General features: G+C 62.2%; 106 protein-coding genes and 1 tRNA gene (1 of these 107 running past the window's edge). 74 read left to right on the top strand and 33 right to left on the bottom strand.

Annotated elements, in window-relative coordinates:
- The 10 genes from uvrC (at position 1) to M1D51_RS10630 (ending at position 10,132) form a co-directional block, all read left to right on the top strand.
- Entirely contained in the window at positions 1 to 2,016 is a 2,016-nt protein-coding gene (gene uvrC, locus M1D51_RS10675; RefSeq protein ID WP_458109442.1) for an excinuclease ABC subunit UvrC, read from the top strand.
- A 130-nt stretch (positions 2,017 to 2,146) separates the two neighbouring features.
- Positions 2,147 to 3,070 (top strand): RNase adapter RapZ, encoded by a 924-nt coding sequence (rapZ, locus tag M1D51_RS10670; RefSeq protein WP_172325881.1) that lies wholly within the window; start codon positions 2,147 to 2,149, stop codon positions 3,068 to 3,070.
- Positions 3,070 to 4,086 (top strand): gluconeogenesis factor YvcK family protein, encoded by a 1,017-nt coding sequence (locus M1D51_RS10665; protein ID WP_458109441.1) that lies wholly within the window; start codon positions 3,070 to 3,072, stop codon positions 4,084 to 4,086. Before rapZ ends, M1D51_RS10665 begins: the two co-directional genes overlap by 1 nt.
- A 9-nt stretch (positions 4,087 to 4,095) precedes the next feature.
- The gene (gene whiA, locus M1D51_RS10660; protein WP_018777554.1) at positions 4,096 to 5,076 is read left to right on the top strand and encodes a DNA-binding protein WhiA; all 981 of its coding nucleotides are present in this window, start codon (positions 4,096 to 4,098) and stop codon (positions 5,074 to 5,076) included.
- 174 nt (positions 5,077 to 5,250) lie between these two features.
- Positions 5,251 to 5,874 carry a superoxide dismutase gene (locus tag M1D51_RS10655; RefSeq protein WP_026540622.1) on the top strand — a complete coding sequence of 208 codons (624 nt, stop codon included), beginning with the start codon at positions 5,251 to 5,253 and terminating at the stop codon, positions 5,872 to 5,874.
- Between the two features lie 271 nt (positions 5,875 to 6,145).
- Entirely contained in the window at positions 6,146 to 7,156 is a 1,011-nt protein-coding gene (gene gap / locus M1D51_RS10650; protein WP_089595055.1) for a type I glyceraldehyde-3-phosphate dehydrogenase, read from the top strand.
- A gap of 9 nt (positions 7,157 to 7,165) precedes the next feature.
- On the top strand, positions 7,166 to 8,392 hold the full coding sequence (locus tag M1D51_RS10645; protein ID WP_458109440.1) for a phosphoglycerate kinase: 1,227 nt from the start codon (positions 7,166 to 7,168) through the stop codon (positions 8,390 to 8,392).
- A 73-nt stretch (positions 8,393 to 8,465) separates the two neighbouring features.
- Positions 8,466 to 9,281: a triose-phosphate isomerase gene (tpiA, locus tag M1D51_RS10640; protein ID WP_458109439.1), complete on the top strand. Its 816-nt coding sequence runs from the start codon at positions 8,466 to 8,468 to the stop codon at positions 9,279 to 9,281.
- A 36-nt stretch (positions 9,282 to 9,317) separates the two neighbouring features.
- Positions 9,318 to 9,575, top strand: coding sequence for a preprotein translocase subunit SecG (gene secG, locus M1D51_RS10635; RefSeq protein WP_024821019.1), 258 nt, complete (start codon positions 9,318 to 9,320; stop codon positions 9,573 to 9,575).
- Positions 9,576 to 9,736: 161 nt separating this feature from the next.
- Positions 9,737 to 10,132 carry an RNA polymerase-binding protein RbpA gene (locus tag M1D51_RS10630; protein WP_172325260.1) on the top strand — a complete coding sequence of 132 codons (396 nt, stop codon included), beginning with the start codon at positions 9,737 to 9,739 and terminating at the stop codon, positions 10,130 to 10,132.
- Here M1D51_RS10630 and pgl read toward each other — a convergent pair.
- The 6 genes from pgl to tkt are packed head-to-tail and all read right to left on the bottom strand — an operon-like array spanning position 10,085 to position 18,318.
- Positions 10,085 to 10,855 carry a 6-phosphogluconolactonase gene (gene pgl / locus M1D51_RS10625; protein ID WP_458109438.1) on the bottom strand — a complete coding sequence of 257 codons (771 nt, stop codon included), beginning with the start codon at positions 10,853 to 10,855 and terminating at the stop codon, positions 10,085 to 10,087. The genes M1D51_RS10630 and pgl overlap by 48 nt on opposite strands.
- A 37-nt stretch (positions 10,856 to 10,892) precedes the next feature.
- Positions 10,893 to 11,834 carry a glucose-6-phosphate dehydrogenase assembly protein OpcA gene (locus M1D51_RS10620; protein WP_458109437.1) on the bottom strand — a complete coding sequence of 314 codons (942 nt, stop codon included), beginning with the start codon at positions 11,832 to 11,834 and terminating at the stop codon, positions 10,893 to 10,895.
- Complete coding sequence (gene zwf, locus M1D51_RS10615; protein WP_458109436.1) at positions 11,831 to 13,387, bottom strand: glucose-6-phosphate dehydrogenase; 1,557 nt, start codon at positions 13,385 to 13,387, stop codon at positions 11,831 to 11,833. Before zwf ends, M1D51_RS10620 begins: the two co-directional genes overlap by 4 nt.
- Before the next feature lie 15 nt (positions 13,388 to 13,402).
- Complete coding sequence (locus tag M1D51_RS10610) at positions 13,403 to 15,034, bottom strand: glucose-6-phosphate isomerase (RefSeq protein ID WP_458109435.1); 1,632 nt, start codon at positions 15,032 to 15,034, stop codon at positions 13,403 to 13,405.
- 5 nt (positions 15,035 to 15,039) lie between these two features.
- Complete coding sequence (gene tal, locus M1D51_RS10605) at positions 15,040 to 16,158, bottom strand: transaldolase (RefSeq protein ID WP_458109434.1); 1,119 nt, start codon at positions 16,156 to 16,158, stop codon at positions 15,040 to 15,042.
- Positions 16,159 to 16,191: 33 nt separating this feature from the next.
- Positions 16,192 to 18,318: a transketolase gene (gene tkt / locus M1D51_RS10600; RefSeq protein ID WP_309138422.1), complete on the bottom strand. Its 2,127-nt coding sequence runs from the start codon at positions 18,316 to 18,318 to the stop codon at positions 16,192 to 16,194.
- A 428-nt stretch (positions 18,319 to 18,746) separates the two neighbouring features.
- Between tkt and M1D51_RS10595 the strand changes: the two genes are divergently transcribed.
- Entirely contained in the window at positions 18,747 to 19,709 is a 963-nt protein-coding gene (locus M1D51_RS10595) for a heme o synthase (protein ID WP_089595064.1), read from the top strand.
- 232 nt (positions 19,710 to 19,941) lie between these two features.
- Here the strand turns inward: M1D51_RS10595 and M1D51_RS10590 are convergent, their stop codons facing one another.
- Entirely contained in the window at positions 19,942 to 20,484 is a 543-nt protein-coding gene (locus M1D51_RS10590) for a TOPRIM nucleotidyl transferase/hydrolase domain-containing protein (RefSeq protein WP_458109577.1), read from the bottom strand.
- 223 nt (positions 20,485 to 20,707) lie between these two features.
- Between M1D51_RS10590 and M1D51_RS10585 the strand changes: the two genes are divergently transcribed.
- Genes M1D51_RS10585 through M1D51_RS10570 form a run of 4 tightly spaced genes read left to right on the top strand, consistent with a single transcriptional unit; the run spans position 20,708 to position 25,101 of the window.
- A complete protein-coding gene (locus tag M1D51_RS10585) occupies positions 20,708 to 21,088 on the top strand; it encodes a peptidase inhibitor family I36 protein (protein ID WP_458109433.1) in 381 nt (126 codons plus the stop codon).
- Positions 21,089 to 21,117: 29 nt separating this feature from the next.
- The gene (locus M1D51_RS10580; RefSeq protein WP_458109432.1) at positions 21,118 to 21,996 is read left to right on the top strand and encodes a hypothetical protein; all 879 of its coding nucleotides are present in this window, start codon (positions 21,118 to 21,120) and stop codon (positions 21,994 to 21,996) included.
- The gene (locus M1D51_RS10575; RefSeq protein ID WP_458109431.1) at positions 21,983 to 23,140 is read left to right on the top strand and encodes a hypothetical protein; all 1,158 of its coding nucleotides are present in this window, start codon (positions 21,983 to 21,985) and stop codon (positions 23,138 to 23,140) included. The genes M1D51_RS10580 and M1D51_RS10575 overlap by 14 nt, the downstream gene beginning before the upstream one ends.
- Complete coding sequence (locus M1D51_RS10570) at positions 23,137 to 25,101, top strand: ABC transporter ATP-binding protein/permease (protein WP_458109430.1); 1,965 nt, start codon at positions 23,137 to 23,139, stop codon at positions 25,099 to 25,101. Before M1D51_RS10575 ends, M1D51_RS10570 begins: the two co-directional genes overlap by 4 nt.
- A gap of 5 nt (positions 25,102 to 25,106) precedes the next feature.
- Here M1D51_RS10570 and M1D51_RS10565 read toward each other — a convergent pair whose 3' ends face one another.
- Genes M1D51_RS10565 through M1D51_RS10555 form a run of 3 tightly spaced genes read right to left on the bottom strand, consistent with a single transcriptional unit; the run spans position 25,107 to position 27,828 of the window.
- The gene (locus M1D51_RS10565) at positions 25,107 to 26,054 is read right to left on the bottom strand and encodes a COX15/CtaA family protein (RefSeq protein WP_458109429.1); all 948 of its coding nucleotides are present in this window, start codon (positions 26,052 to 26,054) and stop codon (positions 25,107 to 25,109) included.
- Between the two features lie 47 nt (positions 26,055 to 26,101).
- Complete coding sequence (locus M1D51_RS10560) at positions 26,102 to 26,866, bottom strand: ABC transporter permease (RefSeq protein ID WP_458109428.1); 765 nt, start codon at positions 26,864 to 26,866, stop codon at positions 26,102 to 26,104.
- Positions 26,863 to 27,828 (bottom strand): ABC transporter ATP-binding protein, encoded by a 966-nt coding sequence (locus M1D51_RS10555; RefSeq protein ID WP_458109427.1) that lies wholly within the window; start codon positions 27,826 to 27,828, stop codon positions 26,863 to 26,865. The genes M1D51_RS10560 and M1D51_RS10555 overlap by 4 nt, the downstream gene beginning before the upstream one ends.
- Positions 27,829 to 27,937: 109 nt before the next feature.
- On the opposite strand from M1D51_RS10555, the gene M1D51_RS10550 reads away from it, so the two are divergent.
- Genes M1D51_RS10550 through M1D51_RS10525 form a run of 6 tightly spaced genes read left to right on the top strand, consistent with a single transcriptional unit; the run spans position 27,938 to position 33,091 of the window.
- Entirely contained in the window at positions 27,938 to 28,759 is an 822-nt protein-coding gene (locus tag M1D51_RS10550) for a helix-turn-helix transcriptional regulator (protein ID WP_458109426.1), read from the top strand.
- On the top strand, positions 28,759 to 30,222 hold the full coding sequence (gene sufB / locus M1D51_RS10545; protein ID WP_026540641.1) for a Fe-S cluster assembly protein SufB: 1,464 nt from the start codon (positions 28,759 to 28,761) through the stop codon (positions 30,220 to 30,222). The genes M1D51_RS10550 and sufB overlap by 1 nt, the downstream gene beginning before the upstream one ends.
- Before the next feature lie 2 nt (positions 30,223 to 30,224).
- Positions 30,225 to 31,538 (top strand): Fe-S cluster assembly protein SufD, encoded by a 1,314-nt coding sequence (sufD, locus tag M1D51_RS10540; RefSeq protein ID WP_172322931.1) that lies wholly within the window; start codon positions 30,225 to 30,227, stop codon positions 31,536 to 31,538.
- A gap of 21 nt (positions 31,539 to 31,559) precedes the next feature.
- Complete coding sequence (locus M1D51_RS10535; protein ID WP_089595076.1) at positions 31,560 to 31,916, top strand: non-heme iron oxygenase ferredoxin subunit; 357 nt, start codon at positions 31,560 to 31,562, stop codon at positions 31,914 to 31,916.
- 43 nt (positions 31,917 to 31,959) lie between these two features.
- Positions 31,960 to 32,745: a Fe-S cluster assembly ATPase SufC gene (gene sufC, locus M1D51_RS10530; protein WP_011774795.1), complete on the top strand. Its 786-nt coding sequence runs from the start codon at positions 31,960 to 31,962 to the stop codon at positions 32,743 to 32,745.
- Positions 32,746 to 32,758: 13 nt separating this feature from the next.
- Complete coding sequence (locus M1D51_RS10525; RefSeq protein WP_011774796.1) at positions 32,759 to 33,091, top strand: metal-sulfur cluster assembly factor; 333 nt, start codon at positions 32,759 to 32,761, stop codon at positions 33,089 to 33,091.
- An 87-nt stretch (positions 33,092 to 33,178) separates the two neighbouring features.
- Here M1D51_RS10525 and ypfJ read toward each other — a convergent pair whose 3' ends face one another.
- Positions 33,179 to 34,078, bottom strand: a complete 900-nt coding sequence (gene ypfJ / locus M1D51_RS10520) for a KPN_02809 family neutral zinc metallopeptidase (protein WP_172322935.1) — start codon at positions 34,076 to 34,078, stop codon at positions 33,179 to 33,181.
- Between the two features lie 61 nt (positions 34,079 to 34,139).
- On the opposite strand from ypfJ, the gene M1D51_RS10515 reads away from it, so the two are divergent.
- The gene (locus M1D51_RS10515; protein WP_458109425.1) at positions 34,140 to 35,531 is read left to right on the top strand and encodes a class I adenylate-forming enzyme family protein; all 1,392 of its coding nucleotides are present in this window, start codon (positions 34,140 to 34,142) and stop codon (positions 35,529 to 35,531) included.
- Between the two features lie 15 nt (positions 35,532 to 35,546).
- On the top strand, positions 35,547 to 36,725 hold the full coding sequence (locus M1D51_RS10510; protein ID WP_458109424.1) for a thiolase family protein: 1,179 nt from the start codon (positions 35,547 to 35,549) through the stop codon (positions 36,723 to 36,725).
- Here the strand turns inward: M1D51_RS10510 and M1D51_RS10505 are convergent.
- The 3 genes from M1D51_RS10505 to M1D51_RS10495 are packed head-to-tail and all read right to left on the bottom strand — an operon-like array spanning position 36,722 to position 38,744.
- Positions 36,722 to 37,375, bottom strand: coding sequence for an energy-coupling factor transporter transmembrane component T family protein (locus M1D51_RS10505; RefSeq protein ID WP_172322938.1), 654 nt, complete (start codon positions 37,373 to 37,375; stop codon positions 36,722 to 36,724). The two genes, M1D51_RS10510 and M1D51_RS10505, sit on opposite strands and share 4 nt — an antisense overlap.
- Complete coding sequence (locus tag M1D51_RS10500; RefSeq protein WP_172322939.1) at positions 37,372 to 38,109, bottom strand: energy-coupling factor ABC transporter ATP-binding protein; 738 nt, start codon at positions 38,107 to 38,109, stop codon at positions 37,372 to 37,374. The genes M1D51_RS10505 and M1D51_RS10500 overlap by 4 nt, the downstream gene beginning before the upstream one ends.
- Positions 38,110 to 38,126: 17 nt before the next feature.
- Entirely contained in the window at positions 38,127 to 38,744 is a 618-nt protein-coding gene (locus M1D51_RS10495) for a biotin transporter BioY (RefSeq protein WP_458109423.1), read from the bottom strand.
- Between the two features lie 276 nt (positions 38,745 to 39,020).
- Here M1D51_RS10495 and M1D51_RS10490 point away from each other — a divergent pair, with 276 nt between their 5' ends.
- On the top strand, positions 39,021 to 40,619 hold the full coding sequence (locus M1D51_RS10490; RefSeq protein WP_026540651.1) for an ABC-F family ATP-binding cassette domain-containing protein: 1,599 nt from the start codon (positions 39,021 to 39,023) through the stop codon (positions 40,617 to 40,619).
- Between the two features lie 163 nt (positions 40,620 to 40,782).
- Here the strand turns inward: M1D51_RS10490 and M1D51_RS10485 are convergent, their stop codons facing one another.
- The 4 genes from M1D51_RS10485 to M1D51_RS10470 are packed head-to-tail and all read right to left on the bottom strand — an operon-like array spanning position 40,783 to position 42,887.
- Positions 40,783 to 41,250: a YbaK/EbsC family protein gene (locus M1D51_RS10485; protein ID WP_458109422.1), complete on the bottom strand. Its 468-nt coding sequence runs from the start codon at positions 41,248 to 41,250 to the stop codon at positions 40,783 to 40,785.
- Positions 41,251 to 42,117, bottom strand: a complete 867-nt coding sequence (locus M1D51_RS10480) for an SURF1 family cytochrome oxidase biogenesis protein (RefSeq protein ID WP_458109421.1) — start codon at positions 42,115 to 42,117, stop codon at positions 41,251 to 41,253.
- Positions 42,118 to 42,393, bottom strand: a complete 276-nt coding sequence (locus tag M1D51_RS10475) for a hypothetical protein (protein WP_172322754.1) — start codon at positions 42,391 to 42,393, stop codon at positions 42,118 to 42,120.
- Positions 42,390 to 42,887 carry a DUF3099 domain-containing protein gene (locus tag M1D51_RS10470; RefSeq protein WP_172322755.1) on the bottom strand — a complete coding sequence of 166 codons (498 nt, stop codon included), beginning with the start codon at positions 42,885 to 42,887 and terminating at the stop codon, positions 42,390 to 42,392. The genes M1D51_RS10475 and M1D51_RS10470 overlap by 4 nt, the downstream gene beginning before the upstream one ends.
- Before the next feature lie 153 nt (positions 42,888 to 43,040).
- Here M1D51_RS10470 and M1D51_RS10465 point away from each other — a divergent pair, with 153 nt between their 5' ends.
- The 3 genes from M1D51_RS10465 (at position 43,041) to M1D51_RS10455 (ending at position 46,400) form a co-directional block, all read left to right on the top strand.
- Entirely contained in the window at positions 43,041 to 43,766 is a 726-nt protein-coding gene (locus tag M1D51_RS10465) for a beta-ketoacyl-ACP reductase (protein ID WP_458109420.1), read from the top strand.
- Positions 43,767 to 43,889: 123 nt separating this feature from the next.
- Positions 43,890 to 44,642 carry an SDR family oxidoreductase gene (locus tag M1D51_RS10460; RefSeq protein WP_172322757.1) on the top strand — a complete coding sequence of 251 codons (753 nt, stop codon included), beginning with the start codon at positions 43,890 to 43,892 and terminating at the stop codon, positions 44,640 to 44,642.
- A 255-nt stretch (positions 44,643 to 44,897) separates the two neighbouring features.
- A complete protein-coding gene (locus tag M1D51_RS10455; RefSeq protein WP_458109419.1) occupies positions 44,898 to 46,400 on the top strand; it encodes a sugar ABC transporter ATP-binding protein in 1,503 nt (500 codons plus the stop codon).
- A gap of 74 nt (positions 46,401 to 46,474) precedes the next feature.
- Here the strand turns inward: M1D51_RS10455 and M1D51_RS10450 are convergent, their stop codons facing one another.
- Together M1D51_RS10450 and serB are read right to left on the bottom strand one after the other, a co-directional pair.
- The gene (locus M1D51_RS10450; RefSeq protein ID WP_253951401.1) at positions 46,475 to 47,071 is read right to left on the bottom strand and encodes a hypothetical protein; all 597 of its coding nucleotides are present in this window, start codon (positions 47,069 to 47,071) and stop codon (positions 46,475 to 46,477) included.
- A 341-nt stretch (positions 47,072 to 47,412) separates the two neighbouring features.
- Entirely contained in the window at positions 47,413 to 48,306 is an 894-nt protein-coding gene (gene serB, locus M1D51_RS10445) for a phosphoserine phosphatase SerB (protein ID WP_458109418.1), read from the bottom strand.
- Between the two features lie 110 nt (positions 48,307 to 48,416).
- Here serB and M1D51_RS10440 point away from each other — a divergent pair, with 110 nt between their 5' ends.
- The 5 genes from M1D51_RS10440 (at position 48,417) to M1D51_RS10420 (ending at position 52,411) form a co-directional block, all read left to right on the top strand.
- A complete protein-coding gene (locus M1D51_RS10440) occupies positions 48,417 to 49,202 on the top strand; it encodes an ABC transporter ATP-binding protein (protein WP_458109417.1) in 786 nt (261 codons plus the stop codon).
- Positions 49,203 to 49,221: 19 nt separating this feature from the next.
- Positions 49,222 to 50,007, top strand: coding sequence for a sulfite exporter TauE/SafE family protein (locus tag M1D51_RS10435; protein ID WP_458109416.1), 786 nt, complete (start codon positions 49,222 to 49,224; stop codon positions 50,005 to 50,007).
- Between the two features lie 7 nt (positions 50,008 to 50,014).
- A complete protein-coding gene (locus tag M1D51_RS10430; protein ID WP_458109415.1) occupies positions 50,015 to 50,824 on the top strand; it encodes a TrmH family RNA methyltransferase in 810 nt (269 codons plus the stop codon).
- 142 nt (positions 50,825 to 50,966) lie between these two features.
- Positions 50,967 to 51,224, top strand: a complete 258-nt coding sequence (locus tag M1D51_RS10425) for a type B 50S ribosomal protein L31 (protein ID WP_017200906.1) — start codon at positions 50,967 to 50,969, stop codon at positions 51,222 to 51,224.
- Between the two features lie 86 nt (positions 51,225 to 51,310).
- Positions 51,311 to 52,411 (top strand): lipoate--protein ligase family protein, encoded by a 1,101-nt coding sequence (locus M1D51_RS10420; protein WP_458109414.1) that lies wholly within the window; start codon positions 51,311 to 51,313, stop codon positions 52,409 to 52,411.
- 13 nt (positions 52,412 to 52,424) lie between these two features.
- Here the strand turns inward: M1D51_RS10420 and pepN are convergent, their stop codons facing one another.
- Both pepN and M1D51_RS10410 read right to left on the bottom strand, forming a co-directional pair.
- On the bottom strand, positions 52,425 to 55,025 hold the full coding sequence (pepN, locus tag M1D51_RS10415) for an aminopeptidase N (protein WP_458109413.1): 2,601 nt from the start codon (positions 55,023 to 55,025) through the stop codon (positions 52,425 to 52,427).
- A gap of 4 nt (positions 55,026 to 55,029) precedes the next feature.
- Entirely contained in the window at positions 55,030 to 56,079 is a 1,050-nt protein-coding gene (locus tag M1D51_RS10410) for a YeiH family protein (protein ID WP_458109412.1), read from the bottom strand.
- Between the two features lie 111 nt (positions 56,080 to 56,190).
- Here M1D51_RS10410 and M1D51_RS10405 point away from each other — a divergent pair, with 111 nt between their 5' ends.
- The 3 genes from M1D51_RS10405 to M1D51_RS10395 are packed head-to-tail and all read left to right on the top strand — an operon-like array spanning position 56,191 to position 59,577.
- Entirely contained in the window at positions 56,191 to 57,747 is a 1,557-nt protein-coding gene (locus M1D51_RS10405) for a circularly permuted type 2 ATP-grasp protein (RefSeq protein ID WP_172322766.1), read from the top strand.
- 55 nt (positions 57,748 to 57,802) lie between these two features.
- A complete protein-coding gene (locus M1D51_RS10400) occupies positions 57,803 to 58,729 on the top strand; it encodes an alpha-E domain-containing protein (protein WP_026540668.1) in 927 nt (308 codons plus the stop codon).
- On the top strand, positions 58,726 to 59,577 hold the full coding sequence (locus tag M1D51_RS10395) for a transglutaminase family protein (RefSeq protein WP_172322767.1): 852 nt from the start codon (positions 58,726 to 58,728) through the stop codon (positions 59,575 to 59,577). Before M1D51_RS10400 ends, M1D51_RS10395 begins: the two co-directional genes overlap by 4 nt.
- A gap of 75 nt (positions 59,578 to 59,652) precedes the next feature.
- Here M1D51_RS10395 and M1D51_RS10390 read toward each other — a convergent pair whose 3' ends face one another.
- The gene (locus tag M1D51_RS10390) at positions 59,653 to 61,104 is read right to left on the bottom strand and encodes an SDR family NAD(P)-dependent oxidoreductase (RefSeq protein ID WP_458109411.1); all 1,452 of its coding nucleotides are present in this window, start codon (positions 61,102 to 61,104) and stop codon (positions 59,653 to 59,655) included.
- A gap of 73 nt (positions 61,105 to 61,177) precedes the next feature.
- Positions 61,178 to 62,590, bottom strand: coding sequence for a glucose-1-phosphate adenylyltransferase (gene glgC, locus M1D51_RS10385; RefSeq protein ID WP_172322769.1), 1,413 nt, complete (start codon positions 62,588 to 62,590; stop codon positions 61,178 to 61,180).
- Between the two features lie 93 nt (positions 62,591 to 62,683).
- Here glgC and glgA point away from each other — a divergent pair, with 93 nt between their 5' ends.
- Entirely contained in the window at positions 62,684 to 63,880 is a 1,197-nt protein-coding gene (gene glgA / locus M1D51_RS10380) for a glycogen synthase (RefSeq protein WP_458109410.1), read from the top strand.
- A 117-nt stretch (positions 63,881 to 63,997) separates the two neighbouring features.
- Here the strand turns inward: glgA and M1D51_RS10375 are convergent, their stop codons facing one another.
- Both M1D51_RS10375 and M1D51_RS10370 read right to left on the bottom strand, forming a co-directional pair.
- The gene (locus tag M1D51_RS10375) at positions 63,998 to 66,106 is read right to left on the bottom strand and encodes an acyl-CoA dehydrogenase family protein (RefSeq protein WP_458109409.1); all 2,109 of its coding nucleotides are present in this window, start codon (positions 66,104 to 66,106) and stop codon (positions 63,998 to 64,000) included.
- 46 nt (positions 66,107 to 66,152) lie between these two features.
- Positions 66,153 to 66,845: a TetR family transcriptional regulator gene (locus tag M1D51_RS10370; protein WP_458109408.1), complete on the bottom strand. Its 693-nt coding sequence runs from the start codon at positions 66,843 to 66,845 to the stop codon at positions 66,153 to 66,155.
- Positions 66,846 to 66,907: 62 nt separating this feature from the next.
- Here M1D51_RS10370 and M1D51_RS10365 point away from each other — a divergent pair, with 62 nt between their 5' ends.
- Genes M1D51_RS10365 through M1D51_RS10355 form a run of 3 tightly spaced genes read left to right on the top strand, consistent with a single transcriptional unit; the run spans position 66,908 to position 70,534 of the window.
- Positions 66,908 to 68,260: an acetyl-CoA C-acetyltransferase gene (locus M1D51_RS10365; RefSeq protein WP_458109407.1), complete on the top strand. Its 1,353-nt coding sequence runs from the start codon at positions 66,908 to 66,910 to the stop codon at positions 68,258 to 68,260.
- 10 nt (positions 68,261 to 68,270) lie between these two features.
- The gene (locus M1D51_RS10360; RefSeq protein ID WP_458109406.1) at positions 68,271 to 69,611 is read left to right on the top strand and encodes a 3-oxoacyl-ACP reductase; all 1,341 of its coding nucleotides are present in this window, start codon (positions 68,271 to 68,273) and stop codon (positions 69,609 to 69,611) included.
- Positions 69,608 to 70,534 (top strand): MaoC/PaaZ C-terminal domain-containing protein, encoded by a 927-nt coding sequence (locus M1D51_RS10355; protein ID WP_458109405.1) that lies wholly within the window; start codon positions 69,608 to 69,610, stop codon positions 70,532 to 70,534. Before M1D51_RS10360 ends, M1D51_RS10355 begins: the two co-directional genes overlap by 4 nt.
- 213 nt (positions 70,535 to 70,747) lie before the next feature.
- On the opposite strand, the gene M1D51_RS10350 is transcribed toward M1D51_RS10355, so the two are convergent.
- Positions 70,748 to 70,830: transfer RNA gene (locus M1D51_RS10350), tRNA-Leu, on the bottom strand.
- A gap of 267 nt (positions 70,831 to 71,097) precedes the next feature.
- Between M1D51_RS10350 and M1D51_RS10345 the strand changes: the two genes are divergently transcribed.
- Together M1D51_RS10345 and M1D51_RS10340 are read left to right on the top strand one after the other, a co-directional pair.
- The gene (locus tag M1D51_RS10345) at positions 71,098 to 72,402 is read left to right on the top strand and encodes a M20/M25/M40 family metallo-hydrolase (protein ID WP_458109404.1); all 1,305 of its coding nucleotides are present in this window, start codon (positions 71,098 to 71,100) and stop codon (positions 72,400 to 72,402) included.
- A 24-nt stretch (positions 72,403 to 72,426) separates the two neighbouring features.
- Positions 72,427 to 73,587: an acyl-CoA dehydrogenase family protein gene (locus M1D51_RS10340; protein ID WP_458109403.1), complete on the top strand. Its 1,161-nt coding sequence runs from the start codon at positions 72,427 to 72,429 to the stop codon at positions 73,585 to 73,587.
- Between the two features lie 4 nt (positions 73,588 to 73,591).
- Here M1D51_RS10340 and M1D51_RS10335 read toward each other — a convergent pair whose 3' ends face one another.
- Positions 73,592 to 73,825: a DUF5703 family protein gene (locus tag M1D51_RS10335; RefSeq protein WP_017200923.1), complete on the bottom strand. Its 234-nt coding sequence runs from the start codon at positions 73,823 to 73,825 to the stop codon at positions 73,592 to 73,594.
- A gap of 39 nt (positions 73,826 to 73,864) precedes the next feature.
- Between M1D51_RS10335 and M1D51_RS10330 the strand changes: the two genes are divergently transcribed.
- The 14 genes from M1D51_RS10330 to M1D51_RS10265 all read left to right on the top strand — a co-directional run bounded on the left by M1D51_RS10330 (position 73,865) and on the right by M1D51_RS10265 (position 89,665).
- Positions 73,865 to 74,122, top strand: a complete 258-nt coding sequence (locus M1D51_RS10330) for a hypothetical protein (RefSeq protein WP_172324528.1) — start codon at positions 73,865 to 73,867, stop codon at positions 74,120 to 74,122.
- Between the two features lie 250 nt (positions 74,123 to 74,372).
- Positions 74,373 to 76,055 (top strand): sugar transferase, encoded by a 1,683-nt coding sequence (locus tag M1D51_RS10325; protein ID WP_458109402.1) that lies wholly within the window; start codon positions 74,373 to 74,375, stop codon positions 76,053 to 76,055.
- Positions 76,056 to 76,113: 58 nt separating this feature from the next.
- Entirely contained in the window at positions 76,114 to 77,223 is a 1,110-nt protein-coding gene (locus M1D51_RS10320; RefSeq protein WP_172324526.1) for a Gfo/Idh/MocA family protein, read from the top strand.
- A complete protein-coding gene (locus M1D51_RS10315; RefSeq protein WP_458109401.1) occupies positions 77,220 to 78,239 on the top strand; it encodes an NAD-dependent epimerase/dehydratase family protein in 1,020 nt (339 codons plus the stop codon). The genes M1D51_RS10320 and M1D51_RS10315 overlap by 4 nt, the downstream gene beginning before the upstream one ends.
- Positions 78,236 to 79,402 (top strand): DegT/DnrJ/EryC1/StrS family aminotransferase, encoded by a 1,167-nt coding sequence (locus M1D51_RS10310; protein ID WP_458109400.1) that lies wholly within the window; start codon positions 78,236 to 78,238, stop codon positions 79,400 to 79,402. Before M1D51_RS10315 ends, M1D51_RS10310 begins: the two co-directional genes overlap by 4 nt.
- A complete protein-coding gene (locus M1D51_RS10305) occupies positions 79,399 to 80,061 on the top strand; it encodes an acetyltransferase (RefSeq protein ID WP_458109399.1) in 663 nt (220 codons plus the stop codon). Before M1D51_RS10310 ends, M1D51_RS10305 begins: the two co-directional genes overlap by 4 nt.
- A complete protein-coding gene (locus M1D51_RS10300; protein WP_458109398.1) occupies positions 80,058 to 81,131 on the top strand; it encodes a glycosyltransferase in 1,074 nt (357 codons plus the stop codon). The genes M1D51_RS10305 and M1D51_RS10300 overlap by 4 nt, the downstream gene beginning before the upstream one ends.
- Positions 81,128 to 82,624, top strand: coding sequence for an oligosaccharide flippase family protein (locus tag M1D51_RS10295; RefSeq protein ID WP_458109397.1), 1,497 nt, complete (start codon positions 81,128 to 81,130; stop codon positions 82,622 to 82,624). The genes M1D51_RS10300 and M1D51_RS10295 overlap by 4 nt, the downstream gene beginning before the upstream one ends.
- Positions 82,621 to 83,556 carry a DUF6492 family protein gene (locus M1D51_RS10290; RefSeq protein WP_458109396.1) on the top strand — a complete coding sequence of 312 codons (936 nt, stop codon included), beginning with the start codon at positions 82,621 to 82,623 and terminating at the stop codon, positions 83,554 to 83,556. The genes M1D51_RS10295 and M1D51_RS10290 overlap by 4 nt, the downstream gene beginning before the upstream one ends.
- Positions 83,553 to 84,794 carry a glycosyltransferase family 1 protein gene (locus M1D51_RS10285; RefSeq protein ID WP_458109395.1) on the top strand — a complete coding sequence of 414 codons (1,242 nt, stop codon included), beginning with the start codon at positions 83,553 to 83,555 and terminating at the stop codon, positions 84,792 to 84,794. Before M1D51_RS10290 ends, M1D51_RS10285 begins: the two co-directional genes overlap by 4 nt.
- Entirely contained in the window at positions 84,791 to 86,239 is a 1,449-nt protein-coding gene (locus M1D51_RS10280; RefSeq protein WP_172324298.1) for an O-antigen ligase family protein, read from the top strand. Before M1D51_RS10285 ends, M1D51_RS10280 begins: the two co-directional genes overlap by 4 nt.
- The gene (locus M1D51_RS10275) at positions 86,227 to 87,066 is read left to right on the top strand and encodes a YveK family protein (RefSeq protein WP_253951545.1); all 840 of its coding nucleotides are present in this window, start codon (positions 86,227 to 86,229) and stop codon (positions 87,064 to 87,066) included. The genes M1D51_RS10280 and M1D51_RS10275 overlap by 13 nt, the downstream gene beginning before the upstream one ends.
- A 20-nt stretch (positions 87,067 to 87,086) precedes the next feature.
- Positions 87,087 to 88,328 (top strand): exopolysaccharide biosynthesis GT4 family glycosyltransferase EpsE, encoded by a 1,242-nt coding sequence (gene epsE, locus M1D51_RS10270; RefSeq protein WP_458109394.1) that lies wholly within the window; start codon positions 87,087 to 87,089, stop codon positions 88,326 to 88,328.
- Positions 88,325 to 89,665 (top strand): hypothetical protein, encoded by a 1,341-nt coding sequence (locus M1D51_RS10265; RefSeq protein ID WP_458109393.1) that lies wholly within the window; start codon positions 88,325 to 88,327, stop codon positions 89,663 to 89,665. Before epsE ends, M1D51_RS10265 begins: the two co-directional genes overlap by 4 nt.
- Here M1D51_RS10265 and M1D51_RS10260 read toward each other — a convergent pair whose 3' ends face one another.
- The 3 genes from M1D51_RS10260 to rfbB all read right to left on the bottom strand — a co-directional run bounded on the left by M1D51_RS10260 (position 89,666) and on the right by rfbB (position 94,999).
- Positions 89,666 to 92,398, bottom strand: coding sequence for a WecB/TagA/CpsF family glycosyltransferase (locus M1D51_RS10260; RefSeq protein ID WP_458109392.1), 2,733 nt, complete (start codon positions 92,396 to 92,398; stop codon positions 89,666 to 89,668).
- Between the two features lie 189 nt (positions 92,399 to 92,587).
- Entirely contained in the window at positions 92,588 to 93,997 is a 1,410-nt protein-coding gene (locus tag M1D51_RS10255) for a sugar nucleotide-binding protein (RefSeq protein WP_458109391.1), read from the bottom strand.
- A gap of 3 nt (positions 93,998 to 94,000) precedes the next feature.
- Entirely contained in the window at positions 94,001 to 94,999 is a 999-nt protein-coding gene (gene rfbB / locus M1D51_RS10250; RefSeq protein ID WP_458109390.1) for a dTDP-glucose 4,6-dehydratase, read from the bottom strand.
- 53 nt (positions 95,000 to 95,052) lie between these two features.
- Between rfbB and rfbA the strand changes: the two genes are divergently transcribed.
- Complete coding sequence (gene rfbA, locus M1D51_RS10245) at positions 95,053 to 95,925, top strand: glucose-1-phosphate thymidylyltransferase RfbA (RefSeq protein WP_458109389.1); 873 nt, start codon at positions 95,053 to 95,055, stop codon at positions 95,923 to 95,925.
- Here rfbA and M1D51_RS10240 read toward each other — a convergent pair.
- A complete protein-coding gene (locus tag M1D51_RS10240) occupies positions 95,922 to 96,854 on the bottom strand; it encodes an aldo/keto reductase (RefSeq protein ID WP_458109388.1) in 933 nt (310 codons plus the stop codon). The genes rfbA and M1D51_RS10240 overlap by 4 nt on opposite strands.
- Before the next feature lie 52 nt (positions 96,855 to 96,906).
- Between M1D51_RS10240 and M1D51_RS10235 the strand changes: the two genes are divergently transcribed.
- Positions 96,907 to 97,740, top strand: a complete 834-nt coding sequence (locus tag M1D51_RS10235; RefSeq protein ID WP_172325952.1) for an undecaprenyl-diphosphate phosphatase — start codon at positions 96,907 to 96,909, stop codon at positions 97,738 to 97,740.
- A 15-nt stretch (positions 97,741 to 97,755) separates the two neighbouring features.
- On the top strand, positions 97,756 to 99,033 hold the full coding sequence (gene mshC, locus M1D51_RS10230; protein ID WP_458109387.1) for a cysteine--1-D-myo-inosityl 2-amino-2-deoxy-alpha-D-glucopyranoside ligase: 1,278 nt from the start codon (positions 97,756 to 97,758) through the stop codon (positions 99,031 to 99,033).
- Between the two features lie 83 nt (positions 99,034 to 99,116).
- Here mshC and M1D51_RS10225 read toward each other — a convergent pair whose 3' ends face one another.
- Positions 99,117 to 100,022 carry a PAC2 family protein gene (locus tag M1D51_RS10225; RefSeq protein WP_458109386.1) on the bottom strand — a complete coding sequence of 302 codons (906 nt, stop codon included), beginning with the start codon at positions 100,020 to 100,022 and terminating at the stop codon, positions 99,117 to 99,119.
- Positions 100,023 to 100,052: 30 nt separating this feature from the next.
- Here M1D51_RS10225 and M1D51_RS10220 point away from each other — a divergent pair, with 30 nt between their 5' ends.
- From M1D51_RS10220 to M1D51_RS10145, 16 genes are all read left to right on the top strand, one after another.
- The gene (locus M1D51_RS10220) at positions 100,053 to 100,865 is read left to right on the top strand and encodes an HAD family hydrolase (protein ID WP_458109385.1); all 813 of its coding nucleotides are present in this window, start codon (positions 100,053 to 100,055) and stop codon (positions 100,863 to 100,865) included.
- The gene (locus tag M1D51_RS10215) at positions 100,866 to 102,029 is read left to right on the top strand and encodes a site-2 protease family protein (protein WP_458109384.1); all 1,164 of its coding nucleotides are present in this window, start codon (positions 100,866 to 100,868) and stop codon (positions 102,027 to 102,029) included.
- A gap of 115 nt (positions 102,030 to 102,144) precedes the next feature.
- On the top strand, positions 102,145 to 103,215 hold the full coding sequence (locus M1D51_RS10210) for a tRNA (adenine-N1)-methyltransferase (RefSeq protein WP_172326177.1): 1,071 nt from the start codon (positions 102,145 to 102,147) through the stop codon (positions 103,213 to 103,215).
- Between the two features lie 97 nt (positions 103,216 to 103,312).
- Positions 103,313 to 105,121, top strand: a complete 1,809-nt coding sequence (gene arc, locus M1D51_RS10205; protein WP_458109383.1) for a proteasome ATPase — start codon at positions 103,313 to 103,315, stop codon at positions 105,119 to 105,121.
- A 50-nt stretch (positions 105,122 to 105,171) separates the two neighbouring features.
- Positions 105,172 to 106,791, top strand: a complete 1,620-nt coding sequence (gene dop, locus M1D51_RS10200) for a depupylase/deamidase Dop (protein ID WP_458109576.1) — start codon at positions 105,172 to 105,174, stop codon at positions 106,789 to 106,791.
- A 118-nt stretch (positions 106,792 to 106,909) separates the two neighbouring features.
- Positions 106,910 to 107,113, top strand: coding sequence for a ubiquitin-like protein Pup (locus M1D51_RS10195; protein ID WP_026540702.1), 204 nt, complete (start codon positions 106,910 to 106,912; stop codon positions 107,111 to 107,113).
- Positions 107,114 to 107,192: 79 nt separating this feature from the next.
- Positions 107,193 to 108,002 carry a proteasome subunit beta gene (prcB, locus tag M1D51_RS10190; protein WP_458109382.1) on the top strand — a complete coding sequence of 270 codons (810 nt, stop codon included), beginning with the start codon at positions 107,193 to 107,195 and terminating at the stop codon, positions 108,000 to 108,002.
- Position 108,003: 1 nt separating this feature from the next.
- Entirely contained in the window at positions 108,004 to 108,711 is a 708-nt protein-coding gene (gene prcA / locus M1D51_RS10185; RefSeq protein WP_458109381.1) for a proteasome subunit alpha, read from the top strand.
- A 1-nt stretch (position 108,712) separates the two neighbouring features.
- Positions 108,713 to 110,077 (top strand): Pup--protein ligase, encoded by a 1,365-nt coding sequence (pafA, locus tag M1D51_RS10180; RefSeq protein WP_172325796.1) that lies wholly within the window; start codon positions 108,713 to 108,715, stop codon positions 110,075 to 110,077.
- Between the two features lie 129 nt (positions 110,078 to 110,206).
- On the top strand, positions 110,207 to 111,133 hold the full coding sequence (locus tag M1D51_RS10175; protein WP_458109380.1) for an FKBP-type peptidyl-prolyl cis-trans isomerase: 927 nt from the start codon (positions 110,207 to 110,209) through the stop codon (positions 111,131 to 111,133).
- Positions 111,134 to 111,214: 81 nt separating this feature from the next.
- The gene (locus M1D51_RS10170) at positions 111,215 to 111,610 is read left to right on the top strand and encodes an FKBP-type peptidyl-prolyl cis-trans isomerase (protein ID WP_011774867.1); all 396 of its coding nucleotides are present in this window, start codon (positions 111,215 to 111,217) and stop codon (positions 111,608 to 111,610) included.
- 96 nt (positions 111,611 to 111,706) lie between these two features.
- Positions 111,707 to 113,719 carry a helix-turn-helix transcriptional regulator gene (locus M1D51_RS10165; protein WP_458109379.1) on the top strand — a complete coding sequence of 671 codons (2,013 nt, stop codon included), beginning with the start codon at positions 111,707 to 111,709 and terminating at the stop codon, positions 113,717 to 113,719.
- A gap of 9 nt (positions 113,720 to 113,728) precedes the next feature.
- Entirely contained in the window at positions 113,729 to 114,079 is a 351-nt protein-coding gene (locus M1D51_RS10160) for a hypothetical protein (RefSeq protein ID WP_172325791.1), read from the top strand.
- Positions 114,080 to 114,115: 36 nt separating this feature from the next.
- Positions 114,116 to 114,385 carry a Sec-independent protein translocase subunit TatA gene (gene tatA, locus M1D51_RS10155; protein ID WP_159699513.1) on the top strand — a complete coding sequence of 90 codons (270 nt, stop codon included), beginning with the start codon at positions 114,116 to 114,118 and terminating at the stop codon, positions 114,383 to 114,385.
- 6 nt (positions 114,386 to 114,391) lie between these two features.
- Entirely contained in the window at positions 114,392 to 115,228 is an 837-nt protein-coding gene (gene tatC, locus M1D51_RS10150) for a twin-arginine translocase subunit TatC (protein WP_172325792.1), read from the top strand.
- 24 nt (positions 115,229 to 115,252) lie between these two features.
- Positions 115,253 to 115,343: the 5' portion of a DEAD/DEAH box helicase gene (locus tag M1D51_RS10145; RefSeq protein ID WP_458109378.1), read on the top strand. The gene runs 2,885 nt beyond the window's last position; only the first 91 of its 2,976 coding nucleotides appear in the window; it begins with the start codon at positions 115,253 to 115,255; its stop codon lies off the right edge, out of view.

Genomic DNA, 115,343 nt, shown 5'->3' with positions numbered 1-115,343 from the left:
GTGGCAGATCCAGCAAGTTACCGGCCCCGGACGGGTGAAATTCCTACCACTCCGGGCGTCTATCGTTTCCGCGACCCCCATGGCCGCGTCATCTATGTGGGCAAGGCAAAGAACCTCAGGTCAAGGCTCAATTCCTACTTTGCCAACCCGGCCGGGCTCCTTCCCAAGACCCATGCCATGGTCCATGCGGCCAGCAGTGTCGAATGGACCGTGGTAGGCAGCGAGCTGGAATCACTGCAGCTGGAATACACCTGGATCAAGGAATTCAAGCCCCGCTTCAATGTCGTCTTCCGGGACGACAAAACCTATCCCTACCTCGCCGTCACCATGGGGGAGAAGTACCCCCGCGTGCAGGTCATGCGCGGCGAGCGGAGGAAGGGCACCAGATACTTCGGCCCTTATACCGCCGGCGCCATCCGGGAAACGATGGATACCCTGCTACGGGTTTTTCCAGTCCGCAGCTGCAGTGCAGGTGTTTTCAAACGCGCCGAATCCAGCGGGCGTCCCTGCCTGCTGGGCTATATCGATAAGTGCTCCGCACCTTGTGTGGGCCGCGTGACTCCCGAGGAACACCGAAACCTCGCGGAGGATTTCTGTTCCTTCATGGGCGGCGAAGCCAAACGTTTCATTGGCCGCTTGGAAAAGGACATGGCAGCAGCCGTTGCCGAACTGGACTACGAGAAGGCTGCCGGGCTCAGGGATGACATCATTGCGCTGCGCAAGGTCTTTGAGCGCAATGCCGTGGTTCTTGCCGAAGATACCGACGCTGATGTCTTCGCGCTCCATGATGACGAACTGGAAGCCTCCGTGCAGGTCTTCCATGTCCGTGGCGGCCGGGTCCGGGGTCAGCGCGGATGGGTTGTGGAGAAGGTCGAAGATGCCACAACCCCTGAACTGATTGAACACCTTCTGCAACAGGTCTACGGCGAGGACAGCGAGGTCCAAGGCCGTATTCCCCGCGAAGTCCTGGTGCCGGAAACGCCCAGCAACCATGCCGAACTTACTGAGTGGCTTGGCGGGCTGCGTGGCGCCAAAGTGGACATCCGCGTACCCCGGCGCGGAGACAAAGCCGCCCTGATGTCCACGGTACGGGAGAATGCGGAGCAGGCCCTCAAGCTGCACAAGACCCGCAGGGCCGGTGACATTACCGTCCGTTCCGTGGCCCTTCAGGAATTACAGGAAGCCTTGGATATCCCGGTTCCCTTGCTGCGGATCGAGTGCTTCGATATCTCCCACGTGCAGGGCACCAACGTGGTGGCCTCCATGGTGGTGGTGGAGGACGGCCTGCCCAAGAAGGCCGACTACCGGAAGTTCTCCATTACGGGTGCTGCTGCAGCTGACGACACCGCGGCCATGCATGACGTCCTGACCCGGAGGTTCAAGCATTACCTGACGGACAAGGCTGCCCAGGTCCCCGTGGTCTCCGGCGAAATCGTCAACCCTACGCGTGCGGGGGCCAAGAGCGGGACTGATGCGCCGCCGTCGGACCCCACCATGCCCGCCCCCAAAGCCAAGTTCGCTTATCCGCCCAACCTGGTGGTGGTGGACGGTGGACAGCCGCAGGTCAATGCCGCCAAGAGGGCGTTGGCGGAACTGGGTATCGACGACGTCTATCTGGTGGGCCTTGCCAAGCGGTTGGAGGAAGTCTGGCTGCCCGATAGCGACTTCCCGGTCATCCTCCCCAGGACATCACAGGGGCTTTACCTGCTTCAACGGATCCGTGATGAAGCCCACCGCTTCGCCATCACCTTCCATCGGCAGAAACGCGGGAAGGCCATGACTGTATCCGTCCTTGACGGGGTGCCGGGCCTGGGCGAAGCCAAGCGCAAGGCCTTGGTGGCGCACTTCGGATCGCTGAAAAAGATCAAAGCGGCCTCCGTTGAAGAGCTCACCTCGGCCAAGGGCATCGGGCCCGCACTGGCAGCTGCCGTGGTTCAACACCTGGGTTCCGCAGAAGACCCTTCCGGCGCAGTCCCGGCAATCAATATGACCACCGGCGAAATCCTTGAATCTTAGCTAGGGTTAGAACCTGGCCGATGGCCGCACCAGCGGTCACCGGCGCTTGAGCATGTTCGGGCGTGCGGTCACCTCTATGGTGCGCGTCGCAGGCTGTAAGCACCATTTCCGACGAAACGGGGAACAATTCATGGATGAGGCAACGGCAGGGTCCGGAACGGAGCAGGACGGCCTCACGCCCGTCAAGCCACCGGAGGCGGAACTGCTGGTAGTTACCGGGATGTCCGGGGCAGGCCGCAGTACGGCCTCTGATGCCCTGGAAGACCATGGCTGGTATGTGGTGGACAACCTCCCGCCGCAAATGCTGGGAACCCTGGCCGAAATTGTCTCGCATGCTCCCAAATCCATTCCCAAGCTGGCGGTGGTGGTGGATGTCCGCAGCAAGGACCTGTTTACCGACATCCAGACGGCGCTGGGCGCGCTCAGCGCCAGCGGCATCACCTTCCGGGTACTGTTCCTGGATGCCAATGACGAGGTCCTGGTCCGACGTTTCGAGCAAGGACGCCGTCCCCACCCTCTTCAAGGCGGTGGTCGGATCCTGGACGGCATCGGGATCGAGCGGGAAGTCCTGCGGGAACTGCGCGAGCATGCAGACGTCGTGTTGGACACATCGGACTTCAACGTCCATGGCCTCGCTACAGCCATCACCGAATTATTCAGCGACACCGGCCCGGTAACCTTGCGGCTGAACGTCATGAGCTTTGGATTCAAGTACGGGCTCCCCGTGGATGCCAACTTCGTAGCCGACGCCCGCTTCATTCCCAATCCGCATTGGGTTCCCAAGCTACGGCCTCACACAGGCTTGGATGAGGACGTCAGCAACTACGTGCTCGCTGCCGACGGCGTGCATGAGTTCGTGGACAGATACGTCCGGGCCTTGGAGCCTGTCCTGGACGGCTATCGCCAGGAGAACAAGCACTACGCCACGTTGGCTGTGGGTTGCACCGGTGGCAAGCATCGTTCAGTGGCAGTCGCGGTGGAACTTTCCAAGCGTTTGGCACAGTATCCACGTGTCACCGTCACCACCACCCACCGCGATCTGGGCCGCGAGTAGTGGGCGTCCTTACCGGCCCGCTGCCCCTGATTCCACCCAAAGGCGTCCCCGGCAGCCAGCAGAAGAAAAGTCCATCGGTGGTTGCCTTGGGAGGCGGTCATGGACTGGCTGCCTCCCTGTCCGCCCTTCGCTTGCTCACCTCGGAGCTGACGGCAATCGTCACGGTAGCCGACGACGGCGGCTCGTCGGGGCGGCTCCGCGAAGAGTACGGAGTCCTTCCGCCCGGTGACCTGCGGATGGCGCTCAGCGCCCTGTGTGATGACACCGACTGGGGCCGGACCTGGCGGGATGTCATGCAGCACCGGTTCAACGCCGGTACCGCCAAGGGTGGCTCGCTGGACCACCACGCCATGGGCAACCTGCTGATTGTGACGCTGTGGGAACTCTTGGGAGATACGGTTGCCGGCCTGAAATGGGCCGGTGCGCTGCTGGGAGCAAGGGGCCAGGTTCTTCCCATGTCCAGTGTGCCCCTCACCATTGAGGGCCAGGCCCACGTTGACCTTCCGGGGGGCGGCCAGGAGCTGCAGACCGTTCGCGGACAGGCCCGGTGTGCTGTTGCCGGAAAGCTTGAAGAGGTCAGGTTGTTGCCCGAAGACGCCCCGGCCTGCACCGAAGCCTTGACGGCCATCGAGTTGGCGGACTGGGTCATTCTGGGGCCCGGATCCTGGTACACCTCGGTGCTGCCGCACATGCTTCTGCCCGAGCTGCGCCAGGCGCTTGGGGACACTGCTGCAAAGCGCTGCCTCACCATGAACCTTGACGTGGAAACCAAAGAAACTTCTGGCATGACGGCGGCGGACCATCTGGATGTCCTGCGCCGCTACGCCCCTGAGTTCAGCGTCGATGTAGTCCTTGCCGATCCTGCTGCAATCCAGGATCTCAAGGCCTTTGAGAAGGCCGCGGGGATGATCGGGGCCGAAGTGGTGTTGGGTAGAGTAGGGGCGTCGAGGCGCCGCCCCGTCCATGATCCATTGCTGCTGGCAGCGGCGTACCACGATATTTTCGGGAACAGTTAGGAATACGCGATGGCACTTACTGCGTCGGTCAAGGACGAACTGTCCCGGCTGGACATCAAGAAATCTTCGGTCCGCAAGGCGGAGGTTTCGGCAATGCTGCGCTTCGCAGGCGGCTTGCATATCATTTCGGGCCGGATCGTCATTGAGGCCGAAGTCGATCTTGCCTCAACGGCCCGCCGGCTCCGTGCCGCAATAGCGGAGGTCTACGGCCACCAGAGCGAAATCATTGTCGTCTCCGGAGGAGGCCTGCGCCGGGGGAGCCGCTACGTTGTCCGCGTAGTCCGCGACGGTGAGGCCCTCGCCCGCCAGACCGGCCTGTTGGACGGACGCGGACGACCGGTCCGCGGACTGCCCTCTGTGGTTGTCAACGGCTCGGCTGCAGACGCAGAGGCAGTATGGCGGGGAGCCTTCCTTGCCCACGGGTCACTGACTGAACCGGGGCGTTCTTCCTCCCTGGAAGTCACCTGCCCCGGACCTGAATCAGCACTGGCACTCGTGGGAGCTGCCCGGCGTCTCGGCATCCAGGCCAAGGCCCGCGAGGTCCGTGGCGTGGACCGCGTGGTCATCCGCGATGGCGACACCATTGCAGCCCTCCTGACCCGGATGGGCGCACATGATGCCCTGATGGTCTGGGAGGAGCGTCGAATGCGCAAGGAAGTCCGGGCCACGGCCAACAGGCTGGCGAACTTTGACGACGCCAACCTGAGGCGTTCGGCCCAGGCTGCCGTTGCGGCCGGTGCCAGGGTTGACCGCGCCTTGGAGATACTGGGCGACGACGTTCCGGATCACCTTAAGTACGCCGGCGAGCTTCGTGTTGCCCACAAGCAGGCCAGCTTGGACGAACTGGGTCGCCTGGCCGATCCGCCCATGACCAAGGACGCCATCGCGGGCCGCATCCGCCGTCTCCTTGCCATGGCCGATAAGCGCGCACTAGACCTCGGCATCCCGGGCACCGAGGCAAATGTGACTCCGGAAATGATGGACGAGTAGTCCGCACCCATAGAATCGAAAATGCGTGGAGGAAATACTGCGAGGCCACCCCGGGTTGTTCCCGGTGGAGGCAAGAGCAAGCTTCTTCGCCAAGGATTTCCGGCCGGCCCGCTGGCCGGATGACATAACGAGAGTTACCAACCCGGACGTCAGTCCATTACATTGGAGGATTTCGTGACAGAGTACGTTCTGCCCGAGCTCGGCTACGACTATGCAGCACTCGAGCCGCACATTTCGGCAAAGATCATGGAGCTGCACCACAGCAAGCACCATGCGGCTTACGTTGCAGGCGCCAACAATGCGCTCTCCCAGCTGGCCGATGCCCGCGAGAAGGGCGACTACGCCAACATCAACCGTCTCTCCAAGGACCTCGCGTTCCACACCGGCGGACACATCAACCACTCCGTCTTCTGGAACAACATCTCCCCGGACGGCGGCGACAAGCCCGAAGGTGAGCTCGCGGCTGCCATCGACGACGCTTTCGGTTCCTTCGATGCCTTCCGTGCTCAGTTCAGCGCTGCCGCACTCGGCCTGCAGGGTTCCGGCTGGGCCTTCCTGGCCTACGAGCCCATCGGTGGAAACCTGCTCATCGAGCAGCTTTACGACCAGCAGGGCAACGTCGCAGTAGGCACCACGCCGCTGCTGATGCTGGACATGTGGGAGCACGCCTTCTACCTGGACTACGTCAACGTCAAGGCTGACTACGTGAAGGCCTTCTGGAACATCGCCAACTGGGCGGACGTCGCCAAGCGCTTCGAAGCCGCACGCACCAACGCTACGGGCCTCATCGTCCTCTAGTTGGTGAGCCCCGGTTCACGCCGATGTAACAAAAGTCACTTTTAGCGTGAATTGGGGCCAAATGCTGGAAAGCCTGCCTCCGCAGTTGCGGGGGCAGGCTTAGTTAAACGTAAGATGGATCACGGAAGGCGGTTAGCCTTCAGCAACGTGGCTGGTCGCCCTCCGATCTGATAATCACCTCTGCCCAAAGACGTGCGGGGTCTGTTAGTTGGAAATTATTAATCCGACTCACTAGGCGTGCTTGCAAGAGCACCAAGGAGATTGACACATAGTGACCACCCGTATTGGTATCAACGGCTTCGGCCGCATCGGCCGTAACTACTTCCGCGCAGCACTGGCCCAGGGCGCAGACCTTGAGATCGTGGCAGTCAACGATCTCACCAGTCCCGAGACCCTCGCCCACCTCCTGAAGTATGACTCCGTCGGTGGACGCCTCGCCCAGACCGTGGAAGTTGTCGATGGAAACCTGGTAGTCGACGGCAAGTCCATCAAGGTCCTCGCCGAGCGCGATCCCGCCAACCTTCCCTGGGGCGAGTTGGGCGTTGACATCGTCATCGAGTCCACCGGTTTCTTCACCAAGGCTGCAGCCGCGCAGAAGCACATTGACGCCGGTGCCAAGAAGGTCCTGATCTCGGCGCCTGCCAGCGACGAAGACATCACCATCGTCATGGGTGTCAACCACGAGCTTTACGACCCCGCAGCGCACAACATCATCTCCAACGCATCCTGCACCACCAACTGCCTCGGCCCGCTGGCCAAGGTAGTGAACGACGCCTTCGGCATCGAGCGTGGCCTCATGACCACGGTCCACGCCTACACGGCGGACCAGAACCTGCAGGACGGCCCCCACGGTGATCTCCGCCGTGCCCGTGCTGCCGCGATCAACATGGTTCCCACGTCAACAGGTGCGGCCAAGGCAATCGGCCTGGTGCTCCCGGAGCTCAAGGGCAAGCTGGATGGCTACGCCATCCGCGTTCCGGTTCCCACCGGTTCAGCGACGGACCTCACGGTAACCGTCTCCCGCGAAGTAACGGTCGAAGAAGTCAACGCAGCCGTCAAGGCCGCCGCTGAGTCCGAGCAGTTCGCCGGCATCCTCAGCTACACCGATGCTCCCATCGTGTCCTCGGACATCGTTGGGGACCCTGCGTCGTCGATCTTCGACTCCGGCCTCACCAAGGTCATTGGCAACCAGGTCAAGGTTGTTTCCTGGTATGACAACGAGTGGGGTTACTCCAACCGCCTCGTTGACCTCACGGAGCTCGTCGCATCCAAGCTGGGCTAGGGTAGACACATGACATCTCACACCCTCAACGAACTCATCGCTGAAGGTGTCCGCGGGCGGTACATTCTGGTCAGAAGTGACCTGAATGTGCCGCTCGACGGCTCTACAGTGACCGACGACGGCCGCATCAAGGCTTCGCTTCCGGTCCTCAAGAAGCTCTCGGACGCCGGTGCCCGTGTGCTCGTTACGGCCCACCTGGGACGCCCCAAGGGCGCTCCTGAAGACAAGTACTCCCTGAAGCCCGCTGCGGCCCGATTGGCGGAGCTCGCCGACTTCCCGGTGCAGCTTGCAGCAGACACGGTAGGAGCCTCCGCCAAGGAGCTCTCAGCCGGCCTCCAGGATGGTGACGTCCTCATCCTGGAGAACGTCCGCTTTGATGCCCGGGAAACGAGCAAGGACGACGCCGAGCGCGGCGCCTTCGCCGATGAGCTGGTTGCCCTGACGGGAAGCAACGGGGCATTCGTGGACGACGCCTTTGGTGCGGTTCACCGCAAGCATGCCAGTGTCTACGATGTAGCCACCCGGTTGCCGTCATACCTGGGCGATCTTGTGCATACGGAGGTCGAAGTCCTTCGGAAGCTCACCACTGACACGCAGCGGCCTTACGTCGTGGTTCTTGGCGGGTCCAAGGTGTCGGACAAGCTGGCTGTGATCGAGAACCTCCTGGGCAAGGCCGATACCATCTTGGTTGGCGGCGGCATGCTTTTCACCTTCCTGGCCGCTGCAGGCCATAAGGTTGCCGGAAGCCTCCTCGAGGAAGACCAGATCCCGGTTGTGCAGGACTACCTCCAGCGCGCCTCTGCTGCCGGCACCTCGTTCGTGATCCCCACCGATGTGGTGGTGGCCAGCCGCTTTGCAGCTGATGCCGAACACGAGGTCGTCAAGGCGGACGCCATTGAGGACAGTGCTTTCGGTGCGTCGGGCATAGGCCTGGACATTGGACCCGAGTCTGCTTCCGCGTTCGCGGCACAGATCGAAGGGGCAAAGACCGTCTTCTGGAACGGCCCCATGGGTGTCTTCGAATTTGAAGCCTTCTCCAGTGGCACCCGGGCCATCGCCCAAGCGCTGACCGATACGGTTGCCTTCACTGTGGTGGGTGGCGGCGACTCCGCGGCTGCCGTTCGGACCCTTGGGTTCGAGGACTCACAGTTTGGACATATTTCAACCGGTGGCGGCGCAAGCCTGGAATACCTTGAAGGCAAGGACCTTCCCGGTCTGAGCGTCCTGGACCGCTAAGTACTACCCGGCCGGCAGGACGCCATGCGTCCTGCCGGCCGTTCCATATTTCTACGCATTCTTTGGAGTTCATGTGACTACCTCTGCCAACGGCAACTTTGTCCGTAAGCCCTTCATCGCCGGCAACTGGAAGATGAACATGGACCATGTCCAGGGCATCACCTTGCTGCAGAAACTTGCCTGGACATTGTCCGACGCCAAGCACGACTACAACCGCGTCGAGGTGGCTGTCTTCCCGCCGTTCACAGATCTCCGAGGCGTCCAAACGCTGGTGCAGGGTGACGACCTCGATGTTGTCTACGGTGGCCAGGACCTCTCCCAGTTTGACTCCGGAGCGTACACAGGTGACATCTCCGGCCAGTTCCTTAGCAAGTTGGGCTGTGCTTACGTCTTGGTGGGGCACAGTGAGCGCCGCACCATCCACAACGAGTCCGACGACGTCCTCAACGCCAAGGTCAAGGCCGGTTTCCGCCACGGAGTCACCCCGGTTCTTTGTGTCGGCGAAGGCCTCGAGGTCCGTCAGGCAGGAACGCACGTGGAGCACACTCTTGCCCAACTGCGCGCCGGCGTGGAGGGACTCACCGCGGAGCAGGCTGCCGAGCTCGTGGTTGCCTATGAGCCCGTCTGGGCCATCGGTACAGGTGAAGTTGCCGGTCCTGAGGATGCACAGGAAATGTGCGCAGCCATCCGGACCGAGCTCGCCGAGCTCTTCGATGAGACCGTAGCGGCTAAGACCCGGCTTCTTTATGGCGGCTCCGTCAAGGCCAACAATGCCGCCGCCATTATGGCTGAAAATGATGTGGATGGATTGCTTGTGGGTGGCGCAAGCCTGGACCCCGCTGAGTTTGCTAACATTGTCAGGTTCGAGAGCCACCTCGTCACGGACTAGTCCGGCTCCCGTTTTCCGCTTCTTCGAAAGGCCGTCGTGGACGTTCTTCAAGTCATTCTGCAGATCCTGCTGGGAATCACCAGCCTTCTGCTGACGCTGCTCATCCTCCTGCACAAGGGACGTGGCGGCGGTTTGTCCGACATGTTCGGTGGCGGAATGAGCTCCGGATTGAGTTCGTCCGGTGTAGCCGAGCGTAACCTGAACCGCTTCACCATCATTCTGGGTATCACGTGGGGTGCTGTCATCATCGGCCTTGGCCTGATCATGAGATTTACCTCGGGTGGCGACTCCTAGTCGTTTCCTAAAAAGGGAGGCTCCTTGTTGGGGGCCTCCCTTTTTCTTTTCCATTGCGTCCATCACTAGTGCCGTCGTCGTAACCCCGCATTAGACTGGGCCTGTTGGCCATAACGGCCAGGGCCGTGAGGGCCGACCACCGAGTCGCTAGGGGTTCGAAAATGGTTCATGGCACGCCTGGATATCGGGGCACCCGCGTTGGAGTAGCCCAAGGGTCACCTCCAAGGAACCACAGCGACCACAGTGACGGTGTTCAACTGCCGCGCATTCGCGTCCCCTACTGGTGCGCCAAGGGACACCAAACACAGCTTGTCTTCCTCAAACTCCCGGACGACCAGATTCCCAAGAATTGGGATTGCCCCAAATGCGGCCTTCCTTCTTCACGCGATCCCGGCCTTCCCGCGCCGCCCAGGCCAGAGGATGAGCTTTACAAATCGCACCTGGATTACGTTAAAGAAAGACGCTCCAGCCAGGACGCGGAAATTGTCCTGGCTGGAGCGTTGGAGCGGTTACGCGCCCGCAGGGTCCTTCCGGACCAGCTGCTGGGGGACGCGTGAGGCCGCATTCTCGTCAATAAGCCACAGAGTCCGGGAACGGCCCACAGGACCCGCGGCCGGTACCTGCACCGGGTTGGCACCTGCCAAGGCCAGTCCCACGGCTCCCGCCTTGTCCTCGCCGGCAACAACCATCCAAATCTCTTGGGCGGTGTTGATAGCCGGCAACGTCAAAGAAATACGCGACGACGGCGGTTTGGGTGAGTTTTCGACCCCCACCACAGTGCGCTTCTTCTCACGAATTCCGGCCTGCTCGGGAAAGAGCGAGGCCACGTGGGCGTCAGGGCCGACACCAAGAAGCAGGACGTCGAAGCGCGGGAGGATGCCCGCCTCTTCTAAACGTTCATCAGACATGTCGGCTGCATGTTCCGCCTCGGCTGCTGCTTTAAGTTCTTCTGCATACGCGGCGGCGGCGTCCTCAGCAGTGGCGAACTGATCAGTTGAACCTGGCTCGTGGATCCTGGAGGCATCCACGTCCAAGTGCGCCAAGAGGGCCTGGTGTGCTTGACGGGTGTTCCTGTCCTCGCTGTCCGCAGCGACGAAGCGTTCGTCACCCCACCAGAAGTTAACCTTGGACCAGTCGACCGCCGGGGCTGCAGCCGAGTCAGCCACCGCCTTCAGCGTTCCGATGCCGACGGTACCGCCGGTCAGGACCACCGTAGCCTCACCATGTTTGTCCTGGACATCCACGAGCTTGGTAATCAGGCGGGCCGCAATGGCGGCCATCAACACCTTGGAGTCGGGATGGATGCTAACTCTGGGCTCAGCGTGCACTGGTCTGGACTCTCCTCTGGCTGGTAAGTGGAAGTCCCATCGTAATCACTTCTCCGAAGACTTCGTCGGGGTCGAGTCGTCGTAGTTCTTCGGCGAGGCAATCCTTCAGGCTGCGCCGGGGGAGGGTGATACGCTGCGCCGGCTGGCCGGGCTGCGTCAGTTCGGCCACGGAAAGGCCCGGACGGAAGAGCTGGACGTCAGCGCTTGCCCGGGTGAGGCGGACGCGGCGGATACCGGTCCCTGCAGGGTCCGCCACGATGGTGACAGGCGCCTCCAGCGCGAGGCTGAGCCAAGCTGCCAGAAGCAGCGTGCTGGGGGAGTCGGACGCTCCTTCAACGGCAACGGCGGAGACCGGGTCACTGTCTACCTGATCGAAGACGGCGGCGAGTTGCATGCGCCAGTTGGTAAGGCGTGTCCATGCGAGGTCTGTGTCGCCGGCCTTGTAGGTCGCCCGGATGTTTTCCAGCGCAAGGCGTGGATCGGGTTCGTTGGCCGAGTCGGTGATCCGGCGGTGCGCGATCCGGCCAATGGACGTCTCACAAGCGCTCTCCGGGGCTCCGTGCGGCCACCAGGCCACGATCGGCGCGTCCGGCAGCAAGAGGGCGGCCACCAGCGATTCGCTCTCGTGAGCCATATGTCCGTGCCCGCGCAGGACGATGACCTCGGAGGCGCCGGCGTCGCCACCGACTCGGATCTGGGCGTCCAGGCGATCCGGTCCCTCCACTCCCGCGTCAGCCAGGACGATGATCCGGCAGGGGTGTTCCCGGCTGGCTTCGTTGGCTGCCTCGATGGCATCTTCTTCCTGCCCGGACTTGGTCACCACCACCAACGTCAAAACGCGACCCAAAGCGATCACGCCGCCTTGCTCGCGCAGCGACATGATCTTTTTGGAGATCTTGGAGGTGGTGGTATCGGGAAGATCTACGATCATGGCCTTCTCCAGGTTCGTCCGTCGCGGGCCAGCAGGGCATCGGCCGAGGCCGGTCCCCAACTGCCGGGTGCGTAGGGTTGCGGTTGTTCATCGAGCCCGGACCAGTATTCCTCGAACGGGTCCAGGATCTTCCAGGACAATTCCACTTCCTGGTGCCGCGGGAAGAGCGGCGGCTCGCCCAGGAGCACGTCCAGGATCAGTCGCTCGTAAGCCTCGGGGCTGGACTCGGTGAAGGAGTGTCCGTAGCCGAAGTCCATGGTGACATCGCGGACTTCCATCTGGGTGCCCGGAACCTTGGAACCAAACCGGATGGTGGCGCCCTCATCAGGCTGGACACGGATGACCACGGCGTTCTGGCCGAAGTCGTCCTCACCGTGGTCCCGGAACAACAGATTGGGTGCGCGCTTGAACACCACGGCAATTTCGGTAACGCGGCGGCCTAGTCTCTTTCCTGCACGCAGGTAGAACGGAACACCGTTCCAACGGCGGGTGTTGATGTCAACCCGGATCGCAGCAAAGGTCTCGGTCTTGGAGTCGGCAGGGATGCCATCCTCATCAAGGTACCCGAGGACTTCCTCGCCGCCCTGCCAACCGCCGGTGAACTGACCACGCGCCGAGTGGGTGGACAGGTCTTCGGGCAGCTTGACCGCAGCAAGGACCTTTTCTTTCTCGGCCCGAAGGTCATCGGCATTGAAGGAAATGGGTTCCTCCATGGCCGTCAACGCCAGCAACTGCAGCAAGTGGTTCTGAATGACGTCACGGGCAGCGCCCACGCCGTCGTAGTAGCCTGCACGCCCCCCGGTGCCAATGTCCTCGGCCATGGTGATCTGAACGTGATCCACATAGTTGGCGTTCCAGAGGGGTTCAAACAACTGGTTCGCGAAACGCAACGCCAGGATGTTCTGCACCGTCTCCTTACCCAGGTAATGGTCGATCCTGAACACTGCATCAGCCGGGAACACCGATTCGACGATGTCATTGAGCTGACGGGCGGACTCGAGGTCGTGCCCGAACGGCTTTTCAATGACCACCCGGCGCCACTGGCCCGTCTTCGCCTGAGCGAGACCGTGCTTGGACAGTTGTCGGCAGACCTGTTCGAACGCCTTGGGCGGGATGGAGAGGTAGAAGCCATGGTTGCCCCGGGTACCGCGGGTTTCATCCAGCTCATCAAGGACGTCGCCGAGACGCTCGAAGGCGTCGTCGTCGTCGAACTCGCCCTGAACAAAGCGGATACCGGAAGCAAGCTGCTCCCACACCGCTTCGTCGAACTTGGTCCGGGCGTGGGCCTTGACGTTTTCCTTCACTTCAGCCGCAAAATCAGCGTTGTCCCAGTCGCGTCGGCCGAAGCCAACCAGAGCGAAGCTGGGAGGCAACAGGCCACGGTTGGCGAGGTCATAGACCGCCGGCATGAGCTTCTTGCGGGCGAGATCGCCGGTGACTCCGAAGAACACCAACGACGACGGCCCGGCGATGCGGTTCAGGCGCCGGTCCCGAGGATCCCGCAAGGGGTTCCGGAGACCGGCGTTCTTCCTGCCGTTTTCAGTTTCTGGCATGTTTGGTTCTGTGCCTTAGCTTTCGAGTGCGCTGGCCTGGCCGGCCAACGCAGCGACGACTTCCTGGAGTTGGGCTACGCCCGCAGCACGTTCGGTGAGGTGCAGACGCAATACCGGGCGGCCGTGGCCTTCCAGTACCTGTGCGTCGCCCGAGGCCTGAGCCGCAATGAGCTGCCCGAAGGTGAAGGGCCGCTCCGGAATTTCCAGGTCGGTGGAGGATGCTGCAGTGACTTGCAGGAAAACTCCGATAGCCGGTCCGCCCTTGTGGAACTGGCCGGTGGAGTGGAGGAACCGGGGGCCCCAACCGAACGTCACCGGGCGAGTACTGACGGCTGCGAGTTCATCCCGAATTCCCTCAAGGGGCGCGTGGGATATACGGTCCAAGTAGGCCTGAACGCTCAAGTACCCATCCGCACCGAGCTGGCCGAGGAGCGCCTGCACAGCCTCGGACACCGTGGAAGCGGAGCCAAGCCACTCGCCCCCGCGTACCTCCACGGCACCGTCGGTGAAGGCTGCCGGAGTCGGTTCGGGGCGGGCGTCGAGCAAACCGCGCGCAGCTACCTTTGCGGCCTCGACGTCGGGCTGGTCGAAGGGGTTGATGCCCAGCAACCGGCCGGCCACTGCGGTGGCAAACTCCCAGGTAAACATTTGTGAAGCCAGGCCCCCGGCTACGGCCACCTCGTTCTCGCGGAGCTCGACGTCGGCATCGGCACTGACAAGCCGCACCACCAGGACGTCCTCGGCGCCGGTCAGCGCCTCGGGAGAGTCAGGACCGGCTACGACCGGCAGGACACCGGTGCCCAGCTTGCCGGTGGATTCCGCGATGAGCTGTTCGGCCCAATCAGCGAATCCGACAATGCCTGAACCGTCCTCAGCGATGACAATCTTGTTCCGCAGCGGGCTGGTGCCGCCCAAGGCAATGCCCAGCGCCAGGCCGATGTTGTCAGCGGAGTCCTCATTGAGGATCTCCGCGGCTTCTTCTGCCTCATCCAGGAAGGCCTGGATATCCACGCCGGCCAGACCACAGGGGACCAGGCCAAAGGCTGTCAAAGCCGAGAAGCGGCCGCCCACGTTGGGGTCGGCATTGAACACTGCACGGTATCCCGCCTCGCGGGAAGCCTTGTCCAGGGGTGAACCCGGATCCGTGACAATGATGATCCTGGTCTTGGCGTCGATGCCGGCATCGTTGAACGCCTTCTCGAATACGCGGCGCTGGGAGTCGGTCTCAACGGTGGACCCGGACTTGGAGGAAACGACGATCGCCGTCTCCGCCAAACGGTCCGCCAAAGCAGCGCTGACCTGTTCAGGATCAGTGCTGTCAAGCACGGTCAGCTCGACGCCGGCGGTACCGGCAATGACCTCGGGGGCCAAAGAAGATCCACCCATGCCGCAAAGGACAATACGTGAGACTCCTTCAGCACGGAGGGCGTCACGAAGCTCCAGAATGTCCCAGACCAATGCCTGGGACACCGTGGCGGCTTCTACCCAGCCGAGCCTGATCGCTGCCTCGGACTCTGCGTCGGGACCCCACAGTGTGTGGTCCTTGGCGAAAATCCGCGTGGCGATCTTCTCCTCCACCAAGCTGTCAATGTGCTGGGCGATTGCCTGCTGTGCGGCACCGCTGGCGTCGTAGCTGATTGTGCTCATAGTTGTTAGGAAGCCTTCCGTGCGGTGGCGAGTGCGCCTTCGACGTCGGCGAGGAGTTCCTTCCAGGAGCCCACGAACTTCTCAAGGCCTTCGGTCTCGAGGAGGGTGACGACGTCGTTGTAGGAGACGCCGAGGGCTTCGAGGGCATTGAGGGTCTCGTTCGCGTCATCGTAGGTGCCGGAGATGGTGTCACCGGTGACTACGCCGTGGTCGAACGTGGCGTCAAGGGTCTTTTCCGGCATGGTGTTGACCACGCCTGCTGCGACGAGTTCGGTCACGTAGAGGGTGTCCGGGTACGCCGGGTCCTTCACGCCGGTGGAGGCCCACAGGGGGCGTTGGGGGAGGGCGCCGGCTTCGGCCAGCACTGCCCAGCGCTCGGTGGAGAAGAGCTCTTCGTAGACCTGGTAGGCCAGGCGTGCGTTGGCAACGCCTGCTTTGCCCTTGAGTGCCTTGGCTTCATCGGTGCCGATGGCGTCAAGGCGCTTGTCGATCTCCGAGTCAACGCGGGAGACGAAGAACGAGGCCACGGAGTGGATCTTGGAGAGATCGTGGCCGTTCTCCTTGGCCTGCTCGAGGCCGGACTGGAAAGCGTTGATGACCGCGCGGTACCGCTCCAGGGAGAAGATCAGGGTCACATTGACGCTGATGCCCTCAGCCAGGGTAGCGGTGATTGCTTCAAGGCCCTCCAGGGTTGCGGGGATCTTGATGTGGACGTTGTCCTTGTTCACCTTCGCGTAGAGGTGCTTTGCCTCGGCGATCGTTCCGGCGGTGTCCCAGGCAAGGCGGGGGTCCACCTCGATGGAGACGCGGCCGTCAACACCGTTGGTCGCTGCTGCGACCGGGGCGAACAGATCGCAGGCGTCAGCGACGTCCGTGGTGGTGATTTCGAAGATCGTTTCTTCGACGCTGGCACCGGCGGCGGCCTGGGCTGCAATGGTGGCGTCGTAGTCCGTGCCCGCGGTGATGGCTGCATGGAAGATGGACGGGTTGGTGGTCACACCAACCACGTTCTTCTCGTCGATCAGCTTCTGCAGGGTGCCCGTTTCCAGGCGGGTGCGGGAGAGGTCATCGAGCCAGATGGAAACGCCGGCGTCGGAGAGCTGCTGCGTGGGAGTGCTGGTCATGTGTTTTTCTCCTTGTGAGAGGGAAGCAGACTGTTATGCGTTGGCGTCTGCGAGGGAGTCTTTGGCAGCGGCTGCAACGGCGTCGGCGGTGATGCCGAATTCGTTGAAGAGCCGCTTGTAGTCAGCTGAGGCGCCGAAGTGTTCCAGGGAGATGGAGCGGCCGGCGTCACCGACGAATTCGCGCCAGCCCAGTGCGAGGCCGGCTTCAACCGAGACGCGGGCCTTCACGGAGGCAGGGAGCACGGATTCGCGGTAGGCCTCGTCCTGCTTGTTGAACCACTCAACACACGGCATGGACACAACGCGGGCGGCGATGCCTTCGGCCTGGAGCGCTTCGCGGGCCTGGACGGCGAGCTGGACTTCCGAGCCGGTGCCGATCAGGATGACCTGCGCATCCACGGTTTCGCCGTCCTTGGAGGCTTCGGCCAGGACGTAGCCGCCCTTGGCAACACCTGCGGTGGAACCGAACGTGTCACCGGTCGCTTCACCTTCGCCGCGGGCGTACGTGGGGATGTTCTGACGGGTCAGGACAATGCCGGCCGGGTTCTCGTGGTTCTCCAGCATGGCCTTCCAGGCTGCGGAGACCTCGTTCGCGTCGCCGGGACGGACAACGTCCAGGCCCGGAATGGCGCGGAGCGAGGCGAGCTGCTCCACCGGCTGGTGGGTGGGGCCGTCTTCGCCCAGACCGATGGAGTCGTGCGTCCATACATACAGGGAAGGAACACCCATCAGCGCACCGAGGCGGATGGCCGGGCGCTGGTAGTCGGAGAAGATCAGGAACGTGCCGGAGAAGGCGCGGGTGCGTCCGTGCAGGGCGATGCCGTTTACGATCGACGCCGCAGCGTGCTCACGGATACCGAAGTGCAGTACGCGTCCGTACGGGTTGCCCTTCCAGGCGTCCGTGGAACGCGAGGTCGGGATGAACGACGGTGAGCCCTCGATGGTGGTGTTGTTGGACTCGGCGAGGTCGGCAGAACCGCCCCACAGTTCCGGAAGGACAGGGCCAATGGCGTTCAGGACCTTGCCCGAAGCCGCACGGGTGGACACGTCCTTGCCTGCCTCGAACACCGGCAGTGCTGCGTCGATGCCCACGGGCAGCTTCTTGGCTTCAACACGTTCCAGCAGGGCAGCAGCGTCGGGGTTGGCGGACTGCCATGCCTCGAACGAGCTCTGCCAGGCAGTGCGGGATTCAGCGCCGCGGTCCAGGACCTTGCGGGCGTGTGCCAGTACTTCTTCGTCAACATCGAAGGACTTGGCCGGATCAAAGCCCAGCACGGTCTTCAGTGCCGCGACTTCCTCGGCACCCAGGGCCGAGCCGTGGATCTTGCCGGTGTTCTGCTTCTTCGGTGCCGGGTAGCCGATGATGGTGCGCAGCGAAATGATGGACGGCTTGTTCGTCTCAGCCTTCGCTGCCAGCAGGGCTGCGTAGAGCTCCTGGACGTCTTCGACGTAGTCGCCGGTCTTGGTCCAGTCGACGCGCTGGGTGTGCCAGCCGTAGGCTTCGTAGCGCTTGAGGACGTCCTCGGTGAAAGCAACGTCGGTGTCGTCTTCGATGGAGATGTGGTTCTCGTCGTAGATCACTACGAGGTTGCCCAGTTCCTGGTGGCCCGCAAGCGAGGAAGCCTCGGAGGTTACACCTTCCTGGAGGTCGCCGTCGGAAGCGATAACCCAGATGGTGTGGTCGAACGGCGACTCGCCGGCGGGAGCATCGGCGTCGAACAATCCGCGCTGACGACGCTGCGAGTAAGCGAAACCGACAGCCGAGGCCAGACCCTGGCCCAACGGGCCGGTGGTGATTTCCACACCGGCGGTGTGCTTGTACTCCGGGTGCCCCGGGGTCAGTGAACCCCACGTGCGGAGCGCCTCAAGGTCCTTCAGCTCCAGCCCGTATCCGGAGAGGAACAATTGGATGTAAAGGGTCAGCGAAGTGTGACCGGGGGACAGGACGAACCGGTCGCGGCCGATCCAGTCCGGGTTCTTCGGATCGTGGCGCATCAGCTTCTGGAACAGCAGGTACGCTGCCGGAGCCAAGCTCATCGCCGTACCAGGGTGGCCGTTGCCGACCTTCTCCACGGCATCAGCGGCCAACACGCGAACGGTGTCAACTGCCTTCTTGTCCAGATCGGTCCATGACAGTTCTTGCTCTTCCAAATGTGGCACGAAAACCGAGCCCCTCTCTGTGCTGACGGCAGGCGTACGGACACGGCACGCAGGAAGCACAGGATGGCGCCCGCTGCAATGTGTCTACCAGCCGTTCACCATTGAAACGTTGATCTCTCATCCAGACGCACGGATATCCGAGAATGCGGTTTCCCGGATGGTCAACGTGTGCTGATCTGCTCAACAGCTTAGCCCTAAACGTGTCAGGGAACTCAGGGAATCCCACTAACTGGACAGAAATTCCCTTATATGAATCACGATGGCCCGGAAGGGGAGTGAAGATTCGGAAACATTGACGTATTTTGCGGACATTGGGCCACTTCCGGCCACGGTATGATATTTGGAGGCCACCAGCGGTTCATGCGCCCGTGTCAGCTTTCGAAGACCGGGACGGCAGCCGCTGCGAGAACCCCAGAGCATAGAACAGAGTGACTGCCGCCGTGAGCACAACTGATACGCCCCTCAACGCGTCCCCGGCCCGGGGAAGCATCGGAATTTCCCGTAAGTTCAAGGCGTATCTGGCACTCACAAAACCGCGGGTCATCGAACTCCTCCTGGTGAGCACCCTGCCCACCATGATCTTCGCCCAGCGCGGTTTTCCCTCCATAGGCTTGATTCTCGCTACACTCGTCGGCGGAGCTTTCGCGGCAGGCAGCGCCGGTGTCTTCAACTGCTACATCGACCGCGACATCGACAAACTCATGCACCGCACCGAGAAGCGCCCGTTGGTAACCGGAGAAGTGACGCCGCGAGAGGCACTGGTCTTCGCCTGGATTCTCGGCGCGGCGTCCATCGCCATCCTGTGGTTCGGGGCCAACCCGCTTTCCGCCTGGCTGGGCCTTGGCGCCATTGTGTTCTATGTGGTTATTTACACCATGATCCTGAAGCGCCGCACCGCCCAGAACATCGTCTGGGGCGGAGCTGCCGGATGCTTCCCTGTCCTGATCGCCTGGGCGGCCGTGACCAACACTGTGGAGTGGCCTGCCATTGTGCTGTTCATGGTGATCTTCCTCTGGACGCCGCCGCACTACTGGCCCCTGTCCATGCGTTACGGCGAGGACTACCGCAACGCCAAGGTGCCCATGCTTGGTGCCATCGCCGGAGCAAAGGTGGTTTCAGTCCAGGTTGTCCTCTACGCCTGGGCCATGGTGGCCTGCTCGCTCTTGATGGTCCCGGTTGGCGGGGCCGGATGGGTTTATACGATTGTTGCCGTTGCGGCCGGCGCGTGGTTCCTCTACGAGAGCCACGCGTTGTACAAGCGCGCGCAGGGCGGCGACGTCTCCAACAAGGGAGCCATGAAGGTCTTCCACGGCTCCATCAGCTACCTGACATTGCTCTTCATCGCGCTGGCCGTTGACCCGTTCATCGGCTCAGCGATCGTCGGCGGCTAGGTTCGCAAGTCGCTCGCGTTTTAACGTTCGACGCCGGTACCCGCCACTTTGCTTGAGTGGTTGGTGCCGGCGTCGCTGTCTACCACCAACCCGCAGACGCTATCTCACATCCCACGGGCTCGAGCCCAACGCTGTCTCACATCCCACGGGCTTGAACCCAACGCTGTCTCACATCCCACGGGCTTGAGCCCAACGCTGCCTCACAACCCACGGGCTTGAACCCAACGCTGTCTCACATATCAAAAGATGCCACCAATCGAGCCAGCGGGGGTGGTGCCTTGCCGGAGGGCAGCGCAGACACCAGCAGGGGCGCGTACCGGATCTTATTGCCGCTGCGCCCACCGAAAAACCTCCGCAGTTGCGCTTCAACAGATAGATCCCGCAACGAGGGTTGTCGCTGGAGAAGTTCGAACGAGCCAAACTCACCCTGACCGGCGATCACGTTGATCACCTCATCGACGCCCAGGCAACGAATAAGTTCATCCTCCAAATCAGCCTCACAGACCTGGAACCCCAGGTCGTTCAAGGAAGCGGCCCCGATACCGGCCCTGCTGAAAGCGCGGGCGATGCCCCGGGATTCTCCGGAATCGCAGAGACCCAGCAGCCGATGGTTTTCCCCTTGCGGGCCGTAACGGTCGAGGAAGTGGGCAATGTTGGTGGCCCCACCCATCGGAACGATGGAAACCTGGTGCTTTTGCAGGTCATAACCAAGGCGCCGGGCCAATGCGTTCACGGCCAGACGGTCACTCTCACCTTCCACAAACACTGCCGTCATTTGCACATGACCAGTATGGCTGATGAGGATGGCTCGGCCTTGGGTCGCTGAGGGCCAGCACCTAGAGGCCCCAACGTAGCACCTACTTTGGGGCTATTCGGCACCTAATTCTTGCCGGAACGCCACCTAGTTTGAGGAAATGCCGTCTAGGTGGTGACGTGCGCAACCTAGTGTTCGTGGTGGAACAGAGCTGTTCCACCACGCACGAGCATTGGGGAAAAAAGTGAAAGCATTCCTGCGTACAGCCGGTATTCTGACGGTTGTTTCGGCTTCGGTCTTGACCGGAGTCACTGCAGCGCAAGCCGCCCCGGCTTGCTCCACGGCCCGCGTATGCCTCTACGACAACTACTGGTTTACAGGAACTCAGCGAACCTATAACTGGGTCGCTTCGTATGTAGGTGAGGCGGCAAACGACAAAGCCAGCTCAATAGTCATAGGCCAGCCTGCGAACGTTCAATCGCCCTACGTGTATCTGTATCGGGATCTTAACTACTCAGGTCACGCCGTCATCTTCCGGGGTGGTAACGCCGTCAACGATCTTCGGGGCGTGTCAATGTATGCCGGTGTGAACTGGGACGACGAAATCTCCAGCATCTGGGGTTAGCCGTGCGATCTCCCACTTTTCATTCAGTTTTGGCGGTCGCGGCGACACTGGCTGTTGTCGTGCTTGGCGGCGTGGCCTGTTCGGGCCCGCCGGCATCGTCGACCACCGCAACGACGACGGTCAGCCTGCCTGCAGTGGATCGCGCTGCCGGAGCAGGAGCAAGGGCAACTCTCAATGAAAGCACCGGCGAAGTTGGCCTTCCCATGAGTGCCTACTGGTACTCAGACGGAGAGAACGTCCTGGTCAATACGGCGGTGGCATTCCTCATCTACGACTGCGTAGAAGATGCCGGGTTCACGGTGGCTCCATGGGGAGGCGGTGGCAAGGCCCTGCAGGACGGTAGGTATGGGCAGTGGTCCCGCCCGTTGGCTGCCAGAAACGGTGCCATGCCGGAGATCCGGAAAATTCCAGGTGTGATGGACGAACAACCCGAGCGACCCGCACTCAGCGCCGAACATCAGGCGGCGGAAAAAAAGTGCACTAATTCGGTGGGGAGGGCCGGACTACCCGAACTACTGGACGGCCTGGCTGGTGAGGCCTCCTTGCAGAATCAAATCACTCGGAACGCCGTGGCCCTGACAGAGCTCGATTCGGAGTACCTGGCTTACCGGAAGAGCTGGGAGGAATGCCTGGCCACCAAAGGCATCAAACTTTCGGAACAGGGTTCGTGGAGCTTGCAATCCGGCGGCTCCAAGGAGGATGAGATACGGGTTGCCCTCTTGGATCTGGACTGCAAGGACGCCAGCGGCGGGGCCAGGAAGCCGTATGACATCCTGGCTGAGTACCAGGCCGCGCAGATGATCGACCACCAAGCCGAACTCAACGCCTTGGCGGAAGAGAAGGTGGGCGCAGTGGAGCGTGCCAAACAGATTTTGCGGGATCACGGCGTGGCTGATGCAAGACTCTGATTCGCTCCTGGTGGAACGCGGTATGAGGCGCGTCCCGCGGTGGTGGCTCGTACCTGCCGCATCACTGGTGGTGCTGACGGGTTTGGGCGGCGCCTATTGGGCAGGAGCATCGACAACGGCAGGGTCGGAGCCGGCACCGCCACTTTCTGCGGTGGTTCCGGTTTCGGCTACGGTAGAACGCCGTGCAGTGGCCGAACAGGTGGTTCTATCCGGGAAAGTCGTTCCAGGAGCCCAGGCCACCCTTCATGCCAGTCCGGCCGCAGGCGTTGACAGGCTGGTGGTAACGGACGTGGCAAAAGAGGCCGGGAGCCGCGTGGTTTCCGGTGAATTACTGGCGGTCGTCTCGGGGAGGCCGCTGTTGTTACTACCCAGCAGCGTGCCGTTGTATAGGGACATCAGCCCAAGCGACTCTGGTCCCGATGTCGAAGCACTCCAAGAGGTTTTGGCAGGCTTCGGTTACCCGTGCGCCACAACCGGAACCTTTGACCGGGCTACTCAGCAGGCACTGGCGTCGTGGTACCGGGCCGCAGGGTTCAAAGCCCCCGTTCCGCTCCCGCAGGAGGAGACTGGTGATGCAGCATCGAAGAACTCGCCGGACGTCATGTTTCGCTGGCGGGAATTTGTCCAGGTCCCCGGTGATAGTGGCACTGTCGCTTCCATTGCCGGACCCGGTTCCATCTTGGCCGAGGACGGGGTTGTGGCCCGGATCAGGATCGCTGACGACTCCTTTGTTGCCCGCGCGGACGTTGTCCAGGCCGAGAGTTTCGTGGTGGGTACGCCCGTAACGGTCAGAGCCGGTTCATCAGTTCTGGACACCGCAGTGGTGCAGGTCAGCGGCTTTCTGGAGGGTGACCAAGGCAAGAATGAAGTCCCTGGAAAAGATGTCACCGTAGCGTTGCCGCCGGGGGCACAGGGATTCGCTGCCGGACAATCAGTCACCATGGCTGCAGGTGCTGCAGTGGCAGAGTCCCTCGCAGTTCCCCTCATAGCGATTCGTCAGGACGGCGGGATCCCCTACCTCCTGATCGAAGGCAACGGCGAGCCCCGCCGCTTGGACGTGAAAGTTACCGCGCAGGTGGATGGGTGGGCAGCCATTGCGGACGTAGACGGCCTGGTTGTTGGGGATCAGGTGAAACTCCAATGAAGGCGGCCCTGCCATCCCGGGAATCGTCCGGACATGCGAAGCGCGTGCCCATCCTCAGCCTGCGTGGCATTGACCGCGGTTTCCCCGGCGCGATGGCGCTGATGGACGTGGACCTCGATATCCACGAGGGCGAGTTTGTTGCCATTGTAGGTCCCTCCGGTTCAGGAAAGTCCACGCTGCTTAACGTCCTCGGCCTCTTGGACACACCTACCGGGGGCTCTTATCGGATCAGGGATGAAAACGTCGCAGATCTCAACGTTAGGCAAAAAGCAGCCCTACGGGCCGATGTTTTCGGCTTCGTCTTCCAGGAATCACATATGGTGGGTCGGGACGCCACGGCCCGCAACGCCGTGTTGGGGCTGCGTGTGCGGGGCGTAGGTATCAAGGTCCAGAAACAAATAGTCATGCCCGCGCTGAAGAGATTTGGGCTCGCACATAGGGCCGCAACCCCTGCGTCGCTGTTGTCCGGGGGAGAGCGTCAACGCCTGGCTATGGCACGGGCAGTAATCGGAACGCCAAAGGTTGTCCTGGCAGACGAACCCACAGGCAGCCTGGACACCGGGAACGGCAAGATCGTCATCCAGCATCTCCGCGAGCTTAGTGACGCCGGGACCACTGTGGCCCTGGTGACCCACGATCCCGGTATCGCGGCGGCAGCGGACCGCATCATTACGATGCGCGATGGAGCCATCATCAAGGACACCGGACACCCAAGGGACACCGCCAGCATTCCAGCACCAACAACAGAACATCCCGAAAGCAAACGTGCCTTTGGCCGAAGCCTGCGCCATGAGGCAGCAGATGCCGTTGCCGACGCGCTCTCCGGGTTGACCGTTCGCCCAGCTAAAGCCCTTCTGCTGATCATGGCGTTTCTCCTTGGCAGCGGAGGGTTGGTTGCGGCCATCGGGCTGAGCGAGAGTGCCTCAGTCAAGGTGTCCACGCGGATCGATGCAGCGGCGAGAGACGAAGTCAGAGTGACGCGTTCGACCGGTTATCCATCGTGGGAAGCCATCAGCAGCGACCTCGATGCCTCCAGAAGGCTCTCCGGGGTGCTTGATGCCGGCGTCATCGCCGAACTCTCATCGTCAGTGGTGCAGCCATCCACCTTTCGGCCCGCGTCCTTTCCTGAACAACCGACTTTCAACGGCGCAGTCCGGATCATTGACTCTGCGTACCTTAGGCTCCAAGGCGCGACCCTGTCCTACGGTGATGCCGCCTTGCTCGACCAATCATTCGGTGGTCCCGTCGCAATCCTGGGCCAGAACGCCGCCAGTGAGCTGGGAATCGGAAAACCGGGACCCGGCGTCGTAGTTTGGCTGTACGGCCAGCCAGTCCCGGTGGTAGGGATTATTGATGAACCGGGCCGTGACCCGATTCTGCCGTCAGCGGTCATGGTGGGAGTCGGGTCCTACTCTTTGACCGACAACGTGGCAGCCAGCCTGGTCCTTCGGACGGGTCCAGGGATGCCGGCAGCCATCGCTGAGGCCCTTCCAAAAGCCCTCAACCCTGCTGAACCCGGGACCGTAGAGGTGCGAACGGTGGCCGACCTCCGGGAACTCAAACAAGGGATCAATACGGACCTCGGCAGGCTGGTAGCCGTTGTCTCCGTCATCCTGCTCGCCATGGCTTGCCTCAGCGCCGGCACCACCATGTACCTAGGGGTGTTGGCGCGATCCAGTGAGATTGCACTTCGACTTGCCTTGGGCATGCGTCGAAGAGTGCTCGCCTCAATGTTCCTTACCGAAGGTGCTGTGGTGGGCATATTAGGGGGAGCTGCAGGCGCAGCAGCAGGCATGGTTGCTGTGATGGCCTACGCATCCCTTGAAGGTTGGGCCGCTGTGATTCCTTGGTATGCGTCGCTGTGGGGCATAGGGGCCGGACTCACCAGCGGCACCTTATCCGCTGTGTACCCAGCCGTACTGGCCACGCGTTCCAACCCGGCGCACCTGATCCGGGATTAGGAGATCTACCGGCGTACCGGGCTGTGCTTCGCGAGGTCAGTTGCGTTGGTGGCTGCACTCATGAGGACGGCTGCCCCAAACATATGCGCACCAACCAGCAGCGCTGGGATTCCGTTGTAGTACTGGGTAAAGCCGATGACTGCCTGCAACAGTGTTACGCCCAGGAGAAGGTAGGCCGCCGTTCGGAACGGGCCGCCGATCTTGCCGCGGATCACCAGGAACACAGCGAACAGTGTTCCCGCAGTGATGAGGTAGGCGGGCACGGCGTGGATGTGCGAGAAAAGGTCCCAGTCGAGATCGTTGCGGGGGGCATCAGCGTCGCCGGCATGAGGACCGGCGCCAGTGACTACGACGCCCAGCATCACTGAGAGTGCGGAGAAGACGGCGACAGCCAGCATCACGGGGCGTGCGACGGCGGGGAGGCCCGGGAGGGTCCGGTTCATGAAGCCACCGGTACGGCCATAGGCCCGGTTAACAAGCAGCGTGGAGAACACCACCAGGGCCATGGATACCAGGAAGTGCAGGCCCACAACCCACGGGTTGAGCCCAGACAAAACGGTGATGCCGCCAATGATGGCCTGGGCCGGGATGCTCGCCAGGAGGCCCAGGGCCAGAAGAAAGAGGTCGCGCCGCTCTTTACGGAGGTTCCACAAGTACACCAACATGAGCGCTGCGACGGCGGCGAGGGCAAAGGTCAGCAGACGGTTGCCGAATTCGATGAAACCGTGAATACCCATTTCCGGGGTGTTGACCAGCGAGTCATTGGTGCATCGCGGCCAGGTGGGGCAACCCAAACCGGACGCGGTAAGGCGGACCGCACCACCGGTCACCACCAGGACTGTCTGCCCGATGAGAGACAGCAGAGCCAGGCGGCGGACGGCCTTGTTAACCTCGGTGGGCAACTTGGACGTGAACCGCTGAATGGTTTTGGGAAGGCGCGATGCCGTGCTCACAGTTTTCTCACTTCTCAGTTCTGCATTGTTGGTGGTGCCCGGTCGGATTAGTTCCACTTGAACCAGCGGATGGCTGCGGCGCCGGCGAGTACCGTCCACAGCAAAAGGACCAGGACGGCGGGGAAAGGTACAGCACCCACGAGGAAAGCATCACGGAGCGCCTGGCCCAGGGCACCGGACGGAAGGAAATGGACGATGCCTTGAAGCAACGAGGGCAATCGATCGGCGGGAACAACGATCCCGCCCAGGGCCCCCAGGAGTATCCACAAAAGGTTGGTGATAGCCAAAGTAGCTTCCGGACGCACAGTGCCGGCCACCAGCAAGCCGAGCGCAGTAAAGGCAGCAGCGCCCAGAATCAGCAGCCCGATCCCGGGCAGCCAGGCCTCGGGCCGGGGTTGCCATCCCAGGAAGCCGGCAACGGCGCCGACCACCAGTACCTGCAGAAAAAGGACCACCAATACGGCGAGGATCTTGCCGGCAATCAGCCCACCCCTGCCCAGGGGCGTGGTGGAGAGGAACCGGAGAACTCCGTAGCGACGGTCAAAGCCCGTGGCAATACCTTGACCGGTAAAGGCCGTGGACATTGCACAAAGTGCCAGGATGCCCGGTGTGGCAATGTCCACACGTGATCCCCCCAAACCATCCAGCAGGGGAGTCACTACCAGTCCTACCAAGGCCATCAGAGGCAGAACGATGGCAAGAATCAGCTGTTCACCATTACGCAGCATGGTGATGGTTTCATAGCGGCCCTGCTGCATGATGCGGCGCGGAAGCGATGCCGGTCCCGCGTTGGGCGAGAGGAGCTTGCTCATCGGAGGTCCCTTCCGGAAATGTCCAGGAACACGTCTTCAAGGCTACGGGCTTCCAGGCGGAGCGAGGCAGGCATGATGTTCCGTTCCGCCCACCAAGCAGTCAGTGTTGCGAGGTCTTTCGGCGTGATGGCGCCTGTGATGGAGTAACTTCCGGAGCGGGTCTCAGTGACCTGAAAGCCTGCCCCCAAGGCTCCGATGAAGTCGAGTCCGCCCGGCGCATCGAAATAGAGCGTGCGTTCCGTCACGGCGGAATCCGTGGCGTGGTCGTGGCGCAGCAGTTCCGCGACGGTGCCTTCCACCACGTTATGACCGCCGTCAATGATGTAGACGTAGTCGGCAAGGCGCTCGGCGTCATCCATCAGGTGCGTGGTCAGGACGATGCCCATGCCGGCGTCGCGAAGTTCGGCGATCAGGTCGAAAACCATCTGGCGCGACTGCGGATCGAGACCCGCGCTGGGCTCATCAAGGAACAGAATCTCCGGGTTGCCCACCAGGGCAGCTGCCAGGGCCAATCGTTGTTTTTGACCGCCGGAAAGCCTGCGCACGCTGGTTCTGCTGAATTGGCCGATTCCCAGCCGTTCCACCAGCGCGTCAACATCCATGGGGTTTTTGTACATGCCGGCGACGTGCCGCAACAGCGGTATGGGACGGGCCGACGGCGGCAACCCGCCGTCCTGGAGCATCACGCCGACGCGGGACCTCAAGTCGGCGCCTGCTGTATCAGGGTCCGCACCAAGGAGCGAGATGCTCCCGCCGGTCCGCTTCTGCAATCCCTGTGCACATTCAAGGGTGGTGGTCTTGCCTGCTCCATTGGCACCGAGCAGCGCGGTCACCTGGCCGCGCTCGGCCACAAGGGAGAGTTCGCTGACCACCCGGAGCATTTTGCCGTCAAGGGAGGCCAGGGGGCCTACATCCTTAATGAGTCCGTCTATGGTGAGGACAGGGGATTCGGGTGAGCGCACCAGAGTATTCTACGTGAAGTAGTACGGTCACACTTGGCGGGCTACTGAGGTCAGTCTTGCCTTACTGGATGCATGAAACAAATTACGACATGATTGTGTTGTGTATTCCATGAGCAGTCCAACTTCCATGCCCTCAACACGGCATGCTGCAGCGGCAGAGGCCTTCGTTGCCCCGCCTGCGCTGCCGGACGCGGATGACCGCACCAGGGACCGTGTCCTGAGCGCCGTTCTGGAGAACGGCCCGGTGAGTGCCGCGGAACTTGGTGATCTTCTCGGCTTCACACCGGCCGCAGTCCGCCGCCACCTTGACCATTTGGAACGCAACGGCGTGATCGAGGTCAAGCGTGTGGCCAAGGCAGGTTCCGGAGCAGGACGCCCTGCGCGTCGCTACGTCCTGAGCTCCCAGGGGCAGTCCACCCTGGGTGACGACTACTTGAACATTGCCAGCTCCGCACTCCGGCGCCTCCAGGAACTCGCCGGTGAAGAGGCCGTCCGTGAGTATGCCGAGGAACGCTTCTCGGACATGGAACGGCGCTACGCCCCCGAAGTGGAGGCCGCCGGTGATGACATCACCGCCCGTGCCATGGCGCTTTCCAAGGCCCTGAGCCGTGACCGCTTTGTTGCGTCAGCGCATTCCATTGAGGCCAAAGCACCCCTGCCTGCTGCCTTGTCCAGCGTCCAGCTGTGCCAAGGCCACTGCCCCATCCAACGGTTGGCGGCAGAGTTTCCGGTGTTTTGCGATACCGAGACCCAGGTCTTCTCGCGCTTGGTAGGCGTCGATGTCCGGCGCCTCTCCACACTCGCGCAGGGCGGACACGTCTGCACCACCCACATACCTACCGGGCGCCCGGCTGCCACGGCATCCCCAGATGCCGCAGAGCAGCCCGGGAACCCGTACCAGGAATCAAACAACCAGCAAGAAAGGCCGTGATGACGGACCAAATAGCAGAGAAAGCGGTAGCTGACGGCACTGTGATCTCGGAGATTCTGGAGAAGAATCCCGAACTGCACGGTATCGGAAACTACGAGTACGGCTGGGCCGACAAGAACGACGTAGGCGCCAACGCCCGTCGTGGCCTCAGCGAGGAGGTTGTCCGTGACATCTCCTCGAAGAAGAACGAGCCCGAATGGATGCTCGACCTGCGCCTCAAGGGCCTGAAGTACTTTGACCGCAAGCCCATGCCGACCTGGGGTGCAGACCTCTCCGGCATCGACTTCGACAACATCAAGTACTTTGTGCGTTCCACCGAGAAGCAGGCGGCAACGTGGGAAGACCTTCCGGAAGACATCCGGAACACCTACGAAAAACTCGGCATCCCCGAAGCTGAGCGCAGCCGTCTGGTCTCGGGCGTTGCTGCCCAGTACGAGTCCGAGGTTGTCTACCACCAGATCCGCGAAGACCTGGAAGCCCAGGGCGTCATCTTCCTGGATACCGATACCGCTTTGCGTGAGCACCCGGAGATCTTCCAGGAGTACTTCGGCACCATCATCCCGGTGGGCGACAACAAATTTGCATCGCTGAACACGGCTGTCTGGTCCGGCGGTTCCTTCGTGTACGTGCCCAAGGGCGTCCACGTAGACATCCCGCTGCAGGCCTACTTCCGCATCAACACCGAAAACATGGGCCAGTTCGAGCGCACGCTGATCATCGCCGATGAGGACTCCTACGTTCACTACATCGAAGGCTGCACGGCTCCGATCTACACCTCGGACTCACTGCACTCCGCTGTTGTGGAGATCATCGTGAAGAAGGGCGCCCGCGTCCGCTACACGACCATCCAGAACTGGTCCACCAACGTGTACAACCTCGTCACCAAGCGTGCCATCTGCGAAGAGGGCGCCACCATGGAATGGATCGATGGCAACATCGGTTCCAAGGTGACCATGAAGTACCCGGCCGTCTACCTTGTTGGCGAGCACGCCAAGGGTGAGACCCTGTCCATCGCTTTCGCCGGCGAGGGCCAGCACCAGGACACCGGCTCGAAGATGGTTCACATTGCGCCGAACACCAAGAGCTCCATCATTTCCAAGTCCGTAGCCCGCGGTGGTGGTCGTGCTGCATACCGCGGCTTGGTCCAGGTCCGCGAGGGTGCCAAGCACTCGGCCAACACGGTCCGCTGTGATGCCCTTCTGGTGGACACCATTTCCCGTTCGGACACGTACCCGTACATCGATATCCGCGAGGATGACGTTGTGATGGGCCACGAGGCCACGGTTTCCCGCGTCAGCGAAGAGCAACTCTTCTATCTGATGTCCCGCGGCATGCCTGAAGACGAGGCCATGGCCATGATCGTGCGTGGCTTCATTGAGCCGATCGCCCGGGAATTGCCCATGGAATACGCTCTTGAGCTGAACCGCCTGATTGAACTGCAGATGGAAGGGTCCGTCGGTTAACAATGACTGATATCACTACTGAAAAGGCACGCATCGGCGCGCCCTCGGCCCAGCCGTTTATCAACGGTTTCACCGAGGAAGGCGAGAACCTCTCGCCCGTCAACACCGGAACCAACACCAGCACGACGTCGGAGCAGCCTTCTGCTGGTCCGCTCGGCGGCGCTTCGGCCAAGAGCCACTCGCATGGTGGCGGCGTAGGCATCCCCGACAGCTCCCGTGCAGGGCGTCTGACCTCCTACAAGCTGGCAGACTTCAAGCCGTTGAACGGTCTTGAGGAAGACTGGCGCTTCACTCCGTTGAAGCGACTGCGCGGCCTTCACACCGAAGTCCTCAACGGCGCAGCTCCGGCTGTCAGCGTCACCGCACCAGCCGGCGTCGTTGTTGAAACGGTTGGCCGCGATGACCAGCGCATCGGGCAGGCAGCCATCCCGGAGGACCTCGTGTCCGCCAATGCGTGGGAGAACTTCGCCGAGGCCACGGTTGTCACCGTTCCTGCGGAACTGCAGGCCGAGAGTGAAGTTTCCGTCCTGATCACCGGTGCAGGAGAGGCTCCCTCTGCCCAGCACATCGTAATTGTGGCAGAGCGGTTCTCCAAGGCCGTTGTTGTCCTGGACCACCAGGGTTCCGCGGTTGTCTCCGAGAACGTGGAAATCATCGTTGAAGATGGCGCTGAGCTGACCGTTGTCTCGTTGCAGGAGTGGGCAGATAACGCTGTTCACGCCTCATCGCAGCAGGCAAAGATCGGCCGCGATGCCAAGTTCAAGCACATTGTGGTCAGCCTTGGCGGCGACCTCGTCCGCGTCACGCCCTCCACGCGCTTCACCGCACCGGGTGCCGACGTCGAAATGTTCGGCCTGTACTTCGCCGACGCCGGCCAGCACCTTGAGCAGCGCCTGTTCGTTGACCATGCAGTGGCTAACTGCAAGTCGCGGGTCCTCTACAAGGGTGCGCTGCAGGGCCGCAATGCTCACAGTGTGTGGGTTGGCGACGTCCTGATCCGCAAGGAAGCAGAAGGCACGGATACCTACGAGGCCAACCGCAACCTGGTACTCACCGATGGTGCCCGCGCCGACTCTGTGCCCAACCTTGAAATTGAAACCGGCTTGATCGAGGGTGCGGGCCACGCCAGCGCCACCGGCCGTTTCGACGACGAGCACCTGTTCTACCTCATGGCCCGCGGCATCCCCGAAAAGGTTGCCCGCCGCCTGGTGGTCCGAGGCTTCCTCAACGAGATCATCCAGCAGATCAAGGTTCCGGCAATCGAAGAGCGCCTGACCGCAGCTGTTGAGCGCGAACTCGCCGCGACCGACAACTAAGACAGGCCAGGCAGAGCAACAATGAGTGAAGAAACCAAGGGCGAGCTGGTATGCAACGCCAATGACATCCAGGTCAAGCAAGCGCTGCGCGTCCTGATCGATGACTATCCCGTAGCCATCGTGAAGGATTCAATGGGCGAGATCCACGCCATCGCCGATACCTGCTCGCACGCGGACATCTCGTTGTCCGAGGGTGAGGTTGAAGGCTGCGCGATCGAATGCTGGGGACATGGTTCCCAGTTTGACCTCCGCAGTGGACAGCCCCTCCAGCTGCCTGCTTACGACCCCGTCCCCGTTTTCGCCGTCACCATCGACGGAGACGACGTTTATGTGGACGTGACCAACGTTGTGAACGGCGCTTCGGTAGATCACTACTGAGCGCCCAGTACCGCCAGACTTACGAACGGAAAGAAAGAAGAGCATGTCAACTCTTGAAATCAAGGACCTGCACGTCAGCATCGAGACGGAGCAGGGCACCAAGGAGATCCTGAAGGGCGTCAGCCTCACCATCAAGACCGGTGAAACGCACGCCATCATGGGGCCCAACGGTTCAGGCAAGTCCACCCTCGCCTCCACCATCGCCGGCCACCCGCGCTACAACGTCACCAGCGGCACCATCACGCTGGACGGCGAAGATGTGCTGGAAATGAGCGTTGACGAGCGCGCCCGTGCAGGCGTCTTCCTGGCCATGCAGTACCCGGTAGAGGTTCCCGGCGTCACCATGACCAACTTCCTGCGCACTGCCAAGACGGCAATCGACGGCGAAGCTCCGGCCCTGCGTACTTGGACCAAGGACGTCAAGGCTGCCATGCAGCAGCTGCGTATCGACGCCGACTTCGCACAGCGCAACGTCAACGAAGGCTTCTCCGGTGGTGAGAAGAAGCGTGTTGAGATCCTGCAGCTCGAACTCTTCAAGCCGAAGTTCGCCATCCTCGACGAGACCGACTCCGGACTGGACGTCGACGCCTTGAAGGTTGTCTCCGAGGGCGTTAACCGCGCTCACGAAGAGGGCAACATGGGCACGCTGCTCATCACCCACTACACCCGCATCCTGCGGTACATCAAGCCGGACTTCGTCCACGTTTTCGTTGACGGCAAGGTTGTTGAAGAGGGCGGCCCCGAGCTCGCCGACCGTCTTGAAGAAGAGGGCTACGACCGCTACGCCCCGGGCGCCGGCGTGGCCGTTGCTCCTGCCGTGCAGGCCTAGTTAGGATCGTTCCATGACCGAAATCAACACGGCGCGAACCAGCCTCGAGGACGTCGAGGAAGCGCTCAAGGACGTCATTGACCCCGAACTCGGCGTCAACGTAGTGGACCTGGGCCTTCTGTATGGCCTGAAGTACTCCGACGAAGACGGCGCGCTCCTGATCGACATGACACTGACAACGGCGGCTTGCCCGCTGACGGACGTGCTTGAAGAGCAAGTGGGCAAGTCCCTGGACGGCGTCGTTGATGACTGGCGCCTGAACTGGGTATGGATGCCGCCATGGGGTCCTGAGCGGATCACCGACGACGGCAAGGACCAGATGCGGGCCCTCGGGTTCAATATCTGATCAGTATTTTTTCGCTCGCTTCGGCGGGCCATGAGGAAGGGTTCCGGGCTGACCGCCCGGAACCCTTCCTTTTGTGTTGTCTCTACACTATGGCGCAGCTACTCCGAATGTGTCGCACTTGTTGATGTCACCGGTGGTGTACCCCTGGTAGAACCACTTCTGCCGCTGTTCGCTGGAGCCGTGTGTCCACGATTCAGGAGACACCCGGCCGGTAGCCGCCTCCTGGATGCGGTCATCGCCGACCGCGGACGCGGCGGACAAAGCATCCTGCAGGTCTTGCTCGGTCAAGGGATCAAGGAAAGGCTTCCCGCTCGCGTCAGTCTGGGTGGTGGCGTGCCGGACCCACAGCCCCGCAAAGCAGTCGGCCTGAAGTTCCACCCGTACGGCACCGGATTGCGGACCCTGGGGATCCTGCTGGGCCTTGTCCAAGGTGCCAAGGATGTTCTGGACATGGTGCCCGAATTCGTGGGCCACCACGTATTCCTGCGCCAGCGGACCTCCGGATGAACCGAAGCGGGTGACCAATTCGTCGAAGAAACCGGGGTCGAAATAGGCGGTGGTGTCCGCAGGGCAGTAGAACGGGCCCACGGCACTGGTAGCGGCACCGCAGCCGGTGTTGGTGGCCTGGCTGAAAATCACAGTCTCAGGCCGCGGGTACTGGACGTTGTAATCGGCCAGGTAATCAGGCCAGAAGGCATTGAGGCTGTTGACGGTGCCAATGATCCGGCAGTCCAGCCGCTTGTCCGCGTCAGCGCCGGTCTGGCATTCCTGGGCGGCACCGGGGCCACCACTTTCGACGGCGGGAGGCTGGGTTCCGCTGCCTGTCAGGTCCCCGAGGATGTTGGGGTTGATGCCGAAGAGTGCCAACAGCAGCACCACGATCCCGCCACCAATACCACCGCCGATCTTTGTCCCGCGGCCCATGCCACTGCCGCGTCGGTCCTCCACCTGGGAGGGGTCAAGCTGTGCGCCGTCATTGAAACTCATACAGTCAGAATAGACGTCACTATTGGTGCCCGCCGCCTGACACTGCCGTAAAATTCTGTGGATGCCTTTCCTGGACAAACTTCAGCACTGGGCCGATGAACGCCCTCACGACACCGCGGTGGTTGTGGGCAGCAACCGGCTCACCTGGGTGGAACTCCGCGACGCCGCAGCAGCGCTGCTGGGCGATGCGACCCCCACTACGGTTCTTGCCGAGCCCAATTCTGTCCGCTTTGTGGAACGTTACGCTGCTGCGGTGGCGGGGGAGCGGCGCTGTGCCGTGCTGGACCCCGAATGGCCTGCCCCGATGATCGAGGATGTCACGTCGCGCATCGTCGAGGCCGGTACACCTGCCGGCACGGACTTAGTGGATGGGGAACCTTCCAGCACCTTCCTCATCGGACTGACGTCCGGCACCACGTCGGTCCCCAAGGCCTTCACCCGTTCACGCCGTTCCTGGCAGGCGTCGTTCGAGGCATCCATCGAGTTTTTCGACCTTCGGCAGGATGACCGCACCCTTGCTCCTGGCCCGCTTTCTGCCAGCCTCAACCTTTACGCGCTCTCGGAATGTTTGTTCGCCGGCGCGGCCTTCCATACCCTTGAGACTTTCGATGTGGGAGCCGCCCACGCTGCCATCACTCATGACGGCATCACCCGCTTGGTCCTGGCGCCTACTGCCTTGCGGTTGCTCAGCGAGCGGGGACTGGCGGGGGATGTTGATGCCTCCGGACTCCGCAGCATCATTTGTGCCGGCTCCAAGCTGGACGCCCGCACCTTGGAGGCTGCCCGGCGTTGGGCACCCCATGCATCCATCTACGAGTATTACGGTGCCTCCGAATTGAGTTTCGTCTCAGGCACCCGCTTGGCGGCCGGGGAACCTTTGGATTCCGGCGGAACAGGGATCGGCCTGCCTTTCCCGGGGGTCGAACTGAGAATCCTTGATGATGCCGGCCAACCCCGGCCGGACGGCGGACAGGGAAACATTTGCGTCCGCAGCGGCATGGTCAGCAACGGCTATCTTTGGGGCGACGATGGGCAAGCCCTGAGATGTCTCGATGGTTGGTACACCGTGGGGGACCAGGGTTTCCTTGAGGAAGGCATCCTCCATATCCTTGGGCGCCGCTCCGACATGATCATCACCTCGGCAAAGAACGTCTACCCTCATGAGGTGGAGCTTTCCCTGGCTTCGGTACCGGGTGTGGATTTTGCGGTCGCCGCCGGAGCGCCTGACGATATCCGCGGCCAAAAGGTGGTTGCCGGCGTCGTGCCTGCCTGCGGCTCGGTCACTGCCACCCAACTCCGCACCGGCCTGGACGGGCTGCTGGCACGTGACAAGTGGCCGCTTCAGTATTACTTGTTGGGGGAGTTGCCGTTGACGGACCGGGGCAAAGTCAGCAGAAAGATTTTCCTCGACTGGATCAAGAATCACGACCCCCGGGCGCAGCTTCTTGGGTAGCGCGAGGGCCTAGCCATGGAAGTCGACGAATCCCGGCAACCGATCATCATCACCGCGCTTCGATCTCCGATTTGCCGCGCCAACGGTCAACTGAAACACTTCCGTGCCGCGGATCTTCTGGCACCTGTGCTCGCTTCCCTGCTGGAAACAGCATCTTTGGACCCGGCGGACGTGGACGACGTCATCGTTGGAAACGCGGTGGGCGGCGGGGGAAATGTGGCCCGGTACGCTGCCCTCCAAGCCGGATTGCCCACCACCGTGCCGGGGCTAACCGTTGACAGGCAATGCGGTTCCGGCCTTGATGCCATCGCGCTGGCCTCGAGGCTGGCAGCAGCCGGGGATCAGCCGTTGTACCTGGCGGGCGGCGTTGAGAGCATCAGTACCGCGCCGGCACGGGCCAACAGGAACGACGACGGCGGACTCGACTTCTACTCGAGGGCCAGCTTTGTGCCGCCACAGTTCGGGGACCCCGACATGGGTGTTGCCGCTGAGAACGTTGCCCGGGCGTTTGGCGTGACACGTGAGCGCCAGGACGAGTATGCGCTGCGGAGCCACAGACGGGCGGTAGAGGCTGCCGAAGCGGGGCGTTTTTCAGCTGAAATAGTGCCGCTCAAGAGCAGTCGTAAGCTGGTGGACTCCGACGACGGGCCCAGGGCCACGTTGCGGCCGTCGCTGATGGCCAGGTTCCCTGCGGCGTTCGTGCCTGATGGAACGGTCACGGCGGGGAACTCCTGCTTCGACGCGGACGCAGCATCCGCCGTCGTCGTCACGTCGCTGGAGCGGGCCCGTTCGCTGGGCGCAACGGACGGGTTGCTGGTACTGGGGTGTGATACCGCCGGGGTCGATCCCGAACTCCTTGGCATAGGCGCTGCACACGCCGCCAAGCGACTCCTTGGCCGCCACTCTCTGCGTGCGGGAGAAGTTGATCTGGTTGAGTTCAACGAGGCGTTTGCTTCCCAAACCATCGCGTGCCTGGATTTCCTGGGCATAGATCCTGCCATGGCCAACCTGGACGGCGGCGCCCTGGCGCTTGGGCACGGCTACGGCGCTTCGGGGGCGGTTCTGGTAACGCGTTTGATGGCGCAGGCACGCGGCAGATTTGCAGCAAAGGGGACGAGCGCCCTGGCGTTGGCCATGATCAGCATTGCCGGGGGCATGGGAACCGCAGCGCTCCTGCGGTACTCAAGGCTCTAGCCGTGCATTAACGCATCTTCCGGTTCGCCGTCTTCCGGTTCTCCCAGCCCACGGGCTGCCAGGGCGTCGCCTGTTTGCCGGGCGTACGCCACGGTAGTGATGAAGACCGGAAGCACCAGCGCCCGCGGATTGCGTTCAAGCCCGCGCGCCCGCGCTGAATCCCGCACATCTGAAAATGCGCCCGCAATAAAGGGAATGCTCCTGAGCATCACTGCAATGGTCAAAGCGAAGCGTTCGGGGTCGGCGCCGAAACGCCGGAACGGTTTTGCCAGCACCACCACGCCATCCAACAGGTCCTGGACGGGCGTAGTGGCGGTCAGCACTGACGCTGCCACCACGCACACCAGTATGTTCAGCACGATGCGGGCTGCGGTGGGAGCCCCAAGCTGCCACCACTGGAAAAGGCCGATGACCAAGAGGATGGGCGTCACCAACCAGATGGCCCGCAGAAGGCGGCGGGGACCGGCGCCAGTCATAATGAACAGCCCGCACATGGTGGTGAAGATCGCCAAGGACACCGCCCAGTCCACTATGAGGAATGACGCCGCTCCGCAAGCAGCAACCACCAGGAACTTCAGCAACAGGGGAGTGCGGTGGATGATCGAGTTGCCGCGGACATAGTTCGCGATCAGGAAGCCATGGCCCCTCACCTGGAAACGTCACCCGAGGGGGCATCCTGAAGGGGAGCCGCGCACAGCGCGCGGTAAACGGCGACGCCCTCGGCTGCCCCGCCGTCGAACACGATACGTCCCGACTCCACCACCAACACCCGATCCATGTCGAGCGCGAGGTCCAAATCATGCGTAGACATCATCACCTGCTGGTCCAATCCTGCGACTGTTTCCCGCAGGAGTTCACGGTTCCGGAGGTCCAGAAGGGTGGATGGTTCGTCGAGGACCAGTACCGCCGGGTCCACGGCCAGGACTGCGGCCAGGGCCAGCAACTGCCGTTCGCCGCCGGAGAGTTCGTAGATACTCTGATCAGCCAGGTGCAGCAGCCCGAAGCGTTCCAGGACCATTTCCGCCCGGGCCGCCCGTGCTGTGGAGTTCTTGATGGACCGGCGCAGGGAAAGCTCAACGTCTTCCCTGCCCGTGGGCATCACCAGCTGGGACAGTGGATCGGTAAAAACGAAACCGACTTTGCCTCTTACACGGCGGACGTCCTCAACAGTGTTCCCACCGTGGACCATGACCCGGCCGGCGCTCGGCTCAACCAAGCCATTCACCAGCCGCAGCAGGGTGGACTTCCCCGATCCGTTGGCACCGATCACGCCGATCCGGCGTTCGGTCAGCTCCAGGGAAAACTCGTGGAGCAGGGTTTTGGGTGTGGGGCTGCCGTCAACCGCGACGCGCACCGATACCCCAGTGAAACTGATGGAATTCATGGATCGATTGTTCCCGTTTACTTGACCCGACGTACCAGCACATCCGGGAAGGCTTTGTGGATTGCCATGGCGATGACGACAGCCAGGACGTTCTTAAGGATATCGCCGGGGACAAACGGAAGATCGGCGAGGAAAGCCCTGGTGAAGTCCAACTTGGCGTTGACCATCATGCCAAGGACGCCCAGTGCGTGGATAACCACGATGCTGCTCACCATGGTGGCCCCGAAGAGCCACAGCGCACGGAACTTCACCGTCCGGCGGATGATGATCGCCGCCAGGTAACCCGTTGCTGCGGCAGCCAGCGGGAACGCAATGATGTATCCGGCTGAAGGTGTTGCCAGGATGCCGGGTCCGCTGCGGCCGCCGCTGAAGATCGGCAGCCCTGCCAGCCCCAGCAGGACATAAAGCCCGACGGCGGCGAAACCGCGTCCGGCGCCGAGCACCAAGCCACTGAGCATCACCGTCAGGGTCACCAACGTGATAGGCACACCCAGGGCACCCACAGGGATGCCGGGAACGATCGCGGAAGCGGCCACGAGGGCAGCGAACACTGCAATGAGGCCGAGGTCGGTGGCAGTCCAGCGTTTACGGGACGTCGGCTTTTTCTGCTCTTGGGCAGTGTTGGTCTGGCTCATGATGGATCCAATCGGGTGTGATGCGATGTGATGGTCTTCTTCTTTCCCCTCCCATCGAGAGTACGGAGGGATGGTCGGTGGGATTTTGGAGCCTCTCCACAAAGCCCGCCGAGAATTCTTTGGCTGTTGGCACAGTTTTCTCTTGTGAGGCCCGATGTCAGCCCGCGGCCGGGGGACCGGTAGACTTGGACAGGCTGTTCTCACGGCCGCATCCCGCCGCACTTATCGGACCCACCGGTCCCCGCGAGCGTTCCCCATTGAAAGGCATCACCCGAATTGATTACCGTCCAGGACCTCGAACTCCGCGCCGGCGCACGCCTGCTCATGGACCAGGTCAACTTCAGGGTGGACAAAGGGGACAAGATTGGCCTCGTCGGACGCAACGGCGCCGGCAAGACAACCCTCACCCGGGTCCTCGCCGGCGAAGGCCTTCCCGCAGGCGGCAAAGTCACCCGCAGCGGTGAAATCGGCTATCTTCCGCAGGACCCGCGGACTCCGGACATGGAGCAGCTTGCCCGCGACCGTATCCTTTCTGCGCGCGGCTTGGACGTCGTAGTGGGAAAGCTCAAAAAAGCCCACGATGACATGGCCAGCGACGACGCTGCCGTCCAGCGCAAAGCCATGAACCGCTATGACCGTCTGGAAGCTGAATTCCTGGCCGGTGGCGGCTACGCTGCCGAGGCCGAGGCCGCTGCGATCTCCTCCAACCTCGCACTGCCTGACCGTCTTCTTAACCAGCCGTTGAAGACCCTTTCCGGTGGCCAGCGACGCCGTGTTGAATTGGCGCGAATCCTGTACTCCGACGCCGAGACACTTCTCCTCGACGAACCCACCAACCACCTCGACGCCGACTCCATCACCTGGCTGCGCGACTTCCTGAAGAACCACCAGGGTGGCTTGATCGTGATCAGCCACGACACCGAACTGCTGGAAGCAACGGTGAACAAGGTCTATCTGCTGGACGCAAACCGAGCCCAGATCGACTACTACAACATGGACTGGAAGCGCTATCTGCTCCAGCGCGAAACGGACGAACGCGCCCGGAAGCGTGAACGTGCCAACGCGGAGAAGAAGGCCCAGGTCTTGATCGACCAGGCCAACAAGATGCGGGCCAAGGCCACCAAGGCAGTCGCTGCGCAAAACATGGCCAAGCGTGCCGAGCGCCTCCTGAGCGGGCTGGAGGCTGTACGCGAGAACGACCGCGTGGCCGCGCTGCGCTTCCCGGATCCCTCTCCTTGCGGCAAGACCCCTCTGACAGCAGAGGGATTGAGCAAGTCTTACGGCTCTCTGGAAATCTTCACGGATGTGGACCTCGCCATTGACCGCGGTTCCAAGGTAGTCATCCTGGGCCTCAACGGCGCGGGAAAGACCACCCTGCTGCGGATGCTGGCCGGCGTCGACAAGCCGGACACGGGCGACATCATCCCCGGGCACGGCCTCAAGGTGGGCTACTACGCCCAGGAACATGAAACACTCGACGTCGACCGCACTGTCCTGGAGAACATGCGCTCTTCTGCGCCGGACATGAAGGATGCCGAAGTCCGCGGCATCCTGGGTTCATTCCTCTTCTCTGGCGACGACGTCGACAAGCCTGCAGGCGTTCTCTCCGGTGGCGAAAAGACCCGTCTGGCCCTCGCCACCATCGTGGCCTCCAGCGCCAATGTCCTCCTCCTCGATGAGCCCACCAACAACCTGGACCCCGCCAGCCGCGCGGAAATCCTGGGCGCGCTCAAGAACTACAGCGGCGCCGTCGTCATGGTCAGCCACGACGAAGGCGCAGTGTCCGCACTGAACCCGGAACGCGTGGTGTTGCTTCCGGACGGCGTAGAGGACCACTGGAACGAGGACTACCTGGACCTGATCACGCTGGCGTAAGTCTGCTTGCGTCCGCTGCGCGGTGTTGTTGCGTCCGCTTCTTGCGTCCGCTGCGCGGCGTTTGATGTGCCGCGTGCTCGCTCGTTCCTCGCTTGGATGCACGCTACGCACAGCAAACGCGACGCTTCGCTCGCGGTTTCGGCACCCCCGCAGGCTGATGCAGCTAGCGGACTCGGAGTTCTTCAGCGTTGGTGATTGCCCGTAGTTCTTCGTAGTTGATGGAGAACATGGAATTGTGGTCTCCGGCTCCGGCCCAGAGGACAGGGTGTTCTTGAAGCGAGCTGTCCAGGATGGTGCGGAGTTTCTCTGGGTGGCCCACTGGCGCCACTCCGCCTACTTCCTGGCCGGTATGCACCAGCACGAATTCCGGCGTGGCGCGGCGGATCTTTCCTGTGCCCAACTGTGCTGCAACCAAGGCTGTATCAACCTTGGCCGCACCGCTGGCCAGGATCAGCAATGGTTGGCCGTCCAGCTCAAAGATCAGGCTGTTGGTGATCGCCGCTACATCGCAACCGAGCGCGGAGGCGGCGGCTGCCGCCGTCGGGACCTTGTCCTCAAAGATCCGGACAGTGTCCTCGACTCCGGCGGAAATCAGGGCTGACTTTACGTTGAGTACGGGATCCGGAATCATTCAGTAGCCTTGGGCATCCAGGATTGCGTCTTCCTCTTCTTCGGACGTAGCGCGCTTGTTCTTCCGGGCCGCCGGAATGCGCTTCCTGGGCGTTCCCCCTGCGGCGATGATCTGTTCGTCCTCTTCCTCTTCGGCGTCGATGGCCGCGTTGCGGGCCTGTTGCCGCGCTGCATACCCGAAGCCGATAAACATCAGGACGCCGAAGGCAAACCACTGCAGGGAGTAGGACAGGTGCGTCCCCTCCTCGGTTGCGGGTTTGGGGAATGGAGTGGGCATGGGCTGGACGGCCGGATCTTCACTGGCCAGTTGGCCGTAGGCTCCGGTGGCGATGGGGTACGGGAGTTCTTCGGCGAAACTTGCCAGGTCGATGGAGGCCAATTGCCCGTCCACCGCTCCACGGTCCAACTTGGGTTCAGCAGGCTTGAGCCGTGCTACCACGGTGACCTCACCCGTCGGTGGGGCCGGCACAACATCGGGACGGCCTGGAGTATTGTTGCCAATCGGCAGCCACCCTCGGTCGATGACCACCGCTTCGCCGGTGGTCAGCCGGAAGGGAACCACGACGTCGTAACCTGGCTGGCCGTTCAGCGGACGGTTCCTGACAACGCGCTGGCCTTCGAGATCGTAGCTGCCCCGCAACTGAACCTGGGTCCATTCACGCTCAGGATCCAAGGCGTTGAACTGGTCCTTGATTTCCGTGTAGGGGATTGGGGTGGCCGAGTAGTTGGTCACCACACGATTGATTTCGGCCAGTGTCTCGGCACGGCGATCCATCTGCCAGCGGCCGAGGAAAACACAGGCCGTAGCAAATATGACGGCCAGGACAAAGTACCCCAGCCACTTGCTGGAGAAGAGGAAGCGGTACATTCAGTTGGCCTCATTCACTGCAGCGTCGCCGGCTGTAAAAGGAAGTGTTTCTTTCCAGAGTCCACGGGTGGTCAGGTACTCTTCCAACCACTCGCGATGGTCGGTGCAGGAAAGCCAGACCTTACGCCGTTCCGGTGTGTGGATGCGGGGGTTGTTCCACAGCAGCTGCCACCGGGCTTCCGATCGGCAACCCTTCCGGGAACACACCGCCGGAGCCATGGCACGCCCGGAGCCTTGGCCGGCCGAATTGTCGCCGCCAAGATTGAAGATGTTCATGAAGCCGCCCGTTCGTCACCGGGGTGCCCGGTTTCGCTTACAGGACCCGTCGCGGGGCCACCTTGATTGCTTGTTGGTTCGTCATCCACCAGCTCGCCCTGAAGCACCGTGGGTCCCTCCGAAAGCTCTTCTTCCGGCTCGGCGGAACGCTCTATCTCGGGGACCGCCACATAGTCCAGCAATGATTCACTGTGGTCTTCCGCTTTGTCGTTGCCATTGGCAATGACCACTGCGATCCAGGGGAGGAACACGGCACCCGCGATCGCAATGATCTTGAACCAGCCGTCCACCACGAAGATCAGGACAATACAGACCATGCGGATACCCATGGCCACCGCGTATTTGATCATGCGCTCACGCATGTCCTCGGAGTGGGCGGCGGCGGCATCGGTGATGCTGTGGACTTCGGGGTCGCTGGAAAATGTGCCCGGTTCCCCGGGCACTTGCTGCAGGGGACTGTTTTCTGGTGTCACCACTGAATCATCACGCTCCAAAGGCCTCTTTCAATTCTCTCACCAAGGCGGTAACGGCCCAAACCGCGCCGGGCGGCGGTTACCCACGGGTTGGGATGGGCGGCGGATAAGATCAACACAGGAAAATCCCCCTTCGATGCGGCACGCCCCTGCCGCGGAACCTGGAGCCAAAGCATGTCTGAAGCAGTCACAACCGGCCGCAGCGTCTTGATAACCGGTGGCAACCGCGGCATTGGCCTGGCCATTGCCGAATCCTTCCTCGCCAACGGCGACAAGGTGGCCGTGACCTATCGAAGTGAAACAAAGCTGCCTGAAGGCATCCTGGGCGTACAAGCCGATGTCACGGACGAGGCCTCCGTTGATGCTGCGTTCAAGATCGTCGAAGAGGCACACGGACCCGTTGAAGTACTGGTGGCCAATGCAGGCATCACCAAGGACACGCTTCTGCTGCGCATGAGCGAAGAGGACTTCACCTCGGTCCTGGACACCAACCTGACCGGTGCATTCCGGGTGATCAAGCGGGCGTCCAAGGGAATGATCCGGCTGCGCAAGGGTCGTGTGGTTCTCATTTCGTCTGTCTCCGGTCTCTACGGCGCACCCGGCCAGATCAACTATTCAGCGTCCAAGGCCGGCATGGTGGGCATTGCGCGTTCCCTGACCCGCGAGCTCGGCAGCCGCGGCATCACCGCCAACGTCGTGGCACCCGGTTTCATCAACACTGACATGACGGCAGAACTGCCCGAAGACACCCAAAAGTCCTATTTGGCCAATGTGCCCGCAGGCCGTTTCGCCGAGGCTTCCGAGGTGGCCGACGTAGTGCGTTGGGTTGCCAGCGATGAAGCCGCTTACATCTCTGGCGCAGTGATCCCTGTCGATGGTGGCCTGGGCATGGGCCACTAGCAACCAGGCAACTAGCTCGAACCTCAGTTTTTGTCCGGGGCCCACAATCGATTTCATCCTCGCCGCTGGCATGATGGAAGGCGAGGCCACGGATTTTTGGATGAAGTGAACAAAGGAGCATGAATGGGAACGCTGGATAACAAGACCGCCATTGTCACGGGATCTTCCCGCGGTATTGGCGCCGAAGTTGCCAAGATCCTCGCAGGCGAGGGTGCCGCCGTCGTCGTAAATTACCGGCAAAAGGCTCCCCGCGCCAACAAGGTAGTAGCCGGCATCCAGGAAGCAGGCGGCCGTGCGGCCGCGGTGGGGGCAGACCTCACCACCGATGAAGGTGTGCACGCCCTTGCCAGCAAGGCCATGGAGGAGTTTGGATCCCTTGATGTCCTGGTACTGAACGCATCAGGCGGCATGGAATCAGGCATGGAAGAGGGATACGCCCTCAAGCTGAACCGTGACGCCCAGGTCAACATGCTCAACGCAGCCGTTCCGCTCATGCCCGAGGGTTCGCGCGTGGTCTTCGTTACCAGCCATCAAGCACATTTTGTGGAAACTGTTCCCACCATGCCTGAATACGAGCCTGTCGCGAAGAGCAAGCGCGCGGGTGAAGACGCATTGCGGGAACTCATTCCCCACCTCGCCGACAAGGGCATCTCGCTGGTGGTAGTTTCCGGTGACATGATCGAGGGAACCGTGACCGCAACGTTGCTGGACCGCTCAAACCCGGGAGCCATCGAAGCGCGCCGCGCCGAAGCCGGCAAGCTGTACTCCGTTGAGGAATTCGCGGCTGAAGTCGCCAAGATGGTGACTGCCGACGTCGAAACCGGCCACACCGAATATGTTGGCGGGGCCGACTACTTCGGCAAGACCTCGGAGTAGCGAGCACTTTCAAAGCGGTGGCCCGGGACTTTTGTCCCGGGCCACTGCCTTTTAACCGCGGACCAACCCTCCGCAAGTGACAGTTTGATAAAACATCACGGTTTTCGCGTCACGAATTGGAAGAACTTGTTTTGCTAATTCTGCTTTGCATTAAAGGATTCCTTCTGGTTGACTCTCCAAGGCAGCCTCGCACGTAGTTGTCAGCACGTTGCATAATCCACAATGAGCGGGTTTATGCATGCATTAGGAGCTTCTTTGGATCTGTTATTACATGCTGATGATATTCACGCGTCGTACGATCAACGTCGCATCCTCAAAGGTGTTGGACTTTCATTGCATCGCGGCGAGATCCTGGGGCTGATTGGAACCAACGGCGCCGGCAAGACCACCCTGATGGGCGTTCTGGCGGGTTCCCTCAAGCATGACCAGGGGCGGATCACTCTTGCCGGAGAGAAGTACGTGCCGGATTCCGTCGCAGAGGCACAAGCGTGCGGCGTGGGGCTGATCCCGCAAAACTTCCACATGGACCCGGAATTGACCATCACGGAGGCTATCTTTCGCGGGACCTTCCAGTCGGGCCGACCACACATGGAACTTCGTGATCAAGCAGCCAAGCTGATCCGGGATATCGGGATCACCATGGACCCGGACGCAAAAGTCGGAACACTGATTCGAGCAGAGCAAGCTTTGGTGGAAGTCCTTCGCATGGTAGCGGAGGAGGCCCAACTGGTCATCATGGACGAAGTAGCCGCGTCTCTTCCGGACCACGACGTCGCAGTCTTGCATCAGGTTCTGAGGATGCTGACCAGGCAGGGGCGCGCGATCATCTATATCACCCATCGCCTTGACGAAGTCCGCTCGATCGCCCACCGCATCGCAGTCCTGCGCGACGGCAAGGTCCACAAGATCGTAGAAGCCAGCAAAACCGACGTCGACGAACTTGCCTTCCTGTTGCTCCAGCAGGAACTGGAGCGAATTGCCCGGCCGACCGGTCCGGCGACCGGCGAAGAGGCCTTGCGGATCTCCAACCTCAGCGTGCAGAAAAACGTCCGTGACGTGAGTTTCAACGTGGTCAAGGGAGAAATCTTCGGCCTCTTGGGAACCCATAGATCCGGCGTCTATCAGCTGATAGAAGCGCTGGCAGGTATCCACCCCTGCACCTCAGGAAAGATCTACCTGAACGGAAACCACGTCCAGATCAGCGGGATCCAGGATGCACAGCGGCTGAAGATCGGCTACTCCGCGGATGCGGCTGAGACCTTCGCGTCGGAGGCCAGCATTGCAGACGGACTTCATCAGGGCACCGCAGCGGGCGCTGTCAGTCTCCAGGATGAAATCACCCACCTCCGGGGCGTCGCTGACGTGGTGCATCGCATGCGCATCAACACCACCAACATCCAAGGTGCCCTCACCACGCTTTCCGGCGGTGACCGGCAGAAAGTGGAGCTGGCCCGATGGATTTCCACTGATTGCGATGTCCTGATTCTCAGCCATCCCAGCCGCGGGATCGATATTGGGGCCAAGGAAATTGTGTACAAGATGCTGACCCAGCTCAGCCAAACCGGCGTCGCCATCATTCTTTTGTCCTCGGACCTCTCTGAGATGGTCAACTGGTGCCACCGGATTGGTGTCATGCGGGACGGGGAACTTGTCACCATTGAGGCCAACGCCAACACCAATGAGGATGTCCTGGTGCACCATATGCTGGGCGTCAAGTTCGAATCCGGTGGCAGTGAGGCACGCCGAGTGAAAGTCTGAGCAGTCCGGCGGGACAGACCAAAAGGGCGGCCGCGATATATTCGCGGCCGCCCTTCACGGTTATGACCTGGAGATCAGATGGCAACAGCCTTGGCGATGTTGTTGAGCTTGTGACGCGCCAGCGCGAGGTTGGCGTAGGTCCGGTCCAACACCAGATAGACGAAGAGCCCCTTGGATCCTGCCGAGTTCAGGACGTTGATCAGGTGGTACTGGGTGTCCAGTGTGATGAGGACGTCTTCAATGTTGCTGTCCAAGCCAAGGTCGGCCATGGTGCGGAGCTTGGAGCTGACAACATTGGAGTTTCCAGCCGCAGCGACTCCCAGGTCGAAGCCGGGGTTGCCGCCCTGGGCCAGGGCCATTCCGCTGGTGTAATCAACAATGGCTGCGCCCGTGGCACCTTCAATGGACAGCAGTTGCTTCGTAGCCTCGTCAAGTGAGCTCATAATCAGTTCTTCCTGTTCTGTTGTGTCACCGCTGGCAGCCATGAAATACACCGAGGGAATTTCCGGGTAGGAGGTTGTCCCGGGGCCTGCATCCCATTGATTGGGAGCCATCCCCGTTGCCACCGCATCAGGGTGCCGCTCCCGGATGATCTCGTGGAGAGGTGTTGCAGTGGATTCAAATCCTTCGCTGCGTTTCCACCATTTCCACGTACGCTCCGAACGGTTCACTTACTGACCCTGCACTTCCATCATTCAGGACTGCCGCATGTTCTACGGGTTTCTTTGTTGAGTTTTTAACTCTACACAGCAAATACCCGCAGAGCAGTAAGAACGCACAATTATCGAACAACTATCAGCAGCGAATGTTCCGATAATGACGATTTGATAAATAGTGAGAATAACAGCGTCACGAAATTCAAATTGTTGTTTCGCAATAGGGATCACCGGAAGTAACCAGCATCGGGATGGGCCCTCGCGATCGGGATGGGTCTTGGTGGGCACCACAAAGTCACCCACAACAGCATGCGGGTGTGCCGACAGGTCAGCGCCGGCGCGGGGGATAGCCGGAGTCAGACGTTGGCGATATGCCGGACAGCGTCGAGGTAAGGCATGTTGATGGCAGCGTCTGCTGCAGCGCGAACAGCAGGCTTGGCATTGAACGCGATACCGATTCCTGCCGCGCTGAGCATGTCCAGATCATTCGCGCCATCACCCACCGCGATGGTGTGCTCAAGGCTGATGCCCTCAGCGGCGGCCCACTCGCGCAGGTACTTCTCCTTGGCTGCCCGGTCGATGACATCGCCGAGTACCTTGCCGGTCAACACGCCGTCGACGATTTCAAGCTCGTTGGCGATCCAGTGGTCCAGCCCAAGTTCCTCGGCAATGGGACGAAGGATCTGGTTGAAGCCGCCGGACACCACCGCCACAACGTGCCCTGCTTCCTTGAAGGCGGCCACGAGTTCTGCAGCGCCAAGGCTGAGGCGCACCTCCTGGCGGACAGATTCGACGACCTCCACGGGAAGCCCGGCAAGCACGGCTACGCGGGCATGGAGGCTCTGGGCGAAGTCCAACTCGCCCCGCATGGCGGCCTCGGTCACGGCGGCGACTTCCTCGCGCTTGCCGGCGTGGGCCGCCAGCAGTTCAATGACTTCCTGCTGGATCAGGGTCGAATCCACATCCATGATGAGGAGCTTCCGGGGCGCCAGACGCAGGTCTTCGGGAACTATGGCTGTATCAATACCTGCACTGGCTGCAGCAGCAACGTGGCGCCGAACGCTTTCAAGATCCGCCGACGCCTCCGTACCTGCAGCGAGACCGGCGGTCATGACACGGAAGCGGTGGTCGCCTGCTTGTGATTCCGATGACACTGCGACGCCGGCGTCAGCCAGTACCTTCCGAAGGTTCACCAGGGATTCGGGGGACAGATGCACGCCATAGCTGACCGCAGCCAAGTTCGAAGTCATGGCCTCAATCCTACTGAGCGCAACACTTCCACCCGAATTCGTTTCGGACGGCGCCAGTGCGAAGTGACCGGTTATCAGTCATATGGATTTTTGTCCTAGTGTCTACTGCTATGAGTGATGTTCTGGAATTGGCTTCCGTCAGCGTTGTCCGAGGCAAGAAAACCCTGCTGGACAAGGTTGACTGGCAGGTCAACGAAGGGGAGCGCTGGGTCATCCTGGGTCCGAACGGCGCCGGCAAGACCACCCTTCTCCAAATTGCTGCAGCCCGCCTCCACCCCAGCAGCGGGAAGGCGGGGATCCTTGATGAAGTTTTGGGTCGCGTGGACGTCTTCGAACTTCGTCCCCGCATCGGACTCTCCTCGGCGGCGCTTGCCACCCAGATTCCAGAGCATGAGAACGTCCTGAACGTGGTGGTCACCGCTGCCTACGGTGTGACCGGACGCTGGCGTGAAGGTTACGAGCGCGACGACGAGCGACGTGCCTTTGGCCTGCTGAACGACTGGGGGATGGGTCCGCTCCTGAACCGGACCTTCGCCACCCTGTCCGAAGGGGAGCGAAAGCGTGTGCAGATTGCCCGCGCCCTCATGACCGACCCCGAACTTTTGCTTTTGGACGAACCGGCCGCGGGACTGGATTTAGGCGGCAGGGAGGAACTGGTGCACAAGCTCGGCGAACTCGCCAGCGATGAAGCGGCTCCCGCGATGGTCCTGGTCACCCACCACCTTGAAGAAGTGCCGCCCGGATTCACCCATGCCATGCTTCTGCGCGAAGGTGGAGTTGTGGCTGCCGGCCCCATCAAGGAAGTCCTCACCGACGAACATCTCAGCAACACCTTCGGCCTGCCCCTGGATGTTTCTGAAAACAGTGGCCGCTACACGGCCACTGCCCGCCGCTAGGTCGGGTCCATAGACGACAATGGAAATCCTTAGCAGCATCCTGGTCATTTTCGCCGGCTTGTGGGCCGGCACCATCAACGCAGTGGTTGGTTCCGGCACCCTGGTCACTTTTCCTGTGCTCATAGCCATCGGCATCACACCAGTGGTTGCGTCCATGAGCAACGCCATGGGGCTGGTGGCAGGCACAGCGGCCGGAGCCTGGGGGTATCGCCGCGAATTGGCCGGCCGGGGACGGCAGCTGATGAAGCTGCTGCCTGCCTCGTTGCTGGGCGGCATTACCGGTGCATGGCTTCTGTTGCACTTGCCGGAGAAGGTCTTCCACTACGTTGCGCCCGTCCTGCTGGTCATGGCCCTCCTTATGGTCCTGTTCCAGCCCAAGCTGCAGGCCTGGGTCCGGAGCCGGGAGCAAAACCCGGAACATGCCATCCGGGACCGCAGCCACGGAATCCTCTTGGTTGTGCTCGTCTATCTTGCCGGCGTCTACGGTGGCTACTTCGTGGCGGCACAGGGGATTTTGCTGGTAGGCATCCTTGGTGTGTTCCTCAGCGGAACAATGCAAAATGCCAACGCCATGAAGAACATCCTGGTGCTCGGCGTAAACATGGTGGCAGCAATCTCCTACCTGATCTTCGCCTTCGACCGCATTGAATGGTTGGTTGTTCTCCTCATTGCCGTCAGCTCCACGATCGGCGGGTTGGTGGGATCAAAAGTGGGCCGGAAGTTGTCCCCGCGCGTCCTCCGCGCCGTGATCTTCACCCTTGGCATCGTCGCCCTCGGCTTCATGATCGCCAACCTGCTGAAATAATCGCCCGGTGACTTTCCATTACCTTGAGTCCGCGGATGATCCACGCGTGACCGACTACACCACGCTTACCGATGTCCACCTCCGTAAGCTGCGTGAGCCCGAAGAGGGCATGTACATCGCCGAATCGTCCAGGGTCCTGCGCAGGGCGCTGGCCGCCGGACACCAGCCCCGCTCCTTTTTCCTGGCGGAGAAATGGCTGGAAGACCTCGACGACGTCTTCCAGGACTATCCCGACGTTCCCGTGTTCATCGGCAAGGCATCCCTTTTGGAAGAGATCACAGGTTTCCACCTGCACCGCGGAGCAATGGCGGCCATGCAGCGCCCGGCCCCCGTCCCGCTGGAGGTGCTGCTGGCCAATGCGCAACGTGTTGCCGTGCTTGAGGACATTGTTGACCACACCAATGTGGGGGCAATCTTCCGCTCCGCCGCAGCATTGGGCGTGGACGCCGTCCTTGTCTCCCCGCGATGCGGGGATCCCTTGTACAGGCGCAGTGTCCGGGTCAGCATGGGCACGGTGTTCCAGGTTCCCTGGGCCAGGCTCGAAAGCTGGCCTGGCGACCTGGTCCGACTCAAGGAGCAAGGCTTCAAGGTAGCGGCAATGGAGTTGACCGAGGACGCGTTGGACCTGGACGATCTTGCCGCAAAGCAGTACCCCAAACTGGCCTTGGTGCTCGGCACGGAGGGTCCCGGCATGAGCCAGGACACGTTGGCCGCAGCTGACCTCGCAGTCAAGATTCCGATGCGCGCGGGCGTTGACTCACTCAATGTCGCTGCCGCATCGGCTGTGGCCTTCTGGGAACTCCGTCCACGGGACTGACAGCGGTTAGTTCGGCGGCCGGGTTTCCGCTATGATTGGTTGTTGGCCCGGCTGCTGGATTATTCGTCCTGCAACAACCGGACCACCTCCATTCATACCTGGCAGCTGGCAAAATCCAGTTGCGTGAACAAAAGGTCCCATTATGAAGTCTGATATCCACCCGAAGTACGAAGCTGTTGTTTTCAACGACCTGGCTTCCGGTACGCAGTTCCTGACCAAGTCCACCGTGTCTTCCTCGAAGACCATTGAGTGGGAAGACGGAAACACCTACCCGGTTATCGACGTCGAAATCTCTTCGGAGTCCCACCCGTTCTACACGGGCAAGCAGCGCATCATGGACTCCGCTGGCCGCGTCGAGCGCTTCAACGCCCGCTTCAAGGGCTTCGGCGGCAAGAAGTAACCCACTTCACCCCAAGGCTTTCAAGGCCCGCATTGCCGGATTTTTCGGCAATGCGGGCCTTTGCTTTTTCCGGCAAGATGGACAGCATGACTTCCCAGCCCACACCTGAAACACCGAACGACGACGCCGACACCCGCCTTCACGGCGAATACAAAGTCCTCGGCGGCAAACTCGTGGTGGTGGATCTGGATGTAGTGGGTGGAAAGTTCACCAACGTCTCCCTCAGCGGCGACTTCTTCCTGGAACCCGACGAGGCCCTCCAGGACATCAACGCGGCACTCACCGGCCTGAGGGAAGATTCAACGGCGGCGGACATCGCCGCAGCGGTCACCGCGGGGCTGCCCGGGGACGCAGTACTGTTCGGCTTTTCTGCAGAAGCCGTGGCTATCACCGTCCGGCGGGCGCTGTCCAAAGCCACCAGCTGGGCCGACCACCAATGGGAAGTCATCCCGCCGTCCGTCCTGCCCACCGAGCTAAACGTCGCACTTGATGAGGTCCTCACCGAGGAAATAGGTGCGGGGCTGCGCAATCCCACGCTGCGCTTCTGGGATTGGGAAGAGCCGTCAGTGGTGATTGGCAGCTTCCAGTCAGTGCGTAATGAAGTGGACCCGGAAGGGGTTTCCCGACACGGTATCAAGGTGGTCCGACGCATCAGCGGCGGCGGCGCCATGTTCATGGAAGCCGGCAACTGCATCACCTACTCGCTCTACCTGCCACAGACGTTGGTGGACGGCATCAGTTTTGCCGATTCCTACGCGTTCCTGGATGCCTGGGTGATGGCAGCCTTGGAGAAATTGGGGATCTCCGCCTTCTACGTTCCCCTCAACGACATCGCCACCGATCAAGGCAAGATCGGGGGCGCAGCACAAAGGCGCCTCGCCAACGGGGGCATGCTTCACCATGTCACCATGAGCTACGACATCGATGCAGACAAGATGGTGGACGTCCTGCGTATCGGTAAGGAAAAGCTCTCCGACAAGGGCACACGCAGCGCCAAGAAGCGTGTTGATCCGTTGCGACGCCAAACAGGGCTGGCCCGGGCAGCCATCCTTGAGGCAATGCAGGAAGTCTTCATGGAACGCTATGGTGCCGTGGAGTCCCGCCTCACCGAGGGCGAGCTCGATGAGGCGGGTAAACGCGTGGAGGCGAAGTTCGGTACCGAAGAGTGGTTGAACAGGGTTCCCTAGCCCCTGCCGGGAACTAGCCCTTGGCAGCTTGTGCCGTCAGGGCCCGTGCCAAGTGGCTTCGCTGCTCGATCACTAGTCGGCGGAGTGCCCGGGGAGCGTCAGCGTGGTCGGTCAACCAACTGTCAGTGCGGACCAGAACCGGGTGCTCGGACGGCTCCATGCCCTCCGCCAGGTCCTGGACGCCCGGGAACAAGCCGCGCACAATCCTGCCGGCAATTTCGATGCTGCGTTCCGCCCACACCCGTTCGACGCATTCGAAATAGCGTTCCACATAGGGTTCCAGGAGGGACGCCGGGGCTGTCATCAAGCCGGTGATGGTTGCGCTGAGGATCTCGTTGGAAAGCCCAGTGCTGTTGACTGTGGAATCCCAGGCAGCTGCCTTGATTGAAGCATCGGGAATGGATGCCGACGCCAGGGCATGACCCTCGCTTCCGGAGGCGGTCTTGTCTGCCTGCAGTTCCCGGTCCAATTCGGCGCGGGACGCGTGGCCATGGGCTGCCAAAGCCTGCCAGAGGCTCCAACGTAGTTCTGCATCGACAGCCAATCCTTCAATGACGATGCTGCCGTCCAGGATTCCCCGGAGCAAGGGGAGTTCGCTGTCCCCGTGCCGGGATACGTCCGCGAGGGTCCTGGCCCAGGCCAGCTGATGGTCGGAACCGGGATCCGCGGCTTTCATCCTGTCAGCCACCACTGCCAGGAAGTCTTTTCGGACCCCTTCCCGGGCTCCCGCAGGGACATAACGTTCAATGGCGCCCGAAGCATTACCCAGCACGTTCAACAAGACCCCTATGCCGGTCTCCGCGGACGCAAACTGCTCTACCGCCGCCACATAGCGCACAGCGGGCGTCACTCCGTCACGGGCGGAGTCCCACAACGCGGTCCAGCAGAGGGCGCGGGCCATGGGATCGCTGATCTTGTCCAGCGAGGTCCGGACTGTATGTTCGGAGCGTGGGTCCAGACGGACCTTGGCATAGCTGAGGTCATCATCATTGATCAAAAGCAAGGCTGGACGTCGCTTGCCGTTCAACTCAGGCAGCAATGTGCTGGGGCCCGCCACATCCACTTCGAGGCTTTCGGAGCGGACGAGCCTGCCGGCGGCATCAGCGTCATAGAGTCCCAGGCGCAGCCGGTGCGGGCGGAGTTCCTGATGGCCGGTTATGGGGTCCAGGGCATCCTGCCTAAGCGTGACGGCGCCAAGGACGCCGGCGTCGTCCACGATCTCTGCGGAAAGGGTAGAGATACCGGAGGTCTGCAGCCATTGGCCGGCCCACTCGCCGAGATCCCTTCCGGACGCAGTGCTAAGGGCTTGGAGCAGATCCTTCAGGGAAGTATTTCCGAATTCGTGATCCCTGAAATACTGCCGGGAGCCGGCAATGAAGGCATCAAAGCCAACGTAGGCCACCAGTTGTTTAAGCACGGAAGCACCCTTGGCGTACGTAATCCCGTCAAAGTTCTGCTTGGCCGCTTCAAGGTCAGGAATGTCGGCCACAATGGGGTGCGTCGTGGGCAACTGGTCCTGGACGTACGCCCAGGCCTTGCGCTTGTTGGCGAAGTTGACCCATGCGGTGTCCCAATCGGTGGCACGGTCCACGCCAAGCGTCCCCATATAGTCCGCGAACGATTCCTTGAGCCAGAGGTCGTCCCACCAGTTCATGGTCACCAGATCGCCGAACCACATGTGCGCCATCTCGTGCATTAGTGTGTTGGCCCGGGCCTGGTATTGGGCATCAGTAGCACGGGAGGCATAGACATATTTCTCCGTGAACGTCACCAGCCCGGGATTTTCCATGGCTCCGAGGTTGTACTCGGGCACAAAGGCCTGATCGTATTTGCCCCACGGGTAGGGGTAGTCGAACAGATCGTTAAAGAAGGCCAGGCCGCTCTTGGTCAATCGGAACAGTTCGTCGGCGTCGAAGGATTCCGCCAAAGAGGCCCGGCAGAAGAGTGCCAGCGGCACCTCAAGCCGGGTGCCGTCGTCGAGCGTTGCTCCCCAGTGGTCCGTGGCCTTGAAGTAAGGCCCGGCGAGCACGGTGGTGATGTACGTGGACATCCGTTGGGTGGCGGCGAAGTCCCAGCGGGCGGCACCGCCGCTATCCGGAGACCGCGATTCCTCCACCCCGTTGGACGCGACTTCCCAGCCTGCCGGGGCGATCACATGGAAAGTGAATTCGGCCTTGAGGTCCGGCTGTTCAAAGTTGGCGAAGACCCGTCGGCTGTCCGCGGGCTCGTACTGCGTGTAGAGGTAGCACTGGCCATCAGCGGGATCAACAAAGCGGTGCATGCCTTCACCGGAGCGGCTGTAGAGCGCTGTTCCGGTCACGGTCACGGTATTTTCCGCCGCCAGTCCTTCCAAGGTAATCCTGTGGCGGTCAACCACCGACCCGACGTCCAGCGGCTGGCCGTTGAGGATCACGGACTGGACGCCGCCATGGATGAAATCCAGGAACGTGGCGGAGCCCGGTGCGGCAGAAAAGGTGATGGTGCTGGTGCTCGGGTAACCGGGGACTGCGGGATCTTCCGCGTCGCGGACATCGAGCGTGACGTCGTAGCTGTGGGTGGTGATCAGGGCTGAACGGGTAGCGGCTTCATCGCGCGAGAGATTGTGATTCGACACACAGCTATCTAATCATGATCAAAGCGGCCCCCAGGCCCAGCGATGCGATGAGCAGCCACGAGCCCAAAGCTACCAGGACAGCGCGGCCGCCTGTGTGGATCAGGGTCCTGATGCGTACGGCCGAACCCAGTCCGAAGAGGGCAGTCGCCAGAAGGATGTCCTGTACCGCCGCGGCGATCTCCAGGGCCGCCGGCGGCGCCCAACCCAACGATCGAACAGCGACCATGGCGAGGAAACCCACCACGAAGAGGGGGACGATCGGAGGAAACCTGCCATCCCTGCTGCCCGACTCGTCCGCGACGCCGTTGGCGCGCTCACGAAGGTGGAGGATGCGTTGGTGCAGCCCCGCCGTTGCCGCTATCGGCGCCAGCAGGACAACCCTGGTCAATTTCACGACGACGGCGATCGCCAGCGCGGAGGTCCCCGCGGTTTGGGCGGTGGCCACCACCTGGCCGACATCGTGGACGGACGCACCGGTCCAGGCACCAAACTGTTCAGGAGACAGGCCCAGGGGGTGCATCAGCAGCGGCAGCACGCCAATGGCCAACGTGCCGCAGAGGGTCACCAGAGCTACCGGCAGGACAGTATCCTGATGCCTGATGCGCCGTACTGCCGCCATGGCACCAATCGCCGAAGCACCGCAGATGGAAAATCCTGTGGCAATCAACAAAGCCGCCTCGCCGGGCAGGCGCAACAAGCGGGCAAGGCCATAGGTTCCCGCGAAACTCACCAGGACCACACCGGCGATCAGCAGCAGTGCCAGCCAGCCGAGTCCCAGGACATCGCCGATGCTGACTTTGAGTCCCAGCAGGACAATCCCGGCACGCATGAGGTGTTTCCCCGCGAAGTCCAGTCCGGGCCGGGCGCGCCCCGCGGTCAGGACCGCCGTGCCCGGTATATTTGCTGAGAGCAGGCCCAAAGCAACAGCGAGTGTCATGGCGGGAACCGCCGGAAGTACGGTGTGGATTGCGAAGGCAAGACCCGTAGCGGCGACGCTCAGGACCAACCCGGGCCCCAGCCGGGACACCTGGGACGCAGGACTGTTGAAGGGCATGCCTCAACCCTGCCGGATGAAGGCAGGGAAAGGCGAACCGGGAGCATCCGGAAACCGCGACACAATCAGTGCGTAATGCGCTCGACTCAAAAAGGTGATTACCTGAATCCCATGTCTGACCTATTCCAGGATTACTCCGAGGCCGCAGCGCGCAGTGGTGCCTATGACGAGATGTTTGCCCAAGGCCACGTTGCCAGAAGATCCTATGGTCAGGTTTCCGGCGCCCTCAGGGAGCTGTCCCTGGCCGACGTGACCGCCCGGGCCGATTCCATGGCACGCACGTTCTTGGACCGTGGAGTCACGTTCGACTACGCGGGGGAGGAACGCCCCTTCCCGCTGGACATTGTGCCCCGCGTCATTCCTGCCGATGAGTGGAACGTCCTCGAACGTGGCGTAGCACAGCGGGTCAAAGCCCTGGAGGCTTTCCTCAACGATGTCTACGGACGGATGGCCGTAGTCACCGATGGCGTGATCCCTCGGCAACTCATCACCACCAGCGCGCACTTCCACCGTGCAGTCCACGGATTCGAACCATCCGGCGGTGTCCGCGTCCATGTCTCGGGCATCGACGTCGTCCGTGACGCTGCCGGGACCTTCAGGGTGCTCGAGGACAACGTCCGGGTTCCCTCCGGCGTCAGCTACGTCCTGGAGAACCGAAGGGCCATGGCCAAGGGCCTGCCCGAGGCTTTCGGCCAGCAGCACATCCGCCCCGTGGAAGAGTATCCACGGCGGCTTCTTTCAGCACTTCGCAAGACTGCACCGGCGGGTGTGGACGATCCCACCGTGGTGGTCCTGACGCCGGGCGTTTTCAACAGCGCCTACTTTGAGCACACGCTCCTTGCCGGTCTCATGGGCGTTGAACTGGTGGAAGGCCGTGACCTCATTTGCCGCGGCAACCGTGTATACATGCGGACCACCGCGGGTGAACAGCGAGTGGACGTCATCTACAAGCGCATCGACGACGACTTCCTGGATCCCCTCCAGTTCCGTTCCGACTCCATGCTGGGATGCCCCGGGCTGGTCAACGCAGCACGCGCCGGGGGAGTGACGATAGCCAACGCTGTAGGCAACGGCGTAGCTGATGACAAGCTCGTGTACAGTTACGTCCCTGACCTGATCCGGTACTACCTTCACGAAGAGCCGATCATCGCCAACGTTGACACTTTCCGGCTTGAGGAAAAGGAAGCCAGGGAGCATGTGCTGGACCGCCTTGACGAACTGGTGGTGAAGCCGGTGGACGGCTCAGGCGGCAAGGGGTTGGTGATCGGACCTGATGCCACGAAGGACGAGCTTGAAGCCCTGCGTAAACGGGTCATCGCCGATCCCCGCGGGTGGATCGCCCAGCCGGTCCTGCAGCTGTCAACCGTGCCGACGCTTTCCGGGGACAAATTTGGTCCCCGCCACGTCGACCTCCGGCCCTTCGCAGTCAACGACGGCGACGACGTCTGGGTCCTTCCCGGGGGACTGACCAGGGTGGCACTCAAGGAAGGCTCCTTGATAGTGAACTCCAGCCAGGGCGGCGGTTCCAAGGACACCTGGGTCCTGGCCGACTCGCCGAAACTTCCCGCCGAGGTCATCCCACGCCAGTCGGTCACCGTCCGTGAACAGGTATCGGTGTGGCCCGTGGAAAGCAATTGGCGTGACCGCCAAACGGAGCAGCAACAGTGACCCCGCTCCACCACCACTTGAACTTCGACCTGCACCACTCGAAGGAGGCAGTTCCATGCTGAGCCGTATTGCTGAGTCTCTCTTTTGGATCGGACGCTACGTAGAACGCGCCGATGGCACGTCCAGGATCCTTGACGTCCACCTCGAACGACTCAACCACCTGCCCCTTGAAGAACAGCGGAGTGTGGCCCGGGAGCTCCTGGCCGTCATGGGTGCCAAGCCCCAGAGCGAGGACTTCGGACTCCCTGAACTCCTGCATGCCCTGGCCTACGACAAGCAGAGCGCGTCCTCCATTGCCGGATCCTTGGGTGCAGCACGCGAGAATGCGCGGCGTGCCCGGGAAACCGTCTCGCAGTCCCTCTGGGAAAGCCTTAACACCACTTATTACGGCCTCAACCAGCATCGCAAGGACGTGGTGGGAACTTACCGTTTCTGCAACTGGGTCCTGGAGCGGACAGCAATGGTCCGCGGTCTCGCGGACACCACCGTGAGCCATGACGAGAGCTGGTTGTTCATGGTGTTGGGCCGTTCCCTGGAACGCGCGGACATGACTGCCCGCATGCTCTCAACGCGCGACGTCCAGTCTGCGGGAATGTCCTGGGTCAACATGCTCCGGTGCGCCGGCGCCTATGAGTCGTTCATCCGCACGCGCAGGGCTGCCTTCGGCGACCAGCACGCCGCGGAGTTCCTGCTGCTGGACCGCTTGTTCCCGCGGTCCATCGTTTACGCCCTGCGCGATGCCGATGAATGCCTTGCGAAGCTGGACCCTTCAGCCCAGCGCGTGGGCTTCATCAATGATGCCCGGCGCATTGTTGGCCAGGCCCGGACGTTCCTCGAGTTCCACCGAACCGACGACCTCATGTCCGAGCTGCCCGAGCACATGGAACGTGTGCAGAAGGCCGTGACGCAGGCGTCCGACGCAATTTCCCGTAAGTACTTCAATCAGGCTGATGAGCATGCCTGGGTGGGAGAAGTTTCATGACCCGGCTGAGCATCGTCCACAAGACGGCGTACAAGTACAACCGCCGAGTGACGTTGTCCTACAACGAGGCCCGGATGACCCCCTTGACCGACGGCCAGCAGGTGGTCCTCGAGTCGTCCCTGAAAGTTTCACCCAACCAGGCCTCGGTCAGCACCTACCGCGATTACTGGGGCACCCGGGTGACGGCCTTCGATATGCAAATGCCGCATGAAAGCCTCGAGGTCCTCGCCACGGCCACCGTGGAGGTCCACCGTACCGAGCGTGTGGCGGTCGAGGACGACATTGTTGGGTGGGACGTCATTGCTTCGGACAAGGTCCAGGACGAGTTCAGCGATTGGCTGCCCCAGTCCCGGCTCAGTGGACCGGGCGAGGAGGTTTTGGGCATTGTTCCCGGTGTTGTGGACGGAAAGAATCCCCATGAGGCTGCCTTGGCCGTCTTCGCCTGGATGGCCGGTGAGATGACCTATATGAAGGGCACCACCGGAGTAACCACCAATGCGGAGCAGGCGTGGTCGCAACGCCAGGGCGTCTGCCAGGACCTGGCACACCTGGCCATCGGGGCGCTGCGTTGCAGCGGCATCCCGGCCCGCTATGTTTCCGGGTACATCCATCCAAGGTCCTCGGCCGACATCGGCGAAACGGTTGCCGGCCAGTCACACGCGTGGCTGGAATGGTGGGACGGAGAATGGCGAAGCTGGGACCCCACCAACCACAAGCCGGCAGGTGATTACCACGTCACGGTGGCCCGCGGGCGTGACTACCGCGACGTTCCACCTTTGAAGGGCATCCTGTCCGGAGGGGGCGGTTCGGGTCTCGCCGTTTCGGTGGAGATCACCCGCCTCGCATAGCAGTTTTTGTTACAGATAAGGCCCTTAAGAGTGACTCTCTTAAGGGCCTTATCTGTACTCAAAGTCGTGCGATTATCACCAGGGCGAGGGCTTGTAGTCCTTCAGGAAGACACCGTACTGGTCCTCGCCTTTCTCGCCCATCACAATGGGGTCGTAGACACGCGCGGCGCCGTCCACCAGGTCCAAAGGAGCATGGAAGCCTTCTTCCATGAGCCTGACCTTGGTGTAGTGCGGACGTTCGTCGGTGATCCAGCCTGTATCCACGGCGGTCATGAGGATGCCGTCGGAATCCAGCATTTCCTGGGCGCTGGTGCGGGTCATCATGTTCAATGCGGCCTTGGCCATATTGGTGTGGGGGTGTCCGGGGCCCTTGTAGGCGCGGGAGAACTGTCCCTCCATGGCCGAGACGTTAACGATGTACTTCCTGTGCGCGGTGGACCGCTTCATGGCATCGCGCAGGCGGCTGACCAGCAGGAAGGGGGCCGTGACATTGCAGAGTTGGACCTCCAGCATCTCCAGGGGGTCCACTTCGTCCACCACCTGGGTCCAGCTGTTAATGGAGGCGAGGTCCGGAACCAGTCCGCCGGCGTCGATCGCTGTTCCCGACTCGATCCGTTCCAGAGACGCCGATCCTGTGGAGAGTGCCAACGAGGTAATTGCATCCCCTGCCAGGACCGGGTGTTCGGTAACACTGCTGGCCAGGGCCAACGGGTGCTTGTCATGGGCATGGCCGAATGTGACCAACTCCGGACCACCGTTGGCGGCTTCCAAAGCTGCCGGCAAGGGCTCGTCCTCCGCGTCCACCAGGGGCTTGTAGGCATTGCCGGAACGTCGCACGGTCTGGGCTGCGTTATTGATGATGATGTCCAGCGGCCCGGCCTCGTTGAGGGAGTCCGTCAGAGCCATGACCTGCGCCGGGTCACGGAGGTCTATCCCGACGATCCGGAGACGGTGCAGCCACTCGCTGCTGTCTTCCATGGCAGCGAAGCGACGGGCAGCGTCCTTGGGGAAGCGGGTAGTGATGGTGGTGTGCGCGCCATCCCTGAGGAGGCGCAACGCAATGTACATGCCAATCTTGGCGCGTCCACCCGTCAGCAGTGCCCTGCGTCCTGTGAGATCGGTGCGGGCATCGCGCTTGCCGTGGCTGAACGCCGCACATTCCGGGCACAGCTGGTGATAGAAGGCATCAACCTGCGTGTAGTGCTTTTTGCAGATGTAGCAAGGACGGGAGCGGATCAGGTGCCCGGCAATTTCACCGGTAGCCGAGGGCGCCAGCTTGTTGCCGCGGGTTTCATCGTCAATACGGTCGGGAGCTGCAGTGGCCGTCAGGGCGAGGACGGCACGATCGGCCTCGGCGATGGAATCGCGCTTGGTGACACGGCGGTGGCGTTTGACGGCTTTGAACATCTTGCCGGTTGCACGACGGACTGCAACGTAGTCCGGGTGCTCTTCGTCATAGACGTGGATCGTGGTCAGAACCTTGAGGCAGGCCTGGATCTCTTCAGGCGTCAGATCGGTGGAGCTCATTGACCTGATTTTACAGCCTTGGGAGCCAGTGGCCTGCCTCGGGTTCTGTCGGCGTCAGCCGGGAGTCCGGCGCTTAGTGCGAGGCACCCTGCGCTGCGGCGTCCGCGACGCGTGACTGGATTCCTGCTGCCACCTTTTCGGCAGAGTCCCGGATGTCCGGATCGTCATGGGTGGCAGCCTTGACAGCCTCAGGAAGTCCACGGCGGTGCTGCGCCGAAAGGGCAAGCTCTGCTTCACCGGGTTCGGGAACAACTTGGCCCTTCGCCAGCACGGTGATGCCGGATTCGGTGACCTTGTAACCCCGGGCCTTGTCCAGGGCCGGATCCAGGCCGATGGCTGCACCGGCAGGGACCTTGACGTTCTTGTCCAGGATTGCCCGTTTGATGACCGCGCCTTCACCAACGCGGACCTTGTCCATCAGCACAGAGTCCTGGACACGGCTGCCGGCCGCCACGTAGGCGTCGTTGGAGATCACGGAACCTTCAACGATTCCACCCGAGACCACCACACCGCTGGCAACAATGGAATCCAGGGCCGTGCCCACCGTGTTGTTTTCGCCACGGACGAACTTGGCAGGGGGCGAGATGCTCTGGCGGGTGTAGATGGGCCACTCGGAGTTATAGAGGTTGAAGATCGGCACGGGGGAGATGAGGTCCATGTGCGCGTCATAGAACGAATCAATGGTACCGACATCGCGCCAGTACGTCCGGTCCCGATCGGTGGCGCCCGGAATGTCATTGAGCGTGAAGTCGTACACGCCGGCCTCACCTTGGTCCACGAAGTAGGGAATGATATCCCCGCCCATGTCGTGCTTGGTATCGAGTCTCTCCGCGTCCACATGCAGAGCTTCAACAAGGGCATCGGCATTGAAGACATAGTTGCCCATGGAGGCCAGGAACTGCGTGGGATCTGCCGCCAGCCCGGGGGTGCTGGCCGGCTTCTCCACAAACGCGGCAATCTTTTGGGGATCGTTCTGGTCTACTTCGATCACACCGAACTGGTTGGCCATGTTCAGCGGCTGCCGCACAGCAGCAACCGTCGCTTTCGCGCCACTGGCAATGTGCTGCTCCACCATTTGGGAGAAATCCATGCGGTACACGTGGTCAGCACCGACCACAACCACGATGTCCGGGGCGTCGTCGTGGATGAGGTTCAGCGATTGGTAGATCGCGTTGGCGCTACCAAGGAACCAACTCTTGCCCACGCGTTGCTGAGCGGGAACAGAGGCTACATAGCGGCCCAGCTGCGTGGACATACGCCAAGTCTCGGAGATGTGCCGGTCAAGGCTGTGCGATTTGTACTGCGTCAGTACCACAATTTTCAAATATCCCGAATTAACGAGATTGGATAGTGCAAAGTCAATTAACCTGTAGCCGCCGGCGAACGGAACCGCGGGTTTTGCCCGGTCCGCCGTCAGCGGCATCAGTCGATTGCCTTCTCCGCCTGCCAATACGATTGCCAGAACTTTCTTCAACGCCATGGTCACAGCTCCCTGTACGTCTTCGTATCCCCCAAAAGTCCGATTTTCCGGACTCTTTCACACTAGAACACATACGCCGGAACGACTACGTTGGTTAGCGTGCGAATAGACATTGTGACTAAAGAATTCCCTCCGGAAATTTACGGCGGTGCCGGTGTCCACGTTGCCGAGCTCAGCCGCGTGCTGGCAAAGCACGTCGACCTGCATGTACGGGCCTTCGGTGCGCCCCGGGATGCCGACTACCATGGGGCGTCCGTGGCGTCCTACGCCACGCCCGAGGACCTGGACGGGGCCAACGCCGCCCTCCAGACCCTCGGCGTGGACCTGAGGATAGTTCCGGATATTGCGGGAGCGGACCTTGTCCACTCGCACACCTGGTACGCGAACATGGCCGGTCACCTCGCGTCGCTGCTGCACGGCATTCCGCACGTGCTCAGCGCTCACAGCCTGGAGCCCCTGCGCCCGTGGAAGGCTGAACAGCTTGGCGGCGGCTACGCCCTCTCCTCCTGGGTGGAGAAGACCGCCTATGAGGCAGCCGCAGCGATCATCGCCGTCTCCGAGGGGATGCGCCAGGACATCCTTCGCAGCTACCCGGACGTGGATCCCGATAAAGTTCGCGTGGTCCATAACGGGATCGATGTTTCCCTCTGGGAACGCGATGAAGAAGATGATGCCATCTGTGCGCTGGGCATCGATCCCGCCAAGCCCAGCGTGGTCTTCGTAGGACGAAACACACGCCAGAAGGGGGTGCCATACCTGCTTCGCGCAGCATCGAGCCTGCCGGACGACGTCCAAGTGGTGCTGTGCCTTGGCGCCGCGGACACTCCCGAGCTTGCAGCTGAAACTGCACGCCTCATCGAGGAACTGCAGGCCAAGCGCCAAGGGGTCATCCTCATCGAGCGGATGTTGCCCCGCAAGGAGCTCATCCAGGTGCTCAGCCATGCCACGGCTTTTGCCTGCCCTTCGATCTATGAGCCCCTCGGCATCGTCAATCTCGAGGCCATGGCATGCGGCGCGGCCGTGGTGGCCAGTGCCACGGGCGGCATTCCGGAGGTGGTCCAACACGGTGAAACCGGGCTGCTGGTCGAACTCGAGCAGGTCACCGATGGAACCGGAACACCCCTGGATCCGGAAAAGTTCGTCAGCGACTTTGCCGCGGCCCTGAACGAGGTAGTGGCCGATCCCGCCCGTGCCCGCGAAATGGGAGTTGCCGGGCGTCGACGCGCAGAGGAGCACTTCTCGTGGGAGTCCATCACGGAAACCACACTTGAGGTCTACCGCTCGGTCCTGCGCTAACCATCAGCGCTCCAACAGCAGGCCCAACGTCGACGGCGCCGCCCCCTTGGTGGGGACGGCGCCGTCGTCGTTTTTCAGCAGTTCCGCAACTGTTCACCGCAAGGTAACAGGACGCTGCTAACGGGCTTTGGAGGCCTTCAGGGCCAGAAGCGCCTTCTCATCAGCCGGAGCGCTGCCGCTGGCACGCTGCTCGCGGAAGTGCTTGCGCGCAGCGTCCTGCCGGCCGGCCTCCGCCCCGGTAGCAATGGAGGCGCGGAGGTGCTCCGGACCGTACCCGAAAGCGTCCACCAGATCCACGGCATGCGGACGGATCTTGACCAGGAGGCGGTTGATGTAGGTGCCAACAGTCCGGCCACGCTGCATCGAAAGCCTTCCATTCATGAGATACCAGGAGAGGTGCTTCTCAATCAGGGACAGGCCGAACAGGTCACGGAGCCATGTCAGGACTTGTTTGGTTCCCTCGTCAGTAACGTGTGTCAGCGCCTCCGTGAAGGCTTCCCACTGGAGAAGCTCAGCATGCGCTTGTGCCGCTTCAATGAGCTCGTGCTGGTGTTGGTTGAAAAGGGCTGCTGCTTGGTGCTGGGGGAGCTTGTTGGCACCCTTCAGGGCAGCACCGACTTCTGCGACCATTGACTGAACGCGGTCGGCCAAGAGAGTGCGCTGGCCTTCCTCGTCCCGCAAAGCCAGGGCCGCCTTCTGTACGGAGCCGGTATCGGCCACAAACTGGGCAACCTGCCGGAGGCCGGTCCGGTGCAGGGCCACGCCGGCTGCCTGGTCCACCACGTAACGGGCAAGCACGCCGAAATCGGCGCTGCGGAATTCCTTGGCGTAATCAGCCAACAGGCGCTTCGCCACCAATTGCAGCAGGACGGTGTTGTCGCCTTCGAATGTGACATAGACGTCGAGGTCGGCGCGCAGGGAAGCGAATCGGTTCTCGATCAGGAAACCGGCCCCGCCGCATGCTTCGCGGCACTCCTGCAGGGTATCCAAGGCGTGCCAGGTGCTCAGGGGCTTGAGCGCGGCCGCCAGCGTTTCCAGGTCCTGGCGGTCGGCATCGGTATCGTGCGCGCCGGAGAAGACGTCGTCGAACTTCTGCAGGAGTTGCTCATGGGCGAAGCTGGCCGCGTAGGTGGTGGCCAGCCTGGTGAACAGGCGGCGCTGGTGACGCTGGTAGTCCAGCAGGACTTCCTCATCGGTTGCCGAGGAAGCGTTGAACTGACGGCGTTCGGTTGCGTACTGGATGGCTGTCTTGAGCGCCAGCTTGCTGGCGGCAACTGCGGCGCCGTCCAGGGAGACGCGTCCCTGGACCAAGGTGCCAAGCATGGTGAAGAAACGGCGTCCCGGGCTCGCGATGGTGGAGGAGTAGGTGCCGTCTTCAGCCACATCACCGTAGCGGTTCAGCAGGTTGGTCCGGGGGATACGCACCTCCGTGAAGTGGAGGCGGCCGTTGTCGATGCCGTTGAGGCCACCCTTGATGCCGTCATCTTCTCCGCCGATGCCCGGAAGGAACTCTTTGGTGGCTGGATCGCGGAGTTCCACATAGAACGCATGCACGCCATGATTGACGTTCTTGGTGATCAGCTGGGCAAACACCACGGCTGCGAGGCCGTCGTTGGCGGCGTTCCCGATGTAGTCCTTCCATGCTGCCCGGAAAGGAGTGTTGATCACGAATTCCCGGCTGGCCTCGTCATAGGTGGAAGTGGTGGCAATACTGGCAACGTCTGAGCCGTGGCCCGTTTCGGTCATGGCGAAACAGCCGGGAATATCGAGGTTCATGATGCCGGGGAGCCACTTGTCCTGATGTTCCACGGTGCCCAGGTGCATCACCGCGGAGCCGAACAGGCCCCACTGGACGCCGGCCTTGATCTGAAGGGAGGGATCGGCAGTGACGATCTCTTCGAAACCGGCGATGTTTCCGCCGTGGTCATCGGATCCGCCCAGCCGCGTAGGGAAGGCACGGTGCACGGTGTTATTGTCCACCAGGAATTTCAGCTGCTCGAATACGCGGGCACGGTGCTCTGTATGGTGCAGGCCCTCAATCTTCTGCACTGCCGGATTGCCTGCCACTTTGCGGGCCTCGTGGCGGATGTGCGCCCACTTGCCAAGGAGTTGCTCGCCCAGCGCGGCAACGTCCACCACGGGCTCGGGGCCGGCGGTAGCGGCACCCTTGCTGCCTGCGCCGGTGGGGTGCTGGGCGGATGCGGTCCGGTCCACTACTTCAGTCATGTTGCTTCCTTCTTTGGTTCCGACAACTGATGAGTCATTGCTGGTGTCAGGTAGATGTCTTGAGTGCTGGAGCAATGCCGAGGCACAGCCAGTCCGTGATTTGTGCGGCCATGGATTCCTGGTCCGGCTTCCCGCTGCCGGCCGGGCTCCCCAGCCACATTTCTCCGGCGTTCCGGACAAGTCCGATGGCTGCGGTGGGCCAGTACACAATCACCGCTTCCTTCTCTTTGCCCAGGTACTCCCGCATGGGGGTAGCGATCATTTCAGTGATTTGCTCGAAGAAATTTCCGAGTGCGCCCGACGCGGCAATGGCGTCCTGGGCCGAAGCCTCACCTGGCGTGAGCCGAGTGATGAACGCATAGACATGGGGGCTGGATTCGGCCATCTGCAGGTAGGCGGAGACCATGGCAAACAGCCCTTCGCGGGGTGATTGCGCGGACTGGGCGGCTTCCTGCATGCGGCGCTGCATCTGCCCGAGCACTACCTCGCCCATGGCTTGCTGAAGTCCTGCCTTGTCACGGAAATAGCGGTAGAAGACAGACTTCGACGTACCGGCAGCGCTTGCGATGTCTTCCATGGATGCGTCACTTCCAAGCCGGTGAACAGCCTTGCGGGCTTGCCTGATGAGTTCCCCGCGCCGCTCCTCGCGGTGGGATTGCCAACGGGCAGCCCGGCCGTCGACGGCTGTACTCTCCGCATCCGTTGCGGCACTGACGAATTCCTGGTGGCGACTGTTCACGATACCCAGCGTATCAGGTACGCTGGGTATCAGTAACTGGCATTTGATCGAAGGAGACCAGCATGGCTGCAGCAGACGTCACCACGGGTGGGACCCGCGAACCCGGCTTCACCCCCCAGGCGCCCCGCCGGGCGGTCATCGTGGGCGGCAACCGCATACCGTTCGCCCGCACAGGCGGCGCCTACGTCAAGTCCTCCAACCAGGACATGCTCACAGCTGCCCTGGAAGGACTCATCGCCCGGTTCGGCCTGCAGGACGAACGCATCGGCGAAGTAGCTGCCGGAGCGGTCTTGAAGCACTCGCGGGATTTCAACCTCACGAGGGAAGCCGTCCTTGGATCGGCGCTGTCACCGGAGACCCCCGCTTATGATCTCCAGCAGGCCTGCGCAACAGGGCTTGAGACAGTGATCGGGTTGTCCAACAAAATCAAACTGGGGCAGATAGATTCGGCCATTGCCGGCGGTGTGGACTCAGCATCCGATGCCCCCATCGCCGTAAGCGAGGGGCTGCGTGAGATCCTGTTGGACCTGAACCGCGCCAAAACCCCTGTGCAGAAGCTGAAGATCATCGGCCGTATCCGTCCCAAGGACCTGGCACCGGATGCACCGAATACAGGTGAACCACGCACCGGCCTTTCCATGGGCGAGCACCAGGCACTGACCACTGCGCAATGGAAGATCACGCGCGAGGCCCAGGATGAGCTTGCCTTCAACAGCCACCGCAACCTCGCTGCCGCGTATGACCGCGGCTTCTTTGATGACCTCATCACTCCCTACCGCGGCCTCAACCGCGACTCCAACCTGCGCGCTGACACCACCCTGGAGAAGCTCGGGTCGCTCAAGCCGGTGTTCGGCAAGAACCTCGGAGCAGAAGCGACCATGACGGCGGGGAACTCCACGCCCCTTACTGACGGCGCATCCACCGTCCTGCTGGCAACGGAGGAGTGGGCAGACCTCCATGGCCTGCCCAAGCTCGCAACCGTCCTCGACGGCGAAGCCGCGGCTGTGGACTTCGTCCATGGCAAGGACGGCCTCCTCATGGCGCCCGTCTTCGCGGTCCCGCGCCTGTTGGCCCGTCACGGCTTGACGCTGGAGGACATCGACTTCTTCGAAATCCACGAGGCCTTCGCAGGGACAGTACTGAGCACCTTGGCAGCCTGGGAAGACGAAGACTTCGGCCGAACCCGGCTTGGACTCGATGGAGCGCTCGGAAAGGTAGACCGGGCCAAGCTCAACATCAATGGATCGTCGTTGGCCGCCGGGCACCCCTTCGCCGCTACGGGTGGCAGGATCGTTGCCTCCCTTGCGAAAATGCTTCATGAGAAGGGATCCGTGGACGGGCGACCGGCACGTGGCCTCATCTCCGTCTGCGCCGCAGGCGGCCAGGGCGTCGTCGCCCTTCTGGAAGCAGCGTAGGGGGAGCTTCATGACGGACAAATACACACAACTGGTCAGCCACGGACTAGGCAAGGACGTTGCCAAACGGCTCGGATTGCCGCAGCCCGTGGAGCTTCGCCGGTACCAACCCGGCAGCCCGCTGGTCACCGGCCCGGTCTTGGTCAACGGGGACAGCGCAGGTGCCGACGACCTTGCCACCACGCTCCTCGGATGGGGTCTTGACGTCCGGCGGAATGCCTTGCCCAAGGAAAAGCTTGGCGCCATCATTGTGGTCCTGGATGCCGTCCAGCATCCCGGTGACCTCGCCAAGCCCGTCCTGACGGCAGGAACTTCGCTGCGGGATCTGAGCACCAACGCACGCGTGGTCACCATCTCCCGGACGCCACAGTCGGCCGCAAACCCTGCCGTGGCTGCTGCACGCCAAGGGATTGATGGACTTGTTCGGTCCTTGGCCAAGGAACTGCGCGCCGGTTCCACCGCCAACGGCATACTGCTCGACGACGACCTCGCCACCACCAGCCCCTCAGCCTTGGGCGCACTCAGGTTCTTCCTGTCCGGGCGTTCAGCCTACGTTGACGGACAGTTCCTGACAGTGGGATCAACGTCCGGTTCTTTGCCGGGCAACCCGGATAAGCCCCTGGCAGGCAAGGTCGCAGTAGTCACCGGTGCGGCCCGGGGTATTGGAGCTGCCATCGCCCGCACGCTGCACCGCGACGGCGCCATTGTAGTTGCGGTGGACATTCCGGCGGCCGGGGACCACCTGGCAGCAGTTGCCAACGAGGTTCGGGGCACGGCCCTGCAGCTCGACATCAGCCGCGACGACGCCGGGCACCGAATCATCGAACACGCCGTGGCACGCCACGGCCGGCTTGACATCGTTGTGCACAACGCCGGAATCACCCGCGACAGGCTGCTGGCGAACATGGACGAAAGCCGGTGGCAGTCGGTCATCGCAGTCAATATTGCCGCCCAATTGAACATCAACGAGGCCCTTCTTGCCTCTGAACACTTCAAGGACGCACCACGCATCGTGTCGGTTGCTTCCACCAGCGGCATCGCCGGAAACAGGGGCCAAACCAACTACGGCGCCTCCAAGGGCGGCGTCATTGGCATGGTGAGGTCCACGGCCCCCCTGATGGCAGCCTTCGATGGAACCATCAACGCGGTGGCCCCCGGCTTCATTGAAACGGAAATGACGGCGCGGATGCCCTTTGCCATCCGCGAGGCTGCCCGGAGGCTCAACTCGCTCAAGCAGGGAGGGCAGCCCCGGGATGTCGCCGAGACCATCTCCTTCCTGGCCAGTGACGCCGCAGGCGGAATCTCCGGCCAGGTGCTCCGGGTCTGCGGGCAACAATTGGTGGGAGCATGACCAAGCCCCAACCAGTCATCCTGGGGGAGTTGCCCTCGCTGTCCAAGCTCTACGTCAATGCGGCGGCCACCGCTGCGCGGCGCCGGGTGCTGGGAGCATCAACGGACCAGCATCATCTGCCATCGGTCAGCCATGAAGTGAGAAACGTCCGGGCAGACGTGGGAAACCTGACCGCTTACCAACACTTGGTAGGGGAGACGGCAAGTGACACCCTGCCGGCCGGATACGTTCATGCCTTGGCCTTCCCGGTGTCTTTGAGCGTCATGAACCGGGATGATTTCCCGTTGCCGCTCCTGGGCATGATCCACCTGAAGAACCATGTGGAACAGCGTATGCCCATTGCCTTCTCGGAGGCCTTGGACGTCCGTTCCCGGGCTGAAAACCTCGCGGGCCACAAGGCAGGAACCCAGGTGGATGTTGTGGCGGAAGTCCATTCCGGCACTACCGGCGAACTGATGTGGCGAGGTGTCTCCACCTATCTGGCCAAGGGTGTCTTCCTGCCGGGCATCGACAAAGCAGGAACTACGAACGGAGCATCGGCATCCGCTGATTTCTCGCCTCCAAATCCCACCGCGCTGTGGCAACTCGGCTTGGACACGGGGCGAAGCTACGCCGCAGTCTCCGGCGATTTCAACCCGATCCACCTCAGCGTCCTTTCCGCCAAGGCATTGGGCTTGCGTGGTTCCATTGCCCACGGAATGTACCTGGCCTCGCGCGCGCTGGCCGATGTGGGGGCCGTCAAAGCTGACTCCTTTACCTGGGACGTCGCCTTTGAAGCGCCAGTGTTCCTTCCTGCGCGCGTCGCCGTGGATATTTCCACGGTCCAGTCAGGTTCCGGAAGTTGGGAACGTTCGGAGTACGTAGCGTGGAATGCCCGCAGCGGTCGTCGCCACTTCACCGGCGCTGTGGCCGCGCTCGGATGAACGGGCTGATCAAGCCGAAACGTTCCGGAAACTGAAATTCCGGAAACTGAACAGCGGCGGTCACCTTGGGGTGGCCGCCGCCGCCGTCGTCGTTAACCCTGATCTGATGCCTCGGGCTCAAAACCTGCAGCCAGGCGGGCGCTCTGTAGCAAGAGGGAATGATCGGGAGACAAAACAAGGCCCGGAATCCGTGGATTCCAGGCCTTGCGATAGTGCGCGGAGGGGGACTTGAACCCCCACCCCCTTTCGAGGACTAGCACCTCAAGCTAGCGCGTCTGCCATTCCGCCACCCGCGCAGGTGGTGTTCGGATGAGCCGTTTTGCACCTTCCGGTGCTTCACTTTCCTCCGAAGCAGCGAGAAAAACTCTAACACGGTTTCCGGCGGCGGAAAAATCGGCGCTGGTCAGGCGGGCGCCGGGGGACACCCGGGGACTTCCGGCGCCATGCATTCCTGACGGGGAGCGCGCCCCATGAGTAGGCTGATGGCATACGCGATGGTCACGCTGCCAAAGCCGCAGTGCACATCGCCGAGACTGCAGCCCAGCCACGCAAGGAGAGTTTCCATGTCTGTCATCCGCCCCGAAGATGAAGTTGTCCGGATCTGCCAGGAACTGATCCGTATTGACTCCTCCAACTTCGGGGACGATTCCGGACCGGGAGAGCGCGCGGCAGCCGAGTACACGGCCGGCCTTATCACCGAGGTGGGCCTCGAGGCGGAGATTTTCGAATCCGCCCCCGGACGCGCCAACGTCGTCACCCGAATGGCGGGCGAGGACCCCTCGGCCGATGCTTTGGTGGTCCACGGACACTTGGATGTTGTCCCCGCCCTCAAGGATCAATGGAGCGTTGATCCCTTCAGCGGGGAATTGAAGGACGGGCTGGTCTGGGGCCGTGGCGCCGTGGACATGAAGGACATGGACGCCATGATCCTCTCGGTCATGCGCGACTTCGCCCGGACCGGCCGCAAACCCAAGCGCGACATCATCTTCGCGTTTTTCGCCGATGAGGAAGCAGGCGGCACCTACGGCGCCCGCTACGCGATCGAACACCGTCGTGAGCTTTTTGACGGCGCCACCGAGGCCATATCGGAGGTGGGTGGCTTCTCGGCCACCATCGGCGGTCAACGGACCTATCTGTTGCAAACAGCCGAGAAAGGCCTCTCCTGGCTTCGCCTGGTGGCGCACGGCCGTGCGGGCCACGGCTCCCAGATCAATACCGACAACGCCGTCACGCGCTTGGCAGCTGCCGTCACCAGGATCGGTGAATACAAGTGGCCGGTGGAACTCACTCCCACCACGCGGCAGTTCCTGGACGGCGTTACCGAACTGACCGGCGTCGACTTCGATCCCGACAACCCGGACATCATCCTGAAGGAACTCGGCACAGTGGCCCGCTTTGTGGGTGCGACGCTGCAAAACACCTCCAACCCCACGCTGTTGCGTTCGGGGTACAAGCACAACGTCATTCCGGAGTCGGCCGAGGCGTTTGTGGACTGCCGCACCCTGCCCGGCCAGCAGGAGCTGGTGTTCGAGACCATCAAGGAACTGGCGGGAGAGGGCATCGACATCAGCTATGTCAATAAGGATGTGTCCTTGGAAGTGCCGTTCGCCGGGAACCTGGTGGACTCCATGATCGACGCCCTTCACTCGGAGGATCCCGGCGCGAAGGTCCTTCCCTACACACTCTCCGGCGGCACGGATAACAAATCGTTGAGCAAGATCGGCATCACCGGTTACGGCTTCGCCCCTTTGATGCTCCCTGACGAACTCGATTTCACCGGCATGTTCCACGGTGTTGATGAGCGCGTTCCGGCCGAGTCCCTCCAGTTCGGCGCCCGCGTCCTGAACAGGCTGCTGAGCAACTACTAGACCACAACAGAAGGAGGCCTGGTGATGGCTCCTGAGGAAATCCTCCCCGACGACCTGCTTGAGCGACTGCGCGGCCGTGCTGCCGCCTACGACCAAAACAACGAGTTCTTCCATGAGGACCTTCAGGATCTGGCTGCAGCCGGATACCTGAAGCTTTTCGTACCCGCATCCGACGGCGGCTTCGGACTCGGTCTCGAAGCTGTAGCGGCCTTGCAGCAACGGCTGGCCACGGCCGCCCCGGCCACAGCGTTGGCCATCAATATGCACTTGGTGTGGACCGGCGTCGCGCAGGTCATGGCCGCGCGCGGGGACAACTCGTTGGACTTCGTCCTCAAGGAAGCGGGACAAGGGGAAGTTTTCGCCTTCGGCATCTCTGAGGCGGGCAACGATTCCATGTTGTTCGACTCCGGCACCACCGCGGAACCGTTAGCCGATGGAAGCTACAGATTAACTGGCCGGAAGATCTTCACCAGCCTCTCCCGTGGTTGGACCCGATTGGGCACCTTCGGGAAGGACTCCGCCGCCAGGGGAGGCGAGGGCGAACTGGTTTTCGGCTTTCTTCGCCGTGACGAGCCCGGGCACGAGACCCTCAGCGACTGGGACACCTTGGGAATGCGGGCGAGCGCTTCAAACACTACGCTCCTGCATGGAGCCGTGATCCCGGCAGAGCGGATCTTCCGCAAGCTCCCGGTCGGCCCCAACAAGGACCTGTTGATCTTCGCCATTTTCGCGTGCTTCGAAACGCTCCTCGCCGCGGTGTACACGGGAGTGGCGCAGCGTGCTTTCACTCTTGGAGTGGAGAACGTCAAACGGCGGGTGTCGGCCAAGCACGGCGGACGCAGCTTCGCCCAGGACCCTGATATCCGGTGGAAGGTGGCCGACGCCGCAATGGCCATGGATGGGATCGCACCGCAGATTTCCGGTCTTGCCCGTGACGTGGACAACCTGGTGGATCACGGAACCCAGTGGTTCCCTCGGCTGGTGGGCTTGAAATCCCGGGCCACGGAAAACGCGCGGTACGTGGTGGATCTGGCCATCCGCGTCACAGGCGGCTCCAGCTATTTCAGGGGTTCGGAGATGGAACGGCTCTACCGGGACGTCCTGGCGGGTATCTTCCATCCATCCAATGACGAATCCGCACACAACACCGTTGCCAACGCCTGGTTGGGGCCGTTGGAAAGTTAGGGGACTATACGGTCCGCTGCACCGAATACACCTTGCGGCGCAGCCAAAACCGGCGGCCGCCGCCAAGATAGAGCACGCTGCGTTCGAGTTCCCACTTGCCGTACTCGGAGTGTTCCGCGAGCCGGCGCCGGGCCTCGGGCAGCGAATCGTCAGGTCCCACCGTCAGGACGAGGTACTCGTACTGACGTGCGTAGTCTCTTTGGCGCTCTACGGAGCTACCCGGAAATTGTTCTCTCATCCCTCTCCATTTTCGTCCTTTTCCGGCTAACGTGAAGTCATGAGCATCGATCCGCGTGTCGCGCTTCAATCACTGACCGCCGCCCTTGAAGAACATCTGGCTGCCGCATCCGCCCGTCGCGGCGAGGGCGACCCCAACGTTGAGTCCGCGTTCTTCGCCGTTGCCGATGCCTTCGAAGTCTACGAAGATGCACTCTATGAGGCGTATTCCGAAGTTACTCCGCTCCAGGTCTTCGATGACGAGGAAGAGGAAGACGACGAGGTACCGGACGAAGACCTAGAAATCGTCGAGGACTAGGAACCCGTCAACCGGCCACTTCGGTGGCCGGTTTTTTGTGCCCTGTTCGTCCCGTTTGTAGCCTTCCACGCCCGGATTTCCGGAGTTTTTAGTCACCGCTGCACGTAGTCCCGGCATCCCCACGCAGGTACTCGCACGTAGGGGCGGCAGGTAATCCTGCGCAAAGTTGAGTATCGACTACTGGTGCGCCTCCGGATTGCCGCGGCTTCACTGATAGGTAGGCAACGGCAGGTCTGCAAAGAGGGCTGACATGGTTAGAGTTCCAGTCTTGCGATCAGGCAAGGTAGCGGCACCCCAGGGTGCGGCGCATGCCCCCGCGGGGTCAGCGTTCCCAGTTCCGCCTGCCGTGGCCGACGTCAATCCGCCTCTGTCTCCCTGGATTGGCAAGTCCGCTGCTGCACAGCGGACTGAAAAGGCGGGACTGGCGGCGTTGAGGTCGGATGTCACCCTGGACCCCATATCGCCGCCAGTCACCCACCGCCGCGAGCGGGCCAAGGCACCGTTCAGAGACCGTTTGACGTGGACACGTTTCCTGACCAACAGCCTCCGGCTGGCTGACACGGCGTTGGTTGCCGGGGCAGTCGTCGCCGGGATAGCACTCAATACCAATGCCATGGCTGCATCGTCCGCCACGCCGGCCCAGGTCCACCACTTGGTGATGGGGTTGGTCCTCGGAGTTGTCTGGGTGGCGGCCCTGGAGGTGTACAGAACCCGGGATCCCAAAGTCCTTGGGGTCGGCCCGGAGGAATACAAACGGGTTCTCTCGGCCAGTTTCCGGGTTTTCGGTTTCCTGGGCATCGTAGCGGTGGTCTTCCGTTTGGAGGCCGTCAGCTCCTTTGTCCTGGTTTCCTTGCCACTGGGCCTGGTGGCCTTGACGGGTAGCAGATGGGGCTTCCGCCGCTGGCTGAGCCACGAAAAGTCCAGGGGCCGTTGCCTTTCCCGCGCAATCGTTGTTGGCGAACCCCAGGACGTCAGGTACGTCATCAAGCAGATCAACCGAAAGTCCGGCGCCGCCTACGACATTCTCGGCGCCTGCCTCCCAGGGGCGCGGCGCGGTACTGTCCTGGCAGTGGACCACCTGCGCGTACCGGTCCTGGCCTCCATCTACGGGGTTGCCCATACCGTCCGCCAGACCGGTGCCAACGCGGTGATCGTCGCCGGCCCGGTGCCTGGTGGAAATCAGTTCATCCAGGAACTGGGATGGCAGCTGGAGGAAAACGCCGCTGAGTTGGTCCTTGCCGCGACCCTCACCAACGTGGCGGGCCCCCGCATCCACTGGCGACCCGTCGAGGGCCTTCCCCTGATGCATGTAGACATTCCGCATTATTCCGGCGGCAAGCACACATTGAAGCGACTAATGGACATCACAGTGTCTTCAGCTGCTTTGCTCGTGCTGGCCCCGATCCTGCTCATTCTGTCCGTCATCGTCCGGGCAGACAGCCCCGGACCTGTCCTGTTCAAGCAGGAGAGGATCGGAAAGCAGGGCACCACCTTCCAGATGCTGAAGTTCCGTTCCATGGTGGTGGACGCCGAAGCGCACCTGGAAGCCCTCAGCAACCAGGACGAGGGCGCCGGGGTCCTGTTCAAGATCCGCGGCGACCCCCGCATCACCCGGTGCGGCCGGTGGATGCGCAAGTACTCCCTGGATGAACTTCCACAATTCTGGAATGTCCTGATGGGGAACATGAGCCTGGTGGGGCCCCGGCCGCCACTGTCACGGGAGGTCAGCGGTTACGAGCGCCATACGCACCGGCGGCTGCTGATCAAGCCCGGAATCACTGGCTTGTGGCAAATCAATGGGCGCTCGGACCTTCCCTGGGACGAGGCAGTCCGGCTGGATCTCTACTACGTGGAGAACTGGTCCATAGCGGGAGACCTCATGATCATGTGGCGGACTTTCCGGGCCATGACCCGACCGTCCGGCGCCTATTAGTGAACGTTACGCAGTACCTGACAAGAACCGCGCTTTCAACACAGAAGTCGAGTGGGAAATGAGCATACGAACTATTCCATCAGGACAACTGAACGGCCACGCACTGCGGCCAAAGCTTCGCATTGCAGTGGTGGGGGCAGGATATTGGGGTCCGAATCTTGCCAGGAACCTGAAAGCCAGCCCCGATTGGGACCTGGTGGCTATTTGCGACCTGGACGTGGAACGGGGTCTCAGGCTCGCTGAAACGGTGGGCGGGGTGGCCGTCGTCGAGTCTTTGGATGAGCTGTTGGACACCTATAACCTGGACGCCGTGGCGGTGGCCACGCCGGCACATACCCATCACGGAGTGGTGATGACGGCGCTTCGGGCGGGGAAGCATGTGCTGGTGGAGAAGCCGCTGGCGGACAGCCGGGCAAAGGGCCTGGAAATGGTTGAGGAAGCCAAAGCCAGGGGCTTGGTGTTAATGGCTGACCACACCTACTGTTTTACCCCGGCCGTCCTGAAGATCCAGGAGCTCGTAGCCACCGGGGCATTGGGCGATATCCTCTATGTCGATTCGGTCCGCATCAACCTGGGCCTGGTCCAACCGGACGTCAACGTCTTCTGGGACCTCGCCCCCCATGACCTTTCCATCCTGGACTTCGTGCTGCCGGGCGGCTTGCATCCCACGGAGATAGCGGCCCATGGGGCAGATCCGCTGGGTACCGGCCGTGACTGCGTGGGACATTTGACCTTTGGGCTTCCCAACGACGCCATGGTCCACATCCACGTGAACTGGCTCAGTCCTACCAAGATCCGGCAGATGATCATCGGAGGGTCAAAGAGGACCCTCGTGTGGGATGACCTCAATCCGCAGCAGCGCCTCAGCGTCTACGACCGCGGCGTGAGCCTGGAACAGCAGCCCAGGTCCGCAGCTGACAAGCGGACCTCCGCCATTTCCTACCGCTTGGGGGACACGTGGTCCCCGGCATTGCAGGAGCGCGAGCCCTTGGGCCAAGTGGTGGCCGAGCTGGCTTCCTCCATTCGTAACCACACCATGCCCCGTACCAGCGGTGAATCCGGGCTCCGTGTCCTGTCCGTACTGGAAGCCGTCACGCAAAGCCTGAGCACCGACGGGCAGTCCACCGTGGTAGCCGGCAACGAAGTCAATCTCCAGGTTGCACGGTGAAAAATCTTCTGGGCGCCAACGTCCTGGTCACCGGTGGCGCCGGAACCATAGGGTCAACCCTGGTAGACCAACTGCTCGACGCCGGTGCGGCGCACGTGGACGTCCTGGATAACCTCGTGCGGGGACGCCTCGCAAACTTGGAGGATGCCCTGGCCAGTGAACGGGTGGACCTGGTGGAGGGTGACCTGCGGGACCGCGACCTGGTGCACGACCTCACCCGCGGCAAAGACCTGGTGTTCCACCAGGCAGCCATCCGGATCACCCAATGCGCCGAAGAACCACGGTTGGCTCTTGAAGTACTGGTGGACGGGACGTTCAACGTGCTCGAAGCCGCCACCGAACACCCTGTGGACAAGCTCGTACTGGCCTCCAGTGCCTCGGTCTACGGCATGGCCGAAGAATTTCCCACCACCGAACGCCACCACCATCACAACAACGACACGTTCTACGGGGCAGCCAAATCCTTCAACGAGGGAATGGCAAGGAGCTTTCGGGCGATGTCAGGCCTGAACTACGTGGCACTGAGGTACTTCAACGTCTACGGCCCAAGGATGGACGTACACGGGCTCTACACCGAAGTGCTGGTCCGTTGGATGGAGCGGATCGTCGATGGCCGTCCGCCATTGGTCTTCGGCAGCGGGCAGCAAACCATGGATTTCATCCATACCGCCGACGTAGCCAGGGCCAACGTCCTGGCGGCAGCCGGCAACATCACCGAGGGCGTCTATAACGTGGCCAGCGGACACGAAACCAGCCTCGCGGGATTGGCCCGGACGCTGCTTGATGTCATGGAGTCCCCCCTGCACCTGGAGCATGGACCGGAAAGGGCGGTCAACGGTGTGGCGCGTCGCCTGGCCGATACCTCGGCCGCACGCCAGGACCTCGGCTTCGAGGCTGCGGTGGGCCTGGAGGATGGACTGCGCTCGCTGGTTGCCTGGTGGCGGCCGCTGCGCGAAGAGATTGCCGCAACGCGGACCACCAGCCACAGTGACGCCACGGTAGGCGGTGCAAGATGACAACCTCCGGGCTCCACTTGGCACGCATCGATGTCATGAAGCCGTGGCTGGGCGTGGAGGAAGCCCAGGCAGTGGCCGAGGTGATCGCCTCAGGGTGGGTAGCCCAAGGTCCCAAGGTCCGCGAATTCGAGGAAGCGTTCTGCCAGGTGCAACAGGCAGGCTTCGCCGTGGCAACTTCCAGTTGCACCACCGCACTGCACTTGGCCCTGGTGGCCGCCGGGGTGGGCCCGGGGGATGACGTGGTAGTGCCATCGTTCTCCTTCATCGCCACAGCGAATGCGGCAACGTATGTGGGAGCGCGTCCGGTCTTTGCCGACGTCGACGTCCTGACCGGCTGTGTCACCGCTGAGACAGTGCAGGCAGCACTGACTCCGGCCACCAAAGCTGTAATCGCCGTTGATCAAGGCGGGGTGCCCGTTGACCTGGTTCCCCTCCGCGCGCTGTGCGATCCCCTGGGGATCACCGTTGTCGAAGATGCTGCGTGTGCCATTGGATCCCGATACCACGGCCGGCCTGTGGGGGCAGGAGCGGAAGTGGCGGCCTGGTCCTTCCACCCGCGAAAGGTCCTCACCACAGGGGAGGGCGGCATGCTCTCCACCTCACGGCGGGACGTCGCCGATTCCTCGCGCCGCCTCCGGGAACACGCCATGAGTGTCTCTGCTGCCGAGCGGCATGCCAGCATTCTTGCTCCCCCGGAGGAGTACCTCGAGATCGGGTTCAACTACCGCATGACCGATCTTCAGGCCGCCGTCGGACTCGTCCAACTGGGCCGGCTCCACGAGGTCATCCAACGGAGGCGGGAATTGGCCGCCACCTACGCCAACGCCTTCGCAGGTGTTGACGGGCTCCGGCTGGTCAGCGACCCGGACTACGGAACCAGCAATTTCCAATCATGCTGGCTTGAAGTCGGACCCGGCTTTCCCCTGGGACGGGACGGGCTGATGTCCGTAATGGCCGAGGACGGCATCTCTGCCCGACGCGGAATCATGGCAGCCCACCGTCAACCGGCATACGCCGGAAAAGACACCGGCGACGCGTCCTTGCAGGCCACAGAATGGCTGACGGACCACACGATCATCCTGCCCCTCTACCACCAGCTTTCACTGCATGACCAGGTCCGGGTCATCGATTCAGTGCTTCGGGCAGCGGGTCCACTGACATGAGCGAACTTCTCCTCATCGCAGCCAGCGGCCTGGCCAGGGAAGTCCTGGCGATGGTTCGCAGCAACGGGCCCTTTGACGTGGTGGGAATCCTCGACGACGACGAAGACAAACTGGGGCGGGTGGTGGACGGCGCCCACGTCCTTGGTCCAGTGCGGGACGCCCTGAAATTCCCCCATGCACTGTTGCTGGTATGCATAGGGTCGGGAACGGGGCGGGAAGCAGTGGTGATGCGGCTCCGGACCCTCGGCTTGGATGAAGAACGCTACGCCACAGCGATCGACCCCTCCGTCCAAATACCCGAAGGCTGCATGATCGGCAAGGGCAGCATTCTCCTGGCCCATGTCAGCATGACGGCCTCCGTGACCATCGGCAGCCATGTAGTGGCCATGCCAGGGGTGACCTTCACCCACGATGACGACATCAGCGACTTTGCCACCTTCGCCTCCGGGGTGTCCCTGGGCGGCAACGTGCATATTGGCCGTGCCGCCTACATCGGGATGAATGCCAGCGTCCGCGAGCGCACCTCGATCGGTGCCAATGCCACGATCGGCATGGGTGCGGCGGTTCTTAGCGACGTGCCGGCCGAGGAGACCTGGGCAGGGGTCCCGGCACGGGTGATCCGGCGGGGAAATTCTCCTGCATTGGAGGGCATCCAATGAAATTGATGCGGCCCGTTCCCTTGCGCCACCCGGTCAGTGTTTCAGTGGTGGTGCCTTGCTATAACTACGGACACTTCCTGCCTGAGGCTGTTGCCAGCGCGTTGGAACAGGAAGGCGTGGACGTCGAGGTCATCGTGGTCGATGATGCCTCCACTGATGGCAGCGCCGCCGTGGCGTGGCGGCTGGCCTCCGAGGACCCCCGGATCAGCGTGGTGCTTCACGAAAGAAACCTGGGTCACATCGCAACGTACAACGACGGCCTCTCCAGGGCCCGGGGCCGGTACGTGACGCTTCTGTCCGCGGATGACTTGATAGCCCCCGGGGCGCTGGCCCGGGCTGCGGCACTGATGGAAGCCAATCCGAAGGTGGGAATGGTGTACGGCCTTCCCCGGGACTTCACGGACAGGCCTCCGGCGGCTGCCGCCCATGAACACAGCACGTGGACCGTTTGGGGCGGCCGGGCGTGGATTTCACTGGCCTGCGCCAGGGGCAGGAACTTCATCCTCTCGCCCGAGGCGGTGATGAGGACGGCGGCGGTGCTCACTGTAGGTGCTTACAGCACCACCCTGCCGCACTCGGGGGACCTGGAGTATTGGCTGCGGGCTGCGGGTTCCTGGGATGTGGGCCGGATCAACGGGCCGGTGCAGGCTTTCTACCGGGTCCATGGTGCCAACATGCACCAAACCGAGTTCGCAGCGGCCGCGGTGGATCTGAAGCACCGGTTGGCGGCTTTCAGGGTCCTTGAGGACTCGCGGTTTCCGGGAAATCCGGAGATCCGGGCCCGGCAGGTGCGGCGGGCCAAGTGTGCCCTCAGCAAGGAGGCCGCGCAGTTGGGGTTCAGGGAAATGGACAGGGGCGGCCCGGTGGAGTCCGCTGTTGAACTGCGCAAGTTTATCGAATGCCTCCACGAAGTGCCCGGGAACATTCACCGGGCCAATGCCTTGCAGGCCAGGATTGCCCGGGCGGCCCGGGGCCGGAAGCCGGGTCCGGGAAGGCTGGCGGCCGGGTTTGTGCGAAGCCAGCTGGACCGGGTCCGGTGGCGGTTATGGGCCATGACGGGAATCTCGTGACTACCCTCAGCGGCCAGGACCGCACACTGGGCAACCGGGCTGCGAGCGCCACGCTTTGGGGCGGCGTCAACATGGCCTTGGGCAGGATTGTCCAGTTTGCCACCACCATCATCGTGGCCCGGATGATTGCTCCAGAGCACTTTGGGGCATTGGCGGTGGCTATTGTGGTCCAGACCATCGCAACGAACATGGCCGAGCTTGGTGCGACTGCGGCTTTGGCGCGCGGCACAGGGGATCCGGACAGGATTGCCCCTACGGTCTTCTCCATTGCGTTGGTAACGAGCGGTGTCATGACGGCGGCGGCGATCGCCTTGGCACCTGCCTTGGCGGCGGCCTTTGATGACCCGGCTGCGACGCCCGTGATCCAGGTACTCTCCCTCACTATCCTCATTCAAGGTGTTGGTGCCGTTCCTTCGACCATGGTGTGGCGGGAGTTCCTGCAAAAGCCGAGGGTCGTCGTCGACCTCTGCAGCCTGGTCACCGTCTTGGTACTGGTGGTGCCGATGGCGCTGGACGGTTGGGGAGCGATGGCGCTCGCCTGGTCCAGGGTCGGCGGGCAGCTGGTGGCCATGGCGGGCTACTGGATCATTACGCCCAAGAGGTTCGGCCCTGGGTTTGACCGGACGGTTGCTGTGGAAGTTCTGCGGCTGGGCATGCCGCTGGCCATGGCCAACCTGGTGGTGTTCGTGACGCTGAACGTTGACTACCTACTGATTGGCCGGATGCTGGATCCGACGGCGCTTGGCTTGTATCTGCTCGCTTTCAATCTGGCGGGGTTGCCGAGCGCCGTCATCACTTCGGTGATCAGGGCAACTGCCGTTCCGGTTTTCGGCCGCCTGTATACGGAGGGCGGGCTGGGGCTGCTGGCTGGCCGGTTCGTGGCTGGGGTTGCCTACGTCGCTTTTCCGATTTCGGCGCTGGTTGTTGGTTTGGCCCACCCACTGGTCCTGGCCTTTTTTGGTTCCAGGTGGGAGCCGGCGTCGGTCGCCTTGGCAACTTTGGGGGTCTTCGGGGCGGCGAGGATTCTGGTTGAACTGTTCGCTGACCTTTCCGTCGGGGCGGGCCGGACAGCGTGGCTGTTCTGGGTTCAAGTGGCGTGGCTCGCAGTCCTGGTACCGGCCCTTTATTTCTCGATCCGGCAGTGGGGGATAGCGGGGGCAGGAATGGCGCATGCTGCTGCCGCCTGCCTGGTTGTCATCCCGTTGTACCTCAAGGTTCTGAGCTCCGTGTTGGGTGTCCGGGCTTGGGATTTGGTGCGTGGAAGTATCGCTCCTCTAGTGGCGGCAATAGCGGCCGGATATGCGGCCCGGCTTGCCACGATGGGCATCACGGAACCGTGGATGGCGGTTGTGCTGGGAAGTTTGCTGGGCGCAGCCCTTTATGTGCTGCTGACGTTCCGGCAGGGGAAACAACTGGCGGGGACAGTGCGTGGCTTGCTCGGGCAAGGGCCATCCCTTCCTGTGCGGGCGCATGAAATGGAAGGGCCGGCATGATGGGGAAGCACCGGGCCACGAATCGGGGCACCTTGGGCAGCGGGGAGCTGGCAGTGGTGACTCCGAGCTATTTGCCGGATCGTGAGTTGTGCGGGGACCTCAACAACTCAGTGCTTGAGATGACTGATCCCGGCGTGGTGCACCACATCGTGGTGCCGGACCGCGATTTTCCTGCCTTCAGCGGCCTGCGCGGGCCCCGGACAGCAGTGCACGCAGCGCGGGACTTCCTTCCGGCCTCGTTTTTCAGGTCCCCGGGTTACAACGTTTGGATCAATGCAGCCCGCCCTTGGCCACCGGTCCGCGGGTGGATCGCCCAGCAGATTATCAAACTGGCTGTTGTGGCACGGCTGGATGTCGCCGGGGCCCTGCTCCTGGACTCCGATAGTGTGCTCATTCGCCATACAACCCTTGATACGTTCCGCCGGAACGGACGCATTCCCCTTTACCGAGCACCAGGGGCCGTTGACGCGACCCTTCCCGGGCACAGGCTCTGGCATGTCTCGGCCCGGCGGCTGCTGGGCCTTGCGCCTCCTCCGGACGGCGACTTGGCCGACTACATTTGCTGGCCGTGCTTGTGGGAGCCTTCGGTAGTGAGGGACATGCTCGGGCACGTCGAGGACGTCACGGGCCGGGATTGGTCCACCGCCATCGGCGGGCAGCTGCACTTCTCTGAAATGATGCTCTACGGCCTCTATGTCGATGAAGTTGCCGGTGGCCCGGAGGCCAGCGTCAGCGAAATGCGGGCGATCGTCCACTCCGCCGAAGTACCCCTTGGCCAGGAGGAGATCGAGCATCTCCTGCGCGAGGCACCCCAGGACAAGAGCTTGTTGATGCTCTCCGCCAAAGCGGGGATACCCCTGGAGGTGCGCAGGCAGGCACTTCATTCGTTCCGCCACGCCTCCCTTGGCCCTGAAAGGGGGGATGCGCGGTGAGAGGCCTTGCAGGAAGGGTCATCAGCCAGGCGAGGCACGATGGCTGGGGTTCGGTCGCCACCAAGGTGTTGCACAGGACAGCTGTCAAAGCGCTGGAAAACCTTGCCTGGGCGGAGCCCACGCTTCCTGTTCGTCCTGAGGACATCATGGACCTGGACAGGCGACGTGCGGCCGCCGGTGCCCGTCCAAGAACGGGCAGCCTTGACGTCGGCTGGGTCTGCACACCGCCTGGGCCCGGTTCCGGAGGCCACACCACGTTTTTCCGCATGGTGCAGGCCTTGGGCGAGCGTGGCCATCGATGCACGCTCTTCCTTTACGATCGCAACAACGACGACGTGTCCCGGCATACCTCCGTCATCCGGCAATACTGGCCTGAAGTCAACGCCCGGATTCGGAGTGTGGCCGACGGCTTCGAAGGTATGGACGCGGTGGTCGCCAGTTCATGGCCAACCGCGTACGCGGCAGCCGCCCGGCGGGGTCCGGACCTTCACAGCTTCTACTTCATCCAGGATTACGAGCCCTACTTCTATCCCCGCGGCACGTTGTATTGGCTGGCAGAGGACAGCTACAGACTGGGATTCACCACCATCGGCCTCGGAGAGATGATCGCCGCCGTGATGAAGGCAGAAACCGGGCAGGCTCCCGACGCCACGGTCCCGTTCGCCTGCGACACAGCTACCTACCGCCTCCTGGACAGGCCAGAGAGCCGCGCTTCCCGCCAAGGGGTGGTCTACTACGCCAAGCGTGCAGTGGATCGACGCGGCTACCTTTTGGCCAAACTGGCGTTGGAGCACTTCCACACGTTGCATCCGGAGCAGGAAATACACGTTTACGGAGACAAGATCACGGGGTGGTCCATCCCGGTGACCAACCATGGAAACCTCAGCCCGGCAGCACTGAACGATCTCTACAACCGCACCATCGCGGGGTTGGCAATCTCCTTTACCAACATTTCGCTCGTGCCAGAAGAACTGCTGGCCTCAGGCAACGTACCGGTGCTCAATGAATCGTCCTTCGCGGCGCAGGTGATGAGGGACCCCGATGTTCTGTGGGCACCTGCCTCGCCCCGCAAGCTGGCAGAAGCACTTGCACAAGCTGTGGAGGCACCCGATATTTCCGCACGGGCCACGGCGATCGCGCAGCGTCGGCGGCTGGACTGGTCGGTTTCCTGCGAAAACTTCGCCACGATCCTTGAATCGGCCTGTGCCAGGGAACCGGGAAGCCCGGGGCTGCCATGAAGATTTCAAGGACCCTCCCAAGCCTCCGGCGCCCATCACCTCCCGTGCTGGATGACCTCGCTGCCGGCCGATCATCGGCGGGTCCGCACGTGCCCTTGCTGTTGAAGTTCGCCGCCTTCGGAATCTTTTTCTTTCCCTCCAACATGGTCCTGAAACCGCTGGGAGCCGTAGGGACGGTGCCGCTGTTGATCGCACTGCTGCTGTTGGCCGTGTGGATGTGTTCGGTCCTGTTTGGATTGACCAACCCTTTGGATACCCGGCACCCCGGGCGGATGGGCTTCGTCCTCCTCTGGGTAGGGACCTGTGCTTCCTATGCGGCCATGTACTCCGGCTACACAGGGGGCAGCGAAAGCCCTGCACGCGCAGCCGCTGACCGATGGCTGATTCTCCTGCTGGCCAGTGCAGGAATCATACTCGTCACGGCAGAGGCCGTCAGGACCTTGAACGCTGCCATGGCCTTGACCCGGGCCCTATTGGCCGGAGCGGCATTCTGCTGCGTGGTGGCCGCAGTTCAATTCTTCTTTCGGGTTGATCCCATGCAATGGCTGCAAATGGCTATGCCGGGGTTCACCAACAACGGGGGAAACACAACGTTCCAGATACGAGGCTCGCTGATGCGGGTCTCCGGCAGCACTTTCCATTCCATCGAGATGGCCGTTATCTGCGCCATGCTCCTCCCACTGTCCATATGGAGGAGCCTGTATGACCCCCGAGGCAAAAAGTGGGTGCACTGGACCATCACAGCGCTTTTGGTCTTCGCCATCGCCTCCACAGTCTCACGGTCGGGGATCCTGGGCCTCTTGGCTGGGATGGCAGTGTTCCTGCCGTTCCTGCCCCGGTTGGCACGGCGTTGGGCCTTTGTTGCCGCCCCTGTCATTGTTGCCGCCCTGTTCCTTGGCGTACCCGGCCTGGTCGGCACCTTGGCATCCTCCCTGACAGCCGGAGACAGCGATCCCTCCATCACGACCCGGACCAACAACTATCCGCGGGTCGCTGCCATGGTCCAGGAGCATCCCCTGTTCGGTGTCGGCCCGGGAAACTACATGCCAACGAACGCAATACACATCCTTGACAACCAATACCTGAATGCAACTGTCACCATCGGACTGGTGGGACTGGTGGGTTTGATCGCCTACCTGACTTTTCCGGGCCTGTCCGCCCTCCTCGCAGCCCGGGCTTCGCGCCTCCCGGCACTGCGCTGCCTGGCGGGGGCGATCGCTGCGGCAGGAATCGTGGCCGCCATCTGCTCCCTGACCTTCGACTCCATGTCCTTCCCGGTCTTCGCCCTCACCTATCCTTTCATCGTTGGACTGGCCGGCGGAACCTGGAACATGGTCCGCCAGGAACTGGGCCTCCATAAAGAACATGCCGCGCAGGACAACAAAAACGAGTCACCAGAGAGCACCAAGCAACTACTCCCCAAGGAGGAACCATGGACCCCGTAGCCGTCCTCAAAACCCTGTGGAGATACAAAGTCTTCGTACTCCCCGTCCTCTTACTGACGGCCGTGGCGGCGGTATACATGTTCTCCTACGCCCCACGAACCTACGAAGCCCGGACAACCTTCGCCATCGTCACCCCGCAAGTACCAACCTCGGAGCAAATCGAAAAGGATCCGGCCCTGGGCTTGCTCAACAGCGACAATCCCTACTTGCGGTCCGCCGATACCTCCCTCGTGGCCCAGGTTGCCGTGACCCGGTTGAACGATGTTGCCACCGGCGATCTCCTGGCCGCACAAGGCCTGAGCACAGACTACAAAGTGGAACGGCCCTCGGATGCCTTCCTGATCGACATCTCCGGAATCTCAGATGACAAAGCACAGGCCATCAATACAGCCAAAGCACTGGGGGAGCGCCTGGAACAAGACCTTCGGACCATCCAGACTGTCAACGGCGCCTCCGACAGGTACCTGTTCACGGCGCTCGCCGTAGCCTCGCCCGGGAAAGCCACGGAGCAATTTTCCAGCAGGTTGAGGTCGGTCATAGTTGTGGTCGTTGCCGGTCTCGTTCTCACCCTTGGCTCGGTTTCACTGGCTCGTGCCGTGGAGGCTTCCAGGAACCGCGGAAGGAAACCGAAGGACGATTCCAGCAAACGCAGGGACCGCGGCAGCACCGAAACTACTACCTCCTCCATGGTCCTTCCAGGCAAGGACGCAATCAACGACAACAACGCGCTGCCGCCTTCCGAAATCCTCGTAGGCCTCCACCCCCAGCTGCAACCCCGGGAAAACAGGAGAAGCACCGCCCCCGTACAACCAACGAACAGCCGATAACGGCAAGGGAAGATGCAGTAATGACCAGATTCGGCTACCTGGTACCGGAGTTCCCGGGTCAAACGCACGCATTCTTCTGGCGTGAACTCAAAGCACTGGTCGACCTCGGCCATCAACCGGAGCCCGTTTCCACCCGACGCCCAAAGCAGGAGGGCGCCATTCCTCCGTGGGCCGGGAACCATCTACCCGAAATCCATTACCTCACCCCACCACGCATGGCGGATATCGGGGGCACAGCTACATCCGCCCTCGCCGGACTGGGGCATATGGACGCCCTTGCAGCGGCGTCCGGGCTGTTGCGCCGCACCACCGGTACCACGGCGCAAATTCCAGACGTCCTTCGAACGGCCGGACTGTTTTGGGCAGGAGCCGCCCTTGCCCGGCACGCACAAGCCAGGGGCTGGTCACACATCCATGTCCATTCGTGCGCCCACGCCGCCCAAGCTGCGCTGTTCGCCCATTTACTGTCTGGAATCACCTACAGCCTGACCCTCCATGGGCCCCTCAGTGACTACGGACCAAACCAGCATCAGAAATGGATCAACGCCAAGTTCTCCATCGCCATCACTGAGCGGCTGCTGACTGAAGTGCGGGAACAACTGGAAGGCATCATGCCTGAGGACCTCAGCGTGGCACCCATGGGTGTGGAATTGTCCACCTTCAGGCGCACCAGCCTCTACATTCCCTGGGATGGCATCGGAACGGCACGGCTGTTCTGCTGCGGCCGCCTCAACCCCAGCAAAGGCTACGCGGAACTCCTCGCAGCGGTCCGCATCATCGCCAACACCGGAATAGATGTGCAGTTGACCATCGCCGGCGAGGACGAGCTCGGAGGCAGAGGTTACAGGGGAACAGTGGAGAACATCACCAAGGAACTGGATCTAACCCACCGGGTAAGACTCCTGGGCGCCGTCTCCGAAGCCCGGATCAAGGAAGAGCTCGATAAAGCACATGTCTTCACCCTAGCCAGCCACCAGGAACCCCTGGGCGTGGCCATCATGGAAGCCATGGCCATGGAACTTCCCATAGTGGCAACATCAGCAGGCGGTGTCCCGGACCTGATCACCACCGGACAATCGGGTACTTTGGTGGCCCCGGGAAGCCCGGAAACCCTCGCAGATGCAATCCTTCACACTCTCCACCACCCCTCGATCTCCACATCCATGGGACAGCGGGCACGGAGAACCCTGGCCGAATCTTTCGACGTCGCCAAGAGCGCACGTATCCTTGCCGCCCGCATCCAGACGGGAGGCACACGATGAAGGGAAGAACACTGGGCCTCTGGGCCGGCTCAACGCTCGCCATCGCGGCAGTCAGCCTGATCGCCGTCGTCGGTTCAAGCCCGCCGCCGGGTACCCCGGCGTCCCCGGCTCCCGAAACCTCCAACAGCCGCCCCGCCATCCCGGCTTCCTCCCCGGTCCTGAGGGAGGTGGACGGAGGCCCGGACTACTACGGCAAATTCACCAACAGCCTCCCCACAGACCCATCCTTCTTTCCTATCGGCGTGTGGCTCGAAAGCGTCCTGGATCGAGGCAACACTGCCATGGACGCTGCGGCAGGCCTGAACACCTACGTTGAACTGACGGGGAACTCAGACGTCCAGTTGATCAAGGACGCCGGCATGTACGCGCTGCCCACTTTCAGGCATGACGCTGCTGCCGGATTCGTCCTCAGCGATGAAGTGGACATGTGGGCCGGACCGGGGGATGCCCGTTGGACAGGAAAATACCCCGGTGAAGGTGCGCCGTGTTTCCCTGCCGGCACACCGTGCGGGTACACCATTCAAAAGGAACGGCGCGCGACCGCGCCACAGGGCGCCCTGCTCTATTCCAACTACGGCAAGGGCGTCACCTTTTGGGAATCCGACGAGGAAGCGCACGGATTCATCCGGGGAGTCCAGGATGTGGTTTCCGCCGACAACTACTGGTTTACCGATCCCAACATCTGCGGCAAAGGCGAAGGCGGTGCGATCATCGGATACACGAGGGACCTGACCCGTGAGGAATGCCGGCTCGCCGCCAACTACGGCTGGACGATCGACAGACTGCGAAAACTCCAGGACCCCGGCGCCGGAATTCCTGTATGGGCGTTCGTGGAGAACGGCCACCCGTCAGGGGATGTCCCCAACACCACCACCATCACCGGCCCCGAACTCAGGGCCGCCGTGTGGAGCAGCCTCATCCACGGTGCCAGGGGAATCATCTATTTCAACCACAATTTCGGCGGTGAGTGCGTCACCCAACACGTAATAAGGGACTGCGGCCGGAATATCGTGCCCACACTTACCGCCGTCAACCACCAAATCACCACACTCGCCCCAGTACTGAACGCCCCCTTCCTCGACGGCGCCACCACCGCAGCAGGTCCGGTGGATATCACCACCAAACTCCATGACGGAAAGGTCTACGTGTTCGCCGGGGCCAACAAGAACACCGGAGGTCCGGCAAGCTTCCGCCTCCAATGCGGCGGCAGCACCGCCGTCGTGATTGACGAAAACCGCACCATCCCGGTGGTCGAGGGCACCTTCACCGACACTTTCGCCGACGGCAACGCCGTCCACCTCTACCGCATCGAAGGCGGCGGGAGCTGCGGCTTCTGACTACCGGCTGGTCTCGTCCCGCTCCCAGCCGTGTGCCGCCTTGCGCTCCAACAGCGGACGACGGCGGCCGGCCACGGCGAAGGCACCGTAGACCATGGCGTCAATCGCCGAAAACGGCCCGGTGATCGAGCCCAGCAGCTCCCGGAGAGTCCGGGACGTCGACGCTCCGGACTCCTGCCCGTCCTGTTCGGCATTGCCACGGTAACCCCGGCGCAGCACAGCCAACAGGGCAGAGCGCGTCCGTGGAGTCCTCACCACCACCGGCACGGTGGGCAGAACGGCCTTCTCCTCCGCGGTAAAGAGGCGGTCCACGTAATAGTCATCACCGGTCAGGACCGGAAATCCGCCAAGCCGATCATGACCGGCCCTGCTCAGGGCATAAACCCCGGCACCCCAAAGCCCCCGGGCGTTGGACGGTATCCTCGCCCGCGCACGGTAGTAACATTTCACCAGCGCCGAAGCACCCACGGTGTCATAGCGGAACGCCGGACGGGCTGCCAGCAGTGGACCCTCCTGGAGAGAGGCCAGGACCGCGCGGAGGGCCTCCGCAGTGACCTCAATGTCCGCATCAAGGTAAAGCCGCGGCCACCGCTCCGCTACCTGGTCAGCCGCGTTCAACGCAGCCGCCTTCGACGCCGCTCCAACCCGAAGGACCCGCACCCCCTGGAACCCCGAGGCCACCGCCTCCGTCCCATCCGTACACCCATTGCAGGCGACAATAACCTCCACCGTGCCCCAAGCGATCACGCCCTCCAAGGACCGCAAGGTCCTGGCGATGACCGACGCCTCATTGTGGGCAGGAATGATCACAGCACCCGATGGTGGACCCATCTCCTGCACATGACGCCCCTTCCTGCCCGTGGCCTGAGGCAAAGCCTGCCACCGCCGCCGGTCCACCAATGCCAACGCGGCCTCCCGATGCCCAGGCTTGTGGAGCCGGAGAAGCTCCGCAACCAACGCCACCGCCGTAAATCCGGCCAGCCTGCCCCCGCCGCAATACTTAGCCGCATACCGGAGACGATTGACGGACATCAACGCCGTCAACTGCGGCGAACTACCCGAACCCCCACGCTCGTGCCACATCCGGGCAAGGGGCTCAAACCAGATCGAACGGCCCGAATCGCGCACCCTCCGGCAATAATCGGTCTCCTCCGAGTACAGGAAAAACTGTTCATCCCACGCCCCAATGTCCCGGACAGTATCAGCGCTGATCAACATCGCCGCACCCGTTGCCCACTCAACGCGGTGCGCATGAAGATAACTCTCCGAATCAAAGTCCATCTCGGACAACCACCCCGGTCTGCCCCGCACCCGACCACCCAAAGCAGCATCACCCAGCGCTCGCAGAACGCCAGGCTCCCGCCGCAATGACGGGTACACAGAGCCGTCGTCGTCCAGCAGGACCGGAACTGCCATCCCGGCGCCGGAAACGGCCATCCTCCGGCGCAGCGCTGCTACCGCGCCACGCTCCACCCGAAGGTCCGGGTTGAGGATGAGGTAAGCGTCGGCTTCTCCGGCCACCCGCATCGCGGCGTTGATGCCGCCGGCGTACCCGAGGTTGCCCCCGGTACGCACAGCAATAACGTCCGGATGCCGCCGCACCTCGGCCATGGTCCGGTCATCGGGGGAGTTGTCCGCCACCACGACCCTGATGGACTGCTCCGCCGTTTCTTCGCGGAGCCCGGCAACCAGTGCACCGACGTCGTCGGCGTTGTTGTACGTCACCACCAGAACCGCGACGTCGGCCCTGCCCGCCGCCGGGACGAACCGTCCGAAAGTAGCCTTGCCGGACATGTCCTCCGGCGCGTTGGAATCCGAATTAGTGATCCGGGCAGGGTCCCTGACCGTGTCAGGTGGTGCGGTACTGCTGGAGGTCCGCAATCTCAGGTAGGCCCCTGGACCGTCCACCAGGTACCGCTTGGCGAGTCGTCGCGGTTCAAGCATGAGCCGCCATGCCCATTCGAGCCCGTGCGTGCTCGCCCACTCCGGAGCGCGGCTGATCCTGCCGGCGAGGAAGTCAACCACGGCACCGAAGGCCAGCAAGACCTTGGCCCCCGTCAAGGGCCCGTATTCGGCAATCCACAGCTCTTGCCGGGGTTTGCCCAAGCCCACCACAAGGAGGTCCACGGCGTTGCCGGCGATGTCAGCGGCCAAACGCCGGGAGGAGTCCACATCATTGAGGACCGGGCGCTCAGGCGCCCACCAGCCCGCCACCTTCAAACCGGGGCGTTCCCGGGCAAACCTGTTCCGGATCAGCTCATGGGCCTGCCCGCTTCCACCCAGGAAACCCACACGGAGACCCCGGCGTTCGGCCTCATCCAGCAAAGGGCCCACCATGTCGCTGCCGGCCAGCCTTGGCCAAGCCCGGCCCGTGATCCTCGCCGCTTCGGTGACCAACGGCGCACCATCGAGCAGCGTCAACCATTCCACCGGGGCAGGCTGGTCCAACGTTCCCTGCCACCGGCTCCCGGCACCGAAATGGCGGAGGTGGTCAAGGTTGGCCGAACAAATGCCCAACGGTTTCAGGCCGCCGGCCACTGCACGGTCCATGATCAGCTCCACAGCCGGCTGGAAGCCCATCAGTTTGACCAGGGCGCCTCCCAGGTTCACCCACTGTTCTTCGCTGGAACGGCGCTCATGCGTGGTGAACAGCATGGCGCTGCTGTTCACCTGCAGGGCAGAACCCGGGCGGGGGAGTGCGCCGTGTCGGGGCGCAATCTTCGGCAGCAGCATTCTCGGCTCTCCAGGCTTCAGGGTCCAACTCAGGACACAACAATTGAGCCGGCGATCCACGCTGCTGCACTGCCTGGATCGCCGCGGGCAACCGGAGTTGCCCTTCGAACATGTTCACTTGAGTTGTCTCCCGGCCCTGCCTCACATGGGCTGCCGTACGGCCACTGTAGGCCTTTTTCCCGGTGGCCGCTAGGTTTCCAAACCGTCCAAATACTCGCTCAGGCGCAGGTGTGTTGGAGCCGGGTCAAATCCGGCGGCCCTGATTTTTGAAAGGTCAAGGACGCTGCTGCGGGGCCGCGGGGCGGTCCCGGGCTTGGCATAGTCTGCGGTGCTGACATTCTTCACCCGTCCGGGGTCCGCCCCGTAATGCCGGAACACTTCCCGGGCAATGCCCGCCCAGGATGCCGCTTCGCCGCTATTGCTGACGTTGTACGTGCCGTACGGGGCCCGCGTATCTACCAAATGGCGGATGGCGGCGGCGATGTCGGCGGCAAAGCTCAGCCTGCCCCACTGGTCATCGACCACCGCCGGCGACGCCCCCTGCCTGGCAAGTGCGGCCATCGTTCGAACAAAGTTTCGACCCCCACCTACTACCCAGCTGGTTCGCACGATGTAATGCCGCAGCACTGCGGCCACGGCTGCATCCCCGGCCGCTTTGCTTTGGCCGTATACCCCCAGTGGCGTCGGAGTTTCGTCTTCCCGGTGAACGTCTTCGGTTCCGTCGAAGACGTAGTCGCTGGAGACATGGACCAGCGTCAGTGAATGCTCGACGGCGGTTCTCGCCAAGCCGGCCACGGCGGTTGCGTTGATGGCCCAGGCGGCTGCACGGCCTTCCCTGGTCTCCGCGGCGTCAACCCCTGTAAAGGCCGCTGCGTTGATGATGGTGGAGTACTTCCGCCAATCCCGTGCCGCAGACCATTGCGCTGACGTGAGATCCAGGTCTGCACGGCCGGCAAATTCAACGCTGTCCAGGCCGGCATACGCGCTCCGCAGGGCTTTGCCGAGTTGCCCGTCCGCTCCGAGCACCAGCGTTCGCCGCGGTTGCATGGGCTTGACGTCCGGCAGCCGCGGATGGTTCTTATCCTGCGGCGACAGGACAGCCCGGGTGAGGGGAATCGGCCAGGGAACGGCGGCGTGGGCGTCGGCAGCGTTGAGGAAGGTGTAGTCCTTCTGTGCCTCCGCAGTCCAATGATCGTTGACCAGGTAGGTGTACACGGTGTCGTCCTCCAGCGTTTGGAAGGCGTTGCCAACACCCCGGGGAACGTACACCGCGTCCTTGGCCGTCATTTCCGCGCAGAACATCGTTCCGAAGCCGGGGCCCTCGCGCAGGTCCACCCAGGCACCGAAGATTTTGCCCGTTGCCACTGAAATGAACTTGTCCCACGGTTCGGCATGGATTCCCCGGGTGGTACCACGCGCGGCATTGAACGAGATGTTGTTTTGCACCGGCCCGAAATCCGGAAGCCCCCACTCCAGCATCTTGTTCCGATGCCAGTTTTCCTTGAACCATCCGCGGTCATCTCCATGAATTGGCAACTCAAAGAGCACCAGTCCGGGGATTGTCGTCGTCCGTGAGCGCAGACCCTGTGCCGGCTCCATGGCTTAGTGGCCTTGACCGGCGTATTTGGATTCGGTCGACGCTTTCTGTGGTCGCCACCAGTCTTCGTTGTCCCTGTACCACTGAACGGTGTCGGCCAGCCCGGCGTCGAAATCCGAGTATCGGGGCGACCATCCGAGTTCCCGGCGCAGCTTGCTGGAATCGATGGCGTAGCGGAGGTCATGGCCGGGGCGGTCAGTCACCAGATCGTAGGCGTCGGTGGGCAGCCCCGTGATGGACAGCAGCTTTTCCACCACTTCCTGGTTGGACCGTTCTCCGTCGGCCCCGATCAGGTAAGTCTCGCCCACGCGCCCACCCTCAAGGATGGCCACCACAGCCGATGAATGGTCCTCCACATGGATCCAGTCCCGGACGTTGCGTCCATTGCCGTAGAGGCGGGGCCGGGACCCTTCCAGGATGTTGGTGATCTGACGGGGAATGAACTTCTCAACGTGCTGGTAGGGACCGTAGTTGTTGGAGCAATTGCTGATGGTTGCCTTGAGCCCGAAGGACCTGACCCATGCCCGCACCAGCAGGTCCGAGCCCGCCTTCGTGGCAGAGTACGGGCTGGTGGGCCGGTAGACGGATTCTTCGGTGAACCTGCCCGGTTCATCCAGGGCAAGGTCGCCATAGACCTCGTCCGTGGAGATGTGATGGAAGCGGGTGCCATGCTTCCGTGCGGCTTCGATCAGGGTGAAAGTTCCCAGCAGGTTGGTGTCCAGGAACGGCCGCGGTTCTTCCAGGGAGTTGTCGTTGTGGGATTCGGCGGCAAAATGCACCACAGCGTCCGCGTCGGCAGTCAGGGGCTCCACTACCGCAGCATCACAAATGTCGCCCTGAACGAAAGAGAAGCGCTCAGGGGGCAAACCGGCCAAGGATCCGATGTTGCCTGCGTAGGTCAATTTATCCAAGACCGTGACATGCAGGCCGGTGTGCCCCATGATGTAGTGGACAAAGTTGCATCCGATGAATCCGGCCCCGCCGGTGACAAGGATTCTCTGCATGGCCCTAGAGTAGCCGTCCGCGGCGGCACTGGGCACAGGTGAGGACGGCAGGTTTGCGAGGAATTATTCTTGCAGGTGGGACGGGTTCAAGGCTTCATCCCATCACGCTCGGAATCAGCAAGCAGTTGGTTCCGGTGTTCGATAAACCCATGATCTATTATCCGCTGTGCACACTGATGCTCGCCGGGATCCGGGATGTCCTGATCATCACCACTCCCGGCGATGCCGCCCAGTTCCAGCGGCTCCTGGGCGACGGCTCACAGTTTGGGATCAACCTCACGTACGCGGAACAGCCGACGCCGGACGGGCTGGCCCAGGCGTTCATCCTGGGGGAGCAGCACATTGGAAGCGGCAAGGTGGCCCTGATCCTCGGGGACAACATCTTCAACGGGCCCGGCATGGGCAACCAGTTGCGCCACTATGTGGACGTCGACGGCGGGGCCATCTTCGGGTACTGGGTCAAGGATCCGTCGGCCTACGGTGTGGTGGAATTCGACGACGACGGCCTGGCGGTGTCCATCGAAGAGAAGCCGGCCTTCCCCAAAAGCAACTACGCCGTCCCCGGCTTGTACTTCTATGACAACAACGTCGTTGCCATGGCAAAGGACCTAAAGCCGTCACCGCGCGGGGAACTTGAGATCACGGACATCAACCGGAACTACATGGAAATGGGGCAACTGCACGTGCAGAAGTTTCCCCGCGGCACAGCATGGTTGGACACCGGCACCTTCAGCGACCTGAACGATGCGTCGAACTATGTTCGCACCACGGAGAACCGGCAGGGTTTGAAGATCGGTGCGCCTGAAGAGGTGGCGTGGCGGATGGGCTACCTGAACGACGACGAACTTCGCCAACAGGCTGCCAAGCTGGCCAAGAGCGGATACGGCAGCTACCTGCTGGACATCCTGGACCGCCGGCAGGACTAGGCTGCGGAAACGTCTTCCAAGGCGCGTCCGATCTCCGCCGGCAGCACCGTCAATTGGGCGTCCAGGAGCTCTTTGAGCTGTACCGCGTTTCTGGCGCCGACAATCGCCGTCGCCACACCGGGCCGGGACAGCAGCCAGCTTAGGGACACGTCCAAGGGTGAGCGCCCCAGGCCGCGCGCAGCCATGGCCACTGCTTCGACCACCCGCGAGGCCCTCGGCTCGAGGTAGGGCTCGACATACGCAGCCAGGCGGTTCTGCGCAGCACGGGAATCCGCTGGGATCTGTCCCCGGTACTTGCCGCTCAGGACACCCCGGCCCAACGGTGCCCACGCCATGAGGCCCAAACCGGCGTCCTCCACGGCAGGGATCAGTTCGTCTTCTGCCCTGCGCTGGACCAAGGAATACTCGGACTGGTTGGCAACCAGTGTGAAGCCTGCAACGGCAGCGGCTTTGGCGGTCTGCCAGCCGTTGTAGTTCGAAATTCCCACGTACCGGGCCCGGCCCGTCCGTTGGGCAAGCTCCAACGCGGAAAGGGTCTCCTCGAGGGGAACGTTCGGGTCCCACTCGTGGGCGAACCAGATGTCGATGTAGTCGGTTCCCAGCCTTGCGAGGCTGGCATCGAGTGCGGACAGCATGGCCCCGCGTGAAGCATTGATGCTGCGCCTGGAGTCCGACGACGACACGCCGGCTTTGGTGGAGATGACCAGTTCGGAGCGGGCTACCACGTCGCCCAGCATGGAGCCAAGCATGGCCTCTGCCTGCCCTTGGGCGTAGGAGGCTGCTGTATCAACCACTGTTCCGCCCGCGGCGACGAACGCGTGGAGGACTTCGGCAGCGTCCTGCTCATCGGTCTCCTGTGCCCAGGACATCGTTCCAAGCGACAAGGAGGACACACGGAACCCACTGTTCCCGACATAACGCTGCTGCATAGCTGCTAGCTTACGGGGAGTTCCCGGTCTTCATGACGTAGGGTCTATTCACGTGAACTGGATAGAAGCAGCCTTGCTGGGCCTGGTGCAGGGCCTTACCGAATTCCTCCCGATCTCCTCGAGCGCACACCTTCGGATCGTTGGCTCATTCCTCCCGAATGCCTCCGACCCCGGTGCCGCCTTTACTGCCATCACGCAGCTGGGAACCGAAACCGCCGTGATCGTCTACTTCTGGCGCGATATTGTCAGGATCATCCGCGCCTGGTTCGGGTCCTTGACCGGCAAGGTTGAACGCAGTAATCCCGATGCCCGCATGGGGTGGTTGGTCATCCTGGGCAGCCTTCCGATCATCGTCCTGGGCCTGCTGTTCCAGGATCAGATCGAATCGGTACTGCGCAGCATGTGGATCGTCGCCACCATGTTGATTGTTTTCGGTATGATCCTGGCCGTCGCGGATGCGATCGGGCGGCAGGAGAGGGATCTCACACAACTGACGTACAAGCACGGCATCCTGTATGGCTTCGCCCAGGCCATGGCGTTGATTCCCGGCGTCTCCCGCTCCGGAGGAACCATCACGGCCGGACTGCTCATGGGCTACACCCGTGAAGCTGCTGCCCGGTATTCGTTCCTCCTGGCGATCCCGGCCGTATTCGGCAGTGGCCTTTACCAGCTCTACAAGACGGTTTCCAACGATGGCCTGGCAGGTCCTTATGGCTTGGCGGAAACCGCGATGGCCACAGTCATCGCCTTCGTGGTGGGCTACATCATCATTGGCTGGTTCCTGAAGTTCGTCTCCACCCGCAGTTACCGGCTGTTCGTCTGGTACCGGATTCTCCTGGGCCTGGCGTTGTATGTCCTGCTCTATTTCGGTGTCATCAGTGCCTAGCACTAAGGTTGAGTCGTGAAATCGTGGACCTCCCGCCCTGTTCCTGAGCTGCCCGGCAGCATGCCGCAACTACGCCTGTTCGACACCGCCCTTGGCCGTGTCGTGGAGGTTGAACGGCAACCGGAGCAATCCATGTACGTCTGCGGGATCACGCCATACGACGCAACACACATGGGTCATGCCGCCAGCTACGTAGCTTTTGACCTCTTGAACCGCGCCTGGCGGGACGCCGGCCTGCGCGTCTCGTATGTCCAAAACGTCACGGACATTGATGACCCCCTGCTGGAGCGCGCCACCGCCACGGGCGTGGACTGGCGCGACTTGGCCCAGAGCCAGATTGAGCTGTTCCAGACCGACATGGACGCCCTCAATGTCCTGGCCCCCAACCACTACATCGGTGCTGTAGAGGCCATTCCTGACATCGTGCCGGCCATTGAAAAACTGATTGCGGACGGCGTTGCCTATCGCGTTCACGGCACCGACGGTGAACCTGACGGAGATGTCTATTACGACGTCGAAATGGCGGGCAAGCGCTCGGACGCAACAGACGCCTGGACCCTGGGAGATGTCTCCGGACTCGGCGAAACGGAGATGTTGGCGCTCTTCGCCGAACGCGGCGGAGACCCCGCACGGCCCGGGAAACGCCATGCACTTGATCCGCTGCTCTGGCGTGCCGCCCGTGACGGCGAGCCCAGTTGGCCAGGGGCAAGCCTCGGAGACGGCCGGCCCGGTTGGCACATCGAATGTACCGTCATTGCGCAGAAGTACCTTCCGGCGCCTTTCACCGTCCAAGGCGGCGGCTCGGATCTCGTGTTCCCGCACCACGAGATGGGAGCCGGCCACGCTTACTCGTTGTCAGGAGTTCCCCTGGCACGGCATTATTCACATGCCGGCATGGTGGGCCTGGACGGAGAAAAGATGAGCAAGTCCAAGGGCAACCTCGTTCTTGTCTCCAAGCTTCGTGCGGCCGGTGAAGAACCGGCGGCTATCCGGCTTGCGATTCTTGCCAACCACTACCGTTCAGACTGGTCCTGGACGGATGAGGGGTTCACTGCAGCCAAGACACGGCTGGCACGGTGGCGTGAGGCAGTCGAGCACGCCCCTGCAGGCTCGGCAGGGCCGCTGGTGTCCGCCATGCGCAGCGAGCTGGCCAATGACCTCAACGCTCCGGGCGCCATTGCCGCAATCGATCAGTGGGCCGAAGAAGCAGCGCGGGCCTCCGATCCTGCGTCCGAACAGGACAGCGCCGTGATCGCAGACGCCATCAGTGCCCTGCTTGGCGTGGAACTCTAACTTCAAAAGCCCTGTCATAACGCAGCAGCGGCCCCGACGTCATGGCGTCGGGGCCGCTGCTTGCCAACTGCCGTGTCAGCGGATCAAGGACGTTCCTTGCCGCGTCGCTTGAGGTACCTCTCGAATTCCCGGGCAATGGACTCGCCGGAAGCTTCGGGGAGGTCGGCGGTGTCCTTGGCTTCTTCCAACTGCCGGACGTAAGCGGCTATCTCCGGGTCCTCCGTGGCGAGTTCGTCCACGCCGCGCTCCCAGGCTTCCGATTCCTCGGCCAGGGCCTGGCTGTCCAAGGGAACCTGGAGCAGGTCCTCCACCTTGTGCAGGATCGCGAGCTGGGCTTTGGGGGAGGGCGGTTGTGCCACGTAATGGGGGACAGCGGCCCACAAAGAGACAGTGGGCAACCCGGCCAGCATGGCAAACTCCGCGAGGACTCCTACGATGCCCACCGGACCCTCGTATTGGGACGCCTCGAGGTTGAGCCGCTCCCGCAAGGAACTGTCCTCGGTGGTGGTGCTGACCGGGATCGGACGGCTGTGGGGCACATCGGCCAGCAGCGCACCAATCAGAATGACGGAGTCAACCTTGAGCGCCTCGGCGTGGACCAATAGCTCGGTGGTGTAGGCACGCCAACGGTATGAAGGCTCGGTGCCTAGTACAAAGACCACGTCCACGTTGCTGTCCGGCACGGCGGCCTTGTAGATCCGGGTTGAGGGCCATTTGACCTTGCGGGCGCCGGAGGACGTTCGCCGCACCGTGGGCCGTGTGAACTGAAAGTCGTAATATTCCTCGGCGTCCACGGTGGCAACCTTCTTGCCGTCCCACAGCTTGTTCAAGTAGTGCAGCGCATCACTGGCGGCCTCGCCGGCATCGTTCCAGCCTTCAAAGGCCGCAAGCATCACAGTGACACGCTGACCTTCCGCAGGTTCCCTGAGGAAACGCTCGGGCTCCGCGGTGATGTCCTGTCCTTCGGGTGTCCCGTCCACACTGTTCATCCACTCACCCTACGTCCAAGACCCTCGTGGATGCATGGCATTTCGTACCGGTGCGTGTCCCGTATTCGCCCAGAGCGCAAAGCACGCACGGCCGCCCGTAATGTTCCACGTAGACTTGAAATTATGCATTCGTTACCCAGCCAGCCCCTGCTCAAAGCCGTGCTCTGGGATATGGATGGCACACTCGTGGACACCGAGCCCTACTGGATCGCTGCCGAGCGCGCGCTCGTAGAGGCACATGGCGGAAGCTGGTCCCATCAGCAAGCCATGCAGTTGGTGGGCCAATCGTTACTGCACTCTGCCGCTGTGCTTCAAGCCGCCGGAGTACGCCTGGAAGCCCGTGAAATCGTCGACACCCTCAGCGCCCAGGTCATTGAGAAGGTCCGCAAGGAAGTCCCTTGGCGGCCCGGCGCACGCGAACTGCTGGATGAACTCCACCATGTTGGTATCCGCTGTGCCCTGGTCACCATGTCCGAGGGCCCGCTGGCCGGAGTGGTGGTTGAAAGCCTGCCCAAGCCCTACTTCGAATTCATGGTCACCGGAGATACCGTCACCAACGGAAAACCGCACCCCGAGGCCTACCTCACGGCTGTCGAACGGCTGCGCCTTGACGATCCTTCCCTGACCATTCATCACTGCGTCGCACTGGAAGATTCCATTCCGGGCGCCACCGCGGCCATCGCTTCGGGCGTGGTCACCGTCGGAATTCCCCATCAGGTGCCCCTGCCGGAGGATTCCCGGATGGTCAGGTGGGACACCTTGGTGGATCGAACGGCATCCGATCTGCAACAGCTGGTGGATGTCCGATTCGCTACAGCGAACCTGCTTGAAGGGGCCAACTAGGTGACCAGTCCTTCCACACCTCATCACGCAACCAGCAAGAAGGACGGCATTCCCCTCGGGAAAATCGCGGGGATTCCGGTCTACCTGGCGTACTCGTGGTTCGTGATCGCCGGCTTCACGGTGATCGTGTACGGACCAGCGCTGCTGGTGCGGATGCCTGATCTGGGCATCGGAGCATATTTCGTTGCCTTGGGCTACGCCTTGCTCCTTGCTGTCTCTGTGCTGATCCACGAACTGGCGCATGCCCTCAGTGCGAAGGTCTTCAACTGGCCGACGGAAAAGATCGTGCTGAATCTTTGGGGCGGACATACGCAATTCGAGAACTTCACGGCATCACCGGGGCGTTCCGTGGTGGTTGCCTTGGCCGGACCAGCGTCCAACTTTGTCTTGGCAGCCGGGATGTGGGCAGTCCTTTCCACCGGCGCCCTCAGCGGAGTATCGGACATCCTCGCGAATATCCTGATGTGGGCCAATCTCCTCATCGGCCTGTTCAACGTCCTCCCCGGTCTGCCCTTGGACGGCGGAAGGCTCGTTGAGTCGGCCGTGTGGAAGGCCACAGGCAGCCAGGACAAAGGAACCATCGCAGCCGGCTGGTCCGGACGCATCATCGTCGCAGCCTTGGTCATTTGGTTCATCGGCCTTCCGCTCATCAGCGGTTCTCCCCTTGACGTCAACCTCATGCTGATCACCGTCCTCGTCTGCGGCTTCCTGTGGATGGGTGCTTCGAGTTCGATTCACCACGCAAAACTTCGCAGCCGCCTCTACCTCGTGAGCGCCGCGGGCCTGGCAGAGCGTGCCGTCGGCATCCCGAACTCCGCCACTGTGGCCGACGTCCTGGACATATCACCGTCCGGTAGTCCCGCCGTCGTGATTTGCGGACCCGACGGCAAGCCCCAGGGTGTGGTGGACTTCGGCGCTGCTGCCGCTGTACCTCCCCAGTCAACGACCACGACGCCCGTCACCGCAGTAGCCCACGCCCTTGGGGCCGGCGCGTACGTTCCGGAATGGTCCAAAGGCCAGGAACTGATCCAATACTTGGCACGGCTGGAGGGCGGCGAATACGCTGTGGTGGACCACAACGGAATCGTCACCGGACTTCTCCGCCAGCAGGCAGTAGTGACGGCTATAACAGGCAAGGAAGCCCGCCGGAGCGGGCGTGCCTGACACCCTTGCCGGTAGAGTTGCATGCCGGCGGTTTTACCGAAGAACCCAGTGATTTTTGGCGCCCATCCGCCAGCAAGATGATGCGGCCCAGCCGTACAGGAGCGAGGAACAGTACATGAGCAGCGAAACCGCCGCCCCCGAAGCAAACGCAGGCACCGAAGAGACGTCCGCCGGCACGGCAGTCACCGGCCAGCCGACGGGAGCTGCACGTCGCCGCGGGCCCTTCCGCGTTGGAGAGCGGGTCCAGCTCACTGACGAACGCGGTCGCATGAACACCATCACCTTGGAAGTGGGCGGGGCTTTCCACACCCACCGCGGCTTCCTGAACCACGACGAAATCATCGGCAAAGTCGATGGCTCGGTGGTCAGCAACAACGTGGGCCAGCAATACCAGACCCTGCGGCCGCTGATCTCAGACTTCGTCTTGTCCATGCCCCGGGGCGCCGCTGTGGTCTACCCGAAGGACGCCGGTCAGATCGTGACCATGGCGGACATCTTTCCGGGCGCACGCGTCGTTGAAGCCGGTGTCGGCTCCGGCGCCCTCTCCATCTCCCTGCTGCGCGCCGTAGGCGACGGCGGATACCTCCACTCGTTTGAGCGTCGCGAAGAATTCGCTGACATCGCTCGCGGCAACGTGGAGACCATTTTCGGCGGACCGCACCCCGCGTGGCAGATTTCCCTGGGTGACTTCCAGGAAGAGGTGGTCAAGGCCGAGGCTCCCGGATCCGTGGACCGCGTGGTCCTGGACATGCTCGCGCCCTGGGAGTGCCTCGACGCCGTGGCCACCGTCCTGGCTCCGGGTGGTGTGTGGATCAACTATGTAGCAACCGTCACCCAGTTGTCGCGCACAGCAGAGGCCATCCGCGCAGACGGACGCTTCACCGAGCCGGACGCCTGGGAGTCGATGGTCCGCGGTTGGCACCTTGAGGGCCTTGCCGTCCGTCCGGACCACCGCATGGTGGCTCACACCGGCTTCCTCCTGGTGACGCGCCGCCTTGCTGACGGAGTGACCGGAATTTCCGTCAAGCGCCGCCCGTCCAAGACGGAGTTCAGCGAAGAAGACCTGAACGCATGGACCCCCGGTGCTGTAGGGGAGCGGTCAGTTTCGGACAAGAAACTTCGCCGGGCAGCCCGCGACGCCATCGCCGGAACCAACGTCCAGGATGATCCCACAGTCACAAACTGACAAAGGTCACAATAGGGTCCGCATTCCGAATGTCACCCAGCACCCTGAGCTTTTCGGGACTAAGGTCTTCTTAAGCGCAGGAAGGGGCTGATGAATCGTGGATACGTCAAACAACGACCTTGGACGGCCGACGCCGGAAGAAGCACACGCCGCAGCAGGAGAAGCAGCAAGCCGGGGGCATGCCGCAGTCCAACCGCCCGAACCTTCGAGTGATCTGACGGTTGCCGAACGGCAAATCAATATCCTCCGGGACAAACTTCGCCACATTGACCGCCAGTTGGCTGCGGCAACCCAGAACAACGGCAAACTTGTCAGCATGCTGGAGACGGCCAAGGCCGAGATCCTCCGCTTGAAAGGTGCCCTTGAGCAGGAGGGCCAGCCGCCGTACAGCTTCGGGACCGTGGTGCAGATCAACCCGCGGAAGCAGCCTTCGGCCGGCAGTTCCAGCCAGGCCGCCACGGAAGAGTCGGTGGACATCTTCAATGCAGGCCGGAAGATGCGGGTGGGCGTGAGCCCTCTTGTCAACGTCAACCAACTTGCAGTGGGACAGGAAGTGCTCCTGAACGAGGCCTTGCTGGTGGTCGCCGGCCTCGGCTACGAACGTGCAGGCGAACTGGTTACGCTCAAGGAAATGCTCGGCAAAGACCGCGCGCTGGTAGTGGGCCGGGCCGATGAAGAACGTGTGGTGCGGTTGTCCGGCGCACTGCAGAGCGTTCACCTGAAGGTGGGCGATGCCCTGTCCTTGGATTCGCGGACCGGCTATGCCCTGGAGAAAGTGCCGCGGGCCGAGGTAGAGAACCTCGTCCTCGAAGAAGTCCCGGATATCACTTACCAGGACATCGGTGGCCTTGGTCCGCAGATCGAACAGATCCGCGACGCCGTGGAGCTGCCGTTCCTGCATCCGGACCTCTACCGCGAGCATGGACTGAAAGCTCCCAAGGGCATCCTGCTCTACGGCCCTCCCGGGTGCGGCAAGACCCTTATTGCCAAGGCCGTAGCAAACTCCCTGGCTGCCCGCGCGGCCGAACGCGCCGGTAATACCGATCTCAAGAGCTACTTCCTGAACATCAAGGGACCGGAACTGCTGGACAAATATGTGGGCGAGACCGAGCGCCATATCCGGTTAATCTTCTCCCGGGCACGGGAAAAGGCATCCGACGGCAGCCCGGTGGTTGTCTTCTTCGACGAAATGGATTCGCTGTTCCGCACCCGCGGCACCGGTGTTTCCTCGGATGTCGAAACCACCATCGTGCCCCAGCTGCTCAGTGAGATCGACGGTGTGGAGCGACTGGACAACGTGATTGTCATTGGCGCCTCCAACCGTGAAGACATGATCGATCCCGCCATCCTCCGCCCTGGTCGCCTGGACGTGAAGGTGAAGATCCAGCGCCCTGACGCCGAAGCAGCAGCGGACATCTTTGGCAAGTACATCACCACCGACCTCCCGTTCCACGCCCAGGACCTGGCTGAGTATGGCGGAGACGTACAAGCCACAGTCGACGCCATGGTCCAGCGCACCGTGGAAGCCATGTACTCCACCGAAAAGTCCAACGAGTACCTTGAGGTCACCTATGCCAACGGCGACACCGAAATGCTCTACTTCAAGGACTTCAACTCCGGCGCCGTAGTGCAGAACGTGGTGGACCGCGCCAAGAAGTACGCCATCAAGGACCTCCTGACCAACAACCAGAAGGGGCTCAGGATCGAGCACTTGCTGCGGGCCGTGGTGGATGAATTCCGCGAGCACGAGGACATGCCCAACACCACCAACCCTGACGACTGGGCACGGATCTCCGGCAAGAAGGGCGAGCGGATCACTTACATCCGCACCATCGTCCAGGGCAAGGCAGGGCAGGAACCGGGCAAGTCCATTGAAACCACCGCCAACACGGGCCAGTACCTGTGACAGCAAGACCTGAAGGTACGCCCACTGAGAAGTTGCCTGTCGGCGGTGCCATGCGCGTCATGGGCTCGGAAACTGAATACGGCATCCATGCACCGTCCGCCCCCGGGGCGAACGCCACCATGATGTCCGCCAGGATTATTCAGGCGTATGCCACGGTCACCCGGCAGCGGGCGGCCGGGGGAGCTGAAACACGATGGGACTACACGGACGAAGAACCGCTCCACGATGCCCGTGGGTGGACCCTGGACCGGGCGGCAGCGGACCCCAGCCAGCTCACGGACCAGCCGCCAGTGCTCGACGCCGAGGCAGTTGCCTTGGCCTATGGGCGCCAGGAATTGGAACTCGATGGTGCGGACGAGTCCGGTTCACTGCTGATGAACATGGTCCTGGGTAACGGCGCACGCCTTTATGTGGACCACGCCCACCCGGAGTATTCAAGCCCGGAAGTCACCAATCCCCGGGATGCCGTGACCTGGGATGCCGCGGGCGACCTGGTTGCTTTGGCCACTGTCCGGAAGGTGGCCGCTGATGCGGGGCTGCCTCCCATCAACCTCTACAAGAACAACACGGACAACAAGTCAGTTTCCTACGGCTCCCACGAGAACTACCTCATGCCGCGATCGGTTCCCTTCGGTGACATCATTCGCGGCCTGACGCCGTTCTTTGTCTCCCGCCAAGTGGTCTGCGGGGCCGGACGCGTGGGGTTGGGACAGGACAGCTCCACACCGGGTTACCAGATCAGCCAGCGGGCCGATTTCTTCGAGGCGGAGGTGGGGCTGGAGACCACCATCCGCCGTCCCATCATCAACACCCGCGACGAGCCTCACGCAACGGCTGACAAATACCGCCGCCTCCATGTCATCATTGGGGACGCCAACCTCAGCCAAGCCTCGAATTACCTCAAGTTCGGCACCACGGCGATGGTCCTGAGCCTTATTGAGGCCGGCCAGGCACCCAGGATAGAGGTCCACGAACCCGTCCAGGCACTTCAGGCCATCAGCCACGACACAACGCTGACGGCGACCGTGAGGTTGCTCGATGGCCGGAGGGTGACTGCCTTGGACGTCCAATGGATGTATTACGAGGCTGCGGCCAAGCTTTCCCAAGAGACGGGCGTCGCTGATTCCGTCACTGGTGACGGCCACACCCACCAGGTGTTGTCCCGGTGGGAATCGACGTTGACAACGCTCGGCAGTGACCTTGGTGCGGCCGCTTCCTCCGTGGAATGGATGGCCAAGAAATCGCTGCTGGAGGGTTACCGGAACCGCGACGGACTGGAGTGGAATGACGCCCGGCTCGGCTTGGTGGATCTTCAGTGGTCCGATATCAGACCGGAAAAAGGACTGTACTACAGGCTGCTGTCCAAGGACCGCATGCTGCGGATCGTCGACGACGCCGACATCGCCCGCGCGGTGACCGAACCGCCGTCGGACACGCGCGCCTACTTCCGCGGCCGGTGTGTTTCCAAGTTCGCCAAGGATGTGGTCGGGGCAAGTTGGGACTCGGTCATCTTCGATGTTCCGGGGCTGGGAAAACTGCAAAGGGTCCCCACCAGGGAACCGCTGCGAGGCACCAAGGTATTGACCGGTGCACTGTTTGAGCGGCACCACGATGCCGGCGAATTCCTCTCCGAATTGATGGGGCGGAATCCACCGCCGGCGAAGAGCTGACCAAGTCCGCCACGGGAACACCAAGGCCTGGTCAAAGCCATACGCAGCAGCCCGCAGCGTGGCAATATGGCAGTAGGAAGTCTCCATCATCAGGAGACTGACAGTAGGGAGAAAGAAAATGGCAGCACAGGAGCAGCAGCAACCACAGTCACGGGACACCGAAACTGAGGTGGATGTCCCCGAGGCCCCGCCCGCAGCACCTGCGGCCCAGGCATCGGATGCGACGCAGGGCGTGGATGACCTCCTCGACGAGATCGACGGCGTTCTGGAGTCCAACGCTGAAGAATTCGTCAGGGCGTTTGTCCAAAAGGGCGGCCAGTAACCGGACCCGCTACAGGATGTACTGCCCGGCAGGCGTGAGGCCGCCGGGCATCGGAACGCAGAGTCGAAGGAGTGCAGCAATGCAGGACCCGTCAACTGGCCCCCTGGCCAACCAGGCAACATCTTCTTTCACGGAACATCTCCAACGCTCGCGCCCCGAACTCCTGCCGTTCAATCAATCCTTACCAGCCGGCACTGTTCCGGCCTCACCGCACGCCACCACGATTGTGGCTTTGACGTATGCCGGGGGCGTGCTGATGGCGGGGGATCGTCGCGCCACCATGGGCAACATCATCGCCAGCAGGCACATCGAGAAGGTGTTCCCTGCGGACGAGTTCTCGGTGCTGGGAATTGCCGGAACAGCAGGACTGGCAATCGACATCACCCGCCTGTTCCAGGTTGAACTGGAACACTACGAGAAAATCGAGGGCACGCTGCTCAGCCTCGTGGGCAAGGCCAACCGGCTCGGTGCCATGATCCGGGGGAACCTGCCCATGGCCATGCAAGGCATGGCGGTCATCCCACTGTTTGCAGGCTTTGACCACGTTTCCGGCGTCGGCAGGCTGTTCTCCTATGACGTCACGGGTGGCCGATACGAGGAACAGGAACACCATTCCGTGGGTTCAGGTTCGGTATTTGCCCGCGGAGCGCTGAAGAAGTTGTGGAAGCCAAACCTCTCCGAAGAAGCGGCAGTATCCGTGGCTGTTGAAGCCCTGTACGACGCCGCCGACGACGACTCCGCCACGGGCGGGCCGGACCCTGTCCGCCAGCTGTGGCCTGTGGTCTACACCGTCAACCGGGCCGGGAACCGGCGCGTCCCGGAACGGGATCTGGCGGCCATAGCGGGCGACATCGTCGAATCCCGCGCCATTGCCGGACGGGAGGCCTGAGATGACCCAGCAGTTCTACGTTTCCCCTGAGCAACTCATGAAAGACCGTGCGGATTTCGCACGGAAAGGCATCGCACGAGGCCGCTCTGTAGTGGTGATAAGTTGCGCTGACGGCATTGCGCTCATTGCAGAGAACCCCTCGCCGTCACTGCACAAGATCGGCGAAATCTACGACAAAATCGCGTTTGCGGCGGTGGGTAAGTACAACGAGTTCGAAAGCCTCCGGCAAGCCGGCGTGCGCTACGCCGATGTCCGCGGCTACTCCTATGATCGTGAAGACGTCACAGCACGCGGCTTGGCCAGCGTGTATGCACAGAGCCTCGGCGCAGTCTTTACCGCAGAACAGAAACCCTTTGAAGTGGAACTCGCCGTTGCCGAAGTTGGTTTGGCACAGGAGCAGGACCACCTCTACCGGCTCACTTTTGATGGCTCCATCGCCGATGAGAACGGCTTCGTGGTCATGGGCGGTCTCGCCGATCAAATTTCCGACGTCGTCAGCGGTGCGTGGGAGCCTGAGCTCACCTTGGCTGGCGCCATGCGTTTGGCCCTGCGCGCCCTGTCCACGGACAAGGACGCCGATACTTTGCCGGCCACCGCCGTCGAAGCTGCAGTCCTTTATCGCGCATCCGAAAGCCACCGCGGTTCCCGCAGGGCGTTCCGGAGGCTTTTGCCGGAGGACATGTCCCGGTTGCTCACAGAGGAGGCTTGAGATGGATAAAAGAATATTCGGCATCGAGACGGAATTCGGGATCTCCTATTCGAGTCCGGATTCACGGCCCCTGGCTCCAGAGGAAGTGGCCCGCTACCTGTTCCGGAAAGTGGTCAGTTGGGGCCGGTCGTCCAACGTATTCCTGACCAACGGATCGCGGCTCTACCTGGATGTGGGCTCCCATCCGGAATATGCCACGGCTGAGTGCGACGACCTCGCCCAGCTGATTGCCCACGACAGAGCCGGCGAACTCATCCTTGACGACCTCGTGGACGAGGCACAGGCAAGGCTGGCAGCTGAGGGCTTCAACGGCACCGTGTACCTGTTCAAGAACAACACCGACTCCGCGGGAAACTCCTACGGCAGCCATGAGAATTACCTGATCCCGCGGCGCGGCGAGTTTTCCCGTCTGGCTGAGATACTTATCCCTTTCCTGGTCACTCGCCAGCTGATTGCTGGGGCGGGCAAGGTTCTCAAGACGCCGCATGGCGCCACTTTCGCTTTCTCCCAGCGCGCCGACCACATCTGGGAAGGCGTATCCTCCGCGACCACCCGGTCACGGCCCATCATCAATACCCGCGATGAGCCGCATGCCGATGCCGAGTTCTACCGCCGGCTCCATGTGATCGTGGGGGACAGCAATATGTCCGAAACCACGGCCCTGCTCAAAGTGGGAACCGTGGACCTGATCCTCCGCATGATCGAGTCGGGCGTGATCATGCGGGACATGCGGATGGAAAACCCCATCCGCAGCATCCGCGAGATTTCGCATGATCTCACAGGCCGGGCGTTGGTGAGACTGGCTAACGGCAGGCAGCTCACCGCCCTCGATATCCAGCGCGAGTACCTCACCAAGGTCACCGAATTCATCGCCACCAACGGGGCCCACAATGCCCATGTGCCACTCATCCTGGACCTATGGAAGCGCACTCTGGACGCGATAGAAAGCGGCGATACCTCCACCATTGACACCGAGGTGGACTGGGCCATCAAGAAGAAGCTGATGGATGGGTACATGCGCCGGCATGACCTCAGCCTTGATTCTCCCCGAATCGCGCAGCTGGACCTCACCTATCACGACATTTCACGGCAACGGGGCATTTTCTTCCTGCTGCAGGCGCGCGGTGCGGCACGTCGGCTGGTCACCGAAACCGATGTCAAGGATGCCGTGGATGCACCGCCGCAAACTACGCGGGCAAAACTGCGTGGAGACTTTGTCCGCCGGGCCCAGGAACTAGGCAGGGATTACACCGTGGACTGGGTCCACCTGAAGCTCAACGACCGGGCACACCAGACAATTCTCTGCAAGGATCCGTTCCGGAGCGTCGACGAAAGGGTCGATGCGCTTCTGGAGTCGATGGGCTGAGGGGCCTTATAAGCTCACTCCCAGCTTCACGGGCTATTCTGGATAGTGGTCTCTTCCCGGGACCCAACGTGCTCGGTGGCGTCATACGCCTTTCCGAGCGTCCCTTGCCCCGACGAAAGTGTCTTTTTTGTGCGCCGACTCCTAGCAATCCTCCTGCCCGCCCTGCTGCTCATCACCGCCTGCGGCGGCGAGAGCACCCCGGCCGCCGAGCCCACCAGCAAGTCTGTTGGCGACGTTTCCAAACTCGACTCCGTGAAGGTGACGGACAACGGCAATGACAAAGCGCCGGGAATTGAATTCTCCAAGCCCCTCACCGTGGCTGAACCCACCGTCGATGTGGTCAGTGAAGGTGATGGAGCCCGCGTTAAGGCAGGGCAAACAGCCGAACTGGCCTACGTTGCCGTGGACGGCAACGATGGCAAGACCCTGGAAGACGGATACGCGAACGGCCCTCAGCCGATCGACCTGACGGACCAGATTAAGTCCAGCAACGAATTGATCTACAACGCCATCATCGGCGCCAAGGTCGGCAGCCACGTCGCCATTGCCGCGCCGGGCAATGCCTCGGGTGACACCCCCGCGGCCACGCAGCTGGTGGTCTTCAAGATCGTCTCCGCCAAGGACGCCGCACCGGTTCTGGAGAAGCCCGAAGGTGAAGCAGTAACTCCTCCTGCCGGCCTGCCGGCCGTAACGGAAGGTGACAAGGGCATTCCCCAGATTTCCGTGGAGGGTGTCGCTGCACCGAAGGAACTCATTGCCCAGGACCTCATCAAGGGCTCCGGAGCCGCCGTCAAGGCAACCGACACCCTGACGGTCAACTACGTGGGTGTTAACCTTTCGGACGGCACTAAGTTCGACTCCAGCTTTGACAGTGGAGAGCCCACCAGTTTCCCGCTTACCGGAGTCATCAAGGGCTGGACCCAGGGCCTGGAAGGCAAGACTGTTGGCTCGCGCGTCCTGCTGGTCATCCCTCAGGACCTGGCCTACGGTGAAGCCGGCCAGGGTAAAGCCAAGGGTGACCTCGTATTCGTCGTCGACATCCTCGGCGTCAAGTAACCAAAAACGTCGACAACACCTGCAGGCACTGGCTTAGGCTGGTTCCTGACACCAAACCGTCCCTCACACCAAGGAGCAACCATGTCATTTGGTCAGCGTGACTTTGACCGCACCAAGCCCGAAATCGACTTCCCGGAGGGCGACGTCCCCACGGACCTCGTCATCACGGACCTCATCGAGGGCACCGGCACCGAAGCAAAAGCCGGAGACACCGTCTCCACGCACTATGTTGGCGTAGCTTGGTCCACGGGTGAAGAATTCGACGCATCCTGGGGCCGGGGCGCACCGTTGGACTTCCGCGTTGGCGTCGGCCAGGTCATCCAGGGCTGGGACCAGGGCCTGCTGGGCATGAAGGTCGGCGGCCGCCGTCGCCTGGAAATCCCCTCCGAACTCGCTTACGGCTCACGTGGCGCCGGCGGAGCCATTAAGCCCAACGAGGCCCTGATCTTCGTTGTGGACCTCGTGGCTGTCCGCTAGGACCCTCGCTCCAGGCAAGGCGCGTTACCTTCCGGGTTTACCCGGTCGGTGACGCGCCTTGCTGCTTTCCCGCCGGTCTTTAGTAACGTAGCAACCGTGTCCGCATCCCGCACTGAACGACTCCTGAACCTTCTCCTGGCTTTGCTCAATACCCGGGTGGGCCTCCCGCGCTCCGTCCTGCGCGAGAAGGTGTACCACGACTCCGCAGAGAATGACGTCGCCTTCGGGCGTATGTTCGAGCGTGACAAAGTGGATTTGAAGCAATTCGGCTTTGACATCGAGACCCTCACGGACCCCCGCCATTTCGGCGTCGATGACCCTGCTTCAACGCGCTACCGGATTGGCAAGGACTCCAACCGGCTTCCTGATGTCACCCTCACCCCTGCAGAGTGCACCGTGTTGCTGCTTGCCGCGCAGCTGTGGGAACGGGCCGCGCTTGGCACTGCGGCAGCCAATGCCGTGCGTAAGCTGCAGGCTGCAGGAGGCTTGACGGATGTGGACCTGCCCGCAGGTGTCCAGCCCCGGATTAAGCCGGCAGGACAAGCCTTCGACGACGTCGTGGCGGCCATGCACGGAAACCATCCGGTCCGTTTCGGCTACCTCGCTGTCAGCACCGGGCGTGAAGAAGTCCGCGAGGTTGAGCCATGGGGCCTGGGCAGCCGCTTTGGCCAGTGGTACCTCGTCGGCTTTGACCGGGGGAGGGGAGCCAAAAGACTGTTCCGCCTTTCACGGATGACCACTGCGGTCAGCGTGGTGCCCGGGAGCAGCTTCGACCCCCCTTCCGGTTTCAACGCCCGGGCAGAGCTGGACGCCCTCCATGAACTGCCCGTACAGCGGGCCACGCTCGCCGTCGACAAGGACCGCCTTTTGGCCTTGCGAAAAAGAGCCGTCGAGACAGCCCCGGAGGGTACCGACCGTGACCGCGTCGTGGTGGAGTTCCGCGATCCCGAGGTGCTTGCCGAAGAACTGGCCTCATACGGTCCCCACGTCAAGGTGGACGGCCCGGCTGAGCTGCGTACCGCCGTCGTCCGCCGCCTCCAAGGCGCGCTGGACTTCGACGCCAAGCCGGCCATCCCTGTTGCGTTCCCGGAGGCTGGACGGGCGCAGCGTGCCCGGAAGCGCACCTCGGAGGACCAACTGGCCAGGATGCTGCAGCTGGTTCCGTTCCTGGTCCATCACCAGGGTCTCCATATCCAGGAAGTGGCAGACCATTTCGGCATTAGCCGCAAAGCGCTTATTGATGATTTGAAGATCCTCATCTGCTCGGGCCTTCCCGAGGGATACCCGGATGACCTTTTGGATATTCAATGGGAAAACGATCATGTGTACATCTCCGAGCACCTGGACCTGAACCGCCCGGTGCGCTTCAGCGAGGATGAAGCCGCCGCCTTGCTGACCGGTTTAGCCATGCTGGGCGACCTTCCGGCACTGGCGGGCGTGTCCGAGGACCAGCCCGGGAGTGCGCTGGAGTCCGTCACCATCAAACTGACCGGTGCCGCAGGCAAAGCCGGGCGTTTGGCCGGAGCAGTAGCCGGGCAATCCGTTGAGCCCGAACAATCACAGGCGTTCGCCGTCATCACCCAGGCGATCAGGGACGGCCGGCAGCTGCACCTGAAGTATCTTTCCCGGCAGAGGGATGAGCTGACGGAACGGGACGTAGACCCGCTGAGGCTCTATTCGCTGGATAACACCTGGTACTTCGAGGCGTATTGCCACAGCAAGGCCGGGATCAGGAACTTCCGCCTGGACAGGGTGGAAATCGTCGAACCGAACGGGCGCCCTGCCTCGGGCGTGGCCACGGCGGACCAGGACTTCCCCGCCCGGTTGTTTACGCCCAGCGATGACGACGTCCTGGTGGTGTTGCACCTGACCAGGCAAGGCGCCGGGCTGGCGGACGACTACTATGCCGAACGAACGGCCCGACTGCCCGACGGCGGACTGCTCGCCGAGGTGCGGTTCGGCACCGCGGAGTGGCTGCCAATGTTCGTTTCCCAGCACGGCGGTGCGGTACGGATTCTTGATCCTGGGGCCCTCCGCGACGCAACCCGCGCATGGCTTGACTCGGCCGTGAAGCAGTATGACTCTTCGTCCGACGCCGCGGCTGGCTAGACTACTCAGATGCCTTGGTGGTTCTGGATCCTGTTATGGATCGCACTCATAGCCCTGTCGTTGCTGTTGCACCTGACGCTGGGGTATCGCCTGTTCAGAAAATTCATGTCAACTGTTCATGAACTGTCAGACGCGGGTAAACGTTTCAGCAACCTTTCTCCCGGCGCCGAAACCTCCGATCTTGAAACGCCTGAAGACCGCCCCGCGCCGGGGTCCGCAATTTTTGCCTCACCGGATCAGATGCGTCATGATTACCTGACGGCCAAAGCCTTCCGCCAGGAAGTTCGTCGCCAGAAGCGCGTGAAGCGCAAAGCAGAGCGGGGCCAACCCCAATCCCTGCACGACATTGAATTCAGATAGACGTAGGATGTATCCAAAAGGAAAGGACCTCCCCACATGAGGCTCGAAGGCTGGCATCTCATCATCATCATCGTCCTGGCTCTGGTGCTCTTCGCAGCGCCGAAGCTGCCGTCCATGGCGCGCAGCATTGGACAGTCGATGCGTATTTTCAAGTCTGAAGTCCGGGAAATGAAGAAGGACGGTTCTTCCGAAACGAAGGATTCCCAGGACGCTTCCGACGCCGTTGAGGGCAAGGTAGTAGGCCACCCGGACGCCAAGGCCAAGAACAACGGCGAGACTGACGTTCCGCCCGCAAACCGCGTCTAAAGAGAAGTGGTAGAAACGAAGGGGCGCAAGGCCAACCCCGAAGCCCGGATGGCGCTCCTTGACCACCTCAAGGAGCTGAAGAACCGGCTCTTCAAGGCCGCAATCGGCATCATCCTGGGCACCGTGGTGGGCTTCATCGTCTACCAGCCACTCCTGGAGGCCCTGATCAAACCGATCAAGGACCTCAACGAGAAGGAAGGGCGCGCGGCCACCCTGAACTTTGATGGAGTGGCCAGCTCGTTCGACCTCATGGTCCAGGTCTCGGTCTTCCTCGGCGTGCTCCTCGCCTGCCCGGTATGGATCTACCAACTTTGGGCCTTCATTGTGCCCGGGCTCCACAAGAAGGAACGGCGATTGGCGCTGGCTTTCGTGGCAGCGGCCGTACCCCTCTTCATCGGTGGTGTGCTCCTTGCCTGGCTGGTGCTGCCCAACGCTGTTCGCGTCCTCACCGATTTCACCCCCTCGGGTGCCTCGAACTTCATCACCGCCCAGGTGTACCTGGCGTTTGTCCTGAGGCTCCTGCTGGCTTTCGGCATCGCCTTCCTGGTGCCCGTGGTGCTTGTTGGGCTCAACCTGGCCGGGATCGTCAAAGGCAAGCAACTCATCAAGAGCTGGCGCATCACCATCTTCCTGGTCTGCTTGTTCGCTGCGATGGCCGCACCCGGTGCCGATGCCATGAGCATGTTCTACCTGGCAGCACCTATGCTGCTCCTGTTCTTTGCAGCGATCGGCGTCTGCGTACTCAATGATCGACGCCGTGAGCGCCGTGCCATCAAGCGGGCAGCTGAGACTGAAGCCACGGCAGACATCGCAACCCCGGCAACGGATCTGGAGAATCTCTAGACGGTGGGCCACTAGGCTTGATGCATGTCCTCTATTTCCGGGTCTCCGTCACCATCAGAGAGCTACCAGGCTGCTGCGCAGCGGGCTGCTGAGTCCAAAACCTATCTGGGCGCCT

It is taken from the genome of Arthrobacter sp. R3-55, assembly GCF_054161505.1.
The sequence above is the reverse complement of the archived record's forward strand: the minus strand, read 5'-3'. Positions and strand labels throughout refer to the sequence as shown.

Coding starts and splice junctions, on each gene's coding strand:
- epsE (WP_458109394.1), top strand. CDS start 87,087: ATGACCAGATTCGGCTACCTGGTACCGGAGTTCCCGGGTCAAACGCAC.
- M1D51_RS10345 (WP_458109404.1), top strand. CDS start 71,098: ATGTCTGTCATCCGCCCCGAAGATGAAGTTGTCCGGATCTGCCAGGAA.
- pgl (WP_458109438.1), bottom strand. CDS start 10,855: ATGGCCGCCATTGCGGCCCGCCTGATTACCAAGCTCGTGGATGTCCAG.
- M1D51_RS10510 (WP_458109424.1), top strand. CDS start 35,547: ATGGAAGTCGACGAATCCCGGCAACCGATCATCATCACCGCGCTTCGA.
- M1D51_RS10400 (WP_026540668.1), top strand. CDS start 57,803: ATGCTGAGCCGTATTGCTGAGTCTCTCTTTTGGATCGGACGCTACGTA.
- M1D51_RS10305 (WP_458109399.1), top strand. CDS start 79,399: ATGAGCGAACTTCTCCTCATCGCAGCCAGCGGCCTGGCCAGGGAAGTC.
- M1D51_RS10475 (WP_172322754.1), bottom strand. CDS start 42,393: ATGAACATCTTCAATCTTGGCGGCGACAATTCGGCCGGCCAAGGCTCC.
- M1D51_RS10495 (WP_458109423.1), bottom strand. CDS start 38,744: ATGAGCCAGACCAACACTGCCCAAGAGCAGAAAAAGCCGACGTCCCGT.
- tal (WP_458109434.1), bottom strand. CDS start 16,158: ATGACCAGCACTCCCACGCAGCAGCTCTCCGACGCCGGCGTTTCCATC.
- M1D51_RS10410 (WP_458109412.1), bottom strand. CDS start 56,079: ATGCCCTTCAACAGTCCTGCGTCCCAGGTGTCCCGGCTGGGGCCCGGG.
- M1D51_RS10170 (WP_011774867.1), top strand. CDS start 111,215: ATGTCATTTGGTCAGCGTGACTTTGACCGCACCAAGCCCGAAATCGAC.
- M1D51_RS10320 (WP_172324526.1), top strand. CDS start 76,114: ATGAGCATACGAACTATTCCATCAGGACAACTGAACGGCCACGCACTG.
- M1D51_RS10240 (WP_458109388.1), bottom strand. CDS start 96,854: ATGCAGCAGCGTTATGTCGGGAACAGTGGGTTCCGTGTGTCCTCCTTG.
- M1D51_RS10260 (WP_458109392.1), bottom strand. CDS start 92,398: ATGCTGCTGCCGAAGATTGCGCCCCGACACGGCGCACTCCCCCGCCCG.
- serB (WP_458109418.1), bottom strand. CDS start 48,306: ATGACTTCGAACTTGGCTGCGGTCAGCTATGGCGTGCATCTGTCCCCC.
- M1D51_RS10280 (WP_172324298.1), top strand. CDS start 84,791: ATGAAGATTTCAAGGACCCTCCCAAGCCTCCGGCGCCCATCACCTCCC.
- M1D51_RS10160 (WP_172325791.1), top strand. CDS start 113,729: ATGCCTTGGTGGTTCTGGATCCTGTTATGGATCGCACTCATAGCCCTG.
- M1D51_RS10435 (WP_458109416.1), top strand. CDS start 49,222: ATGGAAATCCTTAGCAGCATCCTGGTCATTTTCGCCGGCTTGTGGGCC.
- M1D51_RS10300 (WP_458109398.1), top strand. CDS start 80,058: ATGAAATTGATGCGGCCCGTTCCCTTGCGCCACCCGGTCAGTGTTTCA.
- M1D51_RS10425 (WP_017200906.1), top strand. CDS start 50,967: ATGAAGTCTGATATCCACCCGAAGTACGAAGCTGTTGTTTTCAACGAC.
- M1D51_RS10480 (WP_458109421.1), bottom strand. CDS start 42,117: ATGTACCGCTTCCTCTTCTCCAGCAAGTGGCTGGGGTACTTTGTCCTG.
- M1D51_RS10515 (WP_458109425.1), top strand. CDS start 34,140: ATGCCTTTCCTGGACAAACTTCAGCACTGGGCCGATGAACGCCCTCAC.
- M1D51_RS10255 (WP_458109391.1), bottom strand. CDS start 93,997: ATGGAGCCGGCACAGGGTCTGCGCTCACGGACGACGACAATCCCCGGA.
- ypfJ (WP_172322935.1), bottom strand. CDS start 34,078: ATGAGTTTCAATGACGGCGCACAGCTTGACCCCTCCCAGGTGGAGGAC.
- M1D51_RS10355 (WP_458109405.1), top strand. CDS start 69,608: ATGACCAAGCCCCAACCAGTCATCCTGGGGGAGTTGCCCTCGCTGTCC.
- M1D51_RS10440 (WP_458109417.1), top strand. CDS start 48,417: ATGAGTGATGTTCTGGAATTGGCTTCCGTCAGCGTTGTCCGAGGCAAG.
- M1D51_RS10365 (WP_458109407.1), top strand. CDS start 66,908: ATGGCTGCAGCAGACGTCACCACGGGTGGGACCCGCGAACCCGGCTTC.
- prcA (WP_458109381.1), top strand. CDS start 108,004: ATGACCCAGCAGTTCTACGTTTCCCCTGAGCAACTCATGAAAGACCGT.
- M1D51_RS10195 (WP_026540702.1), top strand. CDS start 106,910: ATGGCAGCACAGGAGCAGCAGCAACCACAGTCACGGGACACCGAAACT.
- M1D51_RS10420 (WP_458109414.1), top strand. CDS start 51,311: ATGACTTCCCAGCCCACACCTGAAACACCGAACGACGACGCCGACACC.
- tatA (WP_159699513.1), top strand. CDS start 114,116: ATGAGGCTCGAAGGCTGGCATCTCATCATCATCATCGTCCTGGCTCTG.
- M1D51_RS10335 (WP_017200923.1), bottom strand. CDS start 73,825: ATGAGAGAACAATTTCCGGGTAGCTCCGTAGAGCGCCAAAGAGACTAC.
- M1D51_RS10375 (WP_458109409.1), bottom strand. CDS start 66,106: ATGACTGAAGTAGTGGACCGGACCGCATCCGCCCAGCACCCCACCGGC.
- M1D51_RS10360 (WP_458109406.1), top strand. CDS start 68,271: ATGACGGACAAATACACACAACTGGTCAGCCACGGACTAGGCAAGGAC.
- M1D51_RS10325 (WP_458109402.1), top strand. CDS start 74,373: ATGGTTAGAGTTCCAGTCTTGCGATCAGGCAAGGTAGCGGCACCCCAG.
- M1D51_RS10485 (WP_458109422.1), bottom strand. CDS start 41,250: ATGATTCCGGATCCCGTACTCAACGTAAAGTCAGCCCTGATTTCCGCC.
- M1D51_RS10550 (WP_458109426.1), top strand. CDS start 27,938: ATGAGCAGTCCAACTTCCATGCCCTCAACACGGCATGCTGCAGCGGCA.
- sufD (WP_172322931.1), top strand. CDS start 30,225: ATGACTGATATCACTACTGAAAAGGCACGCATCGGCGCGCCCTCGGCC.
- M1D51_RS10210 (WP_172326177.1), top strand. CDS start 102,145: ATGAGCAGCGAAACCGCCGCCCCCGAAGCAAACGCAGGCACCGAAGAG.
- M1D51_RS10590 (WP_458109577.1), bottom strand. CDS start 20,484: ATGACGGCAGTGTTTGTGGAAGGTGAGAGTGACCGTCTGGCCGTGAAC.
- M1D51_RS10535 (WP_089595076.1), top strand. CDS start 31,560: ATGAGTGAAGAAACCAAGGGCGAGCTGGTATGCAACGCCAATGACATC.
- M1D51_RS10575 (WP_458109431.1), top strand. CDS start 21,983: ATGCAAGACTCTGATTCGCTCCTGGTGGAACGCGGTATGAGGCGCGTC.
- M1D51_RS10290 (WP_458109396.1), top strand. CDS start 82,621: ATGATGGGGAAGCACCGGGCCACGAATCGGGGCACCTTGGGCAGCGGG.
- M1D51_RS10405 (WP_172322766.1), top strand. CDS start 56,191: ATGTCTGACCTATTCCAGGATTACTCCGAGGCCGCAGCGCGCAGTGGT.
- M1D51_RS10465 (WP_458109420.1), top strand. CDS start 43,041: ATGTCTGAAGCAGTCACAACCGGCCGCAGCGTCTTGATAACCGGTGGC.
- M1D51_RS10390 (WP_458109411.1), bottom strand. CDS start 61,104: ATGAGCTCCACCGATCTGACGCCTGAAGAGATCCAGGCCTGCCTCAAG.
- M1D51_RS10525 (WP_011774796.1), top strand. CDS start 32,759: ATGACCGAAATCAACACGGCGCGAACCAGCCTCGAGGACGTCGAGGAA.
- sufB (WP_026540641.1), top strand. CDS start 28,759: ATGACGGACCAAATAGCAGAGAAAGCGGTAGCTGACGGCACTGTGATC.
- dop (WP_458109576.1), top strand. CDS start 105,172: ATGCGCGTCATGGGCTCGGAAACTGAATACGGCATCCATGCACCGTCC.
- M1D51_RS10265 (WP_458109393.1), top strand. CDS start 88,325: ATGAAGGGAAGAACACTGGGCCTCTGGGCCGGCTCAACGCTCGCCATC.
- rfbB (WP_458109390.1), bottom strand. CDS start 94,999: ATGCAGAGAATCCTTGTCACCGGCGGGGCCGGATTCATCGGATGCAAC.
- M1D51_RS10570 (WP_458109430.1), top strand. CDS start 23,137: ATGAAGGCGGCCCTGCCATCCCGGGAATCGTCCGGACATGCGAAGCGC.
- rapZ (WP_172325881.1), top strand. CDS start 2,147: ATGGATGAGGCAACGGCAGGGTCCGGAACGGAGCAGGACGGCCTCACG.
- whiA (WP_018777554.1), top strand. CDS start 4,096: ATGGCACTTACTGCGTCGGTCAAGGACGAACTGTCCCGGCTGGACATC.
- sufC (WP_011774795.1), top strand. CDS start 31,960: ATGTCAACTCTTGAAATCAAGGACCTGCACGTCAGCATCGAGACGGAG.
- M1D51_RS10340 (WP_458109403.1), top strand. CDS start 72,427: ATGGCTCCTGAGGAAATCCTCCCCGACGACCTGCTTGAGCGACTGCGC.
- M1D51_RS10610 (WP_458109435.1), bottom strand. CDS start 15,034: ATGAGCACAATCAGCTACGACGCCAGCGGTGCCGCACAGCAGGCAATC.
- M1D51_RS10225 (WP_458109386.1), bottom strand. CDS start 100,022: ATGAACAGTGTGGACGGGACACCCGAAGGACAGGACATCACCGCGGAG.
- M1D51_RS10310 (WP_458109400.1), top strand. CDS start 78,236: ATGACAACCTCCGGGCTCCACTTGGCACGCATCGATGTCATGAAGCCG.
- M1D51_RS10395 (WP_172322767.1), top strand. CDS start 58,726: ATGACCCGGCTGAGCATCGTCCACAAGACGGCGTACAAGTACAACCGC.
- M1D51_RS10275 (WP_253951545.1), top strand. CDS start 86,227: ATGGACCCCGTAGCCGTCCTCAAAACCCTGTGGAGATACAAAGTCTTC.
- prcB (WP_458109382.1), top strand. CDS start 107,193: ATGCAGGACCCGTCAACTGGCCCCCTGGCCAACCAGGCAACATCTTCT.
- pafA (WP_172325796.1), top strand. CDS start 108,713: ATGGATAAAAGAATATTCGGCATCGAGACGGAATTCGGGATCTCCTAT.
- M1D51_RS10620 (WP_458109437.1), bottom strand. CDS start 11,834: ATGATCGTAGATCTTCCCGATACCACCACCTCCAAGATCTCCAAAAAG.
- M1D51_RS10560 (WP_458109428.1), bottom strand. CDS start 26,866: ATGAGCAAGCTCCTCTCGCCCAACGCGGGACCGGCATCGCTTCCGCGC.
- zwf (WP_458109436.1), bottom strand. CDS start 13,387: ATGCCAGAAACTGAAAACGGCAGGAAGAACGCCGGTCTCCGGAACCCC.
- M1D51_RS10500 (WP_172322939.1), bottom strand. CDS start 38,109: ATGAATTCCATCAGTTTCACTGGGGTATCGGTGCGCGTCGCGGTTGAC.
- M1D51_RS10220 (WP_458109385.1), top strand. CDS start 100,053: ATGCATGGCATTTCGTACCGGTGCGTGTCCCGTATTCGCCCAGAGCGC.
- M1D51_RS10645 (WP_458109440.1), top strand. CDS start 7,166: ATGACATCTCACACCCTCAACGAACTCATCGCTGAAGGTGTCCGCGGG.
- M1D51_RS10630 (WP_172325260.1), top strand. CDS start 9,737: ATGGTTCATGGCACGCCTGGATATCGGGGCACCCGCGTTGGAGTAGCC.
- M1D51_RS10460 (WP_172322757.1), top strand. CDS start 43,890: ATGGGAACGCTGGATAACAAGACCGCCATTGTCACGGGATCTTCCCGC.
- M1D51_RS10330 (WP_172324528.1), top strand. CDS start 73,865: ATGAGCATCGATCCGCGTGTCGCGCTTCAATCACTGACCGCCGCCCTT.